This is a genomic window from Bradyrhizobium sp. 153 (assembly GCF_023073835.1).
Classification (GTDB): domain Bacteria; phylum Pseudomonadota; class Alphaproteobacteria; order Rhizobiales; family Xanthobacteraceae; genus Bradyrhizobium.
The window spans coordinates 1-110983 of sequence record NZ_JADPKH010000027.1; the positions used below are offsets into that span (position 1 = coordinate 1).

The following is a 110983-nucleotide window of genomic DNA, read 5'->3' on the forward strand; positions in this document are numbered from 1 at the left end:
CTAACCTGTTTCACGGAACGGTCCTTCCTTTGTGGCGTTCGAACAACGACCACGTTCTAGCACTTTGATGCTGTTGGAGCGGGCCGTTCCACCACATCAGGTTTCGTCCCAATCCTGGCCGGCGGCGTCGACGACGCGGCCGTCGGCTTCGAAGAACTTGTTCGGCACCTGGAAGATCGCCAGGATCAGGGAGCCCTCGGGGCACCAGGCGGCGTGCCGGCTGCCCGCCTCGCGCCAGATGAATTCGCCGGCTTTGCAGACGATCCCCTTGGCCGGCCCCTCCTTGTCGACGAGCGCGCCTTCGATGACGTAGCTCTGCTCGATGCCGACATGCTCATGATCGGGCAGCACCGATCCCGGGGCAAAGCGCATCAAGGCGGTCATCAGGCCGCTGCCGCGGTCGAACAGCAGCGGCTTGGCTTCGCAGCCTGGAAAGCGTGTCTTTTGCCAGTCCATGTCTTGGGGACGAACCAGATGAGAATGCCGATCCGCGGCTGCCTGGTCTTCGGGGCTCACGGCGTCCATCACGATGCTCCCTCTCTCTCGACCGCTCGAAGCTAGCAGGATCGCCCCGCCCGGTCAGCGAGCAGTGCAACAAGTGGAGGCCTTTGCCGGTCGCGCCCGAAAAATCGACAGGCCGACCGGACGACGCCCGCTCATCCCGCTTGATTGCGCCATGATTCCCGGCTCCAATCCTCCCGCCATTCTGGCTTAGGGAGACATCCATGATGAAGCGGATTTTGCTCGCGGCGGTCGTTGCCACCTTTGCAGCGGGTTCGGCCTTCGCCGAGGACACCTGCGAGAGCAAGGCGGTCGGCAAGGACGGCAAGCCGCTGGCCGGCGCCGCCAAGACCTCGTTCCTGAAAAAGTGCAAGGCCGACGCCTGCGCACCCAAGGCCGTCGGCTCCGACGGCAAGCCGCTCGCCGGCGCCGCCAAGAACAGTTTTATGAAGAAGTGCGAGGTCGGTGCGTAACGCGCGCTGCCTCTACTCCCTCGCCCCGCCTGCGGGGAGAGGTGGAGTCAGAGCTTCACCCCCGGTTGAAGCGATAATCAAACGCGCCGTCCAGCGGCTTGATCCATCCCGCCGTCGGCGCCGGAAAATGCACCGGCAGAATTAGCGTGTCGGTGTCCGCAACCGAAGCGAAGAATTTTCGCCGCGACACTGCCGACTGCTTCGGATCCCAATCCGGCTTCGCCGACCATTCCGGCTCACGGCACTGGATCTGGTGATGCATGAGGTCGCCCGCGACCACCGCGCGCTGGCCCTTGGAGACAATGTTCACGCAGCAATGGCAGGGCGAATGCCCAGGCGTCGGCGTCAGCGTCACGGTGTCATCGAGCGCGTAGTCATCATCCACCAGCAGCGCCTGCCCGGCCTCGACGACCGGCAGGCAATTGTCGCGAAACACGGTGCCGGGCGGGTTGCTGCCCTTGGCATGCTCGGCCTCCCAGGCCGCATACTCGCCCTTGTGAAAGACGTATTTCGCGTTTGGAAACGTCGGCACCCAGCGCCCGTCGCGCAAGGTCGTATTCCAGCCGGTGTGGTCGATGTGCAGATGCGTGCAGAAGACGTAGTCGATCTGCTCGAAGCCGATGCCGAGCGCGAACAGCTCGTTGCGCCAGCGCTCCTTGCCCGGAAAATCGAACGGCGGCGGATGGCCCTTGTCCTCGCCGGTGCAGGTGTCGACCAGAATGGTGTAGCGCGGCGTGCGCACCACGAACGTCTGGTAGGTGATCACCATCATGCCGCGCGCGGCGTCGAACACTTCGGACTCCATGGTCGGCAGATGGCGCTTGAACACGCCCTCGTCATAAGCCGGGAAAAAGTCCTGCGGCCGCCGCCACGGCCCTTCCCGCTCGATCACCGCATCGATGGTGATGTCGCCGATCCGGAGTTGCTTCATGGTTGTTTCGGTCCCCTTTTGAGAAAGCGTAACGGACGGACTCGATGCGTTCAACCCGGCTGCGCATAGGTCTCCCATGCCTGGATCGCCGCAAATCAACCCTAAACCCCGCAGATTATGATCACGGAATAGGAATACCTCGTGGGCAGGAAATTGAAATTCGCGACGGCAGCCATGATTGCCATCGCTGCTAGCCTCTACATCAACAACACCAGTCTTCTGGCGCCCCATCGCGACGGCAAGCCGGTATTGCTTGCCCATCGAGGCATGGCGCAACGCTTCGACGAGCGCGACCTGAAGAGCGACACCTGCACCGCCGCGCGAATGTTGCCGACGACGCACGACTATCTGGAAAACACGCTGCGCTCGATGCGCGCGAGCTTCGACGCCGGTGCCGACGTCCTCGAACTCGACGTGCACCCGACCACCGACGGCGAATTCGCCGTATTCCATGATTGGACGCTCGACTGCCGCACCGACGGCCACGGCGTCACGCGCGAGCAGAGCATGGCGAGTCTGAAAACGCTCGATGTCGGCTACGGCTACACCGCCGACGGCGGCAAGACATTCCCGTTTCGCAGCAAAGGCGTCGGAATGATGCCAACGCTCTCCGATGTGTTTGCCGCCTTCCCCGACCGGCAGTTCCTCGTCAACGTGAAGAGCCGCGACGCAAGTGAAGGCGAGAAACTTGCCACCGTACTGAACGCGCTGCCGGCCGAGCGCCGCCGGACGATCATGGTCTATGGCGGCGACGAGCCGATCGACGCGATCCGGCGCCTCAGCCCGGACGTCCGCACGATTTCACGCGCCGCCATCCGAACCTGTCTGATCCGCTATATCGGCTATGGCTGGACCGGCCTGGTGCCTGCGGCTTGCCGCAACGCCATGGTGCTGGTGCCGATCAACGCTGCACCTTGGCTATGGGGCTGGCCCGATCGCTTCCTTGCACGGATGAACGACGTCAACAGCGCGGTGTTCGTGCTCGGTCCCTACAGCGGCGGCGAGTTCTCCACCGGCATCGATACGCCGGAAACATTCGCGCGTCTGCCGCAAGGCTATTCCGGCGGCATCTGGACCAACGAGATCGAGACAATCGCCAAGATCGCGGGCAAGAGCAAAGATTAGCTCCGCAATCCCGGCGCCTCCTGCCCGGTGCGTGCGACGTATTCCGTGTAGCCACCGCCATATTGGTGGATGCCCTCCGGCGTCAGCTCCAGCACGCGGTTGGATAGCGTCGCCAAAAAATGCCGGTCGTGCGAGACGAACAGCATGGTGCCCTCGAAATCCGACAGGGCCGTGATCAGCATCTCCTTGGTCGCGAGGTCGAGATGGTTGGTCGGCTCGTCCAGCACCAAAAAGTTCGGCGGATCGAACAGCATCTTGGCCATCACCAGGCGCGCCTTCTCGCCGCCTGACAACACCCGGCAGCGCTTCTCGACGTCATCGCCGGAGAAGCCGAAGCAGCCGGCGAGCGCGCGCAAGGAGCCCTGCCCCGCGGTTGGAAACGCGTCCTCCAGCGACTGGAACACGGTGCGCTCCCCGTCGAGCAAATCCATCGCATGCTGGGCGAAATAGCCCATCTTGACGCTGCCCCCGAGCGCCACCGTGCCTTCGTCCGGCTCGCTCGCGCCGGCAACTAGCTTGAGCAGCGTCGACTTGCCGGCGCCGTTGACGCCCATCACGCACCAGCGCTCGCGGCGGCGGATCATGAAGTCGAGACCATCATAGATGCGCTTGTTGCCATAGCCCTTGTGCACGTTCTTGAGCGCCACGACATCCTCGCCCGAGCGCGGCGCCGGCGGGAAGTCGAACGCAACGCTCTGGCGGCGGCGCGGCGGCTCGACGCGTTCGATCTTGTCGAGCTTCTTGACCCGGCTCTGCACCTGGGCGGCATGCGAGGCACGCGCCTTGAAGCGCTCGATGAACTTGATCTCCTTGGCGAGCATGGCCTGCTGGCGCTCGAACTGCGCCTGCTGCTGCTTCTCGTTCTGCGCCCGCTGTTGCTCGTAGAATTCGTAATCGCCGGCGTAGGTGGTGAGCGAGCCGGAATCGATCTCGATCACCTTGGAGATCACGCGGTTGATGAACTCGCGGTCATGCGAGGTCATCAGCAGCGTGCCTTCGTAATCGTGCAGGAATTTTTCCAGCCAGATCAGGCTTTCCAGATCGAGATGGTTGCTCGGCTCGTCGAGCAGCATCACGTCGGGACGCATCAAAAGGATGCGCGCCAGCGCCACGCGCATCTTCCAACCACCGGAGAGCTTGCCGACGTCACCATCCATCATCTCCTGGCTGAAGCCGAGGCCGGAGAGCGCCTCGCGGGCGCGGCCGTCGAGCGCATAGCCGTCGAGCTCCTCGAACCGGTGCTGCACCTCGCCATAGCGGGCGATGATCTCGTCCATCGCGTCGGCCTTGTCAGGATCGGCCATCGCGGCCTCGAGCTCGCGCAGCTCGGCCGCGACCTCGCTGACGGGACCTGCGCCATTCATGACTTCGGCCACGGCACTGCGGCCGCTCATCTCGCCGACATCCTGGCTGAAATAGCCGATGCTGATGCCGCGATCGGTCGAGACCTGGCCCTCGTCGGGCAGTTCCTCTCCGGCAATCATGCGGAACAAGGTGGTCTTGCCGGCGCCGTTCGGACCAACGAGGCCGATCTTCTCGCCTTTGTTGAGAGCGGCGGAGGCTTCGATGAAGAGGATCTGGTGGCCGGCTTGCTTGCTGACGTTGTCGAGGCGGATCATGCTTGTCTTTGGGGGAATTTTTGCGTTGCAGCGTCATAGGCCATGCCGGCCATCAGGGGAAGCCCGGCGGGTCCTGGCGCGTCGGCTAGGGCGCCTCCATCTCATTCGCCGCCGCTACAAATCGCTTGGCAATTCTGTCCACCTTGAAGACACCTCGGCACCTGAAATAATCGTCCTCGCAGCTGGTCGCATGAGCGTCAGAGCCCGGCCACACGTCGCGTCCGGCGCTGCTTCGACAGATCAGAGATTTGTTCTGTACTCTTATTCGCTTCCCCAACAACAGGAACATCGCTGGGTGAGCGCGTATTGAAGGACCATCAGAATAGGCTCGACGGAGGCCCTCATGATTGGGACAAAGCTGAACGAAACAAGGCTGACCAATTTGGCGACAGCGTGCGCGGCCCTGGCCCTCGTGCTCGCCACGGTTCCGGCAGCGGCGCAGGAGGCCGGACGACCGAGAGTCGGCACACTCACGTGCAACATATCGCCCGGGGTCGGCATGATTGTTGCTGGACAACGGCAGTTGAGCTGCATCTATGCATCGGCGAGAGGCAGGGCGCGCGAGGCTTATGAAGGCACCGTCAGCACGCTTGGTCTCGATATAGGGGCCACGTCCGGCGGTCAGCTCGTTTGGGCCGTTTATGCCCCGACCGCGGTTCGCCACGCCGCGTTGGCTGGAACCTATGCAGGCGCGACCGCCGGCGGCACTGTTGGCGCCGGAGTTGGTGCCAACCTTCTTGTGGGCGGGTCGGATCGCACGATCGCCTTGCAACCGGTATCCGTTCAGGCGCAAACGGGTGTGAACATCGCGGCAGGCATATCGAGAATGGAATTGCGGCCGGCTGCTGCGCCAGTGCGTCGCAGGGCGCAGTGACGGCCGTCGCCGGCCAATTAAAGTAGAAATGGCGCTTGTTAGTGAGGCCGGGTCCGCCGTGGCCATCGGTGCTCTCAGCACGTCACTGCTGGCTCATCGCAAAGATGCCCAAAGGTTCGCTTTGCGCAAGCCGAGTGCTCTTCTTCCGGCGAGGTCCAAGCGATAGACAAGCCACCGGCCTCAGGAATTTGCTATTGAATTAACGGCTTGTACAATGGCGGCGGGATCTGCGTACGTGACCATATGCCCGACATTCGGAACGAGATGAAGATTGGACCGGGGCAGTGCCTGATGTAAATCTCGCGCTTGGTTGTGTTCGACCACCTGGTCCTCTGTTCCGTGGAATATTTGCACTTGATGGGCCATGGTCGAATAATAGGATTGGAATTGTGCCGCAGTTGGAATGAGGAGTGCACTTTCCTCCGCAGCCGCCCTCAACTGTGTGGGTCTGAGAACGAGAGACGCTGGAAATTCATTCTTGAACGTCTGCGGGACAGAACGGGGCGCGAAGATCTTACGGAGAGCTCCCGGCAAGACGGCCCACGAAATGATCGGCGCGACAGTGTAACTGACCAAGTCGCCTAGCACCGGTATGGCTGGACCGGCCATCAGCCACACGTCCAATCGGACGGTCGGGAAGTAATACCCGGACGCAAGCACAAGACCCCGGATCGGATAATCCTTCCGCACGCCGAGAGCGATAGCGACAAAGGCGCCCCAAGAATGGCCCAGCACCACAGGATCGCGGATCCCGAGTTGATTGAGCGCCTTCACCAATAGAGCTGCTTGAGCTGCTGCGGTCCATATTCGGCGCCGCGGCCGCTGACTATAGCCAAAGCCCGGGCGGTCGAAGCACACCACGCGATTGCTACGAGCAAGAAGATCGACCAGGCCACTGATCGTGAAGTCCTGGATCATGGATCCGTTGCCATGGAGCAGCACAACACAAGGAGCCGCGGGATCGCCCCGATCGATATAGTGGAGTACCACGCCGTCGCACTCGAGGAACTTGCCGATTGGTGGATTCCTCCACGCGGCCAGTTTGGAGAAGCCGACGTTGCCGATGATGAGAAGTGCTAATAACAAGGCGGCGATGAGCAATACGGTTTCGGCGGCGGTCATGATCGAGCCTTGATGATCGAGGGGTCAGAACACGAGACCCGCGGTGCCGAGCAGATCAGCCAATCCATCGAATAATTGGAAGTTGAAGCGCTCGTTCCTGCGCGCAATGGCGGAGGATTGATTAAAAAATCGCTCGCCCCGGAACGGTCCAGAAATGCCCACGTTTGCTCGCGTAGGATCGCACCTGTGACGGAGAGCATAGGATCCGACCTCACCAACAACAACGATGGAGCAACAAATGGCCAATCCACGCCAGGAGGAAAAGTCTACCCAAAGCCCCGAGGACACAATCCGCCGCGCCGCCGAGAGGACCGCGGAGCAGACCAGACGGATCGGCTTAGCTACCGCTGAAGCCGGCGAGGAGGTGGCCCAAGCCAGCGGCCATCTGCTGCGACAAAATGCCGAGATGCTGCAAAACACTTGGCGCTTCGGCGTCGACATGGCCACCGCGATGATGGGCCGCTCGACTGATCAGCTTGGTCGCACGTTCGGTTTGACGGGCAATGAAGCGCAGCGGGCAACGGAACGCTCGGTCCGCAACGCCGAAGCAATCATGTACTCTACGACCGCAGTGGCCAAAGGAATGAATGGCATGTCACGCGAGTACTTTGATTTCGTTCGACAGCAGATCGAGAGGACCATGGACCGCATGAATGAACTCTGGCGCTGCCGAACTCCTCACGATTTGGCGGCCTTGCAGACTGATCTGATGCGCGACACGGTCAGTAGCGCCTTGGATACCAGCCGCCGGATGGCGGACATGTCTCTGAAGGTCGCTGACGACGCCGGAAACCATATAACCCAGAGTATCGAACGCATGCGGCAGGCTGCCTAGCACGCCGGCATAATCATGGGGTACGTGCGCGGCTGAACCTCAGCCGCTCATGTGCCTTGCTGGAGCTGCGGCCTCGCCGCTCCAGATTCCTCAGCGCACTGCATCAGCGCGGAGTAGACGACCACGTCAGCGGCTAAATCGCCGCTAGTCGCCTTTGAACCCGCTGCTCGGTCGAAGTGCCCTCCGAACGGCCAGACGAACCACGCCGCTGCGACAAGAGGGAGCCTAGCACTTTGCCGCGGACTTGTGAGCCGTAGTCTAGGAGGATGTCCGACTTGGGGTCACGCGCCGCTGTCCAGGCACCGCAGCCCGCATCCCGACCTCGGCGGCCTGCATCATTGGCGCCAAGTGCCGCGCCTTTTTATAATTGTGCGCTGACTATTCCGCGGTGTACCTGGCCGTCAGGGAATGACCATGCAAGCTCGCGGAAAACACCACGATGGCCTTTGGTGACAGCTCGGCCTGCAGCTTTCCCGTCATCATGTTGGGATTGGCCGGCGCAAGCGGAACGGTGACGGTCTTGCCGCCGTCTTGAATCGTTGCGCGCCCCCGCATGTCCTTGGTCGACAGCGGAGAACCATCGTCGTCGCCCACATAAAAGACGATTTCCGTGCCCTTGCGGACAAACTCGATCGGATGTCCCTGCGATTTGACGACGGGACCGCCGTTGCTGCCCTTCGTCTGTGCCATGGCAAGGTCCGGCATTGTGGCGATCACAGCCATCACGGCCGGGAAGATGTATTTTCTCATTGGTGGCTCCTCAGTTGTTTGTGCGAAGTCAGTAAGCTTCCGCGGGGGTAAACCTTGCAGCATGCCCGGCCATCAGCCGCTCCAATGGCTGCTCGCCAAACGTCAGAAACAGAATTGGGGTCACGACCGTATCGAGGATTGTGGCGCTGAGCAGGCCGCCGAAGATCGTCACAGCCACGGGGTGCAGGATCTCCCGGCCCGGCTCGTCCGCGCCGATCAAGAGCGGCGTAAGCGCCAATCCTGCACAAAGCGCCGTCATCAGAACGGGGCTGAGACGCTCCATACTACCGCGAACGACCAGCCCGATTCCGAAACGCTCGCCCTCGTGAATGGCGAGATTGATGTAGTGGGAGATCTTCAGGATCCCGTTGCGCGCCGAGATGCCGGCAAGCGTGATGAAGCCGATCATCGACGCCACCGACAGCGGCTGGCCGGAGATCTTCAGCGCGACGACGCTGCCGATCAGGGCGAGCGGTATGCCGCCCATGATAATCAGCGATAGCGCGGTTGATCGGTAACGGCCGTAGAGGATGATGAAGATCAGCGTCAGGGACGCCAGCGACAGAATGCCGATGCGCCACGACGCCTCCTGCTGGGCCTGAAAGGCGCCCTCAAGGTTGGTCGTGTAGCCTTGCGGAAACTCAAGTTCCCGAATCGCCTTCTGAATGTCGGCAGCGATATCGGCGATGTCGCGGCGTCCGTCCCCATTGCCATAGACAACGATCCTGCGCTGGGTCCCCTCGCGCTGAATCTGGTTCGGCCCGTCTGTCTCGACGACTTCAGCCAAAGCGCTGAGCGGAACGAATTCCAAGCCGGTCGGAATAAGCAGGTTTTGCAGGCCTGTTGTCGACCGGTCTTGCTCAGAAAGGCGCATGATGACGTCGAAGCGGCGATTGCCGTCGACGATCTGAGAGACCTTCCGGCCGTTGGACAGCGCGTCGAGTGCCTGGGTGATCGCGGCCGGCGTCAGGCCATGAAGTGCGGCGCGGGCATGGTCGACCTGAACCCGCACCTGCGGAATAAGCACCTGCTTTTCGACCTGGAGATCGACCAGACCGGGAATCGTCGATAGACGTTGGCGCACCGTTTCGGACAGGCGGCGCAACATCTCGATGTCCTGCCCAAAGATCTTGAGCACGATCTGGGCACGAATACCCGACTGGAGATGATCCAGGCGATGGCTGATCGGCTGTCCGATGGCAACTGACGCCGGCAGTGCGGATAGAACTTCCCTGATGCTCGTATAGATGTCCGCCTTTTGGCGCTTGGACGGAACGAGATCGACATCGATCTCGCTGAAGTGCACGCCTTCGGCGTGCTCATCGAGCTCGGCGCGGCCGGTGCGGCGTCCGACCGATTTCACCTCGGGCACCTTTGCGAGCAACTGTTCCGCTAGTAGTCCAAGACGGTTCGATTCCGCAAGCGAAATGCCTGGATTGTACTGCAGCGACAGCACCAGCGTCCCTTCGTTGAAGGGTGGAAGAAAACTGCGGGGCATCTGGCTCGCGGCGTAGCCTGCCACCATGATCGCCGCCGCGACGGAGCTCAGCACGAGACCCCGCCGCTCGAAAGCCCAACCCAGCACCCGCCGATTGGCCTGCTTCAGCTTGGTGACGATTAGGCTCTCGCGGTCACCCGAACGCGCTCGTTTCGAAAGCAGATAGTAGGACAGAACAGGCGTCACCGTGATCGACGTCAGCAGCGAAGCAAGGATCGAGACGACATAGGCCACGCCAAGCGGCGTGAACAGCCGCCCTTCGATGCCCGGAAGGGCGAATAGCGGCACAAAGACGAGAACGATGATCATCGTTGCATAGACGATGCTGGAACGAACCTCCTGGCTCGCCCCGGAGATCACGTCCAGAACAGGACGCGGCGTGCTCGACGCGGCGTTCTCCCGCAAGCGCCGCAAAATGTTTTCGACGTCCACCACGGCATCGTCGACCAGTTCGCCGATCGCGATGGCAAGGCCGCCAAGGGTCATCGTGTTGATCGTGAGGCCGAAGGCGCGGAACACCAGGACTGTCACAAGGATCGATATCGGAATGGCCGTCAGCGAAACCAACGCGGCCCGTCCGTTCATCAGGAACACGAACAGGACCACGGCGACGACGATGGCGGCTTCGGCCAGAACGTGCTCGACATTGCTTATCGATGTCTCGATGAACGTGGCCTGACGGAATTGCATGTTGGTCACGTTAATTCCCGAACGTATGGTGCGCTGCAGCTCCTTCAGCCCGGCTTCGATATTGCGCGTCAATGCCACGGTATCAGCAGCCGGCTGCTTCATGACGCTGATGATGACGGCGGGCTTGCCATTGTACCCGGCGTCGCCCCGCTTGGTGCGCGCCGCGAAATCGACGGCGGCGACCTGCTTCAGCAGGATCGGCTGCTGGTCGCGGCTCGCAACGACGGTGTTGCCGAGGTCCTCGAGACGCCTGGTGAGCCCGACATTGCGGATCAGATATTCGCGGCCATGCTGGTCAACGAAGCCGCCGCCGCTGTTGGTGCCGAACTTGGCGACCGCCTGCTCGATCTGGTCGTGGGTGATGCTGAGTGCCTGCATGGTGGCAACGTTCGGCGTCACGCGGTATTGCCGGACCTCGCCGCCGATGGGTATCACCTGCGCGACGCCGGGAATGGCGAGGAGTTGCGGCCTGACGACGAAGTCGGCGATCTCGCGCACTTCCATGGGCGAAGCTGTGCCATCGCTCGTCAGCGCGATCAGCATGATCTCGCCCATGATCGATGTCACCGGCCCCATCTGGGGATTGACCGAAGAGGGCAATTGTTCTCGGATCAGCGCCAGCCGCTCGGAGACGAATTGCCGGGCGCGGTAGACGTCGATGCCCCAATCGAATTCGACGTAAACGACCGACAGACCGACGCCCGAGACCGAGCGTACCCGGATCACGCCGGGCATGCCGTTCATTGACGTCTCGATCGGAAACGTCACCAGTTGTTCGACCTCCTGGGGCGCCAGTCCCTCCGCCTCGGTCAGGATGTTGACGGTCGGGCGGTTGATATCCGGCAAGACGTCGACGGAGACGCTCGGCAGGACGACCAGCCCGTAGCCAACCAGCACGGCGGCTACTGCCAGAACGAACAGGCGATTGCGCAAACTTGTTTGCACGATGAGCTTGAACATGAGCGGTCTACCGGATCTGGTTGATGAGGTCGGTGCCGCGAATGACAATGCGCTCGCCCTCCTTGACGCCGGCCGCCACTATCACGCGGGCCGCGTCGACCGGCAGCACGCGAACGGGTTTCGGCTCGAAGCGCTCGGGCCCGGCATGCAGCCAGACGATGTTCTCACCATTGCCGCTGCGAACGACCGCATTGCGCGGAAAGATCAGGCCGGCGACAGGGGCGCCGCTCTGGATCATCACGTTCAGCGGCTGGCCGATGTTGAGGCCCGTTGGCGGATCCGGCATCGCAAACTGAACCACGGTGGCATGCTGGCGCAGTGCCCGGCTCGTTCCGACGAAGGTCAGCGCAATCTGCTGCCCATTCGGGGCCATCGCCGTTGCAGCTTCAGGCTGCTTCAATCCTATGTCATCATAGGCCAATGCTTCGACCCAGAGGCTGCTTGGGTCCGCGATCTGGAACAGGACGTCCTGCGGTTGAATGACTTGGCCGGGCACGACCTTGGCGGACGTGATGACGCCGTCGGTCGATGCCCGCAGCTCCTCGAACCCGGTGCGGGAATTTCGGACGGTTTCGCGGCGCGCCCGCAGGCCCTCCAATTCACTTTCCAGGTCGTTGACCTGCCCATGCGGCACCGCGCCGCGTTCGGCCAGCGGCCGCAGACGCCGCAGCTTGTTTTCCGTGACTGCCATCAACTGTTCGATCTCGCCCACCTTTTCGAGGATCGTCGTGCGGTCTGCGACCGGCAGATGCGGCTCGATCTGGATGAGCAGATCGCCCTTGCGAACGGTTTGGCCAATGCGAGGTATGCCGCCATCGATCGGAACGACGCGGCCCCCGTAGACGCTCTGCACGATGCTGCTGCGGTTGGGGTCGGCCATGACGCGGCCGATCAGCGTAACCGCGGGATGAATTGTCTGCAGCTCGGCTGCAGCGGTCCGGACATCAAGCAACCGCTGCGTCGGCTTGGCCGCGAAGACGGTGCCGTCTTGCAGGCGCCGCGGGGCATCGCTCAGTGCGGGAGCATCCGGCGGATTTGGTTGCGTTGCGTTCGTCCGCCCCTCGCCGAACATGATGGCGGCGAGAACGGCGAACGCCGCTGCCATCACGGCGGAAATGGAGGCAGCCATGCTGCGGCCGCGTCGCCTCCAATAGGCGAAGAGAAGGCCGAGGCCCAAGGCGACTAGCGCGGAGGCAGCCATGGCGGTTCGGCTTGAGAAAAGCCAGCCATGCTCGTGCTTCTGTTCTGGGAGCCGGGCATCGCCGGCACGCGTCGGTATGAACGAGTCTACCAGCAGATCATTCCCCTTGCCGGCGCTGATTGAGAAGATGACTTCAACCGATCCAGCCGGCGTGCCGTTCGGGATCGCGGCGGTGTAGACTCCGTCCTCCTGGCTTGAAGCCTCGATCGGGGCGGAATCCCCGATCGTGACTTGCAGGGCAGCGTCCGAAACCGGGTCGTTCGAAACTGCATCATCAAGGAAGACCGAAAGCTTGCCGTCTTTTAGGATGCCGACGATCTCATAAAGCTCGGAGCGCGCGGCAACCCTTGGATAGGCTGAGGACACAAACGTCGGCTTGTCGGCATCGCTGTGATCGTGGCCTTCATGGGCAACGGTTCCGGACAGACCAAAGATCAGGCTCGCCAGCCAGATAAATCCGGCCAGCCCAAAGATTGCGAGCCGCCCTTTCGGGCAGCGCTGATTCATAAACATGGAAAATTCCCTCAGACATGCGAAAAGGCGGCGGCCGTAGGGCCGCCTGGGCTACGCGATGCTGAAGGTACTTGGTGGCCGGATGAGTGCCTCGGGGCTTACCCCGACGATGGCTCGCGCAAGCGGCAATTCGATAGCGCCGAGCACTTCGAAAGAGCCGAGCACGTGAATGAACTGCGGTGAGGCGATCGAGGTACCAAACATGTCCCAAGCCACGCTTGGAGCGCCATCGTCGTCGTGATCCGGTCCATCATGTACGTGGCCTTCGGCGGCGTCGCCAGCGTGGGAATGCACGTGCCCTGCCAACTGATCGTGAAAATGCAAGGAACCGCTGAGCGTGACGGCAGGCATCGGCATAGCGCCAACGGCCGCCTTCACCTGCGAGACCGAAATCAGGGACACCTGAAGCACAAAGGCCCATATCGCCACGAACATGGCCGTTCTGGCGAGTGGACGAAGATGTTGGACAAGACCGTGCTGCACGGCAAAGAACTAGGTCATCCCAGCGGCGATTTCAACGACGTTCGCAGCAGCATCGAACGGGAACTTGACTGAAGGTCGCCCACAATAGCGTGTCCGTTCTCAGCTGCGGGTCGACGGCTGTGTTGCCACGGGGACGGCTCAGGACTGCTTCAGGAAACGGGTATCCAACACCTATATGTCCGCGCCCTACGCTCGCCGCATCAGCTTGAGCGAGGCGGCAAGGCGCAGGCTGCGCTTGCCGGCGAGCGCGATGCCTTCGAGCTCGCCGCTGTCTTCCGTGCAGGTCCCGGAGAAGCCGATCCCCACCTCCAGGCCGCCAAACACGGGATTGTCGTCTTTCGCCGGCGTATGCTCCTGGTTCAGCATCTCGCCCTTCCAGCGGCCATGCGCCGAGGAGTAGGAGCCGAGATAGTAGAAGAACGCATCGCCTCCGAGGATACGCCCGTCCATCAGCAGCATCACGCCGGAGAGGCCAGCCTCGACGCCGTCGAGCGCGCGAAGGTGAATGGAGTACAGCCCGTTGATGATACCGCCGGGAGCGACGGTGCCGCGCGGCGGCAGCGCCTCATCATCGAGCGGCGCGAGGTTGGCCCAGAACACGCTGCCCGGCATCGGATCGGCCTTGCCCTCGAACAGGATCGTCGATCCCTCCGTCCTGCCGCGGACCTTGATCGTGGCGACATCAGCGCCCATCAGCGGCTTGTAGTTGGGATCGTCGTTGTGGCGCTCGGTGATGACATTGGCTTCGATTGCGCCATCCCTGACGTCATAGGTCCCAAGATGCGCAAAGGCGGAATTGCCGCCCAGCAGCTTGCCGTCATGCATGCACATGATGCTGCGGCCGAAGGCACCGTTGATGCCGTATTCAACCTTGTAGAGCCCGTTGAGCAACGTCTTGAACCTAAAATCCGGAAAAGATTTGCGGGCTAGCTAGCATCGTCGCCGCATCGAAGTCATCGGCTTTTCCGCGCAGGCCCGTCCGCGACCGACCGCCGTTATGATGCCATTATGCACCTGTTTTGCCCGACGGGTCAAACCAATTTCGCTTAATCCGTAATACGTGCGATTTCAATCCCTTGGCTACTGTGCATGGGGTTGTTTTCGCATGTTTTGTCTTGCCGGCTCCTGGACGGCATTCGCCGGCCATCAATGCCGCTTGAAGTACTGCACCTCGCGCTCGTGCTTCTCGGCCGCCGCGCGGCTCTTGAACGTGCCGAGATTACGCCGCTTGCCGGTCTTCGGGTTCACCTTGCGCGAACAGAGGCGATATTCACCGGATGCCAGTTTGCGGATCATGGTTGCATCTCCCAGTCTGCCCATGGCAACGACCGGCGCATGGTCAAGTTCCCGGGCGCCCGCCTGTCACCCATCAGAACGCCCGCAACGATCTCGCCGACAACTTGAAGCGAGCCGAGCCCTCTAATCACCTTGCTGTCCGCCGGAGCGCTCGAACCGCCTCTCGCGAAGGGAGAGGCGAATTAGAAGCACAGTGTGGTGACGAGCTTGCCCTGCTTGTCCTTGATCGCATAGGGACAGCGCAGCCGTTCCAGCGCCTTCTTGGCGTCATCGTCGCCGAGGGCTGCGGCGCGTTCGTAATAGGCCTTTGCGGCGTCCTTGTCCTTCGGCCCGCCGCGGCCTTCCTGGGCGAAGGCGCCCATTCGCTCCAGCGCGCCGGGATGGTTTTGCGCGGCTGCCTTCTCGAACAGTGCGCGCGCAGCGACGTCGTCCCTCTCCCCGCCATTGCCGCTCGCCAGCATCAGACCGAGCTGGTACTGCGCCTCCGCATTGGTTTCGGCGGCCTTGCCCAGCAGCGCGCGCGCCTGCGCGGGATCGGCGGGCGCGCCGCCACTTGCGCCGCCGAGCGCGGCGAGATTGCTGACGCCGCGGGGATTGCCGGCCTGCGCCGCCTTCTCGAACAGTTTTCGCGCTTGTGCTTCGTCCTTCGCGATCCCAGAGCCTGTCCCGTAGGCGACGCCGAGTTCGACCATCGCCGCGCTCGATCCCTTGTCGGCGGCCTTGCGCCAGGCAATGATCGCCTCGCTCGTCTGCCCGTTGGCCGCATAGGCGCGGCCGAGCGCGAACATGGCGCGGCGCGAGGAGGATGCGGCCTGCTTGCAGAACTTGATGGCCGTCCTGACGTCGGAGGAAGCGATCTCCGTCACGCCCTTCACGTCGGCCGGCTTGTCGGGATCACTGGGATCGGCCGCCACCCGGTCGCACAGCACGAGATCGGCCGACTGCGCCTGTGCCGCCAGCGGCACGGCGAGCGTCAGGAGAGTTGCGAGGAGATAAGCGCGCATGACCATTACGTTGCGTCCCCGCCCTGGCACATTCAAGGCTCGAGTCCCGATTGGCGGAGGACAGGAACGGCCTCCGGCGATGCCAGATAGCGCAGCAGCCTATCGGCAGCTTCGGCATGTGTCGCATTCGCCATGCGGCCGGCGGAGAACACCGCCGGCGTCTGCAAATCATGCGGGATCGGACCGACCACCTCGATGCCGCCGACCTGCTTCAGTTCGCTGATCTGCTGCACGGCGAGATCGGCCTCGCCATTGACGAGCCGCTCCGCCGTAAAGCCCTGCTGCACGATAATGGCTTTGGCGTTGATCTCCGGCGCGATGCCCAGCTGCTGGATCAACTGCGCAAAGTAGATTCCGCTGGCGCCAAGCCGCGAATAGGCGACGCACTGCGCCGCAAGCAGCGTCTTGCGCAGCGCGGCTTCGGTCGCGATATCGGGATGCCTCTGTCCTGCCCGGATGGCGATGCCGACATAGGAACGCGCGAGGTCAGCCGCGCTATCGGCGACCACGCGACCCTCAGCGATCACTGCATCGAGCCCCTCGCGGGTGAGGATGACGAGATCGGCGGCCTCGCCGTCGCGGAGCCGCTTCAGCAGCGCCTGGGTCGGCGCGAAATCGGCGTCGATGCGGACGCCCGTCGCAGTCTCATACGCAGACGACAGGCTGCGCATCGCGCCCATCAGGCCGAGCGTCGAGAGCATGCGAACGAAATTGTCCATGTGCTTATCCCGTGGCGCTCAGGCGCGGTGCATCAGCTTGAGCGCGGCGGTCAGGCGCAGGCTGCGCTTGCCGGCGAGCGCCGTGGCCTCCAGCACCGCCTCTTCCGCATGGTAGCGGCCGGAGAAGCCGATGCCGACTTCGTGGCCGCCGAAGATCGGATCGTCCTTGGCCTGCGTGTGCTCCTGATTGAGGATCTGGCCCTTCCAGCGGCCGTTCGCGGCGGTGTAGCTGCCGAGATAATAGAACGCCGCATCGCCACCGAGGATGCGGCCCTGGTTGAGTAGCATCACGCCGGTGAGGCCGCCATCGAGACCATCGAGCATACGCAGATGAATCGAATAGAGACCATCAGTGATGCCGGCTTCGCCGACGCCGCCAGCGACCGGCACCTCGTCTGCGGTGATCGGCGTCATCACCGACTGGAAGGGTACGCCTGGGAGCTCTTTCAGCTCGCCCTTGAAGCGATAGAGATTGCCGTCGGCCCAGCCCTTCGCGATCAGGGTCGCATCGTCGGTGCCGGCCATGGCGCGATAGTTCGGATCGGGGTTGTGGCGGACGGTCTTGATGATGACGTCGACGCCGCCATCAGTCTTGTCGTAGGTGCCGATATGGGCGAAGGCCGAATTGCCGCCCAGCATCTTGCCATTGCCGGCATGCATCACGCTCCGGCCGACCGCGTCGCCGAGCTGAAATCTCACCTTGTAGAAGCCTTCAAACACCAGCCGTGTCCCCGGCCCTGCGCATCCGGGCGCACTCTCCCGCATTCCAACGCAATCGACAAGCTTGACGCAGGAAGCGGCGGACAGGCCACAGGAACAGCTGTCATCAGAATGCAGAAATCCGCCGGAGCCCTGCAGCTCCGGCGGATTTGAGACCAACCCGGGTCAGCCCCCAGCCCTGGGGCGGAACGATCTTACGCCGCGGCCTTCTTGCCGGTCGGCACGTATGAGATCGTCTTCAGGATCTGCGAAGCGATCTGGTAGGGGTCGCCTTGCGAATTCGGACGACGGTCTTCCAGATAGCCCTTGTAGCCGTTGTTGACGAAAGAGTGCGGAACGCGGATCGAGGCGCCGCGGTCCGCCACGCCGTAGCTGAACTTGTTCCAGGGCGCGGTCTCGTGCTTGCCGGTCAGACGCTTGTCGTTGTCCGGGCCGTAGACGGCGATGTGGTCCATCAGGTTCTTCTCGAATGCCGCCATCAGCGCTTCGAAATACTCCTTGCCGCCGACTTCGCGCATATAGGCGGTCGAGAAGTTGGCGTGCATGCCCGAGCCATTCCAGTCGGTGTCGCCGAGCGGCTTGCAGTGGAACTCGATGTCGATGCCGTACTTCTCGGTCAGACGCAGCATCAGGTAGCGGGCCATCCACATCTGGTCGGCAGCGGTCTTGGAGCCCTTGCCGAAGATCTGGAATTCCCACTGGCCCTTGGCGACTTCCGCGTTGATGCCTTCATGGTTGATACCGGCAGCGAGGCAGAGGTCGAGATGCTCTTCGACGATCTTGCGGGCGACATCGCCAACGTTCGAGTAGCCGACGCCGGTGTAATACGGACCCTGCGGGGCCGGATAGCCCGACGACGGGAAGCCGAGCGGACGACCGTCCTTGTAGAAGAAGTACTCCTGCTCGAAGCCGAACCAGGCGCCGGGATCGTCGAGGATGGTGGCGCGCTTGTTCGACGGATGGGGGGTCTTGCCATCGGGCATCATGACTTCGCACATCACGAGCACGCCGTTGGTGCGCGCGGCGTCCGGGAAGACGGCGACCGGCTTCAGCACGCAATCGGAGCTATGACCTTCGGCCTGCTGGGTCGAGGAGCCATCGAAGCCCCAGAGCGGAAGCTGCTCGAGCGTCGGGAACGACGCGAATTCCTTGATCTGAGTTTTGCCGCGCAAATTCGGAGTCGGCGTATATCCGTCGAGCCAGATGTACTCGAGCTTGTACTTGGTCATTGAGCCTCTCTGTAGATGATGCGAAAGGTTGGGGGCCCTGGGGTCCCCGCACGTTTGTACCCGGCCACCATCGGCCGGCCCCCTACAAGCATTTTACGTGCCAAAAGGCTGCACTGCGGGAGGTTTTCCAGCGCGGTCGGCATCGGCCCGGAGCTGACCGGACAGCCCCAACAATATGCGTCATAGCCGCGCACCTTAGCGTGAAGCTGCACCGCAAAAATCCCGCCAAAAGCGCCCGATTCTGAAGCAGGCGCGACAATGCTGAACGCCGCCGATGAAACGCGCATCAATGCCCAGCAACTTTCGTAAAGTCCTAGAGCACTGCCTAGCAACCTTTGGAATAGCCCAGCCGTTGGTCAGCGAGCTCGTGCCTTAGGAGATGCAACAGAGCATCTGCCTACAAATTGGGCGGCAACTGATTTCCTTTTCAGCACTTTCCAATTCGGAGCGCGCCGCCGATATGGAGATTTCAGTAACCACAATCGAACGAGTCGGGCGCACCATGGAGGCCAAGGCGCTTTGACCAAGGAGAAATCGCAATGATGAACAGTGGTCTAAGTCACGGAACTGCGAAGATCTACCAATTCCCTGCCGGGGGCCGCGCAGCTCTTGGGGGACGCCGCTATGGCGAGACCCGTCTTCCCGCCGATCATGCTTCGCCCCCCTCCAACGTCTCGATCTGCAGCGACAGTTGGTATCACCAGGACGCGGTGGACGAAGCCAAGCCGAAATGGGATCGCTGATGATACCGTCGCGCTCTCGCAAACGCCGGCGGCAGTTCAAAAATGGGTCGAAGCCACGGTGTTTCGGCCCTTTTTGATTCCTGCAGATACAATGCCGTTCAGATCACCGCGCAGGCGTGAGCGGCCGCTTCAGATATCTGATCGTGGTGGCCCGGTCCTGCCGATCGCCAGCGTGATCCCAGCTTCGAATAGCGGGCGCCAGAGACCGTCATAAAGTCAGATGATGAACTGCGTACCATCGGTACAGCGATAGGTCTGCGCATCGGCCGGCCGGGTGTCGAAACTTCCGGCCGACAGCATGGTGATGGCCAAAACAATGGCCTTGTGCCGACCCATGATCGCCCTCTGTAATGGACGTTAAGGGCGCCGCAGCGCGTCCGGTGGAACCATAACCCAAGCTGATCTCATGTCCGACTCCCCTGCCCGCCACCTCGCCCTGCAAGGCGCCAGCAATTTTCGCGATCTCGGCGGCTATCCGACCACCGACGGCCGCATCACGCGCTGGCGGCAGATCTTCCGCTCCAACCATCTCGGCCACCTCACCGCAGCCGACATCGAGATCGTCCGAGCGCTGGGGGTGCGAAGCGCCTTCGATTTCCGTGGGCTGGAGGAGCGCGCCGGCGGCGTCTGCGTCGTGAACGAAATCACCGTGCACTCACTGCCGATCGAGCCGACCGTCGTCGCTGCGCTGCGCGCTGAGCTCGCTCGGGGCACGCTGACGGCACCGGTCGCGCTGGAGATCATGCGCCAATCCTATCGCAACTACGTTCGCCACAACACGCACAGCTTTCGCAACCTGTTCGGCCATCTCCTGGAAGATTGCGCGCCGCTCGTGATCCATTGCACGGCGGGCAAGGACCGCACCGGCTTTGCGAGCGCGCTGATCCTGCATGCCCTCGGCGTACCCGATGACGTCATTGCCGAGGACTACCTGCTCACCAATCAGCACTACAAGCGCGATGCGACAGCTGCGATCGATCTGCCAGAGGACGTACGCAATGCCATCGGCAGCGTCGAAGCCTCTTACCTTGCTGCGGCGTTCGAAGCCGTCGGACAGGAATATGGCGATATCGAAACCTATTTGCGCGATGGGCTCAAGCTCGGCGCGGCCGAACGGACTGCACTGAAGGCGCGTTATCTGCAATCGTAGGCGGCGTGCCGGGAGATCGATGATGCAAGGCAAGGTTCTGATCGTGACCGGCGCGCGCGGCGCGCTCGGCAAGGTCGTTGCGGAGATTGCGCAGTCGCGCGGCGCGCGCACGGCCCGCATCGATCACGCGGCTTCACAAGGCTCCGCAACGCCTGAAAGCATCGAGATCGGCGGCGTCGACCTGTCCGATGCAACGCAGGCGAAGACGGCGATCGAGGCGGCGGCAAAGCACTTCGGCAAGCTCGATGCGCTGATCAACATCGCCGGCGGCTTCGCCTTCGAGACCGTCGGCGACGGCGATGTTGCGACCTGGCAACGCATGAATGCGCTGAATGTCCTGACCGCGCTCAACACCTCGCGCGCGGCGCTGCCGCATCTCGCCGCCTCCAAGGCCGGCCGCATCGTCAACATCGGGGCGATGGGTGCACTCCAGGCAGGCCCCGGCATGGGCCCCTATGCGGCCTCGAAAGCAGCCGTGCATCGCCTCACCGAGGCGCTCGCCAATGAGTTGAAAGGCAGGGTCACCGTGAATGCGGTGCTGCCGTCGATCATCGACACCAAGGCCAACCGCGCCGACATGCCGAAAGCCGACTTCTCCAAATGGGTGACGCCGCAGGAGCTCGCCGAAGTTATCCTGTTTCTCGCCAGCGATGCCGCGAGCGGCGTCACCGGCGCGCTGATTCCGGTGGGTGGGCGGGTGTAGGCGGATCGCGTTCCGAGTCTCTGCCAGACGGCAATGATTCAATCGGAGCCGAGAAGGCTCTAAACTGCCTGCACTGATTCTCCGATCGGACGTCACACACGGAACTTGTCTTTGGAAACCGCGCTCTATCTGCCCGTCAAACGCTTCCTCGAAGAGCTCGGCTTCACCGTGAAGGGGGAGATCGGCGGCTGCGATCTCGTGGGCCTCAGCGCCGGCGATCCACCTGTCGTGGTCATCGGCGAGCTCAAGCTCGCCTTCAATCTCGAGCTGATCCTTCAAGCGGTCGACCGCGCGCCGGCCGGCGACGAGATCTGGATCGCCGCCAGAATGTCGGCCCGCGGCAAAGGGCGTGAGAGCGATGCGCGCTATCGCAATCTGTGCCGCCGGCTCGGCTTCGGCATGCTCGGGGTCACCGATCGCGGCCAGGTCGAGGTGCTGGTGAAGCCGCCGACGGCGGCGCCGCGCCGCGAGCCAAAGATTCGCTCGCGGCTCGTCGCAGAACATCAGCGCCGGCAGGGCGATCCCGTGCTCGGCGGCAGCACTCGTGCCCCGATCATGACGGCCTATCGGCAGCAGGCGCTGGCCTGCGCCTCCGCCCTCGCCGAAGGCCCCCGGCGAGTGAGCGAGTTGCGCGAACGCTGTCCCGATGCCGGCAAGATCTTGCTTAACAATGTGTATGGCTGGTTCGCACGTGCTGAACGGGGAATCTACGGGCTCACCGAAGCGGGGCACGCGGCACTGAAACGCTGGCCACAGCAAGGGATTGAACTCGGTGCAGGTGTCGCGTCACCGCCCTGACACCCGACCGGTGCATAGCTGAGATGCCACACCGATTCCATATTGCAATGCAACATTAGCGGCACTAGGTATCCCGGCATCAAACGAGGCCGTTATGAGCGCAGACTGGAATACCAAGTATGGCACGCGGCGCGTGCGTCACGATCCGCCCACCCTGGACGAGGCGATCTTCGCCGCCGTCGGCATCACCGACGACCAGGAGCAGCAGGCCGAGATCGCAGCAGCGCTGATGGGCATGCCGCTCGATGTCGTGCAGGCCGAGGTCAAGAAGCAGGCCCGCACCAACAGCCGCATCACCGCAACCCGCGTGATCGCCGGCGAACAGGGCGCGCAACGCTCCGTAGTGGTCGAGCGCCGCGTCGTCCGACGTTTCGGCAACGACAAGCGCACCGGCACCTGAGCGCTCATTTCCTACCCAGACTGTGAAAGCGGACCGGCCTTGCCGGTCCGCTTTCTGTCTTATGCGGCGCGACTGCCGTACATGCTGGAGATGATCTTCCAGCAGGTCGAGTTGAAGCTGAGCAAGGCCCGGCCGGCTGTGAAGGGCGAAGCCGCCAGATCGGCAAGCTCGGCCTCGGTTGTCTTGGTGAGGTCGATCGTCCCGGTCGATTCGCCGTGGCGGAAAGCCAGATGCGCACCGAACTTCCTGGCGAGCGCCCGCATGGCGTGGTTCTCGGCGCCGGTGGTGATGCGCAGGCGCTTATAGCCCTTCCAGCGCGCTTCCGCGATCAGACGGCGGAACAGTACGGTGCCGACGCCCTGGCGGCGAGCGGAAGCCTCCACGCTGAAGGCGACCTCAGGCAGCGAATCATCCTCCGGCGGATGCAGCTCGGCCGCACCGCGGACCATGCCATCGACAATGTAGGCGACGATCACAGTGCCGTCGTCGGCGCAGCGGGCGGCATAACGCTCGATGAAGCTGTCGTCGAGAAAACCGTTGAAACGGTCGTGCCGGCTTGCGGGATCCAGTCTCAGCAGATGGTCGCGCAGGAGCGGCAATTCTTCCTGCTGGATCAAGGTCCGTACATAGCCCGGAGCGGTGCGGACGGTCTCTTCAAGTACCACGTCAAAACTCCTCTTGGTGTCCCTCGAGGAGGCGTTCGAATCCCTAGGCCGCCTATATTGTGCATCGCAACAAGCTTTTCAAGATGCGAGCCTGCCCAAGAGTGGCACCGGGCGCGACCATTTCGTTAACAAAATCAAGGACCCTCATTCATACGAGGATGAGCTGCGTCTGGGTCACAATGGCCACAAGCTTGCCGTCCTCGGTTTCCAGCCGGGTGGTCCAGACCTGGGTCCGCCGGCCTCGGTGGACCGGGGTGGCGGTCGCGATCACCGTGGTTCCCTCCTTGGCCCCACCGATGAAGTTGGTCTTGCTTTCCAGCGTCGTGGTGCCTTTGGCGTCGTCCGGCAGGTTGATCACGGTCGCAGCCGCACCGACGGAATCCGCCAGCGCCATCACCGCGCCGCCATGGATGGTGTGATGAAGCGTGCAGAGGTCGGGCCTGACCGTCATCCGCGCCACCACGCGGTCCTTCTCGGCCTCGACGAACTCGACGCCTTTGAGCTCGGCGAACGGCATCTTCATGACTTTAAGTTTCTCGAGCGGCGTCATCGGATCTCCTTCCAATTCCTTGTTGTCTCAACGTGAATTGCTTCGTGCGGCAAAGCAATGACATCCAAGGTAATGGGCGGGCTGACATCGGCGCCGACATTGTGCATAGGCTGCTCGCATGCGCCACTTCCCCCCGCACCGCATCGTCTGCCTAACCGAGGAGACGGTCGAAACACTCTACCTGCTCGGCGAGCAGGACCGCATCGTCGGCGTCTCCGGATATGCCGTGCGCCCGCCCCAGGTGCGACGGGAGAAGCCACGGGTGTCGGCGTTCGTCTCGGCCGACATCCCAAAGATCCTGGCGCTGGAGCCAGAGCTGGTGCTGGCCTTCTCCGATCTGCAGGCCGGCATCGTCGCAGATCTCGTCCGGGCCGGTGTCAACGTCCACGTCTTCAACCAGCGTGACGTCGCCGGAATCTTGGCGATGGTCCGCACGCTTGGTGCGCTTGTCGGTGCGGCCGAGCGCGCGGAGAACCTCGCGCAAGGTTTTGAGCGACGCCTCGCCGCGATCGCGGCAACGCCCCGGCCCTCGGTCCGGCCAAGAGTCTATTTCGAGGAGTGGGACGATCCGCTGATCTCGGGCATCGGTTGGGTCTCCGAGTTGATCGAAATCGCCGGCGGCGGGGATGTGTTCCCGGAGTTGCGATCGCGGCAGGCGGCGAAGGACCGCATCGTGTCGGCGGAGATGGTGCGCGAGGCAGCGCCCGATGTGATCCTCGCGTCGTGGTGCGGCAAGAAGGTTGTCCCTGCCCGTATCCGCACGCGCGAAGGCTGGGGTGAGATTCCGGCGGTGCGCAACAGCCGCATCGTGGAAATCAAGTCGCCGATCATCTTGCAGCCGGGACCGGCAGCGCTGACGGATGGGCTCGATGCGGTCGTGATGGCATTGTGGGGGACGTGATCCCTCCGCCGTCATTGCGAGCGAAGCGAAGCAATCCAGGCTGCCTCTGTGGAGGGATTCTGGATTGCTTCGTCGCAAGGGCTTCTCGCAATGACGCCTGTGGAGGCGTCTTTCCTCACGTCACCGCATTGACGACCTGATACTCCGGCCGGCGCCACACCTCGCCTACGATCACCTCCTCGATGATCTCGGCGGCTCCGACGATCTCATCCTCACCGATATAAAGCGGCGTGATCCCGAACCTCATGATCTCAGGCGCGCGGAAATCACCGATGACGCCGCGGGCAATCAGCGCCTGCATGGCGGCGTAGCCGCCGTCGAAGGCAAAGGAGACTTGCGAGCCGCGGCGCTCATGCGCGCGCGGGGTCACCAGCTTCAGAGACGGGCAGCGACGCTCGACTTCGGCGATCAGGAGATCACCGAGCGCCAACGAACGCGCACGGACCTCACGGATGTCGATCCGATCCCAGATGTCGAGTGAGGCCTCCAGCGCCGCCATCGCCAGCACTGGCGGCGTTCCGACACGCATGCGCTCGACGCCGCCGGCCGCCGCATAGGCAAGCTCGAACGCAAACGGTTTGGCATGGCCCATCCATCCCGACAGAGCGGCGCGGGCATTGTCGGCGTGGCGCGGCGCAACGTAGAGAAAGGCCGGCGCACCGGGGCCGGCGTTGAGATATTTGTAAGTGCAGCCCGCAGCAAAATCGGCGCCGCAGCCGGAGAGATCGACGGGCAGCGCGCCGGCGGAATGGGCGAGATCCCAGACGGTGACGATGCCGAGCGCACGCGCTTTCGCGGTGAGCTTCGCCATGTCATGGCGGCGGCCGGTGCGGTAGTCGACCTCGGTGACATAGAGGACCACGACCTCCTCGGACAGCGCGGCCTCGATCTCTTCCGGCGCCACCAGACGCAATCGATGGCCGCGCCCAAGCGTTTCGATCAGGCCCTCGGCCATGTAGAGGTCGGTCGGGAAATTGCCGGTGTCCGACAGGATTACCTTGCGCGACGCGTTCATATCGAGCGCAGCCGCGAGTGCCTGGTAGACCTTGAGCGAGAGCGTGTCTCCGACCATCACGGAGCCGGCTTCGGCGCCGATCAGTCGCGCAATGCGATCGCCGACATGACGCGGTTGGGCATACCAGCCTGCGGTGTTCCAGGCACGGATCAGCTCATTGCCCCATTCGGCCGTGATGACGCGATTGACGCGCTCGGCAACGCCGAGCGGCAGCGCGCCGAGCGAATTGCCGTCGAGATAGATCACACCGTCGGGCAGATGGAACAAAGCCTTGGTGTCGTCGTAGACGCGTAGCTTGGTCATGGCCATTTCTACAAAATCGTACGCACGCGCCAGAGCTCGGGGAATAGCTCGATCTCCAGCATCCGTTTGAGATAGCTGACGCCGCCGGTACCACCTGTGCCGCGCTTGAAGCCGATCACGCGCTCGACCGTTGTCACGTGGTTGAAGCGCCAGCGGCGGAAATAGTCCTCGAAATCGACCAGCTTCTCGGCGAGCTCATAGAGCGTCCAGTGCGTCTCCGGCGCTTCGTAGACGATACGCCAGGCCTGGAGCACGCCTTCGTTGAAACTGTGGGTTTCGCGGACGTCGCGGGCCAGCACGGCCGCAGGCATCTTGAGCCCGTTGCGGTCAACAAGCCGCAGCACCTGGTCATATAGGCTTGGGGTCGCGAGCTCGGCTTCGAGCAGCTTCGTCGTCTCCGCATCGTGCGCGTGCGGCTTGAGCATGGCGTGGTTGCGGTTGCCGAGCAAGAATTCGATCAGCCTGTATTGTCGCGACTGGAAGCCCGAGGACTGCCCGAGCTGCGAGCGGAAGCGCGTATACTCGCTCGGCGTCATCGTCCGCAACACGTCCCAGGCGCCATTGAGCTGCTCGAAGATGCGCGACACCCGCGCCAGCATCTTCATCGCGGGCTGCACCTCGTCCCTGGCGATGGCGCGGCGGGCGGCGCTGAGCTCGTGGATGGCAAGGCGCATCCACAGCTCCGTGGTCTGATGCTGGATGATGAACAGCATCTCGTCATGCGCTTCCGAGAGCGGATGCTGCGCGCCGAGAATCGCGTCCAGCGCCAGGTAGTCGCCGTAGGACATGCGCCGGGCGAAATCCGTCTCGGCGCCTTCGCTTGCAGGATCGTAATCGCTGGACGTCATGATAGGTCCTCTCGATCCATCTTCCCTCGCCTCGTCAGTCGAGGCCGATCAGACGCGCGGTGATCGGCGACGACGGATCCTTAAGCCCGTCGATCACGGTAAAATGGTTGAGCCCGGGATCGATGACGAGGTGCGTCGGCACGTCGAAACCGGTCCAGACGTTGGCCATCAGGTCGGATTGGCGGATGAATTCAGGGCGCTCGTTGCCGCCGACCCAGGCCGTCACAGGCGACTGCCCCCGCGGCAGATGCAGCGCCGCGCTCTCGAGCGTCGCCTCCTGCATGGTCATGCGCAGGGTCTCGTTCATCCTTGTCTTCAAGAGCGGCCGCAGATCGTGCAGGCCGCTGATCGAGAGCGTGCCGGCAATACGGTCGTAGACGGCGGGCTCGAGCCGGCTGTCGTCGCACAGCATGCGCGTGACCAGATGGCCGCCGGCGGAATGGCCGGCGAGCCGGATCGGCCCTGCCACCAGCGAGGCCGCCTTAGCGACCGCGGCGGTGATCTCGGCAGTGATGTCGGAGATGCGCGCGGCCGGTGTCAGCGTGTAGCTCGGCAGCGCCACGGCCCAGCCATGATGCCTTGCGCCTTCGGCAAGATCGGTCCAGGCTGACTTGTCGAAGCGCATCCAGTAGCCGCCATGCACGAACACGACGAGGCCCTTGCTGTCGCCCTCGGGCAGGATCAGGTCGAGGCGCTGCCGCTCACCGGCGCCGTAGGCGACGTCGGGACGAAAATCCCTCAACCCCGTACGGTAAGCCGCCGCCCGCTCCGCCCACAGCGCCGGCATTTTGTCCGAGCCAGGGATATGGGTCGAATTGGCATAAGCATCATCCCAATCGCGCATCGTGATTTCCTCGGCGGACTTAAGGCCTCTGCGACGGAGGCCAGTCTGCCACCGGCAGGGCCGCCATCCTAGTCTTTATTTTAAGCTTAAAGGATTGATCCGCGCCTGTGTCTCGGACAGCGGATCGCACCGGCAAGGTATGTCCTTTGCCCTGAGGAGCCGCCGTCACATTCCAGGACTGCGAGCGCCGTGAACCGAATCCAGAATCGCTCCGCGGCGGCAGTCTGGATTGCTTCGTCGCTTCGCTCCTCGCTGACGGCAGAGAGGGCAAGCGCGGTTGCTTACGCCTTCTCCACTCCGCACCACTCCGCGATGAACAGCGCCATCGCCTTGGTGGTCTTCTTCAGCGACTCCAGCTCGACAAACTCGTTGAAGCCGTGCATTTCGCCGCCGCTCGCGCCGAAGCACAGGCTCGGGATGCCATGATTGAGGCCGTAGAAGCGGGTATCGGTGAGTGCGGTGAAGACGAGGTCCTCGACTGCGCCACCGTAGACCTTATTGAAGGCCTTGCCGAACGCGGCCTCGGGTGCGGCGGCGTCAGTCAGTTCATACCCCTCCGACAGGAAGCCCGACCATTCGATCTCCGGCGGGTTGTTGGCGAGGAAGCGGTGGTTGCGCGCAGCGGCCGCGACGCATGCCAAAATCTCCTTCTGGTGCTCGGCGATCGACCAGCCCGGCAACACGGCAATCCGGCAGTCGACGTCGCACCAGGCCGGCACGCTGGAGGCCCAATCGCCGCCCTTGATGATGCCGGGATTGAAATTGATGGGATGGTTGAGCGTCCTGAAGTGACGATCGGCTTTGGCGCGCTCGTTCCATTCGATCTCGAGTTTTTGCAGGGCCTGGATCAAATGATAGGCCGCCATGATTGCGTTCGCGCCGGAACCGGCGAAGGCAACGTGGGTCGGATGGCCCTTCACGCGCAGGCGAAACCAGATCACGCCAACCTGAGAGCGCACCATCTTGCCGCCGGTCGGCTCCGGAATGAAACAGGCATCGGCGCGGTAGCCGCGCTGAAGCGTCGAGAGCGCGCCGACGCCCGTGCTCTCCTCCTCGATCACGGACTGGAAGTGGATCCGCGCCGTAGGCTTCAAGCCCGCGGCTTTGATCGCATCCAGCGCGTAGAGCGCACCGATCGTGCCCGACTTCATGTCGCAGGCACCCCGGCCAAACATCTTGCCGTCCTTGATGACGGGCGAGAACGGCGGCGTATCCCACAATTCCAGCGGACCTGCCGGCACCACGTCGCAGTGCCCCTGGAGGATCAGCGATTTTCCAACGTTCGTTTGCGGACGGTAGGTGCCCACCACCGAACGCGCTTTCGAAAAATCATGCTCGATCGGGCCAAAACCGCGCAGATCCTTGAGGTCGTCGATATTGATGTGCCAGTCGTCGATCTCATAGCTGCGTTCGCGCAGGAGGTCGCCGATCATGTCCTGGCACGGTCCCTCCGCCCCGCGGGTCGAGGGGATCGCGACGAAATCGCGGGTGGTCGCAAGCTGGGCTTCGAAGCCGGCGTCGACGGCGTCAAGAATCCTCTGCTGCGTCTCGGCATTCATCAGGCAACTCCAATCGGGCGTTCAGATCATCGATGGAGCGCAAGCTAGCCGATTTCAGCCGTTCGGGTACTCTACAAAATAAGCATCCCGCAATGCATCTTCGAGCAGCCGGCCTTCGAAGTAGCCATTCAATGTCGCAGGCCGGGTGACGCCGTCGAGCAGACGCGGACACGGCTCGGGCGCGCCGAGCACCGTGCGCACCGGGATGCGCTCGGCATAGATCGGGAGTTCGTAGTCCTCATCGTCATCGGCCACGCCCTTGGCACGGATCTTGGCCGAGGCCTCCTCGATCTCCATCGCGATGAAGGAGGTCGCCTTGGTCTCCTGCGCGGTGCTCTGACGCAGGCCCGCGGTGCGGCCCGGGAAGAAGCGGTCGACCATCGCGATCACCGCGCGCTCTTTCTCCTCGTGGTCGGTGACGAGGTAGGCGGTGCCGAACGCCATCACCGCCCGGTAATCGGCGGAGTGATTGAAGCCGCAGCGCGCCAGCACGAGACTGTCGAGATGAGCGACCGTCAGGCAGACGCGCTCGCCCCTGGTCTGGTTGCGCAGCATGCGGCTGGCGCTGCTCCCATGCCAGTACAGCTTCGTTCCTTCGCGCCAGAAGAAGGTCGGCGTGCAATAGGGCTGACCGTCGATCACATAGGACACGTGGCATAGCATCGAGGAGTCCAGGATGCGGTGAACGGTCGCGTGATCGTAGAAGCCGCGGTCGTGACGGCGCTTCACCTGGTTGCGCGCTGACGTCGGATAGGAGTCTGAGTTTTCAACCTGGCTCACGGCCGCACCTCCGAGATTGGAACAATTCGGAAGAGTTGTAGCCGTGGATTTGGTCTGCGATAGTGCCAATTCCATGCGAAAAATTCCGACCAATTCTCCCTCGCCGGCCAAGGCCGAGTTGCCGCTCGACCTCACCGGTCCGCACGTCACGGCCGGCGCCTCCGCGGCGCACCGGCTCTACCAAGCGCTCTGCGAGATGATCGTCTCCGGTCTCGCCAGGCCCGGCGAGCCATTGCCGCCCTCACGGACACTGGCGCACCAGACCGGCTTGCGCCGCAACGCCGTCGTCACTGCCTATGAGCGGCTGATCGCCGACGGTTTTGCCGAGGCAGCCGTCGGCTCCGGCACCTTTGTCGCCGCGCGCATCCCTGCACGAGCAGCCGAGGCGAACAAACCCAAGGCGGTTGTCGAAGCGCCGCAGCATGGCGCGTTCGCGCTCGGCTGCACCCATATCGACGAGCGCGCCGTGCAGCGCTTCCGCGCCTTCGTGGGCCGTCGCATGCGCGCATTCGGATCCGAGCATCTGCATTATGGCGATCCCCGCGGCAGTCGCGAGCTGCGTGCGGCAATCGCCGATCACCTGCTGTCGGCGCGAGGGCTGCGCTGCGACCCCGATCAGATCATGCTCACGTCCGGCACGCTGCATGCGCTGCGCATCGTGCTGAGCGCGATCCTCAAGCCGGGCGACCAGGTCTGGTGCGAGGACCCCGGCTATCCGATCGCGCGCCAGACGATCGGACATTGCGGATATCGCACCGTACCCATTCCGGTCGACGCGTACGGGCTGCACGTGGCCAAAGGTCGTTCGGCGGCACCGTCTGCGCGCGCGGCCTATGTCACGCCGTCGCACCAGTTTCCGCTGGGCGTCCAGATGTCGATGCCACGGCGGCTCGAACTGCTGGACTGGGCAAAGCAGGCCGGTGCCTTCGTGTTGGAGGACGATTACGACAGCGAGTTCCGCTACGACGGCGCGCCGCTGATGTCGCTCGCCGGCATCGATCACCTCCAGCGCGTGATCTACCTGGGCACCTTCGCCAAGACCTTGTTTCCGGGCCTGCGCATCGGCTATTGCGCGCTGCCCGAGCGCCTGATCGCGGACGTGACGGCTGCACGGGCTGCGCTCGACCGCTTTCCCGGCACGCTGATGGAAGGCGCGGTGGCCGACATGCTCAATTCCGGCGCCTTCGCCGCGAACCTGAAGCGGGTGCGCAAGCTCTATCGCGAGGCGCGTGATGCGCTGGCGGAGACATTGGAAGCGAAATCGGACGGGGCGCTATCCGTGCCGGTGCCGTCGCAAGGGTTGCATCTTGTCGCACGGTTCAATCCCCCGGTCGATCCGTCGCGCGCGGCCGAGGCCAAGCGGGCGGCCGGCGCGGAAGGTTGGCTCCTGGCCGACACCTATTCACTCGCGCGTCCCCTGCCCGGTTTCGTGCTTGGATTTTCAGGGCATACGGTTCCGCAACTGGTGGCCTCTGCCGAACGGCTGGCGCGCGAGTCGCGCGCTATCTTGTGCGCGAGGAGCTCAGCCCGGCAGGCGTAACGAAGCTTCACCTATCAGAATCGCCTCCGGCTCCCTAGATTGCGGCATCGACGCCGGACTTCAAATCATGCTGCTACACCGCGCGACCTGCCTTTCGCTCCTGATGTCCCTCGCGCTCGCCTCCACGGCGCGCGCAACAATGGTCGGCCGCGAGCAGGACATCGTGGATCTCAAGCTCGGCCAGCGCGTACAAGTGGATGACGGAACTTGCCCCGCCGGACAGGTCAAGGAAGTGCGCGGCGCGAAGATGACCGACAAGGGCGTTTCACGGACGAGCACCTGCGTGCCACGATACGGTCCGAAAACCAAATAATCTGAACGTCACTTCGCCGGATCGAACATGCACTGCAAGGTCGGCTTGGCGATTTTGGTGAAGGTCGGGCCGATTTCACCCTGCTTGGACGTCGGCACCCAGTCGGTCTCGATCGTCGGCACGCCGGTCTCGCTGATGCCGCGCAGCAGCGCCTCACGCAAGTCGCGGTCCTCGACGACGGCAGCGGCATGGTCGTGCAGGCAACCGCAGACCTCCTCCGGGTGCTCCCAGCGCCCGAGCATGCGCGGCGCACACTGACGCACGAATTCGGCACGGGAATCCGGCAGCCTGGAGGGAGCGCGCACCTGCGCCGCAGCGGCGCTGAGCGTCAGAACGGACATGAACGCTGCGGCGCAGAAACGAGCAATCATGATGGCCTTTGCCGGCAATTTTTCTTGTTGGCGATCAGAAGCGCGTGGCGACCACGATCGGCTGCGGTGCAATGATCGTCAGCGACGAACCGGTGTACTGGAAGGTGCCGACACCGGGAAGACTGCCATCCGGCGAGCCCGCGAACGAGGAACCGGCAAGCACGAAGCCGAAGGCAAGGATGAAGCTGAGCGCGCGCATGGTCTTGTCTCCGAATCGGTGGCCGGCGGTGCCGTCGTTGTGAAGCTGATAACCATGGGTGGTTTCGTGCGTGATGCGCCAAAAGCGGAAAATGGTTTCATCTTTCGTGAGAATTGTTTCGTCGTGTCCGGCACGACGAAACATTCGCCGGAAAATGCCAATCTTTTCAGGGGGGCGCGCCACGGCCCAAAGTAGCCTGACAAATTCCCGCTCGGTTCGGAACGAGCCTCCACGTGGTCGGGGACGCTTCGGCTACGACCTAAGCCATCGAAATCGCGACGCCGGGACCACCGGGCGCGTTCACGTGAGCAATGGCCATCATGATGGCGGCAGATCGCGCTCGACGCGCGAGACGGACCAGCGGATGGGCCGCGGAGACAACGACCCGTTCGCAACAGCGCGACGTCAGCTGGCGAAATGGCGCTGCAAGCCAAGCGCGACCTTGAAGCCGCGCCGCAGACATTCGCGCCGCTGACTGGCTCGCATCTTGCAGGACCTCGCAGTCGTCAGTGAGTGAAGAACTCACCGCACTTCTGGACGCTTGCGTCCGCTGGTCCCCACGGCATGATCGGCACGGTCGACGTCGAGTTCTTTGGTGAGCCCTCGATCAGCTTGTCCGAATAGACCATGTAGACCAGCACGTTGCGCTTGGCGTCACAGCCGCGCACGATCTGCATCTTCTTGAAGAACAGTGAGCGGCGCTGGCGGAACATGTCGTCACCTTGCTCCATCTTGTTCTTGAACTTGATCGGGCCGACCTGGCGACAGGCCAGCGAGATGTCCGAGACCTCCTCGGCAAGGCCGAGCCAGCCCTTGAAGCCGCCCTTCTCCGGCACCGTGAAGTGACAGGCGACGCCCTCGACCTCGGGGTCGTCGAGGCCGTAAGTCGCGAGCTTGTCGTTCGGGCTCATCCATTTGAATACAGTCGAGCGGCGGAAGATCAGATCGGGCTCGTCGGCAGCAAGGGCGGGCGCCGCCCAAATCGTCAGAGCCAGGAGGAATAAAGCGAGGCCCTTCAAACGGATGCCGAAAAGACCGTGGAAACGAGATGACATGAAGTTCTCCGGTAACAAGTCCCCGCAATGTAGGCATCAGGCGGCCGGTCAGGAAGACGAGCGGCCAGTCGGCACGGCCGCCGTTTACCGCTCTGTGAGGCTTTTTTGCTACGCGTTGAACAAAAGTAGCTGACGGCAGAACCACCTTGAGGGTGAACGCGTATCCCCTTTGCGAGACTAACGTCTGATTTGGATTATGGATTCGAGGATGAACAGCGTGAACGGGTCCGGTTTTGCTGCCAAGCCAACGCGGATTTGGCAGATCGCCATTTTGACGGCGGCGGGTGCGATCGGGACGGCAAGCCAGGCTGACGCAGCGTTTTATTATTGGACGGATTATTCCGACGGGTCCTATTACGCCCGGCAGGATCGGCATCCCGAACTACCGCGCCACAAGCCGCCGAAGCGCGGCACGGCGGGCAAGAAGGAGATCGTCGCCGAGAAGGAAGCGGGCACCAAGCCGCAAGGACCGCTCGTCATCGTCGTCTCGATCGACCGGCAGAAGGTGACGGTCTACGACAGCAAGGGCGTGTTCGCGGAATCCCCGGTGTCGACAGGCATGAAGGGCCATTCGACGCCGATGGGTGTGTTCAGCGTCATCCAGAAGCACAAATTCCACCATTCCAACATCTACAGCGGCGCCCCGATGCCGTACATGCAGCGGATCACCTGGTCTGGCGTCGCCATGCATGCCGGCGTGCTGCCGGGCTATCCGGCCTCGCATGGCTGCATCCGCATGCCGATGGCGTTCGCGGTGAAGATGTGGAACTGGACCAGGATGGGCGCGCGCGTGATCGTCGCGCCCGGCCAGATGTCGCCGCAAAGCTTTTCGCATCCGCTGCTCGCCTCGGTGCGCGTAGCGCCGCAGCCCGCCGCCAGCCTCGCGCCGCAGATCAACGCCAGCGACAAAGCCGATAAGGGCGCGGCGCAAACCAAAGTCAACGAAGCCACGCCGGCCGAGACGAAGACCGCGAGCGCAGACAGCGTGCTCGAGCTGCGCGCCTCCGTCGGCCACACCGTGATGTCGGATGTGACCACCGGCCATGCGCCCGCCCGCGAGGAAGCGGCTGCGCCCGCCGACAAGATCACGACCAAGATCGCCGGGGCATCTGACGCGGCCAAGCCGCAATCCGAAGAAACCGCCAGGCCCGCAAACATGGACGCGAAGTCGATTGAGGCCGCGGAAGCGCCCAAGGCTTCGACAGTGACCGACGACAAGCTCGGCGCTGCCAAGACCGAAGCTGCCGATTCCCGGAAGAAGACTGATGCTCCGGCACTCGCCACCTCGGCCGACATGGAGAAGGACGAGACCCGCGTTGCCGATCCGGCACCTGCGGCGAAGCCGGATGCGCCGCGGCGGGCCGGCCAGATCGCCGTCTTCATCAGCCGCAAGGATTCCAAGCTCTACGTGCGACAGAACTTTGCGCCGTTATTCGAGGTGCCCGTCACGATCGCCCCGAGCGACCGGCCGCTCGGCACGCACGTCTTCACAGCCGAAGTCGATAAGACCGATTCCAACGCGCTGCGTTGGTCGGTGGTGTCGCTGTCGATCTCGGTCCGCGCCGCTGCGCGCGATGACGACGGACGCGTGTCACGCCGCCAGCGTGGCGCTGCCGTGATCCCCGTTGCCGCAAAGCCGGTGGTCACGCCGGACAGCCCGACTGAAGCCCTCGACCGCATCTCAATTCCGGCCGACACCATGGCGAAGATTAACGAGATGCTGACATCAGGTGGCTCGATCATCGTCTCCGACCAGGGCATCAACCAGGGGGAGACCGGCGAAGGCACGGACTTCATCGTCCGCCTTTACTAGCGCCTTCACTAGAGAGCGTTTTGAGCGAAGTGGATACCGCTTCGCGCAAAGCAAACGCGCCAAACGTCTAGCGCCTCGCCGCGACCGATAACGCGGTGTTGACGAGTGAGGTTGCAGCGGCGGAGTAACATGCACCCCGGATCATTTCGGGGACGGCGTCATGATGAACCGCAGGACCATGCTCGCCGCGCTTGCAGGCGCACTCGTGCCAATGAAGCGCGCGTTTGCCGACGGCGGCATGAGCCGGATCTCGGCCTATGCCTTCTCCTTCCCCGCGTTGTCCGGCGAGGACATCCGCCTTGCCGCGTACACCGGCAAGCCGCTGCTGGTGGTGAACACCGCTTCGCTCTGCGGCTACACCCCGCAATATGCAGACCTCCAGGAGCTCTGGGACGAGTTTCGCGAGCGCGGGCTCACCGTGATCGGCGTGCCTTCCAACGATTTCGGTGGCCAGGAGCCCGGCGGCGCCAGCGAAATCTCTGAGACGGCGCACCAATACCGCGTTTCCTTCCCGATCACAGCCAAGTCCGTTGTGATCGGATCGAAAGCGCACCCCTTCTACAAATGGGCCGCCGACGCACGGCCGCGAGAGGTTCCGAAGTGGAACTTCCACAAATATCTGATCGGCCGTGACGGCTATATCGCCGAGGTCTTTGCGTCCGCCGTCGCGCCGACCGATACGCGGGTCAAAACGGCCATTGCCAAGGCGCTGGCCGACAGTTGACGCGAGTTGCGCCCCATCCGGTTGGGCACAATTGTGGCGGGGCATCAAACAGCCGTTGCAATGGCGAGGGCCCACCCTCTAGGCTAGGATGGTTTGGGGCAGGACGGTTTGCCGCAGAAAAAGCCGCGGCGGAACAACGGGATCAATCTCGAGGACAACACCATGCGTGTGGCGGCAGGACTGATTTTGGCAAGCGCGATGTCTCTGGGCATGACCGGCGCGGCATGGTCGCAGACCGCCGCAAAACCCGCGGCCACCACCCAAGGAGCACCGGCGATACCGGCAGCTTCCGCGCCGGCGGCTGCGCCGGCACCCGCTCCGGCAGTAGCTGCCGCGCCAGCGGGCTTCGTTAACCCGCCGCCACCGAAACAGGCGCCGCAGCCGGCGCGTGCAGCCTGCAGCACGCCGGGCGCGCTCGGTGTCGCCCGCACCGTCGAGATCGACACCACCGGCGGCCCCGGCTTCGGCTTCGAGCATTTCAAGGAGCTCGACTTCCTGCGCGACCACGAGGTGGTGCTGACCTTCGACGACGGCCCCTGGCCCAAGAACACGCCCGCCGTGCTGAAGGCACTCGCCGACGAGTGCACCACCGGCATCTTCTTCTCCATCGGCAAGCACGCGACCTACGAGCCGGAGATCCTGAAGCAGGTCTATGCGGCCGGCCATACCGTGGGCAGCCACACCTGGTCGCATGCCAACCTCAACAACAAGAAGCTCAACGAAGCGCAGCGCAAGGAAGAGATCGAGAAGGGCCTATCCGCGGTGAAATGGGCGCTCGGCGGCATCTCGCCTTCGCCTTTCTTCCGCTTCCCGGCGCTCCAGCATCCGCCGGAGATGGTCACCTATCTCGGCAACCGCAACATCGGAATTTTCTCCTGCGACATCGATTCGTTCGACTTCAAAGCCTCCAAGCCTGAGAAGGTGGTCGAGACCGTGATGAAGAAGCTCGACACCAAGGGCAAGGGCATCATCCTGATGCACGACTTCCAGAAGCACACGGCGGAGGCCCTGCCCGAGCTGCTCAAGCGCCTGAAGGCGGGCGGCTACAAGGTGGTAGCGATGCGCGCCAAATTCCCGGCATCGACGCTGCCCGAATACGACCAGGAGCTGCTCAAGGACGTCAAGCTGCCGACGGTGAGCCAGCGCCCGGTCAATTCCGTGGTGACGACCGTTTCCGAATAGACGGCCATTGTCTTTTCGCATCGAAGGCTACGTCATCGTCTCGGCGGACGGCATGCTCGCTGACGCCGCGCATGTGATGCCGGACAGTCTGAAGTTCGAAGGCGACAAGCTGTTCTTCGAGCAGGCGCTCGATCGCGCCGCGCTGATCGTGCACGGCCGCAACTCGCACGAGCAGCAGCCGAACTCGCCGAAGCGCAAGCGACTGATCCTGACCCGCAAGATCAGGGCGCTGACCGTCGACCCTGAAATGCCGAACGCGACATTGTGGAATCCGGGTCACGCCAGCTTCGCGGAAGCTTGCGCCTTCGCCAACGTCGCATCCGGCACGGTCGCGATCATCGGCGGCCCGATGGTGTTCGACATGTTCATGGACCGCTACGACACGTTCTGGCTGTCCGAGGCGCCGCATGTGCGACTGCCCGGCGGCGAAGGCTGTTTTGGCGGCGTGCCCCAGCGGACGCCGCACGAGGTGCTCGCCTCGCACGGAATGAAGCCCAGCGCGCCGTATCTGCTCGACGCGGCACATGATGTCGCCGTCACGCCGTGGCGGCGGGGATAGCGCAAGATCAAGGTGCGCATCGCCGCCAGTCCGCTGTGAGCCGCCGAAGCCAGCCGCCCGTCCTCAGGCAACGTCAATCGCCGCGGCCCGTGCCCCGTCGTCGCGCACGCTCCCGCGTCCCCGGCAGGTCCGGCGATGGCTCAATGTGCCGAGAGTTTCAACAATCCCGAAATCGGCCTGCGCGGCAGATTCTCGTGCGCCAGTTGGAGTCAGAGAGAGCAGTGCCGAAGGGCGACGGTGCGGCGGAGTTACGACGTTCCTCATCCCGAGCCTGTTTAATGCGGCGTGAACCGGCGAGGCCAAAACTCCTTCCCACACGAGCGAAAAATTAGAGCTTCTCTGTTATGCAGATCGCATGTGGCGACTTCATTCCGCTTTCTGGCATACGCCCGGCCCCTCATTAAGGACAAAGAGACCATGAGTTCGATTTTTGCCTCCCTCTCCTGCCGCAAGTTTCTCGGCGCCATCGCGGTCCTGGTCTCGCTGACCTTTCTGTCAGTGATGTCGCCGTCATCGGCCTACGCGATCGACCTGCCGACCGACGACGAGCAGGACGTGCTGGTCCGCACGACGCTGATGACCTTCAACGACGCCAACATCACCGGGAACTACTCGGTCCTGCTTGCCAAGGGCTCGAGGCAGTTCCAGGACAAATGACGCCCGAGAAGCTGGCGGCCGCGTTCGAATCCTTCCGCAGCAAGAAGCTGTTCTTCGAAGGGATCGTCACCGACGATTACGAATCACAGCAGAAACCCAAGCTCGATTCGGAAGGTGCGCTCGTTCTCGCCGGCGAGTTCAAGAACGACGAGGTCCGGGTCAAGTACAGGCTGCGTTTTGCCCAGAACGACAATGCCTGGAAGATCATCGGCATCGACGTCGATGCCAAGAAACTCTGACAAGAAGCCGAGATGGGAAATCCTGAGCGGCGATCCGCCGCGGCTGCCAAGAGGAGGCTGCTTTGATGTCGACAAGCGATACTCCATCGACGCCCAAACCCCTTTGGCGCCGTGGCCTCGCCGGCTTTCTCGACTTCCTGACGGTGTTCTTCGTCGGCGGCTATTCCATTGGCGCCGCCACCGGCGAGACGACGAAGGACGGTTTCAGCCTGCACGGCGCATCCGCTCTTGTGCTGTTTGCCCTGATCACCCTGTACTTCTATCTTGGCTGGAAGGTGCTCGGTGGCACGTTCTGGCAGCGCATCCTTGGGGCGCGTTAGAGCATTATCCGGAAAAGTGCGAAGCGGTTTCCGAAAAGATCATGCTTGAACAACAACCTAAAGCGCGGCGATGACTCATCCCAATCTCATCACGCTTTTAGGTGCGGGCTGGCGTCAGCGTAATCCACCCTACAGGACCGCGCGGAGCGGCGGTCATACCCTGCCTACACGTCCCCGTAGGCCGCTTCGGCCGGACGCGTGGTTCGGCCGTATCCGATGATCATGCACAGTGCGCCGATGATCGACAGGTTCTTCAGCGCGTCGATCACCACCTTGGCGTTGTCGGGCGGCGCCTGGTTCCAGAAGTCATCGAACAGCACGGTCGCGACCGCGACGTAGATGATCAGCAGCATCGCGAAGAAGCGCGCGCCGAAATTCAGCGCAATCATCAGCCCGGCGATGACCTCGAGTCCTCCGACCGCGATCGCCAGCAATTGCGGCGTCGTCATGGCGGTCGCGGTCTCGACTTGCTTGGCGTAAGGCGCAATCATATCGGGCACCATGATCTTGGTGGCGATGAAGTCCGCCGTCGCCTGGATGGCGAACAGCTTGGACGCGCCCGTGTAGATGAACAGTACGGCGAACAGGATCCGCCCGAAAGTCACGAACGCTGGCATGATCGGCCTCTTGGCAAGAGCGCTAAGCACGGGATGCGCGAGGGATTATGAAGAGTCCGCTTGCGGTTTTCAAACAGGGAAATGGAGAACCGCGAGGAATTCAAAATAAGCCGCGCGACCGGTGCCCCTTCTCCCCTTGTCGGAGAAGGATGTGCATCTTTCGCGCAGATCGACCCTTACGTAAACAACGTCGGCTGCTGCCTCGCGGCGCGCTCCTGCGCTTCGACCACCGCGACCGCCGTCATGTTAAGGATGCCACGTGCGGTCACCGAGGGCGTGAGGATATGCGCCGGCCGTGCCGGGCCGATCAGGATCGGGCCGACCGGGAGCGCGTCCGCCAGCGACTTGATCATCTGGTAGGCGACGTTGGCGGTATCCAGGCTTGGCATGATCAGGATGTTGGCCTCGCCCTCGAGCTTGGAGTGCGGCAGCACCATTTTCCGCGCAGCAGCTGAAAGCGCGGTGTCGCCCTGCATCTCGCCGTCGGCCTCGATCTCGGGATGCTTCTCCTTCAGAAGCTGGGTCGCCCGGCGCATCTTGCGCGAGGAGTCGGTATCGTAACTGCCGAAATCCGAATGCGAGACGAAGGCGATCTTCGGCTTGATGTTGAAACGCTGTACGTGGACCGCCGCGAGCGAAGCGATCTCGGCAAGCTCTTCCGCGCTCGGATTTGGGCGTACCTGCGTATCCGCGATAAAAAATGCGCCCTTGCTGGTGATCAGCAGTGCCAGCGCGGCGTAGTCGCTGACGCCGGCTGAGAAGCCGATGATCTCGCGGACATGGCGCAGATGACTCATATAGCGACCCTCGACGCCGCAGAGCATGGCGTCGGCCTCCCCGCGCACCACCGCAAGTGCCGCGATCACCGTGTTATTGGTGCGCACCACCGTGCGCGCTGCGTCGGGCGTCACACCGCGGCGGCCGGCGACCTCGACATAGGACTGCACATAGGAACGGTAGCGTGGATCGTCCTCAGGATTGATGAGGTCGAAATCCTTGCCGGCCTTGATCGACAGGCCGAACCGCTTGATGCGTGCCTCCACCACCGAGGGGCGGCCAACCAGGATCGGCCGCGCCAGCTTCTCCTCCAGCACCACCTGGGTGGCGCGCAGCACACGCTCGTCCTCGCCTTCGGCGTAGATCACGCGCACCGGCTGAGTCTTGGCCTTGGCGAACATCGGCTTCATGACGAGGCCGGAGCGGAAGGCGAAGCGCTCGAGCAGCGCGGTGTATTCATCGAAATTGGTGATGGGCCGCGTTGCGACGCCCGATTGCATCGCCGCCTTCGCCACCGCCGGCGCGATCCGCAAGATCAACCGCGGATCGAACGGGCTCGGGATCAGCGAGCCCGGGCCAAAACCCTGCGTCTCGCCGGTGTCAAAACCCTGCGCGACTGCATCCGACGGCGCCTCGCGCGCGAGCTGCGCGATCGCCTCGACGGCGGCGTGCTTCATCTCCTCGTTGATGGCGCTGGCGCCGACGTCGAGCGCGCCGCGGAAGATGAAGGGAAAGCACAGGACGTTGTTGACCTGGTTCGGATAGTCGGAGCGGCCGGTGCAGATCATGGCGTCGGGGCGCACCTTGCGCGCCTCCTCCGGCATGATCTCCGGCACGGGATTGGCGAGCGCCATGATCAACGGCTTGTCGGCCATCGCCTCGGCCATCTCCGGCTTGAGCACGCCGGGCGCGGACAGGCCGATGAAGATGTCCGCGCCGCCGATGACGTCGGCGAGCGTGCGCTTGTCGGTCTTCTGCGCATAGACCGCCTTCCAGCGGTCCATCGAGGTGTTGCGGCCCTCGTGCACGAGGCCGTCGATGTCGCAGACCCAGATGCTCTTGCGCTGCGCGCCCATCGACACCAGGAGATTCAGCGTCGCGATTGCCGCGGCCCCTGCTCCCGAGGCCACGATCTTGACGTCGGACAGTTTCTTGCCGTTCAGCCTGAGGCCGTTGGTGATGGCGGCGGCGACGATGATGGCGGTGCCGTGCTGGTCGTCATGGAACACCGGGATCTTCATGCGCTCCTTCAAGCGCGTTTCGATCTCGAAGCATTCCGGTCCGCGGATGTCTTCCAGATTAATGCCGCCGAAGGTCGGCTCGAGCGCCGCCACGGTCTCGACCACGCGGTCGATGGTGTCGGCGGCGATCTCGATGTCGAACACGTCGATGCCGGCGAATTTCTTGAACAGGACCGCCTTGCCCTCCATCACCGGCTTGGAGGCCAGGGGGCCGATATTGCCGAGGCCGAGCACGGCGGTGCCGTTCGAGACAACGGCGACCAAATTGGCGCGGGTGGTGAGCGAGGCGGCCTCGGCGGGATTCTTGGCGATCTCGGTGCAGGCGGCGGCGACGCCCGGAGAATAGGCCAGCGCGAGATCGCGCTGGTTGGCAAGCGGCTTGCTCGCCTGGATCTCGAGCTTTCCGGGCCGCGGCAGACGGTGATAGGCGAGCGCCGCCTGGTGGAGATCATCAGAATAGGACGACATGCGGTGTCTCGCCTCGCGTTACCGGCCTCAAAATGCATCACCGGGAGCGGCCGCCCAATGCGGACGTTATTTCCGGGTCATGGAAACGGGATGAAGCACGGCAGCCGCCCCGGTGGCAACATCCGATTGCGACCCCATCAACAGGACGCGTGGTCAAATATTTGAAAACCATAGCTTTCCCTGGACCGCGCGGCGTTTCGCGAATATGGCAGGTTGCGCGGTGCAAAACCAGCAACTGGAGCAGGGAAATGAAGCGATTCCTGATCGGCCTGATCGCACTCGCCGTGCTCGGCGCGGGCGGATCGTTCGGCTTCAACCTCTATGCAAAATATCGCGCCACCACCGAGGTCGAGGCCGCCTTCGAGCAGATCCGCAAGCAAGGCGGCAAGGCGAGCTACGGCAAGGTCGAATTCGACGTGATGAGCCGGACACTGAGGGTCGATGATATAGCGGTGACTCCCGGCAACGAGTCCCAGGCGCAGATCAAGATCGCCGGCATCAAGGGCACCGGCGTCCGCCTGCTCGACCAGAGCAGCTTTTCGGCCGACAACATCGACGTCACGGGTTTCGAAGTCGCGCTCAACCAGGTCGGCCCCGCGAAGCTGAACGCATCCTATAAGATCCCGCAACTCACCCTGCGTGACTATGCCGGCCCCCTTCACGCCGGGAATGTGCCGACGGGTGGCTCCGTGATCGATATCTACCGCTATGTGCTCGGTCAATACGCACGCGTCACGGCATCGTCACTGACCGCTCCGACGTTGACGATGAGCTTCGATGCGAGCGGCAGCGCCGCCGGCAGCGGCGAGGTCGCCTATTCCGGCCTGGCCATCCAGAATCTCAAGCACGGCAAGTTCGATGCGATGAAGGCGGACCGCGCTGTTTTCACCATCGACGTGCCGCAGCCGGGCAAGCAGGACAAGCTGACCGGCGATCTCTCCAACATCATCGTCAACGAGTTCGATGCGACCGCGATCGCCGCGGTACTCGACCCAGACAAGACCGGCGACGACGGCTACTACCGCGTCTACCGGCAAATCTCCGCCGGCCCTTATGTGCTCAAATCGACCCAGGGCATGCGGATGGACATCGACGGGATCACCTTCGAGGACGTCGCGGCGCAGCCGTCAAAATTCCGGCCGGCCGAGATCGTTGCGCTCATGCCGACAGACCGGTCGGTCCTCCCGACATCCGCGCAATCGCGCGAGATGATGGAGAAGCTCGCCGGGTTCTATGATGGCCTCCGTATCGGCAAAATCCAGGTCGGCAAGACGTCGATCAGCATGCCGCAAGGCACCGCGAGGATCAACGCCGTCAGATATCGGGGTGGCGAATTCGCGGTCGAAGGCGTCGATACGCCGACCCCGCAGGGGCAGTTCAGGATGGAGCGCTTCGCGCTGAAATCCTTCAGCGCGGCAAACCTGATGCGCTGGGCGGCAGGCTTCAGCAATCACGGGCAGGCACCCTCGCCCGATCAGGTGCTGGGCCTGTTCCGCGTGCTGGAAGGCGCCGAGATCAAGGGCGTGGTGGCGCCCGACAAGAACACCAAAAGGCTGATCACGATCGATACGATGACACTGGAGTGGGGACAGCTGATTGGCTCGATCCCGAGCAAGGCGCACCTGATTGCGAAATTCGTCACGCCCACCGATCCATCCGACCCAAAACAACTTCCATTGGTTCTCAGCGGGATCGACAAGCTCGCGATCGATCTCGATCTCGGCGCCGCGTGGACAGAGTCGTCCAACAGCTTCAATTTGACGCCCGCGACACTCGACATCGGAGGGATCGCCAGCGCGCAATTGCGCATCACGCTTAGCAATGTGCCACGCGAGCTGTTTTCGGCTGACCCCGCTCAGTTCATGGGTCGGGCCGCCCAGGTTGAGGCTGTCGCGCTCGAGTTCTCGGTCCGCGACAATGGTTTCGTCGATTCCGCGGTGACGCAGAATGCACGGGGACGAAATGTCAGCCGCGACGAGGCGCGCCGGACACTCGTCGACAGCGTCAGGGCGTACCGAGCGGATGTCGCCGCCGCCAATCCGGAGGCGGACACGGCGGTGGACGCGATCGCGAGCTTTGTCGAGACGCCGGGCCAGACGCTCGTCATCAAGGTCACGCCGCGCACGAAGGTGCCGCTGATGCAATTGATGCAGCTCTTCAATGCCGACCCGGAGGGCACGCTGGCGCAGTTCAAGATCGAAGCGTCGACGGGGCTGTAGGGCGAGCGGTTGCGACGGTCGCGTGTCCCGGACGCGGCGCGGCATGAAATGACGCGACGCAGCGCCGGGACCCAGAAAGCCCGTTGTTCCCGCAAATGTGGGCCCCGGCTCTGCAGCGCATCGCCGAAGTAGCGCTGCGCTGCGTCCGGGGCACGAGACCAAAGCCCCACTCAGCCACTCATTTCTGCGGCAGGTTCACCCGGATATGCAACTCGCGCAGCTGCTTGGTGGTGGCCTCCGACGGCGCGCCCATCAGGAGGTCCATGGCCTGCTGGTTCATCGGGAACAGCGAGATCTCGCGCAAGTTCGTGGTGCCACAGAGCAGCATCACGATGCGGTCGACGCCCGCGGCCATGCCGCCATGCGGCGGGGCGCCGTATTGGAAGGCGCGGTACATGCCGCCGAACCGTTCGACCACTTCCTGCTCGCCGTAACCGGCAATCTCGAACGCTTTCACCATTGCTTCCGGCACGTGGTTGCGGATGCCGCCCGAGGCGATCTCGTAGCCATTGCAGGTGATGTCGTACTGGAACGCCTTGATGGTCAGCGGGTCCTGGCCCTTCAGCGCGTCGAGGCCGCCCTGCGGCATCGAGAACGGGTTGTGCGAGAAGTCGACCTTCTTGTCGTCCTCGTTGTACTCGTACATCGGGAAGTCGACGATCCAGGCGAGCTCGAACCGCTCCTTGTCCGTGAGGTTCAGCTCCTCGCCAACCTTGTTGCGGGCAAGACCCGAAAACTTCCAGAACTTGTCGGGATCACCGGCGACGAAAAAGGCGGCATCGCCTTCCTTCACGCCGAGCTGCGCTCGGATCGCGGCGGTGCGTTCGGGACCGATGTTGTTCGCGAGAGGACCGGCGCCCTCGCCACCCTCGCGCCACATGATGTAGCCGAGGCCGGGCTGGCCTTCGCCTTGCGCCCAGGAATTCATGCGATCGCAAAACGCACGGCTGCCGCCGCCCGGTGCCGGAATTGCCCAGACCTGGTTCTTGGGATCTTCGAGCATGCGCGCAAAGACTTTGAAGCCGGAGCCGCGGAAATGTTCGGAGACGTCCTGCATCTCGATGGGGTTGCGCAGGTCCGGCTTGTCGCTGCCGTATTTGCGCAAGGCTTCGGCGAACGGAATCCGGCGCCAGGCCTTTGTCACCGGCTTGCCCTTGGCAAATTCCTCGAAAACGCCGGTGATGACCGGCTCCATCGCGGCGAACACGTCGTCCTGCGTGACGAAGCTCATCTCGACGTCGAGCTGGTAGAACTCGCCGGGCAGACGGTCGGCACGCGGGTCCTCATCGCGGAAGCAGGGCGCAATCTGGAAGTAACGGTCGAAGCCGCTCATCATCAGCAGCTGCTTGTATTGCTGCGGCGCCTGCGGCAGCGCGTAGAATTTTCCCGGATGAATGCGCGAGGGCACCAGGAAGTCGCGCGCGCCCTCCGGTGAGGACGCGGTCAGGATCGGGGTGTTGAATTCGAAGAAGCCCTGCTCCTTCATGCGACGTCGCATGGAGTCAATGATCGACACGCGCGTCATGATGTTCTGGTGTAGCTTCTCGCGGCGCAGATCGAGGAAGCGGTACTTCAGGCGTATGTCTTCAGGATATTCCTGGTCGCCGAACACCGGCAGCGGCAGGTCGCCGGCCGGACCCAGCACCTCGATCTCGCTGACGTAAACTTCGATCTTGCCAGTCGGCAGATCGTCATTGTCGGTACCTTCGGGGCGGCGGCGGGCCTTGCCGTCCATCCGCACCACGAATTCCGAACGCAGCTTCTCGGCCAGCGAGAATGCCGGCGAATCCGGGTCGACCACACACTGGGTCAGACCGTAATGGTCGCGCAGATCGATGAACAGCACGCCGCCATGGTCGCGAACGCGATGGACCCAGCCCGAGAGGCGAACCGTTTCGCCGATGTTGCTCTCGCGGAGCGCGCCGCATGTATGTGACCGGTAGCGATGCATGGTCGTCCCAAATTCAATCTCGGAGGAAGCGAATCGAACGGCCTGTAACGGCCGGTCCGAAGTTGCGGCAGGGTTTACCCGACGAGGCCCAAAGCGGCAACCAAGGGAACGGCCTGATTCGGACCAGATGCGCCCATTTTTGGCTTATCTGGGGTCCAACCTTTGCCATCAGGCGTTCCAACCCTATCTTGAGCTCATGACGGTTCATTTCCCCTTCCAGAACTCCTATGCGGCGCTGCCGGACAGCTTCTTCGCCCGCGTCCCGCCGACCCCCGTGGCGGCGCCCCGGCTGATCAAGCTGAACCGGCCGCTGGCGGTCCAGCTCGGGCTCGACCCTGATATGCTGGAGACCCCGGAAGGCGCCGAAATCCTGGCCGGCAAGACGGTTCCCGTGGGCGCCGATCCCATCGCTATGGCCTATGCCGGCCACCAGTTCGGGCATTTCGTGCCCCAGCTCGGCGACGGCCGCGCTATCCTGCTCGGCGAGGTCATCGACAAAGACGGCATCCGCCGCGACATCCAGCTCAAGGGAAGCGGCCCAACCCCGTTCTCCCGCCGCGGCGACGGCCGTGCCGCGCTCGGGCCGGTCTTGCGCGAATACATCGTCAGCGAGGCGATGTTCGCGCTCGGCATTCCGACCACGCGCTCGCTCGCCGCGGTCGTCACCGGCGAGCATGTAATCCGCGAGACCGCCCTGCCCGGCGCGGTGCTGACGCGCGTCGCCTCCAGCCATATCCGCGTCGGCACCTTCCAGTTCTTTGCCGTCCGCCGCGACACCGAGGCCATCCGCCGGCTCGCCGACCACGTCATCACCCGTCATTACCCGGATTTGCTTCAAGCGGAGCGGCCCCATCACGCGCTGCTCGCAGCCGTCGTTGCGCGCCAGGCTGAGCTCATCGCGCGCTGGCTCCTGGTCGGCTTCATCCATGGCGTGATGAACACCGACAACACGTCCATTTCCGGCGAGACCATCGACTACGGCCCCTGCGCCTTCATGGATGCCTACAATCCCGCGCAGGTGTTTTCCTCGATCGACGAGATGGGCCGCTACGCCTACGCTAACCAGCCGCGCATTGGCTTGTGGAATCTGACCCGGCTCGCCGAATGCCTGCTGCCGCTGTTCTCAGACGAGCAGGAAAAGGCGGTCGCCGAAGCCCAGGACATTCTCGGCGCCTTCGCCGAGACGTTCAGTGCCGCCTATCAGGCCGGCCTGCGCAGGAAGATCGGCCTGTTCACGGAGCGCGACGGCGACGAGGCGCTGATCCAGGACCTGCTCGATGCCATGGCGAAGAACCAGGCGGACTTCACCCTCACCTTCCGCAAGCTCGGCGATGCCGCAGGCGACGGAGGCGCAGACGTGCGCGCGCAGTTCATGGAGCCCGCGGTGTTTGACGAATGGGCCGGACGCTGGCGCGCGCGCATCGCGCTCGAGCCGCAGAGCGCGGCCGAGCGGCAAGCCGCCATGCACGCCGTGAACCCGATGTTCATCCCGCGCAACCACCGCGTCGAAGCCGTGATCCAGGCCGCCGTCAACAACGACGATTACGCCCCGTTCGAAGAATTGGTGAAGGTGCTGGCCAGGCCCTACGAGGACCAGCCGGAGTATGAGGCTTATGCCGATCCGCCGCTGCCGGACCAGCGGGTGCTGCAGACTTTTTGTGGCACCTAACTCCCCCTGATCACCCGGACAAAGAAAGATTGTTCGTGGAGCTGAACTCGCCTGACGTAGCTGCGTAGGGTGGATTAGCCGGAGGCGTAATCCACCTCTTCTCTCAACCAGCGGAAAGTAGATTGGTGGATTACGCTTCGCTAATCCACCCTACCGGCTGCCGCTGCCGCGAGCATCACGCCCGCTCGCCGCACTCGCCCGCGATCTTGACGTCGCCGCCCCAATCCTCTGGAAACAAACCGGCGGGACATCACGGTGAAACGACGAGTACGGCCAGTCGCACACCTTCGAGACATGACCGTGCTTGATGGGATTGTAATAGCAATACTCGACATGACGCGCGTAGTCGGTCTCGTCACGGATGAGATGCTCCAGTACCGGCGTTGCCAGATGCCGCGCTCGTTCCGAGCGGCACGAAAAGCGCTCAGCGGCTCATTCGCAGGGAGTGCCTTGGCAAAACGTGTCTTGATCAACGGCCTGCGCACCGAGAAATTGGCGTCCCCCGGCGGAAGCTTCCAGATCGCGTGCAGATGATCCGGCAGGACCACAAACGCGTCGATCTCGAATGGATGGCTCTGGCGCGTTGCTGCCACGGCGCCCCGTAAGATGTTGATCTTGTCTATCAGAAGAGCCCTCCGCCGATCGAGCAGGTTCACCGTGAAGAACCAGCATCCTCCCGGGACGAATGCGCGGCGATAGTTGGACATGGATCAGCGATAGCACAACTTGAAGTGGGCTCACAGTGGTGGATTACACCTTCGGCTAATCCACCCTACCACGTCGCCACTTGTGGACGCGGGAACCGCTGTCATCAAACTGAAACACTGGCGCTCTAACCGCCTGTCAGGGCCGTCTTGCCGGAGGCGTCCATCCTCCAACAGTCCCGACACAGCGCGCCATGTCCTTCAAATTCATCCATCTCACTGACACGCATCTCGCGAATCCCGGGCAAAAGCTCTATGGCCTCGACCCGCGCGCCCGGCTGGATGCCGCGATTGTCGACATCAACAAGCATCAGTCGGACGCTGCGTTTGCTGTGGTGACCGGCGACCTCACCCATTGGGGCGAGCCGGAGTCCTACGCCAATTTCGCCGACGCATGGCTGCGCTGAAAATCCCGTACGTTGCCATGGTCGGCAATCACGACCGCCGCGACGCTTGCCTCGACCGCCTTCGGTCCGCGCCGCGCGATCAGAACGGCTTCGTGCAGGGCACGCGGACGACCGAGCACGGCCTGTTCGTCTTCCTGGACACGCTGGACGAGACCAGCCATGCCGGCGAGATGTGCGGCAAGCGCCTCGGCTGGCTCGCAAGCACGCTGGCCGCCGCGCCGGCCGACATGCCGTTCGTGGTGTTCATGCATCATCCGCCCTTCCCGGTCGGCGTACTCGCAATGGACGAGATCGCGCTGAAGCAGAGCGCCGAATTCGCCGAGGTGATCGCGCCTTACCGTTCGCGCATCCGCCACCTCTTCTTCGGCCATGTGCACCGGCCGATCTTCGGCAGCTACGGCAAGACTCCCTTCTCCACGCTGCGCGGCACCAACCACCAGGTCTGGTTCGAGCTGAATGCCAACGCGCCGCATTTGGCGAGCCACGAGCCGCCGGCCTACGGCGTGGTGCTGATCGACGATGAGAACCTGGTCGTGCACAGCCACGACTTCCTCGACCAAAGCCCACGCTTCCCTTTCGCCGCGCCAGCGGGAATCGGTGACCGCGACTATGCGCTCAACTTCCTGGCCCGGTGAGATGAGCCTCGCTGAACCCGCGGCTCTCCCGCGCGCGACCTCGGCGGCACCGCGTCTGCATGTCCTGAAACGCTTCACCGCCGGCTTCACGGCGTCGCTGCCGGCCTATCTGCTGCTGCTCCCCTCGCTGGTCTTCCTGGCGCTGTTCACCTATGGCGCGATGGGCCGCGTGCTTATCGATGCGCTCTATCAGCGCACGACGCCGAAAGAGCCCGTGCGCTTCGTCGGCCTCGACAATGTCAGCGCGGTGCTTGCCGACCCCGCCTTCACCGGCGCGGTCGTCAACAATCTCATTTACGCAGTCTGCACAGCGATCCCGAGCATCGGCCTCGCGCTCTTGTTTGCACTCGCGCTCTCGCGCACCAGCGCAGTGACCAGCGCGCTCCGCGCCGCGCTATTCCTGCCGGTGCTGATCCCGATGGTCGCAGCCTCCGCGCTGTTCCTGTTCATCTTCCTGCCCAATGTCGGCCTGCTCGATTATTACATCGGCCGGCTACTTCCGGTGCTGCCGAACTGGCTGGGCGATCCCGACATCGCGCTATCAGCGATCATGGTGATCACGATCTGGAAGAACGCCGGCTATCACATGCTGTTCTTCCTCGCGGGCCTGCAGGCGGTGCCGGAGGACGTCATGGAGGCCGCCCATCTCGACGGCGCCGGTCCGTTCCAGCGCCTGCGCTACATCATCCTGCCGGAGCTCAAGCCCACCTTCCTGTTCGTCACCGTGATCGCGACGCTGAATGCGGTGACGCAAGTCGACCACGTCTTCGTCCTGACCCAGGGTGGCCCGTCCAACTCGACCAATCTCGTGCTGTTCTACATCTATCAGCAGGCCGTCGAGCATTATGACGTCGGCAAGGCGTCGGCGGCGACGCTGCTGACGCTGGCAGCGTTGATGGGCCTCACCGCGCTTTCGTTCCGGACGCTGGCGGACCGCGAGAGCGGCCCATGAATTTGATCGACCGTCTGTTCAGGGATGCTCCGCTCGCCACCCGCCGCGAGATCACGCCAAAGCTCGGTTTCATACTGACCGTGCTGCTCGCACTGGTCTGGCTGATCCCGTTCGTCTGGATGGGCGTGGCGACCCTGCGCCCGGCCTCCGATGGCATCAACCTCATGGCCGAGCTGATGCCGAGCCTGAAGCCGACGCTCGACAACATCAGGGATGCCTGGGAGATCGGCGACTTCCCGCGCTACACCCTCAACACCACAATCATCTGCACCGGCATCCTGCTGGTGCAGTTCGTCACGATCACGCTGGCGGGCTTTGCTTTTGCGCGCCTCGCCTTCGCCGGCAAGACGCTGATCTTCTACCTGTTCCTGATGCAGCTGATGCTGGTGCCGGTGCTGCTGATCGTGCCCAATTTAAGCCTGATCGCGCAGCTCGGCCTCTACGACACGCTCACTGGCGTGATGATGCCTTTCTTTGCCTCCGCCTTCGGCACCTTCCTGATGCGACAAGCGTTCGAGGCCATTCCAACGGAGCTGGAGGATGCCGCCCTGATCGACGGCGCCGGCCTATTCCAGCGCATCCGCCACATCTACGTGCCACTGTCGCTGCCGAGCTTCTCGGCCTTCGCCATCATCTCCGTGACCAGCCACTGGAACGATTTCCTGTGGCCGCTGATGGTGATCAATTCGCCGGACAAGCGGCCGCTCACGGTCGGGCTCTCCGTCTTCACCAAGACGGCCGAGGGCACGCAGGCCTGGGGCACCATCGCCGCGGGAACCCTGATGGTGATCGCACCGCTGCTCGTCACCTTCCTGATCTTCCAGAAGCGCTTCATCAGCTCTTTCGTCACCTCAGGCATCAAATAGGAGATTTTCCGATGCTGTTCTCCCGCAGGCTCATGCTCGGCCTTGCCATTGCAGGCACATTGGCTGGCGCCCTCGCCTTTCCGGCCCTTGCCGGCGAAGGCCCGACCGAGATCGATTTGTTCTTCCCCGTCCCGGTCGACGGCAAGCTCGCCCGCGACATGGGGACCTTGATCAAGGAGTTCAACGAGACCCACCCCGAGGTCAAGGCGACCGCGGTCTACACCGGTTCCTACGACGACACGCTGATCAAGACGCGCGCGGCGATCAAGGCCGGCAAGCCGCCGTCAGCCGTGATCATGTCGGCCAACTTCCTGCTCGACATGCAGATCGAGAACGAGCTTACCAATCTCGACCCTCTGATCGCCGCCGACGGCACTACCAAGGAAAAGTTCTTGGGCCAGTTCTTCCCGGCGCTGCAGGGCAACGCGGTGATCAACCGCTCGGTCTACGGCGTGCCCTTCCACAACTCGACGCCGCTGCTCTACATCAATGCCGATCAGGCCAAGGAGGCCGGCCTCGATCCGAACAAGCCGCCGCAGACCTGGGCCGAGCTTACCGAATGGGCCAAGAAGCTCACCAAGCGCGAGGGTGACAAGGTCATGCGCTGGGGCATCGCCATTCCATGCGCCTATGATTATTGCGGCTGGATGATGGAAACGCTCACGACGTCCAACGGCGGGCGCTACTACAACGAGGAGTTTGGCGGCGAAGTTTATTACGACACGCCTTCGATGCTCGGTGCGCTCACCTGGTGGAACGACCTCATCTTTAAGCACAAGGTGCATGCGCCCGGCGCGACGCCCGGCCCGGCCGTCAGCACCTCCTTCATTTCCGGCAATGCTGCGATGATGATGCTCTCGACAGGGTCGCTGACCTATGTGCGCGACAACGCCAAGTTCAGCTACAAGGTCGCCTTCATTCCTCGCAACGTCCGCAACGCCGTGCCGATCGGCGGCGCATCGCTGATCATTCCGGCAGGGCTCGAAGCCGACAAGCAGAAGGCCGCCTGGACGCTGATCAAGTGGATGACCTCGCCCGAGAAGAGCGGTTGGTGGAGCCGCGCCACCGGCTATTTCGCGCCCAATATGGCCGCCTACAAGACGCCCGATATGGTCGACTTCCTGAACAAGAACCCGGACGCCAAGACCGCCGTCGAACAGCTCGACGTCGCAAAGCCGTGGTTTGCGACCTACAAGACTGTGCCGGTGCGCAAGAACCTCGAGGACGAGGTAATGCTGGTCCTCAACGGCAAGAAGCAGCCGAAGGACGCCCTCGCCGCCGCTCAGAGAGCCGCCGACGAGACGCTCAAGCCGTACAACGCTGAGACGTCGCTGAAACTGCCGTAAGCCCGCAACTCATCGCGCGAACAAACTTCGGCGCACCGTCATGCGGGGCGCCGAATGCGTTTCGACGGGCCCCGCCCGTTAACGCCTTGTCCACCATCCGGCCCGCCCCGCGGCCGGTAACCACGAGAATTAACAGACCCTCAATTCGTCCCGGACAAGTTTAGCAATGTTTCTGAGGGGTTTTCACCGTGGACCTGTTGGTATTCGAGTTCCTGGGACTGGCTCTGGTCGGCATGTGCGTGCTTGTGGTGGCACTGCCATGTGTCCGGAAATCCTCGCAACGGGTCCGCTACGAATAGGATTTTTGTCGGAAAAGGCGATTCCGGCCCAAATGCAAGGCTCGAATTCGCATCGAGCCCCTTGACATCACTGCACTTTCGGCAGAACGGCTGATGGTCTCGTCATGGGCCGTTCATGGATTTGATTACCACCACCGCTGACCTTGCGGCTGCCTGCAGCCGGCTGGCCAAGCACCCCGTCATCACCGTCGATACCGAGTTCCTGCGCGAAACCACCTATTACCCGCTGTTGTGCGTGGTGCAGATGGCGAGCGCCGAGGAAGCTGTCGTCATCGACGCCCTGGCCGAGGGCATCGACCTCAAGCCGTTCTTCGAGCTGATGGGCAACGAGGCCGTGCTGAAGGTCTTCCACGCCGCTCGCCAGGACATCGAGATCATCTGGCACCAGGCCGGCATCATTCCCCACCCGGTGTTCGACACCCAGGTCGCGGCCATGGTGCTCGGCTATGGCGACAGCATTGCCTACGACCAGCTTGTCGAGAAGGTCACCGGGCACCGCCCGGACAAGACCCACCGCTTCACCGACTGGTCACGCCGGCCGCTCTCCAAGGAGCAGATGCACTACGCGGTCTCCGACGTCACCCACTTGCGCGACGTGTTCGCGGCGCTCGATGCCGACCTGAAGAAGCGCCGCCGCAGCGAATGGGTCTCCATCGAGATGGAGGTTTTGACCTCGCCCAGAACCTACGACTTCCACCCCGAGCGCGCCTGGGAGCGGCTGAAGACCCGGGTGCGCAAGCCGAAGGACCTCGCCGTGCTGATGGAGGTGGCGGCCTGGCGCGAGCAGGAGGCGCAGAGCCGCGACGTGCCGCGCGGCCGCGTGCTGCGCGATGAAGCGGTCAGCGACATCGCAACGCATGCGCCGACTACGCTTGAGAAGCTCGCCCATCTGCGCTCGGTGCCGAAGGGGTTTGAGAAATCCAAATGGGGCGCGGACATCGTCGCCGCCGTCGAGCGCGGACTGGCGCGGGATTTCTCGGCGCTGCCGAAGCTGGAGAAGCCGCGCAACAATTCCAATGGAGCGGCCATCGTCGAATTGTTGAAGGTGCTGCTGCGCATGACCGCGGAGCGCCATGCCGTCGCCAGCAAGGTGATCGCCACCGTCGACGATCTCGAAGAGATCGCAGCCAGTGACGAGGCCGACGTGCCGGCTTTGCGTGGCTGGCGCCGCGAGCTGTTCGGCGATGCCGCGCTGAAACTGAAGCGGGGCGAGCTGGCGCTCGCAATCGAAAAAGGCCGCGTGATCGGGGTGCAGCGGGCGTAGGCCCGCGAAGGCCTGTGGCTGGCGCTCTGCCAGCCGCGTCGTCAGTGCGAGCCAACGGGTCCGCGCGAAGCGCGGCCCGATGACAGGCTCCGCGAAGCAATCCAGAATCTTTCGTTGGAGGCAGGCTAGATTGCTTCGTCGCTTCGCTCCTCGCAATAATGAGGAGAGATTTTACGCCGGTGTCAGCTTCGCAACTTCCCCCTTCATGTCCTCCAGCACACCCGAGATCGCCGCGATCAGTTCGTCGATCTGCGCCCTGGTGGCGATCAGCGGCGGGCAGATGGCGATGGCATCGAGCATGTTGCGGGAGATAACGCCGCGCTCCTGCAGCATGCGGCTGGCGATGCCGCCGACGGCGCCCGGCGTAGCGGCTGCGGTCTTGCGCCCCTTGTCGAGCACGAGCTCGAGGGCGGCAATCATGCCGACGCCGCGGACCTCGCCGACCAGCGGACCGCTGGCGAGCTCGCGCAGCTTGCCCTGCATGTAGCCGCCGAGTTCGGCAGCATGCGCGACCAGGCCGCGCTCCTCGATGATCTTCAAATTCTCAAGCGCAATCGCCGAGCCGACGGGATGACCGCCCGCGGTGAAGCCGTGGCCGAGCACGCCGATCTTGTTGCTCTCGTCGGCGATTGGCTCGAACATGCGGTCGTTCAGCAGGATCGCCGACAGCGGGAAATAGCTCGAAGTGATCTGCTTGGACACCACGATCGCATCCGGCTTGATGCCGTAGGTCTCGCAGCCGAACATCTTGCCGGTGCGGCCAAATCCGCAGATCACCTCGTCGGCGACCAGCAGGATGTCGTACTTCTTCAAGACCTTCTGGATCTTGTCCCAATAGGTCGCCGGCGGAACGATGACGCCGCCCGCACCCATCACCGGCTCGCCGAAGAAAGCCGCGATCGTATCCGGGCCCTCCTTCTGGATCAGCGCGTCCAGTTCCTCGGCCCGGCGCGTCGCGAACGCCTCCTCGCTCTCGCCGGGTGCGCCGTCCTTGTAGAAATGCGGCGAGCCCGTGTGCAGGATGTTCGGCAGCGGCAGGTCGAACGAGCGGTGATTGTTGGGCAGGCCCGTGAGGCTGGCCGAGGCGATAGTGACGCCGTGATAGGCGCGCAGGCGGCTGATCACCTTCTTGCGCTGCGGCTGGCCCAGCGCGTTGGAGCGGTAGGCAATCAGCTTCAGCACCGTGTCATTGGCTTCCGAGCCGGAATTGGTGAAGAACACCTTGCTCATCGGCACCGGCGCGAGCGCGACCAGCTTCTCGGCGAGGTCGATCGAGGGCCCGTGCGATTTGGCCGAGAAGGTGTGATAGAACGGCAGCGCCTGCATCTGCTTGTGCGCGGCGTCGACCAGACGCTTCTCATTGAAGCCCAGCCCGACGCTCCACAGGCCGGCCATCGCCTCGAAATAGCGCTTGCCCGCGGCATCGAACACGTAGGGACCCTCGCCGCGCTCGATCACGAGAGGACCGGCCTGCTGATGGGTGCGCGCGTTGGTGTAGGGATGGAGCTGGTAGGCCACATCCCGGGCCTCTTGCGAATTCGGCAGCATGGACATTTGCAGGGATCCCTAAAGTCGTGACACCGCCGGCACAGCCAGCGTCATCACTTGATGATCAAGTTACTTGGCTATTTCGATGAGACAAAGCTTGCAACGCCAATTCGTCGGCAGCAAGCGCTCAGCAGCGTTGCACAAAGCCGCATATCGGGATTGGACGGCTTTTTAGGCCGCGTCGTCGTCATCCCCGTCTTCAGCGGCGGCGGCCTCCCTCACCTCGACGAGCGCCATCGAGAGCAGATAGACCGTCGTGGGCAAGCCGACGCGGCGCGCCGTTTCGACGGCACGCGACAAATCGCTTGCCAGCTCCTTGAGGTGTTCTCCCCGGGACAATGTCTCAACCCCACCCCGTCGATCGCGGCCGCCTACACCGCAACGGCGCCGCTGGTTCTGATCAGTTCGGCGCTGGAATGGATCGTAGCAAAATTCCCGATGACATTCACTACTGCACGCTTGTAGGCGGCGGCATCGCCCGTGCCCGGCTGCCGGCAGGCCACGGCGTCAGTGATCACCTCGTAACGATGGCTGCGGTGAAACCCGTCCACGGCGGTGGCCAGGATGGTCTCGTCCAGGGAAAAGCCGGCCAACACGCAGCGCACATTGTGGATATTGGACATGTAGTCCACAAACCGCGACGAGCTGTAGGCCGAGGGCAGCGGATGCTCGAACGTCATTTCTCCCGGACGCGGCTTCGCCTCCGCGATCCAATCGGTCAGCCTGGATGCCGGATTGAACCAGGCCGCCTGCGCGATGCGCTTCAAATGCATCACCGGCCAGAGATTGCTGCGCCACAGCGTCAGCAGTTCCAGGCAGCGTGCGGTGGCGGCATCGCCGCCGAGGATGACGTGGCGGCGCCCAGGGGTCAGATATTCGACCTGCAGGTCCGCGCAGACCAGGATCGGAGGATCATCGTGGATGGAAACCGGCATTGTCTTGCGCGCAGTTGCACCTAGCTCAGTGATCGGCGGCCGCGAGGTGCCGCAGTGGCGAGGTCACCGCCCGCCCCGCCGAGGCGTCGAGCACGCCCGGCCGGTCCCAATCGCCTTCGGGCCGGATGATCACATAGGGATCGCTGTCCAGCGTGATGGCGTCCGGGCCGGGCTCGATCTCAAGCAGCATCTCGGTGTAGGAGAAATCGGAAAAAGTGATCTTGCGATTGTGGCCGAGCGGCTTGGCGCCGAAATGGGCCCAGAAATCCACCAGGCGGTCCTGCGCCTGGCCGTAAATCTTGCGGAAGCCCTTGCGCTTCACATAGTCGACACTCGCCTGCACCAGCTTGAACGAGACGCGCGAGCGCCGGTACTGGTGACGCACCGCAAGCCGCTCCACCTTGGCGAAGTCGCCGAAGAAGCGCACGCGCAGGCAGCCCGCGGGCTCGTTACCGACGAAGCCGATGAAATGCGCGGCGACCATGTCGTTGCCGTCGAACTCCTCCTCGAACGGACAATTCTGCTCGGCGAGATAGACCGCGGAACGGATCGCGGTGACCAGCATGAGATCGCTGGGATCGCGCGCAAGGCGAATGGTAACGGCGCGGGAGTCGGGCTTGGCGAGAGGAATTCTAGTACCGTGCATCTGCAAAACTCCTTGCTTGGATGATTGCACCCGGCATCGGCCGGCGATGCCAGGGGCGCTCGTAGCACCAGAGGTCGGGTTGGAAGCTCGGAACGGGCGCAAAGCCGGTCGCCCTCATGATATCGCGTCCGGCCACGGTTGACGGCTGCGCATAGCAATCGGCGCCGCGAAACCTTAGCTGTCGCAGATGAGCCGCGGCCTTGCCGAGACCGGCGATGCCGCGCCCCGTCGCCGCGATCGCCCAGATGTAGATGGCCGCAACGTCGTCCTTCGCTGAAGCGAGATGGCGCGTCTCCGGCGCAGTCAGGCAGATCTCGTCGAGCAGCAGCGCATCGTGCCCGCGATCATTGAGGAACAGGAAGGCCATGCCGCCGAGCAGAAGTCCCTTCCGGCTGAAAGTCAGGATGCTCTGAGGATCGAACGTGAGATATTTCGAAAGCTCCGCCGCCTCGATCCGCACACCCGGCACCAGCCGATGCGCCATCTCCGAAAGCGCCGCGATTTCGGAAGATTGCGCACAACGGACATCGACGTCCGGGCTCAGCGGCAGCGCATCGAAATCATGCCGTGCGTCAAACGAGCCCCTTTCCATACCGATATCGCCTCTCTATCGTTTGCCGCTTTCGTACCCCGCTATGAGGACGAGCTTAGCGGTTGGGGACCAACAGTATGCAGCAGTTATTGCACCGGGGTGCTGCGATGATGCAGCACCGTGAAGAAGCCCTGGGTGCGTCCTGGGACGATTTGAAGCTGTTTTTAGCGTGCGCAAAATATAAAAGTTTTCGCAATGCAGCCGAAGAGCTCGGGCTCACCTCCACCACCTTGATGCGCAGGATCGACCGGCTCGAAGAGAGCATCGGCTGCAAGCTGTTCCTGCGCGACCAGAGCGGGCTCACGCTCAGCGATGAAGGCACCGCGATGATCGCCGACGTCGCGCATATGGAGCGTCACGCCTTCAACGTCTTCCGTCGCGCCTCGCGTTCGTCGAACGACACTGCCGGCACCGTGCGCGTCGCGGTGACGGAGGGGCCCGGCAATTTCTGGATTTTGCCGCGGCTGATCGATTTCCAGAAGACTTATCGCAAGATCACCGTCGATCTGCGCTGTGCGATGGAGCAGGCCGACGTCGCTCGCTTGGAATCCGACATCGCGATCCAGCTCGAGCCACCCACCAATCCGGATCTGATCGTCGCCAAGCTGGGCCGGCTGCACATCTATCCGTTCGTCTCCAAGGAGTACGAGAGCCTTTACGGCGTCCCGGCAACGCTCGCCGAACTCAACAACCACCGCATCATCAAGCAGAGCGCGCCGCAAGTCGACGACGGCGCTTATGCCCGCGTGCTCGGGCTGACGTCGCTGGAGGGCATCGTCGGCATCAAGATCAATTCCTCGGTCGGTGCGCTCTATGCCGTCGAACGCGGCGCCGGCATCGGCTTCCTGCCGACGGTTTCGATCGCGCTTGGTGCGCCGCTCGTTGCCGTCGATCTCGGCGTCAGCCACCACGCCGATCTCTGGCTCACCTATCACAAGGAGTTCCGCACCTCCGAGCGGCACAAGATTGTGGTCGACTGGCTGAAGAAGATCTTCGATCCTAGGACCTATCCCTGCTTCCGCGACGAGTTCATCCATCCGAACGCGCTGGTGCCGATGATGACGGCCGCGCGCGAGGGATTTGGGCTGACGGGCTATGTCGCGGCAACACCCGCATAAACTTCAGCTCACCATTTGTATTCGAAGCCGACCGTGCCCTGGTGCGACGTGAGCTCGTTGCGGAGCTTGCCCTCGTAATTGACGTAGAGCCGCGCGACGCTGGTCAGGCTGAGCGAGGCCGAGGCGCCGGCATCCATGCCGTAGCGGCTCTCGCCGATGCCGGGAACGACGATGCTCTGGGTGCCCAGGCTGACCTGGATCGATCCGAGGTCCTGGTGGAAATTGTCGACGAACTTGCCGTAGGCGGACAGGTCTAGGATCTTCTGGTCGATGACGAAATAGCGGCCGATCTCGGCCCCGATCATGATGCGCGCACGCGACAGCGCTGTTGCGCCGACGTTGAGCGGATCAAGGCCGCCGACCTCCTGGAACGCCGCGCTGGTACCGCGCACATATTCGACCGCGCCCTTCGGCACGATGCGCATCTGGTCCTTGGTCCAGTAATAGCTGATCTCGGTCAGCGCGCCGTCGACCGCGGCGCTGTAGCCCGCCCGCGCAAGCCCAAGGCCGGTATCACGGCTGGAACGGACCTTGCCAAAGCCGTGCACCACCGCAAAGGCCCAGGTCCATGGCCCCTTGTCGACGGAGCCATTGAAGCCGATTTGGGTGAGGTCGAGTGTCGCGGACTGGAGCGCCAAGGGCACGTCGACGTCGGTGTGGCTCTGGTCGACCGAAAAGCCGATACTGACACCCGGCGCGAGACGTGCGCCGATGCCGGCGACGCCGCCAAAGGTCTTGCGCTTGTCGCCGACGAAGTCTCCTTGCGCATCGGTGCGGACCGAGATGCCGTAGCCCTCGAACCAGGTGCGGTAGCGCGGATCTTCGGTGCTCGCCGATGCGCCGCCACCGCCGGGATTGGTCCGCAACGCCCGGTTAAAGCCGCTCGATGCCTGGTTGCCGAGGCGCTCCAGGAAACCTGAGCCGAGATTGAGCGTGCTGTTGCCGGCCGACTGGTCATAATTGGCCGAGGTCGGCATCGGGACCGGGGTCGGCGACGGCGTGGGTGTCGGGGTCGGGGTCGGCGTCGGCGTGGGACTTTGCGCGAGGACGGCCGTAGCCGCCGACATCGTCACGATGAGCTCAAACGCCATAAGGGTGAAGGTCGTGGCGATCGCTGCCGCGACCCGGCGGACGCGGTTCAGCCCGATCGTCTGCCGTGTCCCTGGTGGCTGCGCAGTGCAGCGCATGACGACAAAACCCGAAGCAAATGGCGGCGCGCAAAAATGCAACATGAGCGGCACACCCATGAGCTGATTTGCGCCGAACTGTTACGGAGGGTCAACCACGGGACGCCTCCAGATAAGGGGGATTGCTCCTGATTGTGGTTCCCCGGCCACAGGTCGAAATTGGGCCCGGGCACATCCGGGGCGATCTTGAAATTCGTGCTCTGCTTGCTAACGCACGGTTTTCATGTTGCAATATTGGCCACAACGGAATTGGCCGCTGGCTGTGCGTTTCGCGACATTGACTCAAGACTCGACAGACTTTCGGAAGGCCGTTTGTGGCGTGGCACGCGAAAAAGCGGCCGCGTCTTTTTTCTATCTAGTGGAGGAGACTAGCGATGCCACAAAAGGGCACCGTCAAATGGTTCAACCCAACCAAGGGCTATGGGTTCATCAAGCCGAACGGCGGCGACAAGGACGTGTTCGTCCACATCTCCGCCGTCGAGCGCGCCGGACTCTCGACCCTCAACGAGAACCAGGTGGTTGAATACGACCTCGTGGAGAACCGCGGCAAATCATCCGCGGAGAACCTCAAGGTCTCCTGATGCCTCTCACGACACGCGAGAGATCATGACGTTGCCCCCGGCTCTGCCGGGGGATTTTGTTTGGCACTCTGCTCATTCCCTTGGACACTCCAGCATGTCCGGTTATATTACCGGAAAATTCTAAGGGTGAGCCGTGGCAACCAGATCCCAGCGCAAGGCAACTCGGATGCATCGGCGCCGCGCTGCGGCGCGGGGGCTGGTACGGGTCGAAGTCCAAGCCGCCAAGAAGGATGCGGGCCTCATCCGCGCATTGGCCGAAACCCTGCGCGACAGACCGGAGCGAGCCGCGGCACTTCGATCAACACTTGCTAGCGCCCTCCAAAGTCCGGACGTCAAGACAGCCTTCGACGTCTTCGGCTCCGAGCTTGCTGACGAAGTCTTCGACGGCGTGTTTGATCAGCCGCGACGCGATGGCTGGCGCAAGGTTGATTTATGAGATACCTCCTCGACACCAATGTCATTTCCGAAATACGCAAGCGCGAGCGAGCGCACCCCAACGTCGTTCGTTGGGTTAGTCAGACCCCGGCGGAGGATATCGGAACCAGTGTCTTGGTTCTCGCCGAAATTCGCCGGGGTATCGAGCTGAAAAGGCGGAATGATCCTCTCCAGGCGAAATCTCTCGACAGATGGTTTTCGCAAATGAGGACTCGACTTGCTGATCGGGTTCTTGCCATTGACGAGACAATCGCCGAGACTTGGGCTCTCCTTGGAATTCCGAACCCGCTGCCGCTCATTGATAGTCTGCTCGCCGCCACGGCCAAGGTCCACGGCCTGACACTGGTGACGCGCAACACTGCTGATATTGAGTCCACCGGCGTAGCTCTGCTCGATCCGTTTGCAGCGTGCTGATGGAGAGGTCGATGATCCAACGATCAGAGTATTTCTCTGTCGCTAACGACACCAAATGGCGAGAACTGCGAATAGCGATGCTCGATCTGGATCAAGCCGATCAGCCCGATTTTCGCTGCAAGGACCTGGAAAACGGCGTCCTGGGCGCTCGGGACGGCGAATGGTATTACCACCGGCTGCAAGGCGGCTGGGAATGGAATGGGTTGACCTGTTCCTACAGACGACACGGCAGCGCGAACTGTCCGCGCAATCCTGACACGTATCCGATTTGCAGGAGAGGAGACGGCCGAAGGTTTCCGCATTTTCGGATATGTGCGCAACGGCGAGCCGGCAAGCTATATCGAATAGCTGCGCAGCCCTAAAGCGCGACGAGATCAGGATGAATCGGCATCGCGCTTTAGGTTGTTGTTTGAGCATGATCTTTTCGGAAAACCGCTTCGCACGCTTCCGGATCATGCTTTAGCCTACCACCGGCGCAATCAGAAAATTCTCCGACGCCGCGCTGCCCACCGTCCTGCACACATCACCCTCGATCCGGACCTTGCCGGTCGCGAGCAGCCGCAGCGCCTCGGGATAAATGCGGTGCTCGACTTCGAGGATGCGCTCGGACAGCGTATCCACCGTGTCGTGATCGCTGACGGGGACGGCGCCCTGCATCACGATCGGGCCTGCGTCGGTCTCTGGAATGACAAAGTGCACCGTCGCACCGGATAGCTTGACGCCGGCACGCAGGGCCTGGCCGTGCGGATCGAGACCGGGGAAGGACGGCAGCAGCGACGGATGGATGTTGAGCATCCGCCCGTACCAGGCCTTGGTGAAATCCGCCGTGAACAGGCGCATGAAGCCGCCCAGGCAAATCAGCTCGATGCCGTGCCGGTCGAGCGCGGCTTGCAATACTTTCTCGAAGCCGGCGCGATCCTTGCCGAACGGCTTGCTCTCGATCACCTCGGTCGTGATGCCGCTTGCCCTGGCCCGTTCCAGCCCCGGCGCACCGGTCTTGTTCGAGATCACCAGCGAAATCTCCGCCGGAAAATCCGCCGAGCTTGCTGCCTTGATCAGCGCGGTCATGTTGGAGCCGCGGCCGGAGATCAGGATGGCGACGCGGCGCTTCATCACAGCGCCAGGTCGAGATGGCCGTTATAGACGACGCGGTGCTCGCCCTCGGCGGGAATCACGGTGCCGAGCTGCGCCACGGTCTCGCCGGCATCGTTGAAGACCTCAACCACCTGCTCGACCTTGTCAGGCTCGACGATCGCAATCATGCCGATACCGCAATTGAAGGTGCGCAGCATTTCGAGCTCGGCGATGCCAGCCTGCGCGGCCAGCCATTTGAACACCGGCAGCACCGGCAGGCGTGCGAGGTCAATGCCGACGCCGAGGTTCTTCGGCAGCACGCGCGGAATGTTGTCGGTGAAACCACCGCCGGTGATGTGGGCCAGCCCCTTCACCGCGCCGGTCTCGCGGATCGCACGCAGGCAGGATTTGACGTAGAGCCGCGTCGGCGTCAGCAGCGCGCCGCCGAGCGTCATGACCGGCGCGAACGGCGCCTGCGCCTGAAAGCCGAGACCGGATTGTTCCACGATCTTGCGCACCAGCGAGAAGCCGTTGGAATGCACGCCCGACGACGCGAGCCCGATCACGGCGTCGCCCGCCGCGATGTCCGGGCGCGGCAGCAGCGTACCGCGTTCGGCGGCGCCCACTGCAAATCCGCCGAGGTCGTAATCGCCGTCTTTGTAGAGGCCGGGCATCTCGGCCGTTTCGCCGCCGATTAAGGCGCAGCCGGATTCGCGGCAGCCCTCCGCAACACCCGCGACGATCGCGGCGGTGGCCTCCGGATCGAGCTTGCCGCAGGCGAAATAGTCCAGGAAGAACAGCGGCTCGGCGCCCTGGACCACGAGGTCGTTGACGCTCATCGCGACAAGATCGATCCCGATGCCGCCATGCAGGCCGGTCTCGATCGCGATTTTGACCTTGGTGCCGACGCCATCGGTGGCGGCGACCAGGACGGGGTCCTTGAAACCGGCCGCCTTGAGGTCGAACAGGCCGCCGAAACCGCCGATCTCGGCGTCGGCGCCGGGCCGCGCGGTGGCGCGCACCATCGGCTTAATCAGGTCGACGAGGCGGTTGCCCGCGTCGATATCGACGCCTGAATCGGCGTAAGTGAGGCCGTTTTTGCGGTCGGTCATGCCCGATTTCCAGTGGGTTTGCGGCTGGTTACGTCGAATTCCGGGGACACGCAATGGCAAGCGTGGCGCCCCGCCTTATAGTATGTAGATATCAACCGGTTCAGCCTCCCAAGGGGCCGGATCCGAGGTCAGGCCGGGTGCCGGGAAGCGCCGCGTGAGTATTCCGAATATCATTACCCTGGGCCGCATCATGCTGGTCCCGATCATCGTCTGGGCCATCGTGTCGAGCCAAATGGAGGTGGCGTTCGCGGTCTTCTTGATCGCCGGTATCAGCGACGCCGTGGACGGCTTCCTGGCCAAGCGGTTCAACATGGCGAGTGAGCTCGGCGCCCTGCTCGATCCGCTCGCGGACAAGGCGCTGCTGGTCTCGATCTACATGGCGCTGGGCATCTGGGGGGCGATTCCGCGCTGGATCGTCATCCTGGTGGTCTCGCGCGACATCATGATCGTCGCCGCCGTGATCGTATCCTGGCTGTTCGACCGGCCGGTCGAGATGAAGCCGTCAAAGGTGTCCAAGCTCAATACTGTGGCACAAGTGGCATTCGCGGCGCTGGTGCTGGCGGCGCTTGCCTTCGGCTTCAAGCCGGCACCCTATGATATGATCCTGATGGGCCTCGTCACGGTGTTCACGCTCTCCTCGGTGTCGCTCTATCTCGTCGAGTGGCTGCGGCACATGAGCACGATCGAGGCCAAATGAGTGGATGTGGCCCCGCAAAAGGCCAACTCCCGCTCGAAAGTCGAATCTTTTCAAACGAGGCCGGGACGCCGGCATGGAGCAAGGCAAGCGTGGCAGGCCGCGTTCATCCCCGACAATTGGCGTTTTCGCTTCCGCATGCGGAAAGCCTCAGCCGGGACAATTTCCTCGAGGGCCCCGCCAACGCGGCCGGTCTCGGCCTGATCGACGCCTGGCCGGAATGGCCGAACCGGATCATGTGGCTGACCGGCCCCGAAGGCAGCGGCAAGAGCCATCTCGCCGCGATCTGGGCCGAGGTATCAGGCGCCCGCTCGACCACGGCCAATGCGCTGGCCGCCGCCGCGGTCCCGGGCGCGCTCGCGACCGGAGCGCTGGTCGTCGAAGATCTCAAGGCGAAAGAGTTTGACGAGCGCGCCCTCTTCCACCTGATGAACCTCGCCCGCGAGGATGGCGCCTACGTCCTCTTCACCGGGCGCGAGCTACCCGCATCGCTCGAGATCGAGCTTCGCGACCTACGCTCGCGTCTGCGCGCCGTGCCGGTGGTCGCGTTGCGGTCGCCGGACGACCAGCTTTTCCGCGGCCTGATCGTCAAATTCTGCGCTGACCGCCAGCTCACGGTGGATGAGAGCATCGTCAGCTACCTCGCTACCCGGCTGGAGCGATCCTCGGCCGCCGCCCGGCAGGCGGTAGAATTGCTCGACAGCGAGGCCCTGCGGCTTGGCCGCCCCGTCACCCGGGCGCTGGCGGCCGAGCTGCTTCGGGACGTCTGACCAGTTCGCTGGCACCAGCCGCTTGACGCGGCGGAGCGGCGGAACATCAATGTCATCGAAACGTCATCGCTCTAACACATGCTCCCACCGATTTTGCGCGTAAGTCGCAATTGGGGTGAACTGGATGGATCGACTTCTCATGGACTCTGCGCAAGCTGTTGAAATCAAAGAAAAAGCCCCGGAAACGGAGAGCCTGCCGGCGATCGCTTCGAGCCCCGAACGGTTCATCAACCGCGAGCTGTCCTGGCTGCATTTCAACCGCCGTGTCCTGGAAGAATCGGTCAATCCCAGCCATCCCATGCTGGAGCGGGTGCGATTCCTGTCGATCTCGGCAAACAATCTCGACGAGTTCTTCATGGTCCGCGTCGCCGGCATCAAGGCCCAGGTGCGCGAGGGCATTGCCGAGCGCAGCCCGGACGGCCTGACCCCGTCGGAGCAGCTTGCCTTGATCAATCGTACCGTCTCCCAACTTGCCTCCGACCAGCAGGCGATCTGGCGCGACCTGCGCGGCACGCTCGCCGAGGTCGGCATCGTCCTGGTCGACGGCAAGGACGTCACCAAGCCGGAACGGACCTGGATCGAGGACTACTTCCTCAATAACGTGTTCCCGCTGCTGACTCCCCTCGCAATCGATCCGGCCCACCCCTTCCCGTTCATTCCTAGCCTCGGCTTCACCATCGCGCTCCAGCTCACGCGCGCTGCCGACGGCAAGCAGATGAACGCCCTGATCCGCATGCCCGGCAAGATCGACCGCTTCATCCGCCTGCCGGCCGAAGGCAAGGCCGTCCGGCTGATTTCGCTGGAGCAGGCAACCGCCCTGTTCATCAACCGTCTCTTCCCCGGCTATAATCTGCATGGCCAGGGCGCTTTCCGCATCATCCGCGACTCCGAGCTCGAAATCGAGGAAGAGGCCGAAGACCTCGTTCGCCTGTTCGAGACCGCGCTGAAGCGGCGCCGCCGCGGGTCGGTGATCCGGCTCGAGATCGACGCCAAGATGCCGGAGCAGCTGCGCAGCTTCGTGCAGCATGCGCTGTCGACGGCTGACGACGAGGTGTTTCTCGTCGACGGCGTGCTCGCCATGAACGAGCTTTCGCAGCTCACTCGTCTCGACCGTCCCGACCTCGAATTCACCCCTTACGTGCCTCGCCATCCCGAGCGCGTGCGCGAGCATGCCGGCGACGTCTTCGCTGCGATCCGGCAGAAGGATCTCATCGTCCATCACCCCTACGAATCCTTCGACGTGGTGGTGCAGTTTCTGCAGCAGGCCGCGCGCGACCCAGATGTAGTCGCGATCAAGCAGACGCTCTACCGCACCTCCAACAACTCGCCGATCGTGCGTGCGCTCGCCGAAGCCGCCGAGGCCGGCAAGTCGGTCACGGCGCTGATCGAGCTGAAGGCGCGCTTCGACGAAGAGGCCAACATCCGCTGGGCGCGCGACCTCGAGCGCGCCGGCGTGCAGGTCGTCTACGGCTTTCTCGAACTGAAGACGCACGCAAAGCTCTCGATGGTGGTGCGCCGCGAGGGCGGCAGCCTCACAACTTACGTGCATACCGGCACCGGCAATTATCACTCGGTGACCGCGCGCATCTACACCGACCTCTCCTACTTCACGTCGGACCCGACCATCGGCCGCGACGCGGCTCGCGTATTCAATTTCATCACCGGCTATGCCGCGCCGAGCGATCTGGAGAAGATGGCGGTGTCGCCATTGACCTTGCGCAAGCGCATCATCGAGCACATCCAGGGCGAGACCGCGCATGCACGGCACGGCCGGCACGGCGCGGTCTGGATGAAGATGAACGCGCTGGTCGACCCCGACATCATCGACGCGCTCTATGAGGCCTCGCAGGCCGGCGTCCAGGTCGAGCTCGTGGTGCGCGGCATCTGCTGTCTCAGGCCCGGGATCCCCGGTCTGTCGGAGAACATCCGTGTCAAGTCGATCATCGGACGTTTCCTGGAACACGGCCGAATCTACTGCTTCGGCATGGGCCAAGGCCTGCCGAGCGCAAAAGCGGCTGTGTATATCTCCTCGGCCGATATGATGCCGCGCAACCTCGACCGCCGCGTCGAGGTGCTGTGTCCGCTGCAAAATCCCACGGTGCATCAGCAGGTTCTCGAACAGATCATGGTCGCGAACCTGAAGGACAATGAGCAGAGCTGGCAATTGTTGCCGGACGGGTCCTCAACGCGTATGAAAGCCGCGAAGGGCGAGGAGCCTTTCAACGTCCACAACTACTTCATGACGAATCCGAGTCTGTCTGGCCGTGGAAAGTCGCTCAAGGAATCCTCGCCGCGCCGTCTCACGCGGCGTAATGAACGTCATCAATCCTGATCCCGGATTCTCAACGTGAAGCAGCCGCGCAAGCGCGGCTCGAGCGTCGCGGTCATCGACATAGGTTCGAACTCGGTCCGCCTCGTCGTCTACGAGGCGCTGGCGCGCAGCCTCATTCCGATCTTCAACGAGAAGACGCTGTGCGGCCTCGGGCGCGAAGTGCAGAGCACGGGCCTGCTCGCGCCCGACGCCGTCGACAAGGCGCTGACCTCGCTGAAGCGGTTCCGCGCCCTGTGCCGCGTGATGCAGGTCGGACGCGTGTTCGCGATTGCGACTGCCGCCTGCCGCGACGCCTCCAACGGTCCCGACTTCATCGCGAAGGCCGAGCGCATCTGCGCCGTGAAGATCGAGATCCTGTCGGGGCCGCGCGAAGCGCGGCTGTCGGCGCTCGGCGTGATCTCCGGCATCCATCATCCCGACGGCATCGTCGGCGATCTCGGCGGCGGCTCGCTCGAGCTGATCGACGTGCGCAGGAATAGCGTGCGCAGCGGCGTGACGCTGCCGCTCGGTGGCCTCGCGCTCCAGGACCTCGCACACAAATCGCTCAAGCGCGCCGACCGCATCGTGCGCGAGGCGCTCGACGAGGTGCCGCAGCTCGCCGCGGGTCGCGGCCGCACTTTCTACGCGGTCGGCGGCACCTGGCGTGCGCTCGCGCGTATTCACATCATCCAGAGCGGCTATCCGCTCCAGGTGATGCACGGCTATTCGATTTCGGCGGCCGAGGCGCTCGACTTCTCGCGGCGTCTGCGCCGGCTTGCGGCCGCCGACATGCTGGCCGATATCGAGATCGTTGCTGATGCACGCCGCCCCCTCCTCACCTACGCCGCCCTGGTGCTCGAGCACATCATCCGCGTGGCGAAGCCGAAAACCATCGTGTTCTCGACCTTCGGCGTGCGCGAGGGTTTGTTGCACGAGAAGCTCTCGGACTCCGAACGCAACAAGGACGGGCTGATCTGCGCCGCAGAGGAGCTCAACCAGCTGCTGTCGCGCTCGGCGAAGCATGCCCGCGAGCTGATCGCCTGGACCGACCGCCTTGCGCGCGTCGTGAAGCTGCGCGAGACCGAAGAGGACCGCCGCCTGCGCCACACCGCGTGCCTGCTCTCCGACATCGGCTGGCGCGTGCACCCCGATCATCGCGGCGAGCAGACGCTGAGCCTCGTCGTCAATGGTAATTTCGGCGCGATCACCCACACCGAGCGCGCCTTCGTCGGCTTGTCGGTTTTCTATCGCTATGCGGGCCTGAGCGAGGAAAACCAGCCGCCGCTCACCATGCAGAGCCTGCTGACGCCGGCGCAGCTCGAGCGCGCCCGCCTCCTGGGAGCAGCGTTCCGCGTCGCGCACCTGATTTCGGGGGCGCGGCCGGGCGTGCTACCCGCCACGCATTTCCGCAGCCAGAGCCGCAAGCTGATGCTGGTGTTCGAACACCGCCTCGGCGATCTCGTCGCCGACCGCGTCGGCAGCCGCTTCCGCCAGCTCGCCCGCCTGATTGGCCGCGCCGGCTCGATCGTCCGTCGCTGAAAACTATTCGACCGAGGCCTTGGCGTGGCGCTCCGAGGATTCGAGCGCGGCCGCGCCCAGGCTACGCCGACGCCAGATGGTGCCGACGACCAGCACGACGACGACGCCGAGAAGCGCGCAAAGATATTCGCCGCCTCCGCCGCCATGGGTGAATTGCGGCGGGATGCGAAGTGCGCCGAGCATGCTGTCCAGCGAGGCGCCGAGCGGGCCGTCGAACAGCGTGTGCAGCTTCGGCGCGACGCCGGGATCGGTCGCGATCACTTCTCCCGAGATCCAGCCGAGCAGCGCAGCACCAGCCCAAACCAGGACCGGCAGCTTTGCGAGCAGCGCCATGATCAGCGCGGCACCTGCGACGATCAGCGGCACGCTGATGGCGAGGCCGAGGATCAGCAGCGGCACGCTGCCGTTGGCTGCGGCAGCGACCGCAATGACGTTGTCCAGGCTCATGACGATGTCGGCGACCACGACGATCTGAATGGCCTGCAACAGATGCGAGGCCGACTCGACGTCATCCTCGTCCTCGTTTTCCGGCACCAAGAGCTTTGCCGCGATTACGATCAGCGCAAGGCCGCCGACGAGCTTGAGATACGGCAGCTCCATCAGCGTCGCGACGATGCCGGTGAAGATGATCCGCAGCATCACCGCCGCGCCGGCACCGAAGATCATGCCCCACAGCCGATGCCGCGGGCTGAGGCCGCGGCAAGCGAGCGCGATCACCAGCGCGTTGTCGCCGGAAAGCAGGATATTGATCCAGATGATCTTGCCAACCGCGATCCAGAAGGTCGGCGCAGCCATTTCGTTGCGGAACTGGGTGAAGAATGCCCCGATCGTAGCGGGATCGAAGATCTGCCAGAGCCAGTCCACAATGAGTCCTTTCGCCCGTCGTACCTAACCTATCGGCTGATAGATCAGCCGACGATCTCGTTGCCAGAGAAGAACTGCGCGATCTCGATCGCGGCCGTCTCCGGCGCATCCGAGCCGTGCACCGAATTCTCGCCAATCGACTTGGCGTAGAGCTTGCGGACGGTGCCCTCGGCAGCCTTGGCCGGATCGGTCGCGCCCATCACCTCGCGGTATTTGGCGATCGCGCCCTCGCCTTCCAGCACCTGCACCACGACCGGGCCCGAGGTCATGAAGTCGACGAGCTCACCGAAAAACGGGCGCGCCTTGTGCACGGCATAGAAGGTCTCGGCCTGCTCCTTGGTCATGCGGATACGCTTCTGTGCGACGATGCGCAGGCCCGCCCTTTCGATCACGGCGTTGACCGCGCCGGTCAGGTTACGCTCGGTCGCGTCGGGCTTGATGATCGAGAAAGTGCGTTCGATGGCCATAAATCTTGTCCTCGGGGAGAATGCGGGGGTTCGCAGTTGCGGGGCTTATATCGGCGCCATTGCCGGACGGCAAGCGACCGCCGAAACAGCCGCATAGGCGCTTCGCCGCAGGCCTCGCAGCCCGCGATTCAACATGGATTACACCGATTTCACTCAGATGAACCGAATCTGAAACCCGCATCAGGGTTCGGTTCAGCTTCGCGGGCGTAAGGTCGGGGCTATCGAAACCGAAGCCTGACCATGAGGCAGAGCGTTTCGGCGGCCTTTCCATCGGCGCGATAGCCCCGCGCCGGCAGTTGTTGAGGAGATCACCATGTTGAGGAAACTTTCGCTTGCCGCCGTTGCCGCGGTCGCGCTCGGTGCCGCGCTGGCGCCGACCTCCGCTTCCGCCCACTGGCATGGCGGCTGGCACGGTGGAGGCTGGCACGGCGGCGGCTGGCACCGCGGCTGGGGCGGACCGCGTTTCTATGTCGGCGGTCCCGTCTCCTACGGTTATGGCGGCTGCTACGTGCGCCGGCTGGTCCCGACCCCCTGGGGACCCCGCTGGCGGCTGATCAACCGCTGCTACTGAGCCCGACAGCACCTTCCGCAAGCACCTTCCTGAACAAAGGGGTTACCTATGCCCCCAAGGTAACCCTTCAGGAGAGGCCCCGGCGTCCGCGCCGGGGCCTTTTATTTGGGCGGACATGGCTGGCATAATACAATTTTTACGAGAATCCCGGGGATTCCCCGCAAGCAGCGAAACCATTTTGGGCGCAATGACTTGGTACCGTGTCCTTACTCTGAGAACACGGAGCCGCGCGATGGCTGGCCTTTTTGCCAATGACAGCGAACAGATCGACCGGCGCACCAGCCGCTCGATTCGCGATGCCGTGGGCGAACGGCTTCAGCAGAGTCTGCGCCCCGATCCCCGCCTCCCGACGCACCTCGAGAAGTTGCTCAACGAATTGAGGCAGCGCGAGCGCGAATCGCACTGATGGGAGCATGATCGGGAAAGGTGTGAAGCGGTTTTCCGAAGGGTCACGCTGAACGACAAGCTTGGAAAAACGGGTTGCGTTCGACGCGCCCTGCGGTGACAAGGCCGCATGCTGTCCATCACCGATCTCTCCGTCCGCCTCGCCGGACGCCTTCTGATTGACCAGAGTTCCGTGCAGATCACGCCCGGGTCCCGCGTCGGCCTGGTCGGGCGCAACGGCACCGGCAAGTCGACCCTGTTCAAGGTGATCCGCGGCGATCTCGCGGCCGAGCACGGCTCGGTGACGCTGCCGCCGCGCTGGCGCGTCGGCAGCCTGGCGCAGGAGGCGCCGAACGGCCCCGAGAGCCTGATCTCTGTCGTGCTCAGGGCCGATCTCGAACGCGACGCGCTGCTCGCCGAGGCCGAGCGCGCGACCGATCCGCACCGGATCGCCGAGATCCAGACCCGCCTCGTCGATATCGACGCGCATTCGGCGCCGAGCCGTGCGGCCGCGATCCTCTCCGGCCTCGGCTTCTCCGCCGCCGATCAGCTCCGCCCCTGCGCCGAGTTCTCCGGCGGCTGGCGCATGCGCGTCGCGCTCGCCGCGACGCTGTTCGCGGCGCCCGACCTGTTGCTGCTCGACGAGCCCACCAACTATCTCGATCTCGAAGGCACGCTGTGGTTGGAGGATCACCTCGCGCATTATCCGCGCACGGTGATCGTGATCAGCCACGACCGCGACCTCCTGGACAGCTCGGTCGACCAGATCCTGCATCTGGAGCGCGGCAAGCTCACGCTCTACAAGGGCACCTATTCCTCCTTCGAGGAGCAGCGCGCCGCGCGCGAATTGCTCGATGCCAAGCAGGTCAAGCGCCAGGAAGCCGAACGCGCACGGTTGCAAGCCTTCGTCGACCGCTTCAAGGCCAAGGCCTCCAAGGCGCGGCAGGCGCAGTCCCGCGTCAAGATGCTGGAGCGGCTGAAGCCGATCACGGCGCTGGTCACCGAGGACGTGCGCGAGATCAGCTTTCCGGCGCCGGAGAAGATCCTGTCCCCGCCGATCATCGCCGTCGACAACGTCTCGGTCGGCTACGATCCGGAAACGCCTGTGCTGAGCCGCGTCACCTTACGCATCGACAATGACGACCGCATCGCGCTGCTCGGAGCCAACGGCAATGGCAAGTCGACGCTGGTCAAGCTGCTCGCCGGACGGCTCGCTCCGTTCTCTGGCAGAGTGACCCGCGCGGACAAGCTGTCGACCGCCTATTTCGCCCAGCACCAGCTCGACGAACTGAACGAGGACGCCTCCGCCTACGACCATGTGCGCAAGCTGATGGGCGATGCGCCGGAAGCCAAGGTGCGCGCCCGCGCCGGCGCGATCGGCTTTTCCGGCAAGGCCGCCGACACCATAGCCGGAAAACTGTCGGGCGGCGAGAAGGCACGGCTGCTGCTGGGGCTAGCGACCTTCTTCGGCCCCAACATGATCATTTTGGACGAGCCGACCAATCATCTCGACATCGACAGCCGCGCCGCGCTCGCGGAGGCGATCAACGAGTTTCCCGGCGCAGTGATCATGGTTTCGCACGACCGCTACCTGATCGAGGCCTGCGCCGAGCGGCTCTGGATCGTCGCCAACCGCACCGTGACCAATTACGACGGCGACCTCGACGAGTACCGCCGCCTGGTGCTGTCCGCGCGCAACGCCGAAGCGCCGCGCGAGCGCAGCGTCGCGAGCGAGAAGCCGCAGCGCGTGAGGTCGGACAATCGCGGCTCGCTGAAGAAGCGCATCGCGGAAGCCGAAGCCGAGATCGCCCGCGTGAGCGAGATCATCAGCAAGATCGACACGGCGCTGGCGCTGCCCGACATCTTCACCCGCGACCCCAAGCAGGCTGCGCAACTGTCGAAGGCCCGCGCGAACGCGGCCGACGCATTGGCGCGCGCGGAGGAGCAATGGCTCGAGGCGAGCACGCAATACGATGAGGCGGCGGGGTAACGCCGAAAGGCCGCCTCATCAAAATCGTGAAAACAACCCCATGCACAGTACCGGTATGTAAATACCTGGAAATGAGCCGTTGCACTGAATGTTCTTTTACGGCGCGGTCGGCGCCGCCCGGCGGCGATGTCGGCACCATTATACTGGGATGACTCAGTCGGCGTATTGGCCGGCTGCCTTGATGATCGGCGCCCAGCGGTCGATCTCGCTCGTCAGCATCGCACCCAACGCCTCGGGCGTCGCCTTGTCCTGCGGGACAGGCTCGGTGTTGATGTCGTTGAACCGGGCGATCAGCGTCGGATCCTTGAGCGCCGTCTGGAGCGCAGCCGTCAGCTTTTGAACGATCGCCGGCGGCGTGCCCTTGGGGGCATAGATGCCGTGCCAGACGCCGAGCTCGAAACCTTTGAGGCCGGCCTCGTCGGCCGTCGGCAGATCGGGCAGGCTCCTCAGCCGCTCCTTGGTGGTGATCGCATAGGCCTTGACCTGCTTGGCCGTGATCGGTCCGGTGGTGTTCGTCGCCTGGTCGCAGGTGAGATCGATCTGCCTGCCGAGCAGGTCGTTCATGATGGGGCCGTTGCCCTTGTAGGGCACCGTGGTGAGCTGCTTCTGGATCGCCGTCATGAACAGCATGCCGCAGAGATGCGACGCCGCGCCGAGCCCGGCATTGGCGTAGGTCAATTTGTCGCCCTGCTGCTGGGCATAGGCGACCAGGTCCTTGAGCGTGTCGGCCGGGAAATCCGGACGCGCAATGATGGTCATCGGCGCGTTGGTCACAAGTCCGATCGGCGCAAAAGCCGTCTTCGTGTCGTAGCTCAAATTGCGGTAGAGCGTCGCGGCGGTCGAGATGCCGACGTGATGGATCAAGAGCGTGTACCCGTCCGGCTGCGCGCGCGCGGCGCGGGTCGTGCCGATGGTGCCGCCGGCGCCGGTCGCGTTCTCGACGATGACCTGCTGTCCCAGGGATTTCGCCATGCCTGCCGCGGTCAGGCGCGCGATGGTGTCGGTCGGTCCGCCGGCGGCGAAGGGCACCAGGATGGTGATGGGCCTCGCCGGATAGTCCTGGGCGACCGCCGCGCCGAGCGGCAGAAGCAGAGCCGATATGAAGGCAATGAACCGCATAGTCTCCTCCAAATTCTTGTAGCTCCATATGAGCGTATTCGTGGCGGCAAGACCATCAGGAAAGCAGGTTCAACAGCCATGTCGCGATCACGATGATGACGCACCCCGGACGCGCGTGCCACGCTCGCCGAGCGTTACGTCTGCTCCTCGGTCTCGCTCTCGAGCTTCTTGCGTAGTGCCGCGACGATGCGATGGACGGTTTGCAGGTCCTTCACCGCAAGCCCTTCCGAAAGGCTGTTGACCCACGGCGCCTGCAAAGCCATCGCGGCATCGAAAGCGCGCCGTCCCTTGTCAGTGAGGACAACAAGCTGCGCTCGGCGGTGATGCGGGTTGGCCTCGAAGGCGACAAGGCCGTCCGCGTGCAGGTCGTTGACGATCCGCTGCACATTTTGGCGGTTGGCGCCCAGATCGCGGGCGAGCCAAGCCACCGGTTGGGGACGCTCCGCCTGCACAATGGCGCCCAGTATCTGCCAACGGGCGCTCGTAAGTCCGAGCCGGGCCACCAGACGGTCACCCGCGGTCAAGAGCAGGCTGTTCAGCCGGAACAAGTCAAGCATGAGCTTGGTCAGGGCATCGCCGGCCGACGTTCGCTGCGACTTCAACATATCGTCACCATAGACCGTATTGACATCATAATGTCGATTTGACATCGTATCCATAGTACCACACTGACATCATACAACCAAGTTACCGGAGGCCTTCATGTCGCTGCTACGCCCGCTGGACCCTTCCTTTCCGATCGACCGTCAACTCGGCATTGACGCCGGCCCCGTCGTCCTGGTGAATGTCTTCACCCTCGACAAGGCCGATGAGCAAACCTTCCTCGAGGTCTGGCAGGACGATGCGGTCTTCATGAAGCGGCAGCCCGGCTTCATTGCCACTCAGCTTCATCGCGCGATCGGCGAGAGTCCGACCTATCTGAACTATGCTGTCTGGGAATCGACTGCCCACTTCAGGGCTGCGTTCACGCACACCGAATTCAGATCAAAGATCGCGGCCTATCCCGCGTCCGCAGCCGCTTCTCCGCATCTGTTCCAGAAGGTCGCGGTGGCAGGCGTCTGCACGGCGTAATCCGCCCCGCGAGCATTCGCGGAGGGAGCCAGCAATCAGAACCGAAAAGGCGACCAACTTCTTCGGCGCATGTGTTCAGCCGAGACGGATGGCAAAGAGCCAGCAATGGGACTCCGAATTCAACGGCTTCCTGCCGCGTTCATCGGAGCGTTGAGATTGAACCGCTTAGACACAGAGAACAATGGCGACCGCAAGCGTCGGCTCTCTGGGAAACAAGTCATGTCACGCGGCCGCGCTTATGCCGACTTCTTCTTCGGCTTCGGCTTGGTCGCCTTCGGCGCCGGCTGCGGCTCCGGATTGCCCTCGATCGAGGACAAGCGTCCGGCGGTGAACGTATAGATCCCCGCTCGCGGACCGGTCGTCCAGGTCACCACAGCAACGCGGCGGCCGATGGCGTCGTTGGAGAGGTTGACCGACGAAGGCGCGCCGATGCCGCGCACCACGTCGCATTCGGTATGGCCAAGCGCGACCGTGCCGCCCATCGGCGCGGGCGCCGTGCTCGATGCATTGGCGTCTGCCGGCCCGGGAGGCGGCGCCATGCCGGGACAGCCACCGTCGGCACTGACGAGATCCTCGGCTCCCACCGGTTTATCAGGCGTGAGTGGCGGCGATTCGATCGAGATGTTCTTGATGAAGAGACGGCCGGGCTTCTGGAACCATTCTGCGTCCTTCGACAACAGATCAGTCCCGCCAGAGCAGCCCGCGACCAGCGGTGCTACGGCAGCCAACGCAATCATGAGCGAGCCGGGAAGCTTTTGATGTCGCACGATAAACTAATTCCCCGCGTGAAGGACCAGCCCTAAACGATTGTCCCAACATCCCTTTGCGGCACGAAGGTGACCGAAGCCAGCATCGTTCGAAAAGTGCAAATTATCATTAATTGCGAGCAGTCTCTAATTCCGCTTCTGCCACCGGCCCCGCTCGTCGGCCTGCCAATAGGTGACATCAAATCCCCGCGCCTTGCAATCGGCCCAGGCGCTGCGGGCGAGCGCAAGCGCGTCCGGATCGTCCCCGTTGAACAACAACACCATGCGCTCGTAGCCCTCCGCGTCCTGCGGCAGCGCGGCGTTGTCGACCAGGAAGCGGACATTGGCGCCGTTCGGATTGTCCGCCTCGATCGCCAGCACGATCGGCTGGTCGGCGGCATCGTTCACGCGCCATGTCGCGTGCGGCAGGAAGGAATCGTCGCGATAGGTCCACAAATGCGCGTCCAGCGCATCGGCGCGCTCCTCCGACGTCGACTGCACCACGACGCGCCAGCCGCGCTCGAGGGATTTCTCCAGAAGCGGCGGCAACACGTTCTCCACCGTCATGTTTTGCAGATGATAGAACAGCACTTCGGTCATTTGCGCTCGTAATGATCTGCGACCAGACGATCCAGCAGACGGACGCCATAGCCGCTTCCCCAGCTCTGGTTGATGTCGGTCTTCGGCGCGCCCATGGCGGTGCCGGCAATGTCGAGATGCGCCCAGGGCACATCGTCGACGAAGCGCTGCAGGAACTGCGCCGCGGTGATCGAGCCGCCGTGACGGCCGCCGGTGTTCTTCATGTCAGCGAACTGGGAATCGATCAGCTTGTCGTATTCGGGACCGAGCGGCATGCGCCAGACCTTTTCCCCGCTCTCGAGGCCGGCCGCGATCAGCCGGTCGGCGAGCTCGTCATTGTTGGAGAACATGCCGGCATGCTCGGTGCCGAGCGCGACCATGATGGCACCGGTCAGCGTCGCCAGGTCCACCATTAATTTGGGCTTCACCTTCTTCGCAACGTACCAGAGCACGTCGGCGAGCACGAGGCGGCCTTCGGCATCGGTGTTGATGATCTCGATGGTCTGGCCCGACATCGAGGTGACGATGTCGCCCGGCCGCTGCGCATTGCCGTCGGGCATGTTCTCGACGAGACCGATGGCGCCGACCACGTTGACCTTGGCCTTACGCGCCGCGAGCGCATGCATCAGGCCGACGACACAGGCAGCTCCCCCCATGTCGCCCTTCATGTCCTCCATGCTGCCGGCCGGCTTGATCGAGATGCCGCCGGTGTCGAAGCAGACGCCCTTGCCGACGAAAGCGACGGGCGCCTCGCCCTTCTTGGCCCCGTCCCAGCGCATGATCACGGTGCGGCTGGGCCGCGTCGAGCCCTGGCCGACGCCGAGCAGCGCGCCCATCCCGAGCTTCTGCATCGCCTTGACGTCGAGCACCTCGACCTTGACGCCAAGCTTGCGGAGCTGGCCGGCGCGGCGCGCGAATTCCTCGGGGAAAAGCACGTTCGGCGGCTCGTTGACGAGATCGCGCGCGATGATCACGCCATCGACGACGTGGCCGGCCGCGGCGAACGCCTTCTTCGCAGCAGTGGCATCGCCGACCGCAAGCGAGATGTCGGCGCGCGAGCCGCCCTCCTCGCCGTCCTTCTTCTTGGTCTTGTAGCGGTCGAACTTGTAGGCGCGTAAGCGAAGGCCCGAGGCGACCGCGACCGCCTGCTCGCTGGTCATGGCGCCATCGGGCAGCTCCGCCAGGATCGTCATGGCCGCGGTCCCGGCCGGAAGCTTGCTTGCCGCCACGCCGCCGAATTTGAGGAAATCGTTCGCCTTCAGGCTGGCCGCCTTGCCCGCGCCGATCACGATCAGGCGGGTGGCCTTCACACCCTCAGGTGCCAGGATGTCCAGCGCGGCCCCGCTCTTCCCCTTGAAGGCGGCCGCGGAGGCCGCCCGCTTCACGAGGTCAGCGGCGCTGCCGAGCGCCTTTGCCGTCGCGGGGCCGAGCTTCAGGCCATCGTCGCAGAACACAACCAGGATGCCACGGGGGGCGGCAGACAGCGGGACAAAGCCGACCTTGATGGCATCGGACATGGGTAACTCCTCCAAAATGTGGGGCTTTTCGCCGTCCTGCGATCCCGGCCAGGGGCCGGAGCTGAACGGCGATTCACTGAGGTTTTCGTACTATGGGCCAGCAGCCCGCCAGATGCCAAGCGCCGCCGTGGCCCTCAGGCCACAACGAGCGAAATATTAACCATATATTGAGGGTGCCACGGGGCAGCCATTTTGTTGACGGATCAAAGGGATGCTAGTGAGAGAGTAAGCTGGCGGAACCGATGGCTGGCCGTCCCTTGGGGATCCCGTTTCGGGATTGGGTCGGGCAGCCGGATTCCGGCCGGCATTGGGGCTTGGTGGGATTCGTGCGGTAGCGCATGGGGTCGATTGATAAGTATATCTTCCGCACGACGCTCGCGTCGTTTGCGCTGGTCCTGGTCAGCCTCACCGGCGTGATCTGGATTACGCAAGCGTTGCGCGGCATTGACCTGATGACGAGCCAGGGTCAGACCATCCTCACCTTCCTCGGCATCACCAGCCTCGTCATCCCGGCCCTGGTCCTGATCATCTCGCCGATCGCGTTGATGATCGCGATCTCGCACACGCTGAACAAGCTGGCGACCGATTCCGAGATCATCGTGATGAATGCGGCGGGCTTCTCGCCGTTCCGCCTGTTCTATCCGTTCTTCTACGCCACCTGTGTGGTGGCGCTGCTGGTCGCCTTCATCGCGGCCTATCTCGCTCCCGACGGAATGCGGCGGATCAAGCAATGGGACGCCGAGATCACCGCCGACGTGCTCACCAACATTCTCCAACCCGGCCGCTTCGCCCAGCTCGACAAGAATCTGACGATCCGGATCCGCGAGCGCCAGCCCGGCGGCATCCTCGCCGGCATCTTCATCGACGATCGCCGCGATCCGAACGAGCGCGTCTCGATCGTCGCCGAGCACGGCGAGGTGGTGAAGAACGAGACCGGATCGTTCCTGGTGCTGGAGACGGGCAATCTCCAGCGCTTCGAAGCCGGCAAGCGCGACCCGGCGCTGGTGGCGTTCGGCCGCTATGGCTTCGACATGTCCAAATTCTCGGGCCAGGGCCGCGACGTCACCCTCGGCATCCGCGAACGCTATCTCTGGGAGCTGTTCTCGCCGTCCGAGGACGATCCGGTCTACAAGCAGATTCCCGGCCAGTTCCGTTCGGCCCTGCACGACAGCATCCTGGCGCCGATCTATCCCTTCGCCTTTGCTGTGCTGACCTTTGCATTCCTGGGTGCGCCTCGCACCACCCGCCAAAGCCGCAATTTCTCGATCGGCTCCTCGATCCTCGCGGTGTTCGGCCTGCGCATGGCCGGCTTCGCCTGCTCGGTGATGGCGGTGAAATCGCCGGGGGCGGTGCTGGTGCAATACGCGATGGTCATGGGCGCCATCGGCGTCGGGCTCTGGATGATCATCGGCGGCGTGGTGGTCGAGCCGCCTCCGCGCCTCATGGAGGCCATCAACAGATCGAACGCACGGATCGCGCGGCTGTTCAGACGGCCGGCCATCGCATGAGCATGCTCACCAACACACTCGGGCGCTATTTCGCCGGCCGCTTCGTGGTCGCCGCGCTCGGCGTGTTCGCCAGCATCTTCCTGCTGCTGGTGCTGGTCGACTACATCGAGATGGTGCGCAAGACCTCCGGCCTTGCGTCCGCCTCGGCGATCATGGTGGCCGAGACCTCGCTGTTCCGGGTGCCGCAGCTCCTGGAGAAGCTGACGCCGTTCTGCATGCTGATCGGCGCGATGACCTGCTATCTCGCGCTCTCCCGCCGGCTCGAGCTCGTGGTCGCGCGCGCTGCCGGCATTTCCGCCTGGCAGTTCATCTCGCCGGCGCTCGGCAGCGCGCTCCTGATCGGGGTGATCGCCACCGTCGCCTACAATCCGATGTCGGCCAACTTGCGCGAACTCTCCAAGCGCATGGAGGCGGAGCTGTTCGGCTCGGCGCCCGGCGGCGGCATCCAGGATGCGTCCGGCTTCTGGCTCAATCAGGTGACCAGCGACGGCCAGACCATCATCAATGCGGCGCGCAGCGAGCAGCAGGGCGTCCGGCTCACCGGCCTCACGCTGTTCCGGTTTGATACGGAGCAGCACTTCAAGGAACGGATCGAAGCGCGCGAGGCGACGCTGGAGGCTGGCCGTTGGCTGTTCAAGGGCGTCCGCCGCTTCTCGCTGGACTCCCCGCCAGTCGACCAGGCCCGCCTCGAGATCCCGACGACACTGACCGAGGCGCAGGTCCGCAACAGCTTTTCCACACCAGAGACTGTGTCCTTTTGGCAACTACCGAGCTACATCCGCTCCTCCGAAAGCTCGGGCTTCGCGACAGCAGGATACCGACTCCAGTATCAGAAGCTTCTGGCACAGCCGTTTTTGCTGGCGGCCATGGTGATGCTGGCGGCCTCCGTGTCGTTGCGCTTCTTCCGGATGGGCGGCGTGCAGAAGATGGTTTTGAGTGGCGTGGGCGCAGGCTTTCTGCTCTACGTCCTGTCGAAAGTAACTGAGGATTTGAGCAAGGCTGAGTTGATGCATCCGATCGCTGCGGCGTGGTTGCCCGTTGTGGTGGGCGGCCTCACCGGCTTTTTGGCCTTGCTCTATCAGGAGGACGGATAGTGACTGCCGTCCACCGAGGGCTCGTGTCTCGTTCGACGCGGCGCACATTGGTGCGCGCGAACGGGCGCGGCTGGTCCGTTCGCAGGCTTCTGCTCGCAGTCGCCGCTGCCGCTTCGCTCGGCGCGGTGATCGACCTTGCTGCAGTGATGCCCGCCTCCGCCCAGTACACCTATAATCCGCTGCCACCGCGTCCGAAGCCGCAGAGGGGCCCCAACGACAACCAGATGCTGGTGCAGGCGACCGAGGTCGACTACGACTACAACAATTCGCGCGTCTCCGCGGTCGGTAACGTCCAGCTGTTCTACAACGGCACCAGCGTCGAGGCCGATAGGGTCATTTACGACCAGAAGACCAAGCGGCTCCATGCCGAAGGCAACATCCGCATGACGGATGCCGACGGCAAGATCACCTATGCCGAGATCATGGATCTCTCCGACGATTACCGCGACGGTTTCGTCGATTCGCTGCGCGTGGATACCGCCGACCAGACCCGCATGGCCGCGAGCCGCGCCGACCGCTCCAGCGGCAATTACACGGTGTTCGAGAACGGCGTCTACACCGCCTGCGCACCGTGTAAGGACGATCCGAAGAAGCCGCCCCTGTGGCAGGTCAAGGGTGCGCGCATCATCCACGACCAGCAGGAGAAGATGCTGTATTTCGAGACGGCACAGCTCGAATTCTTCGGCGTGCCGCTCGCCTACATGCCCTATTTCTCGACGCCCGACCCGACGGTGAAGCGCAAGTCCGGTTTCCTGATGCCGGGCTATTTCCCGGGCACGACGAACACCGGCTTCGGCGCCGAAATTCCCTATTATTGGGCGATCGCGCCCGACATGGACGCAACCATCACCCCCCGCTTCATGACGCGGCAGGGCGTGATGCTGCAGGGCGAATTCCGGCAGCGCCTGATCGACGGCGCCTACCAGATCCGCGCTTATGGCATCGACCAGCTCGATCCCGGAGCGTTCGCCGGGCAGCCCGGCGACCGTCAGTTCCGCGGCGCGGTCGACACCAAGGGCCAGTTCGCGCTGAACGACAAATGGGTCTGGGGTTGGGACGGCGTCCTGATGTCCGACTATTATTTCTTCTCGGACTACCGGCTCTATCAGTACCGCGACCCGCTCGGCTCGTTCCTGCTGCTGCCGACGGAAGCGCTGTCGCAGCTCTATCTGACCGGCGTCGGCAATCGCAGCTTCTTCGATGCGCGCACGATGTACTGGCTGAGCTATTCGGGTAACCAGAGCCAGGTGCCGATCGTCTATCCGGTGATCGACTATTCGAACGTGCTCAACTATCCCGTTTTCGGCGGCGAGTTCAGCTACAAGACCAATTTCGTGAACCTGTCGCGTGACGGAGCGGTGTTCGATCCGATCACGACGGTCGCCAATACCAGCAGCCTGTGCACGACGGCATCGGCCGATCCGCTGGCCCGTACGCCCTCGCAGTGCCTCCTGCGCGGCTTCCCCGGCACCTACACCCGCCTCACCGCAGAAGCGCAGTGGCGCAAGTCCTTCACCGATCCGTTCGGCCAGATCTGGACGCCGTTCGCCAGCCTGCGCGCAGATGCGATCAATTCCTCGGTCTCCAACCAGCCGGGCGTGTCGAACTACCTGCCCGTCGGCGACACCCAGGCGTTCCGCCTGATGCCGACCGTGGGCCTGGAATACCGCTACCCCTTCATCAACATTCAGCCCTGGGGCTCGACCACCATCGAGCCGATCGCACAGATCATCATCCGGCCGAACGAGACCTATGCCGGCAAGCTCCCGAACGAGGACGCCCAGAGCATGGTGTTCGACGCCTCGAACCTGTTCAGCGTCGACAAGTTCTCCGGCTACGATCGCGTCGAGGGCGGTGGCCGCGCCAATGTCGGCGTGCAATCCACCACGCAGTTCGACAAGGGCGGTGCCGTCAAGGTGCTGTTCGGCCAGTCCTACCACCTGTTCGGCCTGAACTCCTTTACGGTCCAGGACACCCTCAATACCGGTCTCAATTCCGGCCTCGACAAGCCGCGCTCCGATTACGTCACGAGCGCCAGCTACTCACCCAACAGCACGTATACGTTCAGCGTCCGCTCCCGCATGGACGAGCAGACCTGGAACGTCCAGCGTTTCGAGGCGGAAGGCCGCGCCAATTTCAATCGCTGGTCAGTCAGCATGCTGTATGGCAATTACGCAGCGCAGCCGGAACTCGGCTACCTGACCCGCCGCGAGGGCATCCTGACGACAGGCTCGCTGAAGGTCGCCGCCAACTGGGTGGTGTCGGGCTCGGCCCGCTGGGATCTCGAGGCCAACAAGATCAATCAGTATGTGCTCGGGGCCGGCTATGTCGACGATTGCTTCGTGCTGGCGGCGAACTATGTAACTTCCTATAGCTATTCCGCGGGATCCGCACCGCCCGTTCTGAGCCACGCGTTCATGTTCCAGATCGGCCTGCGCACGCTGGCGACCTCTTCGACGACCAGCGGTTCCTCGGGCCTCCAGTGAGCGGTTTGAAGTGCCGGCCGCGCTTGCCCCACCACAGGCTCGGCGCGGCTGACATGCGAGCGATAACCATGACGATTCCGTTGCCGATCTTCCGCCTCCTTCTCGTCCTCGCCGCCCTGTTCCTGGCCGGTGCGCCGGCGCGGGGGCAGAACATCGTCGTCATGGTCAATGGCGATCCCATCACCGATTTCGACATCGAGCAGCGCTCCAAGCTCGACCAGCTCACGACGCAGAAGACCCCGAGCCGCGAGCAGGTCATCAACGAGCTGATCGACGACAAGGTGAAGATGAAGGAAGGCAAGAAGTACGGGGTCGATCCCGGCGTCTCCGACATCAACCAGTCCTATGAGGGGATGGCGCAGCGCATGCGCATCACGCCGGACCAGCTCACCAAGTCGCTTGAATCCAAGGGCGTCCGCCCCGAGACGCTGAAGGGCCGCATGAAGGCCGAGATGGTCTGGACCAGCCTCGTCCGCGGCCGCTACAAGGAGCGCCTCCAGGTCGGCGAGCGCGACGTCGCGCAAGCCGTGCAGGCCCAGACCGGCGACAAGCTTCAGGTCGAGGGCACCGAATACAAGATGCAGCCGATCGTGTTGATCGTGCCGCGCGGCTCCTCGCCGGCGTTCGTGGAAACACGGAAGAAGGAAGCGGACACCTACCGCGCGCGCGTCGGAAGCTGCGAGGAAGCCAACTCGCTGTTCCGCTCGACACCGAACGCCACCATCCGCGACACCGTCACCAAGACCACCGCAGAACTGCCCGAGGCGCTGCGCAAGGTACTCGACGACACGCCGATCGGCCACCTCACCGCGCCCGAAGTGACCAAGGCTGGCATCGAGATGGTGGTGCTGTGCGCGCGCAAGCCGACCATGATCGACACGCCGAAGAAGCGCGAGGTCCGCGAGAAGATGTATCAGGAGAAGTACGAGAAGACCCAAAAGGCCTATCTCGAAGAGCTCCGCAAAGCGGCGATGATCGAATATCGCAACCGCTGATGGCCGAGCCCTCCTCAGCGCGCCCAGCAAAACCCCTCGCCCTGACCCTGGGGGAGCCCGCCGGCATCGGCCCCGACATCACCATCGCGGCCTGGCTCAGGCGCCGTGAGCTGAACCTGCCCGCCTTCTACCTGCTCGGCGACGAGGCGCTGATCGCCCGGCGCGCCAAGGCGCTCGGCGCCGACATCAGCATTGCCGCGGTGAACCCCAGTGAGGCCAACGCCGCCTTCGCGGACGCCCTGCCAGTGGTTGCCACCGGCGAGCACGCCACGGCCGAGCCCGGCAAGCCCGACGCATCGAGCGCGCCGGCCGCGCTCGCCTCGATCCGCCAGGCGGTCACCGACGTCCGCGAGGGCCGCGCCGGCGCCGTCGTCACCAATCCGATCGCCAAAAGCGTGCTCTACCGCGCAGGATTCCGTCATCCCGGCCACACCGAATACCTCGCCGAGCTCGCCGCGACGGACGGCCACGTCCCGCAGCCCGTGATGATGCTGTGGTCGCCGCAGCTCGCCGTGGTGCCCGTGACCATCCACGTTTCGCTGCGCGAGGCGCTGGCCCAACTCACGAGCGAATTGATCGCCTCGACCGTTCGAATCGTTGCGACCGAGCTCAAATCCCGCTTCGGCATCACGAGGCCGCGCATCGCAGTCTCCGGCCTCAATCCGCACGCCGGCGAGGACGGCTCGCTCGGCCACGAGGAGCAGACCATCATCGCGCCGGCGCTGAAGGCGCTGCGCAACGAGGGCATCGAAGCCAGGGGTCCATTGCCTGCCGACACCATGTTCCACGAGGCCGCGCGACAGACCTATGACTGCGCCGTCTGCATGTATCACGACCAGGCGCTGATCCCGATCAAGACGGTCGCTTTCGACGACGCCGTCAACGTCACGCTCGGCCTGCCCTTTATCCGCACCTCGCCCGATCACGGCACCGCCTTCGACATCGCCGGCACCGGCAGGGCCAATCCGGCAAGCCTGATCGCCGCGCTTCGGCTCGCCAGCCGCATGGCGGCTGCGAACCTCTGATGAACGCGATCGACGACCTCCCGCCGCTGCGCGAGGTCATCCGCCAGCATGCGCTGTCGGCCCGCAAATCGCTCGGCCAGAACTTTCTGCTCGACCTCAACCTCACCGCGCGCATCGCGCGCGCCGCCGCGCCGCTCGAGGACTCCACCATCGTCGAGATCGGCCCCGGCCCGGGCGGGCTGACGCGCGCTTTGCTCGCGCTCGGCGCGAGGCGCGTCATCGCCATCGAGCATGACGAGCGCGCGATCCCGGCGCTTGGGGATATCGCCGCGCGCTATCCCGGCCGGCTCGAGATCGTGCATGGCGATGCCATGACCTTCGACCCGCGTCCGCTGCTCGATGGCGAAAGAGCAAAAATCGTCGCCAACCTGCCCTACAACATCGCGACCCAGCTGCTGATCAACTGGCTCACCACCGAGCCCTGGCCACCCTGGTACGAGACGATGGTGCTGATGTTCCAACGCGAGGTCGGCGAGCGCATCGTTGCGCGCGAGGACGAGGAGGCCTATGGCCGGCTCGGCGTGCTCGCCAACTGGCGCTGCGAGACCAAAATCCTGTTCGACATTTCGCCGTCAGCCTTCGTGCCGCCGCCGAAGGTCACCTCCTCCGTGGTGCGCCTTAAGCCGCGTGCACACCCACTTGCCTGTGATCGCCGGCTGCTCGAACAGGTCGCAGCCGCAGCTTTCGGCCAGCGCCGCAAGATGCTGCGGCAAAGCCTGAAGTCGCTGGGCGTCGATCCGGCGCGGCTCGCGCAAGCTGCCGGCGTCGATGCGACGCGGCGTGCGGAGACCATTCCGATTGCCGGCTTTGTTGCCATGGCCCGTGAATTGGCCAATATACGAAGCGAAGCAGCCTGATCCGAACGCGAAGGGCCGCGTTAGCGCAAGGTGTGAAGCGGTTTTCCCAAACAGATCATGCTCGAACAATCGGCTAAAGCGCCAAGCGTTTTAGCGGTAATTTCGGAGGAAAGAATATGGCGCTGATGCGCAGGCAGTCCCTGGTCAAGTTCGACGCGCCCTTGTGCGAGACCATCGTCGAAACGCCCAAGCCGCAAGGTCGCGAGGTCCTGGTGCGCATCGAGCGCTGCGGCCTCTGCCACTCCGACCTGCATATCCAGGATGGCTATGCCGATCTCGGCGGCGGCAAGAAGCTCGACACCACGCGCGGCATGACGCTGCCCTTCACGCTCGGCCATGAGATCGCCGGCGTCGTCGACGAAGTCGGCGCCGACGTTCCTGCCGGACTCGTCGGCGCGAAGAAGGCGGTATTCCCGTGGATCGGCTGCGGCCAGTGCCGCGACTGCCAGAACGGCGACGAGAATCTCTGCGTCAAGCAGCGCTTCCTCGGCGTCTCCATCGACGGCGGCTTTGCCACCCATGTGCTGGTGCCCGACGCCAAGTATCTGCTCGATTACGATCCTCTGCCCGTCAACCAGGCCGCGACGTTGATGTGCTCCGGCGTGACCGCCTACGGCGCGCTCAAGCGCCTGGTCGACCGTCCGCGCCAGCGTAACCTCTTGCTGATCGGGCTCGGCGGCGTCGGCATGATGGGCCTGTCGTTTGCGCAGGCGATGTTCAAGCAGCCGATTACGGTCGCCGACCTCTCACCGGCCGCTCGCGACACCGCGCTGAAGAACGGCGCCGCTAACGCCTACGATCCGGCCGAGCCCGACGTGATCAAGCGCATCCTCAAGGAGAGCGAGGGCGGCTTCGACGAGATCGTCGATTTCGCCGGCAACGAGAAATCGATGGCGTTTGCCGTCGCGGTTGCCGCGCGCGGCGGCAAGATCGTCGTCTCCGGCCTCATGGGCGGCCAGTTCACGCTGCCGATGGTGCAATGGGTCTACAAGCGCATGACCATCGAGGGCTTCATGGTCGGCACCCTCGCGGAAGCCCACGAGCTGATGGCGCTCGCACGCGCCGGCAAGATCAAACCGACGCCGATGCGCGAGGAGCCGATGGGCGAGGTCCAGAAATGGATCGACGAGCTCCGCGCCGGCAAGGTGGTCGGCCGCATCGTGCTCAAGAACTGACCGAAGCGCGACGGGCCTGACGCAAGTCTCGCCCGCCCGTACGGAACACCTGCGGCCGCGCCGCGTTGGCAGCGCATGTCGATCCGTTGCACCGTCGAAAGCGCATTCTTCATCGCCTGGAGCTGCCTGGAGAAGAGCGGCGAGCTCGGTCCTCCGGACGAGAGCGCCAATGTCATTCTCGACGCCATTGAAGCGCAGCTTCGAACCGGGGAGCGCCGGCAGTTGATGCTCGCCAACCGGGCGATCGATGCTTACCGCGTGCATGCGGCGAGCAGCAACGCCGCCGCGCAACGTGAAGCGCGCCTTGGATGATGGTGTTCGGCGGCTACCCGGCGCATCCGAGACGCCGGTTGCCAGGCGTTCACTCCTGTGTGTTCACTCCTGAACACCGCAGGCACGCGCAACCGGCGCCGGTGCCCGTAGTTCTCCGGCAGAGAACAGAGTTCAATGGCATCTGGAACGTAACGGCACCATTTGGAACGCCGCGAACGTTCATTGCATTGATCCTACATCAGCAACGGTGGAGTTGGTGCGCAGGACAAAGCCGTGGGCGAAACGGTGCGATCGGTTCCCAAGCAGAACCGGAGTCCCACGGCGGCCGGTCGCGCGCCGTCAGTTCCCGCGATGACGAGAAGCAAGACATTCGCGAGCAGGATGCGCATGGCAAACTCACCCAGAACACCAGCAACAGGCACATGGGATAGACGATGAGGGGAATGTTGGATGTGACCAGTCTCGGCCGATGGTACGATCCCATCTCGGAGCGCTGGATTGAGCCGCGCGACACGCCGACCGCGACATCGCCTCGGGCGGAGGACGACGCCGTCTTCGAACGTCAACGGAAATTGCAGGCCGAACGTATCTGGCGCGCGCTCGTCGATTGCTGCGCGCGCGAGTGAGACAATTGCAGATCATACACAAATATGTCTGCAAAGCCGGCGCCGTGGATGGCGCCGGCCCTTATTTTTTCTTGCGGTCGGTCCCGTTCTCTTGTTTGGACGCATCGGTCATGCCGGGCCGATTTGCCCGATTTGCATTCATGCCGGTGGTATCCATCGTCCCCTTTTCCGTGGCGCCGTTGGTGTTCTCCGGCCTTTCCATGCCGCTCTGTGGAGCGGGCCCGGTATTCTGAGCGATGACGGGCCCGGCCATGGCTGCAAATGTAATTGCTACGATGAGTGCTTTCATGGGCATCTCCCTCGTCCCATGGATGACGTGCCCGCGACAGAGTTGTTCCCCGCTCTCGAGCCGGACCTCGCGCCGACGTGCGCTGCCGCTTGCGGCGGCGACTGGCGCTTCTGGTGCAGATAGGCCGGGTTGAAATCCCCGAGCCGCTGCAACTCGCGCCATTTCAGCACGATCAGCTCGCCATCGCGAAGATCCATGGCCCCGCTCCGCCTGAGATCGGCGAGCGTCCGGTTCACGGTCGCAATCGCCATGCCCAGTGTCTCGCCGAGCTGCGCCAGGCTGATCGGCATGCGGCATCGATTGCCGCGGACCAGCTGCGCGGCGCGGGCGCGATAGAACAGCTCGCAGAACAGGTGCGCCATGCGCGCCTGCATGGGACGGGCGCTGTTGTTGGTGATGGCTTCGCGAAAGATCGCCGCGTCGAGCAGCGTCTCGCGCCAGACGGCCATTCCGAAAAGCGATCGCCGCCTGAACGCGGCGAACAATTCGCGATGCGGGATGAAGGCGACCGAAGCAGGCCCCAACGCACTCAGCCCATGATCCATTTGGTCGATGAACAGGCCTTGCGCGTCCGGCAGGTCGCCGGTGAGATGGAACGCGAGATATTGCCGCCGCCCGCTACCAAGCAGATGGTAGCGCGCGACCATGCCCGACACGACCAATACCGAATGTTCAGGTTCGTCGCCCTGACGGATGAAATCCTCGTTCGGTGCATAGTCGCGCACCGTGAAGGTGAGTGCGCGGACTTCGGCAATATCCTCCTCTTCGAGCGCGGTGTGCTCGCACAGGTTCCGGATCAGCACCTCGTGGGCTTTTTCCATACGGCCGCCAAAAATCGCATTGGTTCTATCAAATGATACATCTGACGTGTATCCAGCGGATTAGAACGCGAGCCGGAAGCACAGGTTGCTAACCGGTTTGCGATGGCACCGGTTCGCTTCCACTCCACCCGCGAACCGAGCCGGCCTTGTCATGAGCCCTACCACGATCCTGGAGCGCATCTGCCGTCTGTTCGCATCGGAGCGAAGCGAGCACTTGGGAAGCGAGCACTTGGGAAGCGAGCACTTGGACAGCATCAACGATGCTTTCCTGAAGGGAACGCTGAACGAGCCGGTCCGGCCGATGTCGGATCAGGAACTCGCCCACGTTATCCGCGAGTTCCGCGCTATGCCCGTCTCCGACTGGACCGTCGCAAAGCTCTCGCGGCGCTTCGTCGACGTGCCCCGTGACGACTGAAGTCCCATGCCGCATCCGAATTTCATCGCGCGCCTCGATGCCATAGAAGGCCTTTCCGAGGACGAACGCCGGCAAATCGCCGGCTTGCCGTCTACGCTGCGCCAGGTCGCGGACGGCGAGATCGTGTTGCGCCAGGGCGAGGCCGCCACGCGCTGTGTCTTTGTTGTGAGCGGCTTCTTCTATCAGGCCCGCATCGTCGGTGATCGCAGCCAGATCCTTGCATTCCACGTGCCCGGCGACATGCCGTGCCTGCACACGCTGCTGGTATCACCCATGGATGCGGACCTCGTCGGCCTCGGGCCAAGCATCGTCGGCACCGTCGCGCACAGTCAGCTCAGGCAGCTTCTCGATGGCTCCGTCCACCTGACCCGCGCGTTCTGGCGCGAGACGCTGATTGACGCGGCGATCTCGCGGCAATGGATCGCCCGCCTCGGCGCTCAGGCAGCGCTGCCGAAGGTAGCGCATCTCATTTGCGAGCTCGCCGCGAGGCTGGAGATCGTCGGGCTCGTCACCGACGGCTGCTTTCAGATGCCGATGACACAGCGGCACGTGGCGGACGCCTGCGGACTGTCCATCGTCCATGTCAATCGCACCATTCAGGAGCTGAGACATCGCGGATTGATCGCGTGGGAAGGCAGCGAGATCGAGCTGTTGCAGCCCGAAGAACTGCGAAGGCTTGCGGATTTTGCGCCTGACTATCTGAGCTGAACGCAGCGAGTGAACGCATGCTCGAGCTGGGGCTGGACGCATTACCCTCTCGCTCGCGGCTTCGTCCGCCATGATTTGAGCAGCGGGCCGTTACGTCCCAGCACCGGATCTGTTTTCGGCCTGCGCACCTTGGTGATGCGTTTGATGGCGTCTGGACGCTCCCTTGTGTCGGTGCACTCGTCATACGTTCCGTCCCGCGGATACGCTCCGACGACCAGAAAGTCTCGGCTGGCCTCGATGAGCCGGTGTCCGATGCCTGCGGGAAGCACCAGAACGTCGCCGGCCTTCACGCGCAGAACCCGCCCCTTGATCCCGCCGCACTCGATCTTGGCCGTGCCGCGCGCCACACCCATCACTTCATGGACTTGCGAATGATAGTGCACAAAGTCGTACACGGTATCGCGCCATGACCGGCCCCAGCCGTTCGCATCGAACAGCGTGTCGATGATGACCTCTGGCGCAAAACGCCGAGGCTTGAGGTTCACCGCCCCGCGATAGTGCAAGAGCGGAAAATGCGGGTTGTTCGGCACGACGCCGTCGTCCCTGAAATGGATGGCCACCGGCTTCCGAGCCCGCACCAGCGCCCGCAGTGTCGCCGCGTCGGGATGCTCCTCCACCAGCTTCTTGGCGAGATTCTTGATCTGGTCCTTAACCGGCATAGCGTCGCCTCAGCCGCGATTCAACGGCTGCGGAGATGATAAGTTTCCAACGGAGAACCTGCGCAGCCTGCCATTTGATTTCTACTCCGGTACGTTGCGCAGCCGCCGCAACAAGCCGCCGAAAATCGGTAGACCTTCGATGCAATTGGTGAGGCCGTGCGCGGCGCTGCATGAAGGGCGATAGTCCGGAGTTGTCTGACGTGAGGGCGTTGGCCGCAACCTTTCCAGTCACGACGAAATACGTTCGGATTATTTCCATCACGACTAATAGAAGGAGCGCCCAGAAACGAAGGCTGCCAGTGCGTAGCCGCTTCGGCTCCGCTTGCTTGCAAATGACGTAGAATCCGAGACGACGGGCGGCGGGGTTGATGTTGCCCCCGGGGCCGCCGAGCAAAACACCTCGTCAAGCCCTCGCCGCGAAAGATTTTTCTTTTCCGAATTTCGGATTGTGGCATACACCGCGACAACCCGGCCCTCCCAAAGGGGCGTTCGCGACCGTCACGAGACGCGGGCCGGGTGGCGGTGGACGCGGCAGCGTCGGCGCGAACCGTGGGTTGACAGGGCGGCCAACCGTGAGTCCTCACACGGCGCGGTGCGACACGATGCTGTAACAGCGGTCTCGTTGATGCCGGGGGCGGGCACACGCAAGCCTCCAGCCATTCAGGCGGGACCGTCCGCGGACGGAGAAGTCGTGTGGTCCTGACGCCCGGGGTCTGTGCGTCAAGTCCTGCGGTGATGTGGCGGCCCGACCGGGCACGTGCATCAATCATCGGCAGTGGCGACGGGGGCAATAAAAACGCGCCGCGGGGAGCGCGCCGGCGGCCGCAGCGGTTGCAGCTGCGGCGGACCTGGAGTTCGGCGGGACCAGCAGCGACGCGAAAAGGCCCGATTTCGCGGCGGAACCAACGCGCCGCGAGCCCGATTCAAGCCACATCCTCTCCGGATTTGCGGCTCATTGCCACCCAAGTCTTTGATGACAAAGGGGCGAGTAAGAGTTGCGTCATGCGTAACCGGGAGACCAGGATGGGCAACCGCACCGCAAAATTCATATCCGCGCTAGTCGGCAGCATCATTGCCGGCGCGCCACTGGCCGCCGTGTCGCAGAACGCGCAGAACGCGCCGAGCACGGCCAACGCGGCCGCCGACTGCCTCGTCTCGCCCAAGGGCGCCGCGCCGCAGGGGCAGCACTGGTACTATCGCATCGAGCGCGGGACCAAGCGGCAGTGCTGGTATCTGCGCGCCGCCGACGACAAGGACGGCGCGAAATCCGTGCAGAGCGCGCAGGCTACGAGCGATACGCCGACCGGAGTCGCGCCGGCGCAGCAGCAGCAGCAACAGCAGCAGCACCCGGCGCAGGATGCGCGCGCCGAATATCTGACAGCACGGAGCGGTGTCGCCGCCAAAGCACCAAACGCAACTGCGCAAGCCGCAGGCGCGACACCGGCGCAACCATCTGCAGATCAGACCGCTGACGGCAACGCGCAACAATCCGCCACGCCGTGGCCCGACGTCTCCGCAACCTCCGCCCCGCCCGCGCCGCAGCCGGCGCCTGCCGTTGTCGCGACAGCCGCCCAGCCGAGCGCAAAGCCATCAAAATCCCCTTCCTCCCCGGCACCCGCCGCGGCAGACAGCACGACCGACAAGCCGACCGGCTCGGTCCAGATGCTGCTGCTCGTGATTGGCGGTGCGCTGGCGCTCGCCGGAATCCTCGCCAGCCTCATCTACCGCTTCGCCGGCGCGCGCGTCCGGGTCCAGTCCGCCGACCGCCGCATACATTGGGACGATTGGGAGCCGCAGAAACAGGACGCAAGCCGCGCGCCCTGGCTCGATGCGACGTCGGCCAACGCCCAGCCGTCGCGCCCCATCGACTTCGATGCGCCGCGTCCGCAAGCGACGAAACAAGCGACAAAACTTGCCGCGATCGGTCGCGAGATCGATCTGATCGACGCGCGCAAGTCGCGTGCCGCGATCCCTGCCGCAGAACCCGACGAGGTCAGGCCCGCCGAGGCCAAGATCAAGATGTTCGACCGGGATTTCGAAATCGAGGCCGCTGCGCCCCGGCTCGCCGCCAACGAGATCGGCAAGGATCGCGATGAGGCGCCTGCAGGCCGCGACGAGGATGCGGTCGACGTCGACGTCATCACGACGATGCTGGAACAGCTGGTGAAGGAAGGGCCGCGCCTGTCGCGGCCTAACCTTGAAGCTGACCTTGCAAACTTCGCACGAAGCCTACAAGGCCAATCCGCCGCTCGCGCTTGAGGCGCTCGGCCTTCAGGATCGACTGTACCTCGGCGAAGGCCTGGTCGACGTCGTGGTTGATGACGATATAGTCGTACTCGGCCCAGTGGCTCATTTCGTGGCTGGCGCGGCTCATCCGCTTGCGGATCACCTCGTCGGAATCCTGTGCGCGCGAATGCAGGCGCTTTTCGAGATCGGCCGCGGAGGGCGGCAGGATGAAGACGCGAACGACGTCGACGCTCGCTTTCTGGTGCAGTTGCTGCGTGCCCTGCCAGTCGATGTCGAACAGCACATCCTGCCCGGCCGACAGTGCTGCCTCCACCGGAGCACGCGGCGTCCCATAGAGATTGTCAAACACGGTGGCCCATTCGAGCAGTTCGCCCTGCTCCACCATCGTCTCGAACTTGCGCTTGCCGACGAAGAAATAGTCGCGCCCCTCGACCTCTCCCGGCCGCTTCTCGCGCGTGGTCGCCGACACTGACATCTTCAGGCCGGGCTCCCGCTCAAGCAACATCCGCGACAGCGTCGTCTTACCCGCGCCCGAGGGCGAGGACAGCACGAACATCAATCCGCGGCGCTCGACACCGTCAGTTCCGTGACTGCCCGTCGTCATCGATCACTCCAGATTCTGGACCTGCTCGCGGAACTGCTCGACCACATTCTTCATGGCGAGTCCCGTATTGGTGAGCTCGATGTCATTCGACTTCGAGCAGCAGGTATTGACCTCGCGGTGAAACTCCTGCGCCAGGAAATCGAGCTTGCGGCCGATCGGACCGCCCTTGCCGATCAGCTCGCGCGCCTGCGCAATGTGGGAGGCGATGCGATCAAGCTCCTCGCGGATGTCGGCCCTGGTCGCGATCAGGATCGCTTCCTGCATCAGGCGATCGGCATCGAAACGATCGGAGGTGTCGAGCAGGGCCGCGATCTGCTCAGTGAGCTTCGCCTTGATCGCCTCCGGCTTGCGGCCGGGCGCAGCCTCCGCTTTCTTCGCCAATTGCTCGATCTCGTCGACGCGCTGGGTCAGGATCTGCCCCAGCGAGATGCCCTCGCGCTTGCGCATCCCTACGAGATCGGCAAGCGCTTTGTCGAAGGCCTCCGCCACGGCGGCGCGTGCGGCCTTGTCCTCCTCCTCGTCGCCGTCGGGCTCGGCGACCTCGACGACGCCCTTGATGGCGAGCAGGCCGTCGACGCTCGGCGCCACCGCATCGACCTTGCCGGCGATCAGCGCCGCCGCCTTCAGCACGGCGTTGAGCACGTCCTCGTTGATGCGGACCGTGGCGGCGGCGTTGGTGCGCTTGACGTTGAGATTGGCGTAGACCGTGCCGCGCGACAACAGCTCGCCGGCGCGCTTCTTGGCGTGGGCCTCGAGCTCGTCGAACCCCTGCGGCAGCCGCACCCTGAGGTCAAAACCCTTGGCGTTGACCGACTTCAATTCCCATTCGAACGTGTACGGCCCGCTTGCGCCGTTGCTTCGGGCAAACCCGGTCATGGACGACAGCGCCATCGGTTGAGATTCTCCAGAAACTCGGGATTCGCGAGGACATCAAGCCACGCGAATCTTAAGACTATTTTGCCGGAAAGTGTAATCCGCAAAGTGTGATGGACGGCGCTGCGCGCAGCCCCGGCCTAGCGCTGGACCACCGGCGGCGAGGGTTGCACCGCGCCCTGCCGGGCCGGCGCGGGATTGGCTGGATTGGCCGGCCGGGCCGCGGGTGGCTTTTTCTGCTGGTTGGACCGCGCCGGCGTGGTCGCGGTCGGTGTATCGGCGGCGCCGGGCGCAGCAGCGGCCGGCGGCTGCGCGTCCTCGGCCGGCTCGACCGTGTCGTTCTGGATCTGCTTCTCGATCGCACGAAGCTTCGCGACGTTCTTCTGATGCGCGTCGTAGGTCTCGGTGAAGGCGTGCCCGCCGCTGCCGTCCGCGACGAAATAGAGATCGCGGGTGCGGGCCGGGTTGGCGGCGGCCTCGAGCGAGGCTCGGCCCGGATTGGAGATCGGCCCCGGCGGCAGGCCCTCAATCACATAGGTGTTGTAGGGAGAGGGCTGCGTGATCTCGCTGCGCTTGATCGGACGGCCCAGCGTGCCCTTGCCGCCGACGAGGCCGTATATGATCGTGGGATCGGACTGCAGCTTGATCCTCTGCTTTAGGCGGTTCACGAACACCGCCGCGACGCGGCTGCGCTCGTCCGGCTTGCCGGTCTCCTTCTCGACGATGGACGCCAGCGTCACCAGTTGCTCCGGCGTCTTGACGGGAATGTCCTGGTTGCGGCGCTCCCAGATCTCGGCCAGCACCCGCTTGTGCGCCTGCTGCATGCGCTGGATCACCTGCTCGCGCGTGGTGCCGCGCGGGAACTTGTAGGTCTCCGGCAGCAACGTGCCCTCGCGCGGCAGCTCGCGCACGGTGCCGGTGAAAATGTCGTTGTCGGACAGCCGCGCCACGATCTGCTCGGAGGTCAGGCCTTCCGGGATCGTCACGGCATGCTGCACCACCTTACCCTCGACGATGGTGGCGATGACGTCGCGCAAGGATGCGTTCTTCTGGAACGAATACTCACCGGGCTTGAGGTCCGAGCTCGCCTTCAACGCGGCGACGCTGGCGATGAACACCCACGGATTGACGTCGGTCACGCCTTCCCGGTTCAGCGTCTCGGCGATGTCGCGCTTGCCCGCGCGCTGCGGGATGTTGACGATCTTGTCTTCCTTCAGCGGTCCTGGCGCCTCGAGTACCTGCCGGCCGTAATAATAGACGCCGCCGGCACCGAGCATGGCGAGCAACAGCAGCGTGATGATCGCGTTGCCAACCACCACGAAGGGATTGCGCGCACGGTCCGATCGCTTGGGCGGCGGCGGGACCTGCTCGGGCTCGAGTGCAGCCCGCGGACTCCGGGGCGAAATGGGCGGCCTTTCACTCATCGAAGCAACCTGAATCCTGCCGGTTCAATCGCGGCCTGACAATGACTTGCCGAGCCAAATGCACGCGCCCACTTCTATGACTATCGCCGAATACGGCAAAACGGTGGATTCGTCTCAAACGCAAACTAATTGGCCAAACGCCGGACGATCACCGACGCATTGGTGCCACCAAAACCAAAAGAGTTCGACAATGCGACATTGACCTCACGCTTCTTCGCCGTGTGCGGCACGAGATCAATCGCGGTCTCGACCGACGGATTGTCGAGATTGATGGTCGGCGGCACGACATTATCGCGAATCGCGAGAATGGCGAAGATCGCCTCGATCGCACCGGCCGCGCCGAGGAGATGACCCGTCGACGATTTGGTCGAGGACATCGCAACCTTGGAGGCAGCGTTACCGAGCAGGCGCTCCACCGCACCGAGTTCGATCTCGTCGCCGAGCGGTGTCGAGGTGCCGTGCGCATTGATGTAGTCGAGATCGGATGCCGTGAGACCAGCACGCTTGAGCGCGGCCGACATGCTGCGGAAGCCGCCATCGCCATCGGGCGACGGCGAGGTAATGTGATACGCATCGCCGGAAAGGCCGTAGCCGATCACCTCGGCATAGATCCTTGCGCCGCGTCGCCTGGCGTGCTCGAGCTCCTCGAGCACCAGGACGCCGGCGCCCTCACCCATCACGAAGCCGTCACGGTCCTTGTCATAGGGACGCGAGGCCTTTTCGGGCGTCTCGTTGAAACCGGTGGACAGCGCGCGCGCGGCATTGAATCCGGCAATGCCGATACGGCTGATCGGCGATTCCGCACCGCCGGCAACCATGACGTCGGCATCGCCGAGCGCAATCAGGCGAGCGGCATCGCCGACCGCGTGCGCGCCGGTCGAGCAGGCTGTGACCACCGAATGGTTCGGTCCCTTCAGCCCGTGCGCGATCGACACGTAGCCAGAGGCGAGGTTGATCAGACGACCGGGAATGAAGAACGGCGACACTCGGCGCGGCCCACGCTCCTTGAGCAGGATCGCGGTGTCGGCAATGCCGTTGAGGCCGCCTATGCCGGACCCGATCATGGTGCCGGTCGCGCACTTGTCCTCTTCGGTCTCGGGATGCCAGTTGGCATCGTCGAGCGCCTGGCCGGCTGCGGCCATGCCGAAGATGATGAAGTCGTCGACCTTGCGCTGGTCCTTCGGCTCCATCCACTTGTCAGGATTGAACGTGTCGTTCGACCCGTCGCCGCGCACGACCGTGCAGGCGATCTTGGTCTGAAGATCGGAGACGTCGAAGCTCTCGATTCTGCGCGCACCGCTCTCGCCGTTGAGGATGCGCTTCCAGGTCGGCTCGACGCCACAGCCGAGTGGCGACACCATGCCGAGACCCGTGACGACGACCCGCCTCATATCCGAAAACTCCGTATCGAAAGATTCACGGCCAATAACAAGAAACCGGCTGACCGCTGCGAAGCGGCCCGTCCGGTTTCAATGTTGTCCCCGCGAAATTGAAGAGCCTTAGCTCTTCGCGTTCTTCTCGAGAAACTTCGTAGCGTCGCCGACGGTGAGAATCGTTTCCGCAGCGTCGTCCGGAATCTCGCAACCGAATTCCTCTTCGAACGCCATCACCAGTTCGACGGTGTCCAGACTGTCGGCGCCGAGGTCGTCGATGAAGCTCGCGTTGTCGACAACCTTCTCGGGTTCAACACCAAGGTGTTCGACCACGATCTTCTTAACCCGCTCGCCAATGTCACTCATTGCTTAACCTCGTGTTGTTCCCTGTAGACCCGACCCCCCGGGACGATACGAGCCGTCGTGGTCGTTTGACTGCCTTCGCTTACGAACTTTGATTTGGCCCATCCTAACCGATGCAGGCCCCGGCGAACGACGGCCAAAGGCTCCGCATCGCCAATATACAGGGTTTCAAAAACCTGCAATGGCGTTCTTTGCCCATCCGTTGTAGGTCCGGTTATCATACTTCAATTGCCTTGACTACAAGCCTCATTTCGCTCCGGAAACGGCCGTTTGCCGCATCCGGCACCGGCCTGACCGGCGGTGCGGCACGAGGCGTCAGATCATGGCCATGCCGCCGTTGACGTGGATGGTTTGCCCGGTGACGTAAGCCGCTTCGTTCGAGCTCAGGTAGACGGCGGCTGCCGCGATGTCTTCGGGCGTCCCCAGGCGGGCAGCCGGAACCTTGGTCAGAATCGTTTCGCGCTGCTTGTCATTGAGCGCATCCGTCATCGGCGTCTTGATGAAGCCGGGCGCGATGCAATTGGCGGTCACGCCGCGCTTGGCGTATTCGGCGCCGAGCGTCTTGATCATGCCGATCAGGCCCGCTTTCGATGCTGTATAATTGCCCTGTCCCGGATTGCCGGTGACGCCGACCACCGAAGTGATGGCGATGATGCGGCCGAAGCGCTTGCGCATCATCAATTTGGTCGCCGCGCGCGCCAGGCGGAAGGTCGCGGTCAGATTGACATTGATGACCTCCTCCCAATCCTCGTCACGAAGCTGCACGAAGAGATTGTCGCGGGTGATGCCGGCATTGGCGATGAGGATGTCGACTTGTCCCATCGCGGCTTCCGCGGCGGGCACCAGCGCTTCGACCTCATCGGCCTTGGAGAGGTTGCAGGGCAGCACAAAGGCGCGCTCGCCGAGCCTGCCGGCAAGCTCGTCCAGCACGTCCTTGCGTGTTCCGGAAATCGCAACGGCAGCGCCCTGCGCATGCAGCGCCTGCGCGATCGCGCCGCCGATGCCGCCGGTCGCGCCGGTGACGAGCGCCTTTCTGCCAGTCAGATCGAACATGAAGTACTCCTCTAAGCCTGCTTGGCAGCGGCCAGTGCATCCTTGGCGGCAGCGATATCGCTCGGACCGCCAACCGCAACGCCGACGGCACCGTCCGCAATGCGCTTGACGAGTCCCGTAAGCACCTTGCCCGCGCCGATCTCGAAGAAACGGGTGACGCCCTGCCCTGCCATATAGGCGACCGATTCACGCCAGCGCACCGTGCCCGTGACCTGCTCGACCAGGCGGCGACGGATCTCGTCGGGATCGGTGATGGCGCTCGCCAGCACGTTCGACACCAACGGCGCGGCCGGCGCCTTGATCGTGACCGTCGAGAGCGCCTCCGCCATGGCGTCGGCGGCCGGTTGCATCAGCTTGCAATGAAACGGCGCCGACACCGGCAGCAGCATCGCGCGCTTGGCGCCCTTGCCCTTGGCGATCTCGACGGCGCGATCGACCGCCGCCTTGTCGCCGGAGACCACCACCTGCCCGCCGCCATTGTCGTTGGCGGCCTGGCAGACCTGCCCCTGCGCCGCCTCATCGGCGACCTCGATGGCGGCCTCGTAGTCGAGGCCAAGCAGCGCGGCCATTGCGCCGGCACCGACTGGCACGGCTTTTTGCATTGCGAGACCGCGGGTGCGAAGCAGCCGAGCGGTATCGGAGATGCTCAGGCTGCCGGCCGCAGCCAGCGCCGAATATTCACCAAGCGAGTGGCCAGCGACGAAGGCTGCGTCCCGCCCGACGGAAAAACCGGCTTCACTCTCCAGCACGCGCAGGGTTGCGAGGGAGACCGCCATCAGCGCTGGCTGGGCGTTTTCGGTAAGCTGAAGGGTCTCGGCCGGACCATCCCAAATGGTCGCCGTCAATTTCTCCCCAAGCGCAGCATCGACCTCGTCGAACAGGGCGCGCGCTGCCGGAAAGGCGTCGGCGAGGGCCTTGCCCATGCCAACCGCCTGGGACCCCTGCCCCGGAAATGTAAATGCTGCCGTCATCGGCGCTCCCTGCATGTCGGGCGTGATCCTCACGAGAACCGGCAGCCGACTACGCGCGGCCTCAGCCCAAGGTTCCGGATCACGCTCCAAAGGGGGCCGTAGACACTGTCCGGGGTCGGAATGTCAAGCCAAGATGGGAACCCCGGCCGGATTCAACCGGTGATACGGTTTCCTAGAATCCGCCGGCCGTCTGGTTGACGTCGACCTCTGCCCCCGCCCGCGCGCGGCGCGCGCTGTTGACCAGCTGCCCCGGCCGATCGTCCTGGTTTGGCTTCGCGGTGGCAAGCCGCAGCACCGCGGCGTAGCCCGGCTGCACCTCCATGCGGTCGGCATGCCGGCTGGCGCTCAGCAGGCGATGCACCTTCGGCAAATTGTAGCAGGGCACATAGAACAAGAGGTGATGCTCGAGATGATAATTCACGTAGTACGGGGCGATGAACAGGCGCTCGAGAAAATTGGCATGCGTGGTCCGAGTGTTGCGCAAGGGATCATTGCTGTCAGGGACGACGGCGTGCTCGGCGATGTTGCGGATGCGGGTGATGACCATCATCCAGGTCAGCAGCGGCACCAGCCATAGCAATGGATAGGCCCACCACACGCCGGCCGCCGCGAGCGCAGCGAACATTGCGGCATTGACGACGCATTGTGGGCCGAGCTTCCCCCAGAAATGCGCCGCACGCTGCCGCCATGCCCAGTCCTTTGGCCCGAGCGCGTTGAGCAATTGCGCCTTGCGCTGCTGGTAGCCGGTCTGTCCGGTGATGTCGCGAATGAACTTGCGGCGATAGCTCAGCTTGGTGATCGGAAACGGCGCCGACAGCACCAGATCGGGATCGTCGTCCTGCTGGGTGCGCGCGTGATGCTGCAAGTGGTAGCGCCGGTAGCTCCGCGTCTCCGCAAACAGCGGATAGGCACAGAACCATTGGCTCAGCGCCAGATTGGTTTTCTCATCGGCGGACAAGCAGCCATGCGCGCCGTCATGCATGAGGATGGCAAGTCCAAGCTGGCGCGAGCCGATGATGGCGACGGCGAGAATGTACGTCAGCGGATTGGGCCACCACGCGACCAGAGCGATCGCACCGATGATGAGCGCCCAGGCGTGCGCGATCAGCGCAACGCCCTTCCACGTCACGCGCTGGCGCACGTCGGCCAATTGATCGTCCGTCAGGAAATCGCGGGCACGCATGCGAAGCGCGGTCATGGCCTAACTCTCCTCGTTCGAATTGCTCGGCGCGTCGCGCTGCTCGACGAGACGCAGGCGCGCAGCCTCGCCCGTGGATTTCGCCTGCTCACCGAGCACGCGCAGCATCTCGCTGCAGAGCTCCTCCGGCGATCGGCCCATGGCGTAGCCTTCGAGGATGACGCCGATAGCGACGGCCCAGAACCGCCGCGAGCTTTCATCGGGCGCGCGCAGCGAGCGCCAGCCGTGTCGTGCAACCTGGCTTGCATAGGCCCGCGCGCCTTCGCTGTGCAGCCGTTCGATGGTGCGTTCAACCAGTGGCGCCAGATCCTGCCGCCGCCGCGTCAGTGTCAGGGCTTCGGCGAAGAAGGCGACCGAATCGCTCGCCGTGACCGTCTCCGCCAGCGCGTGCGTGTATTCCTGCGGCGTGCGCGTCCTCAGCGCCGCCTGTTCCGTCGCGCGCGCCAGATACAGCAGCTCGCGGCAGGCACATTCGACGAACAGCGCCTCCTTGGTGCGGAAGTAGTAAGTGATCTGGCTCGGGAACGCGTCCGCCGCGGCCGCGATGTCGGTGATCGACGTGCCCGACAGCCCCCGCTCCCGGAACAGCGGGCTTGCCGCATCCAACAGCAGCGACCGCATCTTGCGGCCGGCCGTGCGTGTGGCGCGCGCGGCGTGCTTGGGGTCGCTGGCGCCCGGTTCGAACGGAGCATGGGCAGAATTGTCTGCCATTGGATCCTCCCGCTGACTTGTTTGTATGTTATACAAACAAGTAGGTCAAGCTGGTTCGATTTGAGGGCCGACCATCACCCGCCTTCGATTGTGCGAGCCGAGACTTGGGCCCCAACCTTGCAAAGCCAGGCAAAATCCGTATAAGGCGCCCATCCGCAGACCCCGGCCGGGAGCTGAACGGACGGTCTCAGCAAATCATTCGTGATTTTGGTGTGGCAGGGCCAGTCGGCCCGTCGTCCCGTGTTTCCGCCTTCTGAGCTTAATCCCAGAGTCCTTTCCGAAGGTCTCTTAAGGGCTTGACGCCGGGCGATGCGCCAACATGAGGAAAGGACTTCCATGCCTCTTTACGAGCATGTTTTTCTCGCGCGTCAGGACGCGAGCCCGCAGCAGGTCGAAGAGCTGACTGCACAGATGACCGGTATCGTCGAGGGCCTCGGCGGCAAGGTTACCAAGACCGAGAATTGGGGCGTTCGCTCCCTCACCTATCGCATGAACAAGAACCGCAAGGCTCATTTCGTGCTGCTCAACATCGATGCGCCGTCCGCGGCGATCGCCGAGATCGAGCGCCAGGAGCGCATCAGCGAAGACGTGATCCGCTATCTCAGCGTCCGCGTCGAGGAACTCGAGGAAGGCCCGTCCGCGATGATGCGCAAGGCCGATCGTGATCGCGAGCGTGACGACCGCGGCGGTGGGTTCCGCGGCGAGCGTGAAGGCGGCTTCCGTGGCGACCGCGAGGGCGGCTTCCGCGGTGACCGCGGCCCGCGCCGTCCGCGCGAAGAAGCTGAAACCACTGCGGATGCGGAGTAAGATCAATGGCTGAAGCTGGTGCACGCCGTCCGTTTTTCCGTCGTCGCAAGAGCTGCCCGTTCACGGGCACCAATGCTCCCAAGATCGACTACAAGGACTCCAAGCTGCTAATGCGTTACGTCTCTGAGCGCGGCAAGATCGTGCCGAGCCGCATCACCGCGGTGTCCGCGAAGAAGCAGCGTGAGCTCGCCCGCGCCATCAAGCGCGCGCGGTTCCTGGGCCTCTTGCCCTACGTCATTCGCTGACACGACCAATTCGACCGGCGGCCGCCGAGCCGCCGGTCGTCATATTCTGAACTCATAAGGCCTCCGGGTCATCCGGTCGCCGATGGTTGGGGCAAACGACGCCTCTAACCGCTCGAAGGGAGCGGGACAGCTGATGATGGCCTTTGGATTGATAGCCCTGATCGCCGGCGCCGCGTCGGCGCTGATGTTCGCCTCGATCATCTCGGGCGCGCTGATCTCGCTCGTCCTGTTCTATCTCGCACCGCTGCCGCTGATGGTCGCCGCGATCGGCTGGGGGCCGCTTTGCGCGTGCCTCGGCGGCATTGCCGCCGCAATCGGCCTCGGCGCGCTGTTCGGCCTGCCCTACTGCATCGCCTTCGCCGTCACCGTCGCATTGCCGGCCTGGTGGCTCGGCCATCTCGTCCTGCTTGGCCGGCCAGTGGGAAGCGTCGCACCAGACACCTCTGCCGTCGAGCCGCCGGCCGAGCCCGAGATCGAGTGGTATCCGGTCGGCCGCATCCTGCTCTGGATCGCAGGCTTCGCCGCGCTGACCACCATTGCCGCCCTGCTCACGCTCGGCACCGACGCCGACACCATCAGCGGCACGCTGCGGCGGGGCTTGATGCGCCTCCTCCCCGCCGCCGATCCGCAAACTTCGGGTGAAGCCAGCCAGTTCGTTGACGCACTCGTGCGCATTGCACCGGCCGCCGCCACCATCGTCGCGATGATGACGCTGACTCTCAGCCTCTGGCTCAGCGCCAAGGTGACCGCGACGTCGGGCCGGCTGCGTCGTCCCTGGCCGGACCTGAAGGCGGCCGAGCTGCCGCCGATGACGCTCGTGGCGCTCTGCATCGCGCTCGCCTTCTGCTTCACCGGCGGGCTGCTCGCGATCGTCGCGCAGATCACCACGGCCGCGCTGATGATGGGCTATGCGCTGACCGGTTTTGCCGTGCTGCATACGCTGACACTGGCGCTGAAGAGCCGCACCTTCTGGCTCGGCTCGACCTACGCCGTCGTCGTCGTGTTCGGATGGCCCGTCATCGCGATGGTGATCCTCGGTCTTGCGGATGCCGTGTTCGGCTTCCGCGAGCGCTTCCTGCGCAGCCGGCGGCCGCCGCCGCTGCCAACCTCTTAAGTTCAACCCCGGAAACTGAAACTCAGATCCCTTCAAAGGAGAACGAATATGGAAGTCATTTTGCTGGAACGCGTCACCAAGCTCGGCCAGATGGGCGAAGTCGTGAAGGTTCGCGACGGCTATGCCCGCAATTTCCTGCTCAAGCGCGGCAAGGCGCTGCGCGCCACTGCCGACAACCGTGCCAAGTATGACGGCATGAAGGCTGAGCTCGAGGCTCGCAACCTCCAGGCCAAGGGCGAAGCGTCCAAGGTCGCCGAAAAGATCCAGGGCAAGAACATCATCGTGATCCGCCAGGCCTCCGAAGCCGGCCAGCTATTCGGCTCGGTCACCGTGCGCGACATCGTCATGGCGTTCGAAACCGACGGCGTCCATCTTGACCGCCCGCAGGTGCAGCTCGACGCACCGATCAAGACAATCGGCAAGCACACGGTCACCGTCGCCGTTCACCCGGAGGTCGAGGTCGACATCACCGTGACGGTCGCGCGCAGCCAGGACGAGGCCGAGCGCATCAACCGCGGCGAGGACATCTCGACCCGCAACGAGGACCGCGACGCGGCTGCCGAGGCAATCGCCGCGGCCGGCGAGTTCTTCGATCCGGAAGCCCAGCACGACGAGGTCGAGCCGGTGCCGGCTACGGAAGAGAAGTAACTCCAATGTCGTCATTCCGGGATGGTCCGAAGGACCAGACCCGGAATCTCGAGATTCCGGGTTCTCGCTTCGCGAGCCCCGGAATGACGAGCTCAAAATCAGCCCGGCTGCCTCAGGCGGCCGGGCTTTTCGTTTTCGCGGCGACGTCCTCGCTCAACATCGCAATCGAGGCCAGCGCCGTTGCCGTGTGCTTCTCGACGCCGTCGCTGACGCAGAATACGTCGGCCGCAACCACCGAGACCTGACGGCCCGGCTTGATCACCCGGGCACGGCAGATCAGCTTCTCGCCGACTGCAGGCGACAATAAATTGAGCTTGTACTCCGCCGTCAGCGCCGGCTGGCCACGCGAGGTCGCGGCTGCGATCGTTGTGGCGTTGTCGATCAGGAAGGCGGTGACGCCGCCGTGGAAGAAGCCGTGCTGCTGCAGCAGCTCCGGCCGGCGATCCACGGCGATCGTGCAGCTGCCGCGCGACAAGTCCGAAAGCTCGGCGCCGACCAGGATCATGAAGCCCTGCCGGCCGACATTGGCGTGGATGCGGTCGGCAATCGGTGCGAACTCCGGATCAGCTGCGGCTGACATGCACTCTCTCCTGTTGCTGGTTGATGCGGTCGAACGGCCTTAGCGCCCGAATGGCGCAGGCGATCAGCATGTCGGCCTCCCCGCGAGGGTCGGTGTGGTCGCGTCCCGACAGGAAGGCGCGGCAGAAGATCTGCGCCGGCCCGATCAGCTGGCTGATGAACATTGCCGGCGTCATCGGCAAGAGCTCACCGCGTGCAACCAGCGGCGCGCGCCAGCGCTCGATGCCGTCGGCGAGGCGCGCGTTCTGCGCGCGCTGGGCATCGCGAACCTCCTCGCCCCACTCGCTGCGGGAAATCTCGAAGAGGTAGCGCGCCTCGCGCCGGCTGGTCACGACCCACTCAAGATGCGCCCGGATCAGCCGATCGATGCCCTGCTCCGCACCGGGCACGGGATTGAGCGCGGTCAGCATTGCGGCGTGATAGTGCCGCAGGACCTGCAGGAACAGCGCACCGGCGAGCTCCTTCTTTGAGCCGAAGGCGTGAAAGAAGCTGCCATTGGAGGCGCGCGCCCGGGTGCGGATCGCAGCCACCGTCGCGGCTTCGAAGCCGACGCGGTCGAACACGATCAGCCCGGCCGCCAACAGGTCGTCTCGCACGTTCGACGTCATTGCCGCCTCCTAGAGCATTAAACTAGAGTATCACTCTAGGCCTCGTCAATACGGTGCGGAGGCCGCGATCAACGCGGTCGGCGCATGTCCATCAAGACCAAGCTGGTTTAGCGCGAGATCGGCGGCGTCGGCGGGCCGGACGACTCGGCCGGCGGCGCAGGCGGGGCTGCAGCGGTCGCGGGAGGTGCCGGCGCCTTGGCCGGTTCGGAGCTGGCAGCAGGCGCGGTCGGAGCCGCCTCTTCCGTCGCTCTGGGCGCGGCCGGCTCGGTCGGCTTCACGGCGGCTGGTGCAGACGGCGTCACCGGCGGCACCGGATCCGGGCGCAGCGGCGGAGCTTCACTGCCGCGCGGCTCGACCTTCCCGCTATCAGGACTGGCGTCGGCGGGCTTCTCCGATGCCGTGCCACTGTCGGGCTTGGTCTCGTCACGACCCGGCTCGACCTTGGCGCTGTCGGGCTTGGCCGTCTCAGGCTTCGACTCGGCCTTCGGCTCGCTCTTCTTGTCTTCAGTGGCCGGCGCGGCGGCGTCGACCTTCGGTGCTTCCTCAGTGCCGGGCTTGCCGCGGCGCTTGGCCTTGCGTCCCTCGGGTGCTGCCTGGCCTTCGGATTTCATGCCTTCGTCGGCCGGCCGCGCAGCACGCTTCTGGCGCGGGCCGTCGGCCGCAGGAGCGGACCCCTCGCCCTCCGGCTTGGCGGCCTCCTGCGAGCGCTGGCGGCGGCCCTGATGTTCGGACTGGCCCGGAGCTGTATTGGCTTCTCGCTCCCTGGCGCCGTCCTTCTTGTCCCTGCCGTCCTTGGCCTGATACCGGGTGTCGGTGGCACCATTGGAGACGAGGTAGGAGGCGAGAATGCCCGCCATGTCCAAGCTCGTGGTGTAGTGCTGGCGCAGGAATCCCGGCAGCGAACTCGGCGCCACGGACTTCAGAAGTCCACGCGGGCTCTTGTGGCAGGCATTGCAGGTCTGCGCGAAGAGCTGGGACGGAGTCTTGCCGGCCTCGAGGTTCGTTGCCTGCGCAAGAATGGTATCGGTCGCGCCGAAGCCGATCAGAAGCAATACCGTCGCGAGACTGAACGCTCGGCTCGACATTTCCCATCATCTCCACTGAAATACGAGAGGTGCAGCCGGCGTCCCGCGCGGCGGCGGTCACCTTTTATCCGATTGAGCCGCGAATGGAAGCAGGCCCCCGCGCAAGGATGTGATTAAGCGCTTTTCGAATATCGGCTTTGAGCACAGCGCAATGGCGGAGGCGGAACTGGCTCGCTAGATTTTAGATGCAAACGCATAGGAACCGCTGCGGCGCCTGGGCGTCAGATATGAAGGCCGGGTTAGTCGCATCTTTCGGGTCCGCTCGAGAGGAAATGCCGATGGACCGCTTGTTGCATAAGTTTCTGTCTCAATTCATCCGGCGCGGGTCGATGACGGTGACCAGCGCAAGCGGGACGACGTTCACCGTCGGCGACGGCTCCGGCGCCCCGGTCGCAGTCCGCTTCGTCACGAAAGACGCAGAACGAAAAATCCTCATCAATCCCGAACTCGGGCTTGGCGAAGCCTACATGGATGGCGAGTTCGTGGTCGAACACGGCACCATAGCTGATGCCCTCGCGATCCTGCTGGATCAACCCGACCTATTGCCGCAATGGGCCAAACCGTGGTGGCACCTACGCTATCTGACACGCCACCTCAAGCAGTTCAATCCGCGCTCGCGCTCGCGCAGTAACGTGGCGCACCACTACGATCTCGACGCCCGGCTCTATTCGCTCTTTCTTGATGCCGACAAGCAATATAGCTGCGCCTATTTCGAGACGCCGGAGACCACGCTCGATGACGCGCAGCTCGCCAAGAAGCGGCACATCGCCGCGAAGCTGCTCGTCGGGGCCGGCCAGCGTGTGCTCGACATCGGCTCGGGCTGGGGCGGGCTCGGGCTCTATCTTGCCGAGATCGCGGGCGCCGACGTCACCGGCATCACTCTGTCAACCGAGCAATTGCGGATCGCCAATGCACGCGGCGCCGAAAAGGGCCTGACGGGCTCGGCCAAATTCCTGCTGCAGGACTACCGCGACATCGAAGGCCCATTCGACCGCATCGTCTCGGTCGGCATGTTCGAGCATGTCGGCGCCCGCTTCTACGACACCTACTTCCAGCGCTGCGCCGAGCTCCTGAGCGAGGACGGCGTCATGCTGCTGCATTCGATCGGCCGTTCGCAGGGACCGGACTCGACCAATCCCTGGATCGCCAAATACATCTTCCCCGGGGGCTACATCCCCGCTCTGTCCGAGGTGCTGCCGTCGATCGAGCGGGCGGGTCTATTGGTCTGCGATATCGAGATCCTGCGCCTGCACTACGCCGAGACGCTCAAAGCCTGGCGAGAGCGCTTCATGGCGCGGCGCGAGGAGGCCGTGCAGCTCTACGATGAGCGCTTCGCGCTGATGTGGGAGTTCTACCTGGCGGCCTGCGAAATGACCTTCCGCAAGCAGGCGATGATGAACTTCCAGATCCAGCTCACCCGGCGCCAGGGCATCGTGCCGATGACGCGCGACTACATCGCGCGCGAAGAGGCCCGGCTGCGGGCCATCGAGGGCGGCGCCAAGCCCAGGCTCAAGCTGGCAGGTGAATAGGCCCTAATGATGCAGGCCGGAAATCTGGGAAAGCCGCAAGGAGGCGCTTAGCGCCAGTTGCGTCCGCAATTCCAAAAGCACTTCAGGTGCAACCGGCTGACGCCGCACTTCAGGCCGCTCGGCGTGCTCCATGGCCGCGATCAGTCCAGCTAGCCAAAGCCGGCTGCCTGCCTCGCTTCGCCACATCTGCTGCTGCCGTTCTGGCCGCATCGCTTGCGTCTCCCTGCTGGCGGGTCGGGGACAACCCCCTGCCCGCCGGCCTGTTCCGGCTCTACCCGAAAGAATCCGGGAAGATGTGATCTGCTTCACACAAAGCTGGTCGGACTTGGCTTAGATCGTCGCCATGCGCAAAGAGACCCAAACCGCATTCGACGTGCAGAACGACCTCCGCACCGATTACGCCCTGATCGTCACTGGCGTCGGGGCGGCCTTGGCTGCGCTGGTCTACCTCCTGCTGGTCTGAATCCCAGCCGAAAGCTCCCAGCGTGCGTCAATTCGCGCGCTCTTCGATGGGTCTGCGCGCCAATCCATAAGGTTCACGGCTTCAGGCTTTTTCCACCGCGCGGGTGCGTCCGCTCCCAAGCCGCACCCGGTTCCGCGAAAATCCGTCAAGCGCGGGCGTGCTGCGGCGGCCAATCATCCACCATTTTCACTGAACGGTTGATAGCGGTCAGCTTTTGCTTCCGCTTTCGCCTGCAGCGGCGCTTTATCCCCGCCCCGCATCCGCCCAAGAAAATTGCTAAGCACGTCCGACCATGGCCCTGACTGATTCGAACGTTCTCAAACTCGCGCCCGACGCCGGAACGCCCGCCTATCGGAGCGCGCCGCACAATATCGAGGCGGAACAGAGCCTCCTGGGCGCGATCCTAGTCAACAACGACGCCTTCTATCGCGTCTCCGACTTCCTGGAGGCGAAGCATTTCTTCGAGCCGCTACACCAGACCATTTTCGAGACCGCCGGCACCCTGATCCGGATGGGCAAGATCGCGACGCCCGTCACGCTGAAGACGTTCCTTCCCGCCGATACCGATGTCGGCGGCATGACCATCGGACAATATCTGGCGCGGCTCGCCGCCGAAGCGACCACCATCATCAACGCCCAGGATTACGGCCGCACCGTCTACGACCTGTCGCTCAGGCGCGACCTGATCGGCATCGGCGAGGACATGGTCAATGTCGCATACGACGCGCCCGTCGATTTCCAGCCGCGGGCGCAGATTGAGGACGCCGAACGCAAGCTCTACGAACTTGCCGAGTCTGGCCGTTATGACGGCGGTTTCCAGAAATTCTCGCAGGCGCTGACGGTCGCCGTCGATCTTGCGGCGAAGGCGTTCCAGCGCGACGGAAAGCTGTCGGGCATCTCGACGGGCCTGCGCGATCTCGACACCAAGATGGGCGGCTTGCAGCATTCCGACCTCATCATCGTGGCGGGACGTCCCGGTATGGGCAAGACCTCGCTGGCGACCAACATCGCCTACAACGTCGCGCGAGCCTATGTTCCGGAACTCCAGGCGGACGGCACCATGAAGGCCGCCAATGGCGGCGTGATCGGCTTTTTCTCCTGCGAAATGTCGGCCGACCAGCTCGCCACGCGTATCGTGGCCGAGCGCACCGGCATCCCCTCCTCGCACATCCGTCGCGGCGGCATCACGGAAGCCGATTTCGAGAAGATCCGCCAGGTCTCGATCGAGCTGCAATCGCTGCCGTTCTATGTCGACGCCACCGGCGGCCTGTCGATCGCGCAGCTAATGGCGCGCGCCCGCCGACTCAAGCGCCAGAAGGGCCTCGATCTCCTGGTGATCGACTACATCCAGCTGTTGTCCGGCTCGGGCAAGCGCGCCAGCGACAGCCGCGTGCAGGAAATCACGGAGATCACGACCAGCCTGAAGGCGCTGGCGAAGGAGCTCAACGTCCCCGTGATCGCGCTGTCTCAGCTTTCGCGTCAGGTGGAGTCGCGTGACGACAAGCGGCCGCAGCTCTCGGACCTGCGCGAATCCGGCTCGATCGAGCAGGACGCCGACGTCGTGCTGTTCGTGTTCCGCGAGGAATATTACCTCGCCATGAAGGAGCCGCGTCCCGGCACTGAGGAGCACGCCAAATGGCAGGCCGACATGGAACGCACGGTCGGCCGGGCCGAAGTCATCATCGGCAAGCAGCGCCATGGCCC

The 110983-nt window shown here is 63.8% G+C and carries 115 protein-coding genes and 1 pseudogene (1 of these 116 cut by a window edge); 57 read left to right on the forward strand and 59 right to left on the reverse strand.

The window, feature by feature from the left end:
* Nucleotides 1-96: 96 nt before the first annotated feature.
* Nucleotides 97-525 (reverse strand): cupin domain-containing protein, encoded by a 429-nt coding sequence (locus tag IVA91_RS06230; RefSeq protein WP_247419873.1) that lies wholly within the window; start codon nucleotides 523-525, stop codon nucleotides 97-99.
* Between the two features lie 200 nt (nucleotides 526-725).
* Here IVA91_RS06230 and IVA91_RS06235 point away from each other — a divergent pair, with 200 nt between their 5' ends.
* Entirely contained in the window at nucleotides 726-974 is a 249-nt protein-coding gene (locus IVA91_RS06235) for a hypothetical protein (protein WP_247277308.1), read from the forward strand.
* Nucleotides 975-1029: 55 nt separating this feature from the next.
* Here the strand turns inward: IVA91_RS06235 and IVA91_RS06240 are convergent, their stop codons facing one another.
* Complete coding sequence (locus IVA91_RS06240; RefSeq protein WP_247419876.1) at nucleotides 1030-1905, reverse strand: MBL fold metallo-hydrolase; 876 nt, start codon at nucleotides 1903-1905, stop codon at nucleotides 1030-1032.
* Nucleotides 1906-2046: 141 nt separating this feature from the next.
* Here IVA91_RS06240 and IVA91_RS06245 point away from each other — a divergent pair, with 141 nt between their 5' ends.
* On the forward strand, nucleotides 2047-3030 hold the full coding sequence (locus tag IVA91_RS06245; protein WP_247419879.1) for a glycerophosphodiester phosphodiesterase family protein: 984 nt from the start codon (nucleotides 2047-2049) through the stop codon (nucleotides 3028-3030).
* Here the strand turns inward: IVA91_RS06245 and IVA91_RS06250 are convergent.
* Nucleotides 3027-4649, reverse strand: a complete 1623-nt coding sequence (locus IVA91_RS06250; protein WP_247419882.1) for an ABC-F family ATP-binding cassette domain-containing protein — start codon at nucleotides 4647-4649, stop codon at nucleotides 3027-3029. The genes IVA91_RS06245 and IVA91_RS06250 overlap by 4 nt on opposite strands.
* A gap of 343 nt (nucleotides 4650-4992) precedes the next feature.
* On the opposite strand from IVA91_RS06250, the gene IVA91_RS06255 reads away from it, so the two are divergent.
* Nucleotides 4993-5523 carry a DUF992 domain-containing protein gene (locus IVA91_RS06255; RefSeq protein ID WP_247281538.1) on the forward strand — a complete coding sequence of 177 codons (531 nt, stop codon included), beginning with the start codon at nucleotides 4993-4995 and terminating at the stop codon, nucleotides 5521-5523.
* 180 nt (nucleotides 5524-5703) lie between these two features.
* On the opposite strand, the gene IVA91_RS06260 is transcribed toward IVA91_RS06255, so the two are convergent.
* The gene (locus IVA91_RS06260) at nucleotides 5704-6645 is read right to left on the reverse strand and encodes an alpha/beta hydrolase (protein WP_247458471.1); all 942 of its coding nucleotides are present in this window, start codon (nucleotides 6643-6645) and stop codon (nucleotides 5704-5706) included.
* 238 nt (nucleotides 6646-6883) lie between these two features.
* Between IVA91_RS06260 and IVA91_RS06265 the strand changes: the two genes are divergently transcribed.
* On the forward strand, nucleotides 6884-7480 hold the full coding sequence (locus IVA91_RS06265; protein ID WP_247419888.1) for a phasin family protein: 597 nt from the start codon (nucleotides 6884-6886) through the stop codon (nucleotides 7478-7480).
* Between the two features lie 378 nt (nucleotides 7481-7858).
* Here IVA91_RS06265 and IVA91_RS06270 read toward each other — a convergent pair whose 3' ends face one another.
* From IVA91_RS06270 to IVA91_RS06315, 10 genes are all read right to left on the reverse strand, one after another.
* Nucleotides 7859-8230 carry a hypothetical protein gene (locus IVA91_RS06270; protein WP_247419890.1) on the reverse strand — a complete coding sequence of 124 codons (372 nt, stop codon included), beginning with the start codon at nucleotides 8228-8230 and terminating at the stop codon, nucleotides 7859-7861.
* Between the two features lie 28 nt (nucleotides 8231-8258).
* Nucleotides 8259-11378 carry an efflux RND transporter permease subunit gene (locus tag IVA91_RS06275; protein ID WP_247419892.1) on the reverse strand — a complete coding sequence of 1040 codons (3120 nt, stop codon included), beginning with the start codon at nucleotides 11376-11378 and terminating at the stop codon, nucleotides 8259-8261.
* A 7-nt stretch (nucleotides 11379-11385) separates the two neighbouring features.
* Nucleotides 11386-13092 (reverse strand): efflux RND transporter periplasmic adaptor subunit, encoded by a 1707-nt coding sequence (locus IVA91_RS06280; RefSeq protein WP_247419893.1) that lies wholly within the window; start codon nucleotides 13090-13092, stop codon nucleotides 11386-11388.
* Nucleotides 13093-13143: 51 nt separating this feature from the next.
* Nucleotides 13144-13527: a hypothetical protein gene (locus tag IVA91_RS06285; protein ID WP_247419895.1), complete on the reverse strand. Its 384-nt coding sequence runs from the start codon at nucleotides 13525-13527 to the stop codon at nucleotides 13144-13146.
* Nucleotides 13528-13761: 234 nt separating this feature from the next.
* Nucleotides 13762-14466 (reverse strand): GrlR family regulatory protein, encoded by a 705-nt coding sequence (locus IVA91_RS06290; RefSeq protein ID WP_247419897.1) that lies wholly within the window; start codon nucleotides 14464-14466, stop codon nucleotides 13762-13764.
* 255 nt (nucleotides 14467-14721) lie between these two features.
* Nucleotides 14722-14871 carry a hypothetical protein gene (locus tag IVA91_RS06295; protein ID WP_247419899.1) on the reverse strand — a complete coding sequence of 50 codons (150 nt, stop codon included), beginning with the start codon at nucleotides 14869-14871 and terminating at the stop codon, nucleotides 14722-14724.
* A 182-nt stretch (nucleotides 14872-15053) separates the two neighbouring features.
* Nucleotides 15054-15875 carry a tetratricopeptide repeat protein gene (locus IVA91_RS06300; protein ID WP_247419901.1) on the reverse strand — a complete coding sequence of 274 codons (822 nt, stop codon included), beginning with the start codon at nucleotides 15873-15875 and terminating at the stop codon, nucleotides 15054-15056.
* Nucleotides 15876-15907: 32 nt separating this feature from the next.
* On the reverse strand, nucleotides 15908-16594 hold the full coding sequence (locus tag IVA91_RS06305) for a substrate-binding domain-containing protein (protein WP_247419904.1): 687 nt from the start codon (nucleotides 16592-16594) through the stop codon (nucleotides 15908-15910).
* Nucleotides 16595-16612: 18 nt separating this feature from the next.
* Nucleotides 16613-17314, reverse strand: a complete 702-nt coding sequence (locus IVA91_RS06310; protein ID WP_247419906.1) for a GrlR family regulatory protein — start codon at nucleotides 17312-17314, stop codon at nucleotides 16613-16615.
* A 194-nt stretch (nucleotides 17315-17508) separates the two neighbouring features.
* Nucleotides 17509-18543 carry a glutamine synthetase beta-grasp domain-containing protein gene (locus IVA91_RS06315; RefSeq protein ID WP_247419908.1) on the reverse strand — a complete coding sequence of 345 codons (1035 nt, stop codon included), beginning with the start codon at nucleotides 18541-18543 and terminating at the stop codon, nucleotides 17509-17511.
* A 539-nt stretch (nucleotides 18544-19082) separates the two neighbouring features.
* Between IVA91_RS06315 and IVA91_RS06320 the strand changes: the two genes are divergently transcribed.
* The 5 genes from IVA91_RS06320 to IVA91_RS06340 all read left to right on the forward strand — a co-directional run bounded on the left by IVA91_RS06320 (nucleotide 19083) and on the right by IVA91_RS06340 (nucleotide 22337).
* A complete protein-coding gene (locus IVA91_RS06320) occupies nucleotides 19083-19286 on the forward strand; it encodes a DUF2735 domain-containing protein (protein ID WP_247419911.1) in 204 nt (67 codons plus the stop codon).
* 406 nt (nucleotides 19287-19692) lie between these two features.
* Nucleotides 19693-20436 carry a tyrosine-protein phosphatase gene (locus tag IVA91_RS06325; RefSeq protein ID WP_247419913.1) on the forward strand — a complete coding sequence of 248 codons (744 nt, stop codon included), beginning with the start codon at nucleotides 19693-19695 and terminating at the stop codon, nucleotides 20434-20436.
* A gap of 22 nt (nucleotides 20437-20458) precedes the next feature.
* Nucleotides 20459-21139: an SDR family oxidoreductase gene (locus IVA91_RS06330; RefSeq protein ID WP_247420234.1), complete on the forward strand. Its 681-nt coding sequence runs from the start codon at nucleotides 20459-20461 to the stop codon at nucleotides 21137-21139.
* Nucleotides 21140-21250: 111 nt separating this feature from the next.
* Nucleotides 21251-21937, forward strand: coding sequence for a DUF2161 family putative PD-(D/E)XK-type phosphodiesterase (locus tag IVA91_RS06335; RefSeq protein WP_247281551.1), 687 nt, complete (start codon nucleotides 21251-21253; stop codon nucleotides 21935-21937).
* A gap of 94 nt (nucleotides 21938-22031) precedes the next feature.
* Complete coding sequence (locus IVA91_RS06340; protein ID WP_015686575.1) at nucleotides 22032-22337, forward strand: hypothetical protein; 306 nt, start codon at nucleotides 22032-22034, stop codon at nucleotides 22335-22337.
* 59 nt (nucleotides 22338-22396) lie between these two features.
* Here the strand turns inward: IVA91_RS06340 and IVA91_RS06345 are convergent, their stop codons facing one another.
* Nucleotides 22397-23002, reverse strand: a complete 606-nt coding sequence (locus IVA91_RS06345; RefSeq protein ID WP_247303525.1) for a GNAT family N-acetyltransferase — start codon at nucleotides 23000-23002, stop codon at nucleotides 22397-22399.
* A 148-nt stretch (nucleotides 23003-23150) separates the two neighbouring features.
* A complete protein-coding gene (locus IVA91_RS06350; RefSeq protein WP_247281553.1) occupies nucleotides 23151-23552 on the reverse strand; it encodes a PaaI family thioesterase in 402 nt (133 codons plus the stop codon).
* 118 nt (nucleotides 23553-23670) lie between these two features.
* On the opposite strand from IVA91_RS06350, the gene IVA91_RS06355 reads away from it, so the two are divergent.
* On the forward strand, nucleotides 23671-24453 hold the full coding sequence (locus IVA91_RS06355) for a cobalamin-binding protein (protein WP_247419915.1): 783 nt from the start codon (nucleotides 23671-23673) through the stop codon (nucleotides 24451-24453).
* 115 nt (nucleotides 24454-24568) lie between these two features.
* On the opposite strand, the gene kynU is transcribed toward IVA91_RS06355, so the two are convergent.
* The 5 genes from kynU to IVA91_RS06380 form a co-directional block, all read right to left on the reverse strand.
* Entirely contained in the window at nucleotides 24569-25771 is a 1203-nt protein-coding gene (gene kynU, locus IVA91_RS06360; RefSeq protein WP_247419917.1) for a kynureninase, read from the reverse strand.
* An 8-nt stretch (nucleotides 25772-25779) separates the two neighbouring features.
* On the reverse strand, nucleotides 25780-26619 hold the full coding sequence (gene kynA, locus IVA91_RS06365; RefSeq protein ID WP_247281555.1) for a tryptophan 2,3-dioxygenase: 840 nt from the start codon (nucleotides 26617-26619) through the stop codon (nucleotides 25780-25782).
* Between the two features lie 34 nt (nucleotides 26620-26653).
* On the reverse strand, nucleotides 26654-27463 hold the full coding sequence (locus IVA91_RS06370) for an alpha/beta hydrolase (RefSeq protein ID WP_247419919.1): 810 nt from the start codon (nucleotides 27461-27463) through the stop codon (nucleotides 26654-26656).
* A gap of 281 nt (nucleotides 27464-27744) precedes the next feature.
* Nucleotides 27745-29022 (reverse strand): ArgE/DapE family deacylase, encoded by a 1278-nt coding sequence (locus IVA91_RS06375; protein ID WP_247419920.1) that lies wholly within the window; start codon nucleotides 29020-29022, stop codon nucleotides 27745-27747.
* A 54-nt stretch (nucleotides 29023-29076) separates the two neighbouring features.
* Nucleotides 29077-29802, reverse strand: coding sequence for a pyridoxamine 5'-phosphate oxidase family protein (locus IVA91_RS06380; protein ID WP_247419921.1), 726 nt, complete (start codon nucleotides 29800-29802; stop codon nucleotides 29077-29079).
* Nucleotides 29803-29875: 73 nt separating this feature from the next.
* Here IVA91_RS06380 and IVA91_RS06385 point away from each other — a divergent pair, with 73 nt between their 5' ends.
* The gene (locus tag IVA91_RS06385) at nucleotides 29876-31342 is read left to right on the forward strand and encodes a PLP-dependent aminotransferase family protein (RefSeq protein ID WP_247420235.1); all 1467 of its coding nucleotides are present in this window, start codon (nucleotides 29876-29878) and stop codon (nucleotides 31340-31342) included.
* A gap of 67 nt (nucleotides 31343-31409) precedes the next feature.
* Complete coding sequence (locus IVA91_RS06390; protein WP_247419922.1) at nucleotides 31410-31655, forward strand: DUF6719 family protein; 246 nt, start codon at nucleotides 31410-31412, stop codon at nucleotides 31653-31655.
* Between the two features lie 8 nt (nucleotides 31656-31663).
* Here the strand turns inward: IVA91_RS06390 and IVA91_RS06395 are convergent, their stop codons facing one another.
* The 3 genes from IVA91_RS06395 to IVA91_RS06405 all read right to left on the reverse strand — a co-directional run bounded on the left by IVA91_RS06395 (nucleotide 31664) and on the right by IVA91_RS06405 (nucleotide 33280).
* Nucleotides 31664-32026: a hypothetical protein gene (locus tag IVA91_RS06395; protein WP_247281561.1), complete on the reverse strand. Its 363-nt coding sequence runs from the start codon at nucleotides 32024-32026 to the stop codon at nucleotides 31664-31666.
* 34 nt (nucleotides 32027-32060) lie between these two features.
* A complete protein-coding gene (locus IVA91_RS06400) occupies nucleotides 32061-32408 on the reverse strand; it encodes a hypothetical protein (protein WP_247419923.1) in 348 nt (115 codons plus the stop codon).
* Nucleotides 32409-32731: 323 nt separating this feature from the next.
* The gene (locus IVA91_RS06405) at nucleotides 32732-33280 is read right to left on the reverse strand and encodes a CreA family protein (RefSeq protein WP_247281563.1); all 549 of its coding nucleotides are present in this window, start codon (nucleotides 33278-33280) and stop codon (nucleotides 32732-32734) included.
* A gap of 208 nt (nucleotides 33281-33488) precedes the next feature.
* Between IVA91_RS06405 and IVA91_RS06410 the strand changes: the two genes are divergently transcribed.
* The 7 genes from IVA91_RS06410 to IVA91_RS06440 all read left to right on the forward strand — a co-directional run bounded on the left by IVA91_RS06410 (nucleotide 33489) and on the right by IVA91_RS06440 (nucleotide 38774).
* Nucleotides 33489-35093 (forward strand): L,D-transpeptidase, encoded by a 1605-nt coding sequence (locus tag IVA91_RS06410; RefSeq protein ID WP_247458472.1) that lies wholly within the window; start codon nucleotides 33489-33491, stop codon nucleotides 35091-35093.
* Nucleotides 35094-35253: 160 nt separating this feature from the next.
* A complete protein-coding gene (locus IVA91_RS06415; protein ID WP_247419925.1) occupies nucleotides 35254-35817 on the forward strand; it encodes a glutathione peroxidase in 564 nt (187 codons plus the stop codon).
* 162 nt (nucleotides 35818-35979) lie between these two features.
* Complete coding sequence (locus IVA91_RS06420) at nucleotides 35980-36999, forward strand: polysaccharide deacetylase family protein (protein ID WP_247281566.1); 1020 nt, start codon at nucleotides 35980-35982, stop codon at nucleotides 36997-36999.
* Between the two features lie 7 nt (nucleotides 37000-37006).
* Nucleotides 37007-37558 carry a dihydrofolate reductase gene (locus tag IVA91_RS06425; RefSeq protein ID WP_247281567.1) on the forward strand — a complete coding sequence of 184 codons (552 nt, stop codon included), beginning with the start codon at nucleotides 37007-37009 and terminating at the stop codon, nucleotides 37556-37558.
* Nucleotides 37559-37975: 417 nt separating this feature from the next.
* Entirely contained in the window at nucleotides 37976-38215 is a 240-nt protein-coding gene (locus tag IVA91_RS06430) for a hypothetical protein (RefSeq protein WP_247419928.1), read from the forward strand.
* Nucleotides 38212-38454 (forward strand): hypothetical protein, encoded by a 243-nt coding sequence (locus tag IVA91_RS06435; protein WP_247419930.1) that lies wholly within the window; start codon nucleotides 38212-38214, stop codon nucleotides 38452-38454. Before IVA91_RS06430 ends, IVA91_RS06435 begins: the two co-directional genes overlap by 4 nt.
* Before the next feature lie 65 nt (nucleotides 38455-38519).
* Entirely contained in the window at nucleotides 38520-38774 is a 255-nt protein-coding gene (locus IVA91_RS06440) for a hypothetical protein (RefSeq protein ID WP_247419932.1), read from the forward strand.
* A gap of 164 nt (nucleotides 38775-38938) precedes the next feature.
* Here IVA91_RS06440 and IVA91_RS06445 read toward each other — a convergent pair whose 3' ends face one another.
* Nucleotides 38939-39391: a DoxX family membrane protein gene (locus tag IVA91_RS06445; RefSeq protein ID WP_247419934.1), complete on the reverse strand. Its 453-nt coding sequence runs from the start codon at nucleotides 39389-39391 to the stop codon at nucleotides 38939-38941.
* Nucleotides 39392-39567: 176 nt separating this feature from the next.
* The gene (locus IVA91_RS06450) at nucleotides 39568-41877 is read right to left on the reverse strand and encodes an NADP-dependent malic enzyme (protein WP_247419936.1); all 2310 of its coding nucleotides are present in this window, start codon (nucleotides 41875-41877) and stop codon (nucleotides 39568-39570) included.
* A 248-nt stretch (nucleotides 41878-42125) separates the two neighbouring features.
* Between IVA91_RS06450 and IVA91_RS06455 the strand changes: the two genes are divergently transcribed.
* Nucleotides 42126-44096, forward strand: a complete 1971-nt coding sequence (locus tag IVA91_RS06455) for a hypothetical protein (RefSeq protein ID WP_247419938.1) — start codon at nucleotides 42126-42128, stop codon at nucleotides 44094-44096.
* A 178-nt stretch (nucleotides 44097-44274) separates the two neighbouring features.
* Here IVA91_RS06455 and aspS read toward each other — a convergent pair whose 3' ends face one another.
* Nucleotides 44275-46047: an aspartate--tRNA ligase gene (gene aspS, locus IVA91_RS06460; RefSeq protein WP_247419941.1), complete on the reverse strand. Its 1773-nt coding sequence runs from the start codon at nucleotides 46045-46047 to the stop codon at nucleotides 44275-44277.
* A 196-nt stretch (nucleotides 46048-46243) separates the two neighbouring features.
* Between aspS and IVA91_RS06465 the strand changes: the two genes are divergently transcribed.
* Complete coding sequence (locus tag IVA91_RS06465; protein WP_247419944.1) at nucleotides 46244-47716, forward strand: protein adenylyltransferase SelO; 1473 nt, start codon at nucleotides 46244-46246, stop codon at nucleotides 47714-47716.
* Between the two features lie 175 nt (nucleotides 47717-47891).
* On the opposite strand, the pseudogene IVA91_RS06470 reads toward IVA91_RS06465, so the two are convergent.
* Nucleotides 47892-48423: pseudogene (locus IVA91_RS06470) on the reverse strand (transposase).
* Nucleotides 48424-48614: 191 nt separating this feature from the next.
* Between IVA91_RS06470 and IVA91_RS06475 the strand changes: the two are divergent.
* From IVA91_RS06475 to rnd, 6 genes are all read left to right on the forward strand, one after another.
* Nucleotides 48615-48827: a hypothetical protein gene (locus IVA91_RS06475; protein WP_247458473.1), complete on the forward strand. Its 213-nt coding sequence runs from the start codon at nucleotides 48615-48617 to the stop codon at nucleotides 48825-48827.
* The gene (locus IVA91_RS06480) at nucleotides 48815-49462 is read left to right on the forward strand and encodes a metallophosphoesterase (protein WP_247458474.1); all 648 of its coding nucleotides are present in this window, start codon (nucleotides 48815-48817) and stop codon (nucleotides 49460-49462) included. The genes IVA91_RS06475 and IVA91_RS06480 overlap by 13 nt, the downstream gene beginning before the upstream one ends.
* Nucleotide 49463: 1 nt before the next feature.
* Nucleotides 49464-50414, forward strand: coding sequence for a sugar ABC transporter permease (locus tag IVA91_RS06485; RefSeq protein WP_247458475.1), 951 nt, complete (start codon nucleotides 49464-49466; stop codon nucleotides 50412-50414).
* Nucleotides 50411-51280 (forward strand): carbohydrate ABC transporter permease, encoded by an 870-nt coding sequence (locus IVA91_RS06490; RefSeq protein WP_247419951.1) that lies wholly within the window; start codon nucleotides 50411-50413, stop codon nucleotides 51278-51280. Before IVA91_RS06485 ends, IVA91_RS06490 begins: the two co-directional genes overlap by 4 nt.
* A gap of 11 nt (nucleotides 51281-51291) precedes the next feature.
* Nucleotides 51292-52626: an ABC transporter substrate-binding protein gene (locus tag IVA91_RS06495; protein WP_247458476.1), complete on the forward strand. Its 1335-nt coding sequence runs from the start codon at nucleotides 51292-51294 to the stop codon at nucleotides 52624-52626.
* Nucleotides 52627-53040: 414 nt separating this feature from the next.
* Nucleotides 53041-54189: a ribonuclease D gene (gene rnd / locus IVA91_RS06500; protein ID WP_247419957.1), complete on the forward strand. Its 1149-nt coding sequence runs from the start codon at nucleotides 53041-53043 to the stop codon at nucleotides 54187-54189.
* A 171-nt stretch (nucleotides 54190-54360) separates the two neighbouring features.
* On the opposite strand, the gene IVA91_RS06505 is transcribed toward rnd, so the two are convergent.
* The 5 genes from IVA91_RS06505 to IVA91_RS06525 all read right to left on the reverse strand — a co-directional run bounded on the left by IVA91_RS06505 (nucleotide 54361) and on the right by IVA91_RS06525 (nucleotide 57910).
* Nucleotides 54361-55743 carry an aspartate aminotransferase family protein gene (locus IVA91_RS06505; RefSeq protein WP_247281580.1) on the reverse strand — a complete coding sequence of 461 codons (1383 nt, stop codon included), beginning with the start codon at nucleotides 55741-55743 and terminating at the stop codon, nucleotides 54361-54363.
* A 165-nt stretch (nucleotides 55744-55908) separates the two neighbouring features.
* Nucleotides 55909-56076 carry a hypothetical protein gene (locus IVA91_RS06510; protein ID WP_247419960.1) on the reverse strand — a complete coding sequence of 56 codons (168 nt, stop codon included), beginning with the start codon at nucleotides 56074-56076 and terminating at the stop codon, nucleotides 55909-55911.
* 32 nt (nucleotides 56077-56108) lie between these two features.
* Nucleotides 56109-56672 carry an isochorismatase family protein gene (locus tag IVA91_RS06515; RefSeq protein WP_247281581.1) on the reverse strand — a complete coding sequence of 188 codons (564 nt, stop codon included), beginning with the start codon at nucleotides 56670-56672 and terminating at the stop codon, nucleotides 56109-56111.
* Between the two features lie 25 nt (nucleotides 56673-56697).
* Nucleotides 56698-57318, reverse strand: a complete 621-nt coding sequence (locus IVA91_RS06520) for a GNAT family N-acetyltransferase (RefSeq protein WP_247419964.1) — start codon at nucleotides 57316-57318, stop codon at nucleotides 56698-56700.
* A complete protein-coding gene (locus tag IVA91_RS06525) occupies nucleotides 57305-57910 on the reverse strand; it encodes a hypothetical protein (RefSeq protein ID WP_247281583.1) in 606 nt (201 codons plus the stop codon). The genes IVA91_RS06520 and IVA91_RS06525 overlap by 14 nt, the downstream gene beginning before the upstream one ends.
* 77 nt (nucleotides 57911-57987) lie before the next feature.
* Between IVA91_RS06525 and IVA91_RS06530 the strand changes: the two genes are divergently transcribed.
* Nucleotides 57988-59028: a LysR family transcriptional regulator gene (locus tag IVA91_RS06530; protein WP_247419967.1), complete on the forward strand. Its 1041-nt coding sequence runs from the start codon at nucleotides 57988-57990 to the stop codon at nucleotides 59026-59028.
* Between the two features lie 8 nt (nucleotides 59029-59036).
* Here the strand turns inward: IVA91_RS06530 and IVA91_RS06535 are convergent, their stop codons facing one another.
* Nucleotides 59037-60215, reverse strand: coding sequence for an autotransporter outer membrane beta-barrel domain-containing protein (locus IVA91_RS06535; protein WP_247419970.1), 1179 nt, complete (start codon nucleotides 60213-60215; stop codon nucleotides 59037-59039).
* 374 nt (nucleotides 60216-60589) lie between these two features.
* Here IVA91_RS06535 and IVA91_RS06540 point away from each other — a divergent pair, with 374 nt between their 5' ends.
* The 3 genes from IVA91_RS06540 to IVA91_RS06550 all read left to right on the forward strand — a co-directional run bounded on the left by IVA91_RS06540 (nucleotide 60590) and on the right by IVA91_RS06550 (nucleotide 61645).
* Entirely contained in the window at nucleotides 60590-60796 is a 207-nt protein-coding gene (locus IVA91_RS06540) for a cold-shock protein (RefSeq protein ID WP_008551638.1), read from the forward strand.
* 166 nt (nucleotides 60797-60962) lie between these two features.
* The gene (locus IVA91_RS06545; RefSeq protein ID WP_247419973.1) at nucleotides 60963-61232 is read left to right on the forward strand and encodes a hypothetical protein; all 270 of its coding nucleotides are present in this window, start codon (nucleotides 60963-60965) and stop codon (nucleotides 61230-61232) included.
* Nucleotides 61229-61645: a type II toxin-antitoxin system VapC family toxin gene (locus tag IVA91_RS06550; RefSeq protein ID WP_247419976.1), complete on the forward strand. Its 417-nt coding sequence runs from the start codon at nucleotides 61229-61231 to the stop codon at nucleotides 61643-61645. Before IVA91_RS06545 ends, IVA91_RS06550 begins: the two co-directional genes overlap by 4 nt.
* A 459-nt stretch (nucleotides 61646-62104) precedes the next feature.
* Here IVA91_RS06550 and purN read toward each other — a convergent pair whose 3' ends face one another.
* Both purN and purM read right to left on the reverse strand, forming a co-directional pair.
* Nucleotides 62105-62758 (reverse strand): phosphoribosylglycinamide formyltransferase, encoded by a 654-nt coding sequence (purN, locus tag IVA91_RS06555; RefSeq protein WP_247419979.1) that lies wholly within the window; start codon nucleotides 62756-62758, stop codon nucleotides 62105-62107.
* Complete coding sequence (gene purM / locus IVA91_RS06560) at nucleotides 62758-63831, reverse strand: phosphoribosylformylglycinamidine cyclo-ligase (RefSeq protein ID WP_247419982.1); 1074 nt, start codon at nucleotides 63829-63831, stop codon at nucleotides 62758-62760. Before purM ends, purN begins: the two co-directional genes overlap by 1 nt.
* Before the next feature lie 154 nt (nucleotides 63832-63985).
* On the opposite strand from purM, the gene IVA91_RS06565 reads away from it, so the two are divergent.
* From IVA91_RS06565 to ppx, 4 genes are all read left to right on the forward strand, one after another.
* Nucleotides 63986-64528 carry a CDP-alcohol phosphatidyltransferase family protein gene (locus tag IVA91_RS06565; RefSeq protein WP_247419985.1) on the forward strand — a complete coding sequence of 181 codons (543 nt, stop codon included), beginning with the start codon at nucleotides 63986-63988 and terminating at the stop codon, nucleotides 64526-64528.
* A gap of 89 nt (nucleotides 64529-64617) precedes the next feature.
* Nucleotides 64618-65295, forward strand: a complete 678-nt coding sequence (locus IVA91_RS06570) for a DnaA/Hda family protein (protein WP_247419988.1) — start codon at nucleotides 64618-64620, stop codon at nucleotides 65293-65295.
* 139 nt (nucleotides 65296-65434) lie between these two features.
* A complete protein-coding gene (locus IVA91_RS06575) occupies nucleotides 65435-67627 on the forward strand; it encodes an RNA degradosome polyphosphate kinase (RefSeq protein ID WP_247281685.1) in 2193 nt (730 codons plus the stop codon).
* 15 nt (nucleotides 67628-67642) lie between these two features.
* Entirely contained in the window at nucleotides 67643-69145 is a 1503-nt protein-coding gene (gene ppx / locus IVA91_RS06580) for an exopolyphosphatase (RefSeq protein WP_247458477.1), read from the forward strand.
* A 3-nt stretch (nucleotides 69146-69148) separates the two neighbouring features.
* Here ppx and IVA91_RS06585 read toward each other — a convergent pair whose 3' ends face one another.
* Both IVA91_RS06585 and ndk read right to left on the reverse strand, forming a co-directional pair.
* On the reverse strand, nucleotides 69149-70009 hold the full coding sequence (locus IVA91_RS06585; protein ID WP_247419994.1) for a TerC family protein: 861 nt from the start codon (nucleotides 70007-70009) through the stop codon (nucleotides 69149-69151).
* A 44-nt stretch (nucleotides 70010-70053) separates the two neighbouring features.
* Nucleotides 70054-70476: a nucleoside-diphosphate kinase gene (ndk, locus tag IVA91_RS06590; RefSeq protein ID WP_247458478.1), complete on the reverse strand. Its 423-nt coding sequence runs from the start codon at nucleotides 70474-70476 to the stop codon at nucleotides 70054-70056.
* A gap of 313 nt (nucleotides 70477-70789) precedes the next feature.
* Here ndk and IVA91_RS06595 point away from each other — a divergent pair, with 313 nt between their 5' ends.
* The 3 genes from IVA91_RS06595 (at nucleotide 70790) to IVA91_RS06605 (ending at nucleotide 73421) form a co-directional block, all read left to right on the forward strand.
* On the forward strand, nucleotides 70790-71047 hold the full coding sequence (locus IVA91_RS06595) for a sulfur globule protein precursor (RefSeq protein ID WP_247419997.1): 258 nt from the start codon (nucleotides 70790-70792) through the stop codon (nucleotides 71045-71047).
* A 232-nt stretch (nucleotides 71048-71279) separates the two neighbouring features.
* Nucleotides 71280-71453 (forward strand): hypothetical protein, encoded by a 174-nt coding sequence (locus tag IVA91_RS06600; protein ID WP_247281593.1) that lies wholly within the window; start codon nucleotides 71280-71282, stop codon nucleotides 71451-71453.
* 108 nt (nucleotides 71454-71561) lie between these two features.
* Nucleotides 71562-73421, forward strand: coding sequence for an ABC-F family ATP-binding cassette domain-containing protein (locus IVA91_RS06605; protein ID WP_247420000.1), 1860 nt, complete (start codon nucleotides 71562-71564; stop codon nucleotides 73419-73421).
* A gap of 153 nt (nucleotides 73422-73574) precedes the next feature.
* On the opposite strand, the gene IVA91_RS06610 is transcribed toward IVA91_RS06605, so the two are convergent.
* The gene (locus IVA91_RS06610) at nucleotides 73575-74540 is read right to left on the reverse strand and encodes a tripartite tricarboxylate transporter substrate-binding protein (protein WP_247281595.1); all 966 of its coding nucleotides are present in this window, start codon (nucleotides 74538-74540) and stop codon (nucleotides 73575-73577) included.
* Nucleotides 74541-74674: 134 nt separating this feature from the next.
* Complete coding sequence (locus IVA91_RS06615; protein ID WP_247281686.1) at nucleotides 74675-75145, reverse strand: MarR family winged helix-turn-helix transcriptional regulator; 471 nt, start codon at nucleotides 75143-75145, stop codon at nucleotides 74675-74677.
* Nucleotides 75146-75242: 97 nt separating this feature from the next.
* Here IVA91_RS06615 and IVA91_RS06620 point away from each other — a divergent pair, with 97 nt between their 5' ends.
* A complete protein-coding gene (locus IVA91_RS06620; RefSeq protein ID WP_247420002.1) occupies nucleotides 75243-75611 on the forward strand; it encodes an antibiotic biosynthesis monooxygenase family protein in 369 nt (122 codons plus the stop codon).
* 236 nt (nucleotides 75612-75847) lie between these two features.
* Here the strand turns inward: IVA91_RS06620 and IVA91_RS06625 are convergent, their stop codons facing one another.
* The 3 genes from IVA91_RS06625 to IVA91_RS06635 form a co-directional block, all read right to left on the reverse strand.
* Nucleotides 75848-76339, reverse strand: coding sequence for a hypothetical protein (locus IVA91_RS06625; RefSeq protein ID WP_247420236.1), 492 nt, complete (start codon nucleotides 76337-76339; stop codon nucleotides 75848-75850).
* A 165-nt stretch (nucleotides 76340-76504) separates the two neighbouring features.
* On the reverse strand, nucleotides 76505-76957 hold the full coding sequence (locus IVA91_RS06630) for a DNA polymerase III subunit chi (protein WP_247420004.1): 453 nt from the start codon (nucleotides 76955-76957) through the stop codon (nucleotides 76505-76507).
* Nucleotides 76954-78453, reverse strand: a complete 1500-nt coding sequence (locus IVA91_RS06635; RefSeq protein ID WP_247420006.1) for a leucyl aminopeptidase — start codon at nucleotides 78451-78453, stop codon at nucleotides 76954-76956. The genes IVA91_RS06630 and IVA91_RS06635 overlap by 4 nt, the downstream gene beginning before the upstream one ends.
* Before the next feature lie 338 nt (nucleotides 78454-78791).
* On the opposite strand from IVA91_RS06635, the gene lptF reads away from it, so the two are divergent.
* From lptF to IVA91_RS06680, 9 genes are all read left to right on the forward strand, one after another.
* Nucleotides 78792-79961, forward strand: a complete 1170-nt coding sequence (lptF, locus tag IVA91_RS06640) for an LPS export ABC transporter permease LptF (protein WP_247281599.1) — start codon at nucleotides 78792-78794, stop codon at nucleotides 79959-79961.
* A complete protein-coding gene (lptG, locus tag IVA91_RS06645) occupies nucleotides 79958-81055 on the forward strand; it encodes an LPS export ABC transporter permease LptG (RefSeq protein ID WP_247281600.1) in 1098 nt (365 codons plus the stop codon). The genes lptF and lptG overlap by 4 nt, the downstream gene beginning before the upstream one ends.
* A complete protein-coding gene (locus IVA91_RS06650) occupies nucleotides 81055-83541 on the forward strand; it encodes an LPS-assembly protein LptD (RefSeq protein ID WP_247281601.1) in 2487 nt (828 codons plus the stop codon). Before lptG ends, IVA91_RS06650 begins: the two co-directional genes overlap by 1 nt.
* A 68-nt stretch (nucleotides 83542-83609) precedes the next feature.
* Nucleotides 83610-84536, forward strand: coding sequence for a SurA N-terminal domain-containing protein (locus IVA91_RS06655; RefSeq protein WP_247281602.1), 927 nt, complete (start codon nucleotides 83610-83612; stop codon nucleotides 84534-84536).
* Nucleotides 84536-85561 (forward strand): 4-hydroxythreonine-4-phosphate dehydrogenase PdxA, encoded by a 1026-nt coding sequence (gene pdxA / locus IVA91_RS06660; protein WP_247420007.1) that lies wholly within the window; start codon nucleotides 84536-84538, stop codon nucleotides 85559-85561. Before IVA91_RS06655 ends, pdxA begins: the two co-directional genes overlap by 1 nt.
* Nucleotides 85561-86418 carry a 16S rRNA (adenine(1518)-N(6)/adenine(1519)-N(6))-dimethyltransferase RsmA gene (gene rsmA / locus IVA91_RS06665; protein WP_247420008.1) on the forward strand — a complete coding sequence of 286 codons (858 nt, stop codon included), beginning with the start codon at nucleotides 85561-85563 and terminating at the stop codon, nucleotides 86416-86418. Before pdxA ends, rsmA begins: the two co-directional genes overlap by 1 nt.
* Nucleotides 86419-86534: 116 nt before the next feature.
* Nucleotides 86535-87593: an alcohol dehydrogenase gene (locus IVA91_RS06670; protein WP_247281605.1), complete on the forward strand. Its 1059-nt coding sequence runs from the start codon at nucleotides 86535-86537 to the stop codon at nucleotides 87591-87593.
* Nucleotides 87594-87668: 75 nt separating this feature from the next.
* Nucleotides 87669-87905, forward strand: a complete 237-nt coding sequence (locus IVA91_RS06675; RefSeq protein ID WP_247420010.1) for a hypothetical protein — start codon at nucleotides 87669-87671, stop codon at nucleotides 87903-87905.
* A gap of 404 nt (nucleotides 87906-88309) precedes the next feature.
* Nucleotides 88310-88492, forward strand: a complete 183-nt coding sequence (locus tag IVA91_RS06680; protein ID WP_247281607.1) for a hypothetical protein — start codon at nucleotides 88310-88312, stop codon at nucleotides 88490-88492.
* A gap of 61 nt (nucleotides 88493-88553) precedes the next feature.
* On the opposite strand, the gene IVA91_RS06685 is transcribed toward IVA91_RS06680, so the two are convergent.
* Both IVA91_RS06685 and IVA91_RS06690 read right to left on the reverse strand, forming a co-directional pair.
* Complete coding sequence (locus tag IVA91_RS06685) at nucleotides 88554-88781, reverse strand: hypothetical protein (protein ID WP_247281608.1); 228 nt, start codon at nucleotides 88779-88781, stop codon at nucleotides 88554-88556.
* Nucleotides 88778-89602: a Crp/Fnr family transcriptional regulator gene (locus IVA91_RS06690; protein WP_247420012.1), complete on the reverse strand. Its 825-nt coding sequence runs from the start codon at nucleotides 89600-89602 to the stop codon at nucleotides 88778-88780. Before IVA91_RS06690 ends, IVA91_RS06685 begins: the two co-directional genes overlap by 4 nt.
* A gap of 244 nt (nucleotides 89603-89846) precedes the next feature.
* Between IVA91_RS06690 and IVA91_RS06695 the strand changes: the two genes are divergently transcribed.
* Nucleotides 89847-90017, forward strand: a complete 171-nt coding sequence (locus IVA91_RS06695) for a hypothetical protein (protein WP_247281610.1) — start codon at nucleotides 89847-89849, stop codon at nucleotides 90015-90017.
* A 6-nt stretch (nucleotides 90018-90023) separates the two neighbouring features.
* Nucleotides 90024-90725, forward strand: a complete 702-nt coding sequence (locus tag IVA91_RS06700) for a Crp/Fnr family transcriptional regulator (protein WP_247281611.1) — start codon at nucleotides 90024-90026, stop codon at nucleotides 90723-90725.
* A gap of 41 nt (nucleotides 90726-90766) precedes the next feature.
* On the opposite strand, the gene IVA91_RS06705 is transcribed toward IVA91_RS06700, so the two are convergent.
* Nucleotides 90767-91384 (reverse strand): cupin, encoded by a 618-nt coding sequence (locus IVA91_RS06705; protein ID WP_247281612.1) that lies wholly within the window; start codon nucleotides 91382-91384, stop codon nucleotides 90767-90769.
* A gap of 1023 nt (nucleotides 91385-92407) precedes the next feature.
* On the opposite strand from IVA91_RS06705, the gene IVA91_RS06710 reads away from it, so the two are divergent.
* Nucleotides 92408-93643: a hypothetical protein gene (locus IVA91_RS06710; RefSeq protein WP_247420016.1), complete on the forward strand. Its 1236-nt coding sequence runs from the start codon at nucleotides 92408-92410 to the stop codon at nucleotides 93641-93643.
* Here IVA91_RS06710 and gmk read toward each other — a convergent pair.
* The 9 genes from gmk to IVA91_RS06755 form a co-directional block, all read right to left on the reverse strand.
* Nucleotides 93576-94235, reverse strand: a complete 660-nt coding sequence (gene gmk, locus IVA91_RS06715; protein WP_247281614.1) for a guanylate kinase — start codon at nucleotides 94233-94235, stop codon at nucleotides 93576-93578. The genes IVA91_RS06710 and gmk overlap by 68 nt on opposite strands.
* Nucleotides 94236-94238: 3 nt before the next feature.
* Nucleotides 94239-95126, reverse strand: coding sequence for a YicC/YloC family endoribonuclease (locus IVA91_RS06720; protein ID WP_247281615.1), 888 nt, complete (start codon nucleotides 95124-95126; stop codon nucleotides 94239-94241).
* A 122-nt stretch (nucleotides 95127-95248) separates the two neighbouring features.
* Entirely contained in the window at nucleotides 95249-96532 is a 1284-nt protein-coding gene (mltG, locus tag IVA91_RS06725; RefSeq protein ID WP_247281616.1) for an endolytic transglycosylase MltG, read from the reverse strand.
* A 125-nt stretch (nucleotides 96533-96657) separates the two neighbouring features.
* Nucleotides 96658-97923 carry a beta-ketoacyl-ACP synthase II gene (fabF, locus tag IVA91_RS06730; RefSeq protein WP_247281617.1) on the reverse strand — a complete coding sequence of 422 codons (1266 nt, stop codon included), beginning with the start codon at nucleotides 97921-97923 and terminating at the stop codon, nucleotides 96658-96660.
* Nucleotides 97924-98031: 108 nt separating this feature from the next.
* The gene (locus IVA91_RS06735) at nucleotides 98032-98271 is read right to left on the reverse strand and encodes an acyl carrier protein (RefSeq protein WP_008551805.1); all 240 of its coding nucleotides are present in this window, start codon (nucleotides 98269-98271) and stop codon (nucleotides 98032-98034) included.
* A 312-nt stretch (nucleotides 98272-98583) separates the two neighbouring features.
* A complete protein-coding gene (gene fabG, locus IVA91_RS06740; RefSeq protein WP_247281618.1) occupies nucleotides 98584-99321 on the reverse strand; it encodes a 3-oxoacyl-[acyl-carrier-protein] reductase in 738 nt (245 codons plus the stop codon).
* Between the two features lie 11 nt (nucleotides 99322-99332).
* A complete protein-coding gene (gene fabD, locus IVA91_RS06745) occupies nucleotides 99333-100292 on the reverse strand; it encodes an ACP S-malonyltransferase (protein WP_247420018.1) in 960 nt (319 codons plus the stop codon).
* 172 nt (nucleotides 100293-100464) lie between these two features.
* On the reverse strand, nucleotides 100465-101490 hold the full coding sequence (locus IVA91_RS06750) for a fatty acid desaturase family protein (RefSeq protein WP_247420019.1): 1026 nt from the start codon (nucleotides 101488-101490) through the stop codon (nucleotides 100465-100467).
* A 3-nt stretch (nucleotides 101491-101493) separates the two neighbouring features.
* Nucleotides 101494-102201 carry a TetR/AcrR family transcriptional regulator C-terminal domain-containing protein gene (locus IVA91_RS06755; protein WP_247420020.1) on the reverse strand — a complete coding sequence of 236 codons (708 nt, stop codon included), beginning with the start codon at nucleotides 102199-102201 and terminating at the stop codon, nucleotides 101494-101496.
* A 336-nt stretch (nucleotides 102202-102537) separates the two neighbouring features.
* Here IVA91_RS06755 and rpsF point away from each other — a divergent pair, with 336 nt between their 5' ends.
* The 4 genes from rpsF (at nucleotide 102538) to rplI (ending at nucleotide 105015) form a co-directional block, all read left to right on the forward strand.
* Complete coding sequence (gene rpsF / locus IVA91_RS06760; RefSeq protein ID WP_247281622.1) at nucleotides 102538-103008, forward strand: 30S ribosomal protein S6; 471 nt, start codon at nucleotides 102538-102540, stop codon at nucleotides 103006-103008.
* 5 nt (nucleotides 103009-103013) lie between these two features.
* Nucleotides 103014-103253, forward strand: a complete 240-nt coding sequence (rpsR, locus tag IVA91_RS06765; RefSeq protein WP_212371059.1) for a 30S ribosomal protein S18 — start codon at nucleotides 103014-103016, stop codon at nucleotides 103251-103253.
* A 133-nt stretch (nucleotides 103254-103386) separates the two neighbouring features.
* Nucleotides 103387-104367: a DUF2232 domain-containing protein gene (locus tag IVA91_RS06770; protein WP_247420021.1), complete on the forward strand. Its 981-nt coding sequence runs from the start codon at nucleotides 103387-103389 to the stop codon at nucleotides 104365-104367.
* A gap of 48 nt (nucleotides 104368-104415) precedes the next feature.
* Entirely contained in the window at nucleotides 104416-105015 is a 600-nt protein-coding gene (gene rplI, locus IVA91_RS06775; RefSeq protein WP_247420022.1) for a 50S ribosomal protein L9, read from the forward strand.
* A gap of 112 nt (nucleotides 105016-105127) precedes the next feature.
* Here the strand turns inward: rplI and IVA91_RS06780 are convergent, their stop codons facing one another.
* The 3 genes from IVA91_RS06780 to IVA91_RS06790 form a co-directional block, all read right to left on the reverse strand.
* Nucleotides 105128-105595, reverse strand: coding sequence for a PaaI family thioesterase (locus tag IVA91_RS06780; protein WP_247458479.1), 468 nt, complete (start codon nucleotides 105593-105595; stop codon nucleotides 105128-105130).
* A complete protein-coding gene (locus tag IVA91_RS06785) occupies nucleotides 105579-106202 on the reverse strand; it encodes a TetR/AcrR family transcriptional regulator (RefSeq protein ID WP_247420024.1) in 624 nt (207 codons plus the stop codon). Before IVA91_RS06785 ends, IVA91_RS06780 begins: the two co-directional genes overlap by 17 nt.
* A 107-nt stretch (nucleotides 106203-106309) precedes the next feature.
* Complete coding sequence (locus tag IVA91_RS06790) at nucleotides 106310-107287, reverse strand: hypothetical protein (protein WP_247420025.1); 978 nt, start codon at nucleotides 107285-107287, stop codon at nucleotides 106310-106312.
* 278 nt (nucleotides 107288-107565) lie between these two features.
* Here IVA91_RS06790 and IVA91_RS06795 point away from each other — a divergent pair, with 278 nt between their 5' ends.
* Nucleotides 107566-108816 (forward strand): cyclopropane-fatty-acyl-phospholipid synthase family protein, encoded by a 1251-nt coding sequence (locus IVA91_RS06795; protein ID WP_247420028.1) that lies wholly within the window; start codon nucleotides 107566-107568, stop codon nucleotides 108814-108816.
* Nucleotides 108817-108819: 3 nt separating this feature from the next.
* Here the strand turns inward: IVA91_RS06795 and IVA91_RS06800 are convergent, their stop codons facing one another.
* Complete coding sequence (locus IVA91_RS06800) at nucleotides 108820-109026, reverse strand: transcriptional regulator (protein WP_247281629.1); 207 nt, start codon at nucleotides 109024-109026, stop codon at nucleotides 108820-108822.
* A 545-nt stretch (nucleotides 109027-109571) separates the two neighbouring features.
* Between IVA91_RS06800 and IVA91_RS06805 the strand changes: the two genes are divergently transcribed.
* Nucleotides 109572-110983: the 5' portion of a replicative DNA helicase gene (locus IVA91_RS06805; protein WP_247420031.1), read on the forward strand. 94 nt of this gene lie beyond the right edge of the window; the window shows 1412 of its 1506 coding nt (coding positions 1-1412); the start codon lies at nucleotides 109572-109574; the stop codon falls past the right edge of the window.

Coding starts and splice junctions, on each gene's coding strand:
- IVA91_RS06230 (WP_247419873.1), bottom strand. CDS start 525: ATGGACGCCGTGAGCCCCGAAGACCAGGCAGCCGCGGATCGGCATTCT.
- IVA91_RS06235 (WP_247277308.1), top strand. CDS start 726: ATGATGAAGCGGATTTTGCTCGCGGCGGTCGTTGCCACCTTTGCAGCG.
- IVA91_RS06240 (WP_247419876.1), bottom strand. CDS start 1,905: ATGAAGCAACTCCGGATCGGCGACATCACCATCGATGCGGTGATCGAG.
- IVA91_RS06250 (WP_247419882.1), bottom strand. CDS start 4,649: ATGATCCGCCTCGACAACGTCAGCAAGCAAGCCGGCCACCAGATCCTC.
- IVA91_RS06255 (WP_247281538.1), top strand. CDS start 4,993: ATGATTGGGACAAAGCTGAACGAAACAAGGCTGACCAATTTGGCGACA.
- IVA91_RS06260 (WP_247458471.1), bottom strand. CDS start 6,645: ATGACCGCCGCCGAAACCGTATTGCTCATCGCCGCCTTGTTATTAGCA.
- IVA91_RS06265 (WP_247419888.1), top strand. CDS start 6,884: ATGGCCAATCCACGCCAGGAGGAAAAGTCTACCCAAAGCCCCGAGGAC.
- IVA91_RS06270 (WP_247419890.1), bottom strand. CDS start 8,230: ATGAGAAAATACATCTTCCCGGCCGTGATGGCTGTGATCGCCACAATG.
- IVA91_RS06275 (WP_247419892.1), bottom strand. CDS start 11,378: ATGTTCAAGCTCATCGTGCAAACAAGTTTGCGCAATCGCCTGTTCGTT.
- IVA91_RS06280 (WP_247419893.1), bottom strand. CDS start 13,092: ATGTTTATGAATCAGCGCTGCCCGAAAGGGCGGCTCGCAATCTTTGGG.
- IVA91_RS06285 (WP_247419895.1), bottom strand. CDS start 13,527: ATGTTCGTGGCGATATGGGCCTTTGTGCTTCAGGTGTCCCTGATTTCG.
- IVA91_RS06295 (WP_247419899.1), bottom strand. CDS start 14,871: ATGATCCGCAAACTGGCATCCGGTGAATATCGCCTCTGTTCGCGCAAG.
- IVA91_RS06300 (WP_247419901.1), bottom strand. CDS start 15,875: ATGCGCGCTTATCTCCTCGCAACTCTCCTGACGCTCGCCGTGCCGCTG.
- IVA91_RS06305 (WP_247419904.1), bottom strand. CDS start 16,594: ATGGACAATTTCGTTCGCATGCTCTCGACGCTCGGCCTGATGGGCGCG.
- IVA91_RS06315 (WP_247419908.1), bottom strand. CDS start 18,543: ATGACCAAGTACAAGCTCGAGTACATCTGGCTCGACGGATATACGCCG.
- IVA91_RS06320 (WP_247419911.1), top strand. CDS start 19,083: ATGATGAACAGTGGTCTAAGTCACGGAACTGCGAAGATCTACCAATTC.
- IVA91_RS06325 (WP_247419913.1), top strand. CDS start 19,693: ATGTCCGACTCCCCTGCCCGCCACCTCGCCCTGCAAGGCGCCAGCAAT.
- IVA91_RS06330 (WP_247420234.1), top strand. CDS start 20,459: ATGCAAGGCAAGGTTCTGATCGTGACCGGCGCGCGCGGCGCGCTCGGC.
- IVA91_RS06340 (WP_015686575.1), top strand. CDS start 22,032: ATGAGCGCAGACTGGAATACCAAGTATGGCACGCGGCGCGTGCGTCAC.
- IVA91_RS06350 (WP_247281553.1), bottom strand. CDS start 23,552: ATGACGCCGCTCGAGAAACTTAAAGTCATGAAGATGCCGTTCGCCGAG.
- IVA91_RS06355 (WP_247419915.1), top strand. CDS start 23,671: ATGCGCCACTTCCCCCCGCACCGCATCGTCTGCCTAACCGAGGAGACG.
- kynU (WP_247419917.1), bottom strand. CDS start 25,771: ATGACCAAGCTACGCGTCTACGACGACACCAAGGCTTTGTTCCATCTG.
- kynA (WP_247281555.1), bottom strand. CDS start 26,619: ATGACGTCCAGCGATTACGATCCTGCAAGCGAAGGCGCCGAGACGGAT.
- IVA91_RS06370 (WP_247419919.1), bottom strand. CDS start 27,463: ATGCGCGATTGGGATGATGCTTATGCCAATTCGACCCATATCCCTGGC.
- IVA91_RS06375 (WP_247419920.1), bottom strand. CDS start 29,022: ATGAATGCCGAGACGCAGCAGAGGATTCTTGACGCCGTCGACGCCGGC.
- IVA91_RS06385 (WP_247420235.1), top strand. CDS start 29,876: ATGCGAAAAATTCCGACCAATTCTCCCTCGCCGGCCAAGGCCGAGTTG.
- IVA91_RS06390 (WP_247419922.1), top strand. CDS start 31,410: ATGCTGCTACACCGCGCGACCTGCCTTTCGCTCCTGATGTCCCTCGCG.
- IVA91_RS06395 (WP_247281561.1), bottom strand. CDS start 32,026: ATGATTGCTCGTTTCTGCGCCGCAGCGTTCATGTCCGTTCTGACGCTC.
- IVA91_RS06405 (WP_247281563.1), bottom strand. CDS start 33,280: ATGTCATCTCGTTTCCACGGTCTTTTCGGCATCCGTTTGAAGGGCCTC.
- IVA91_RS06410 (WP_247458472.1), top strand. CDS start 33,489: ATGAACAGCGTGAACGGGTCCGGTTTTGCTGCCAAGCCAACGCGGATT.
- IVA91_RS06415 (WP_247419925.1), top strand. CDS start 35,254: ATGATGAACCGCAGGACCATGCTCGCCGCGCTTGCAGGCGCACTCGTG.
- IVA91_RS06420 (WP_247281566.1), top strand. CDS start 35,980: ATGCGTGTGGCGGCAGGACTGATTTTGGCAAGCGCGATGTCTCTGGGC.
- IVA91_RS06430 (WP_247419928.1), top strand. CDS start 37,976: ATGAGTTCGATTTTTGCCTCCCTCTCCTGCCGCAAGTTTCTCGGCGCC.
- IVA91_RS06435 (WP_247419930.1), top strand. CDS start 38,212: ATGACGCCCGAGAAGCTGGCGGCCGCGTTCGAATCCTTCCGCAGCAAG.
- IVA91_RS06440 (WP_247419932.1), top strand. CDS start 38,520: ATGTCGACAAGCGATACTCCATCGACGCCCAAACCCCTTTGGCGCCGT.
- IVA91_RS06445 (WP_247419934.1), bottom strand. CDS start 39,391: ATGCCAGCGTTCGTGACTTTCGGGCGGATCCTGTTCGCCGTACTGTTC.
- IVA91_RS06450 (WP_247419936.1), bottom strand. CDS start 41,877: ATGTCGTCCTATTCTGATGATCTCCACCAGGCGGCGCTCGCCTATCAC.
- IVA91_RS06455 (WP_247419938.1), top strand. CDS start 42,126: ATGAAGCGATTCCTGATCGGCCTGATCGCACTCGCCGTGCTCGGCGCG.
- aspS (WP_247419941.1), bottom strand. CDS start 46,047: ATGCATCGCTACCGGTCACATACATGCGGCGCGCTCCGCGAGAGCAAC.
- IVA91_RS06465 (WP_247419944.1), top strand. CDS start 46,244: ATGACGGTTCATTTCCCCTTCCAGAACTCCTATGCGGCGCTGCCGGAC.
- IVA91_RS06475 (WP_247458473.1), top strand. CDS start 48,615: ATGTCCTTCAAATTCATCCATCTCACTGACACGCATCTCGCGAATCCC.
- IVA91_RS06480 (WP_247458474.1), top strand. CDS start 48,815: ATGGCTGCGCTGAAAATCCCGTACGTTGCCATGGTCGGCAATCACGAC.
- IVA91_RS06485 (WP_247458475.1), top strand. CDS start 49,464: ATGAGCCTCGCTGAACCCGCGGCTCTCCCGCGCGCGACCTCGGCGGCA.
- IVA91_RS06490 (WP_247419951.1), top strand. CDS start 50,411: ATGAATTTGATCGACCGTCTGTTCAGGGATGCTCCGCTCGCCACCCGC.
- IVA91_RS06495 (WP_247458476.1), top strand. CDS start 51,292: ATGCTGTTCTCCCGCAGGCTCATGCTCGGCCTTGCCATTGCAGGCACA.
- rnd (WP_247419957.1), top strand. CDS start 53,041: ATGGATTTGATTACCACCACCGCTGACCTTGCGGCTGCCTGCAGCCGG.
- IVA91_RS06505 (WP_247281580.1), bottom strand. CDS start 55,743: ATGTCCATGCTGCCGAATTCGCAAGAGGCCCGGGATGTGGCCTACCAG.
- IVA91_RS06515 (WP_247281581.1), bottom strand. CDS start 56,672: ATGCCGGTTTCCATCCACGATGATCCTCCGATCCTGGTCTGCGCGGAC.
- IVA91_RS06520 (WP_247419964.1), bottom strand. CDS start 57,318: ATGCACGGTACTAGAATTCCTCTCGCCAAGCCCGACTCCCGCGCCGTT.
- IVA91_RS06525 (WP_247281583.1), bottom strand. CDS start 57,910: ATGGAAAGGGGCTCGTTTGACGCACGGCATGATTTCGATGCGCTGCCG.
- IVA91_RS06530 (WP_247419967.1), top strand. CDS start 57,988: ATGCAGCAGTTATTGCACCGGGGTGCTGCGATGATGCAGCACCGTGAA.
- IVA91_RS06535 (WP_247419970.1), bottom strand. CDS start 60,215: ATGCGCTGCACTGCGCAGCCACCAGGGACACGGCAGACGATCGGGCTG.
- IVA91_RS06540 (WP_008551638.1), top strand. CDS start 60,590: ATGCCACAAAAGGGCACCGTCAAATGGTTCAACCCAACCAAGGGCTAT.
- IVA91_RS06545 (WP_247419973.1), top strand. CDS start 60,963: ATGCATCGGCGCCGCGCTGCGGCGCGGGGGCTGGTACGGGTCGAAGTC.
- IVA91_RS06550 (WP_247419976.1), top strand. CDS start 61,229: ATGAGATACCTCCTCGACACCAATGTCATTTCCGAAATACGCAAGCGC.
- purN (WP_247419979.1), bottom strand. CDS start 62,758: ATGAAGCGCCGCGTCGCCATCCTGATCTCCGGCCGCGGCTCCAACATG.
- purM (WP_247419982.1), bottom strand. CDS start 63,831: ATGACCGACCGCAAAAACGGCCTCACTTACGCCGATTCAGGCGTCGAT.
- IVA91_RS06575 (WP_247281685.1), top strand. CDS start 65,435: ATGGACTCTGCGCAAGCTGTTGAAATCAAAGAAAAAGCCCCGGAAACG.
- ndk (WP_247458478.1), bottom strand. CDS start 70,476: ATGGCCATCGAACGCACTTTCTCGATCATCAAGCCCGACGCGACCGAG.
- IVA91_RS06595 (WP_247419997.1), top strand. CDS start 70,790: ATGTTGAGGAAACTTTCGCTTGCCGCCGTTGCCGCGGTCGCGCTCGGT.
- IVA91_RS06600 (WP_247281593.1), top strand. CDS start 71,280: ATGGCTGGCCTTTTTGCCAATGACAGCGAACAGATCGACCGGCGCACC.
- IVA91_RS06605 (WP_247420000.1), top strand. CDS start 71,562: ATGCTGTCCATCACCGATCTCTCCGTCCGCCTCGCCGGACGCCTTCTG.
- IVA91_RS06610 (WP_247281595.1), bottom strand. CDS start 74,540: ATGCGGTTCATTGCCTTCATATCGGCTCTGCTTCTGCCGCTCGGCGCG.
- IVA91_RS06615 (WP_247281686.1), bottom strand. CDS start 75,145: ATGTTGAAGTCGCAGCGAACGTCGGCCGGCGATGCCCTGACCAAGCTC.
- IVA91_RS06620 (WP_247420002.1), top strand. CDS start 75,243: ATGTCGCTGCTACGCCCGCTGGACCCTTCCTTTCCGATCGACCGTCAA.
- IVA91_RS06630 (WP_247420004.1), bottom strand. CDS start 76,957: ATGACCGAAGTGCTGTTCTATCATCTGCAAAACATGACGGTGGAGAAC.
- IVA91_RS06635 (WP_247420006.1), bottom strand. CDS start 78,453: ATGTCCGATGCCATCAAGGTCGGCTTTGTCCCGCTGTCTGCCGCCCCC.
- lptF (WP_247281599.1), top strand. CDS start 78,792: ATGGGGTCGATTGATAAGTATATCTTCCGCACGACGCTCGCGTCGTTT.
- lptG (WP_247281600.1), top strand. CDS start 79,958: ATGAGCATGCTCACCAACACACTCGGGCGCTATTTCGCCGGCCGCTTC.
- IVA91_RS06655 (WP_247281602.1), top strand. CDS start 83,610: ATGACGATTCCGTTGCCGATCTTCCGCCTCCTTCTCGTCCTCGCCGCC.
- pdxA (WP_247420007.1), top strand. CDS start 84,536: ATGGCCGAGCCCTCCTCAGCGCGCCCAGCAAAACCCCTCGCCCTGACC.
- rsmA (WP_247420008.1), top strand. CDS start 85,561: ATGAACGCGATCGACGACCTCCCGCCGCTGCGCGAGGTCATCCGCCAG.
- IVA91_RS06670 (WP_247281605.1), top strand. CDS start 86,535: ATGGCGCTGATGCGCAGGCAGTCCCTGGTCAAGTTCGACGCGCCCTTG.
- IVA91_RS06675 (WP_247420010.1), top strand. CDS start 87,669: ATGTCGATCCGTTGCACCGTCGAAAGCGCATTCTTCATCGCCTGGAGC.
- IVA91_RS06680 (WP_247281607.1), top strand. CDS start 88,310: ATGTTGGATGTGACCAGTCTCGGCCGATGGTACGATCCCATCTCGGAG.
- IVA91_RS06685 (WP_247281608.1), bottom strand. CDS start 88,781: ATGAAAGCACTCATCGTAGCAATTACATTTGCAGCCATGGCCGGGCCC.
- IVA91_RS06690 (WP_247420012.1), bottom strand. CDS start 89,602: ATGGAAAAAGCCCACGAGGTGCTGATCCGGAACCTGTGCGAGCACACC.
- IVA91_RS06700 (WP_247281611.1), top strand. CDS start 90,024: ATGCCGCATCCGAATTTCATCGCGCGCCTCGATGCCATAGAAGGCCTT.
- IVA91_RS06705 (WP_247281612.1), bottom strand. CDS start 91,384: ATGCCGGTTAAGGACCAGATCAAGAATCTCGCCAAGAAGCTGGTGGAG.
- IVA91_RS06710 (WP_247420016.1), top strand. CDS start 92,408: ATGGGCAACCGCACCGCAAAATTCATATCCGCGCTAGTCGGCAGCATC.
- gmk (WP_247281614.1), bottom strand. CDS start 94,235: ATGACGACGGGCAGTCACGGAACTGACGGTGTCGAGCGCCGCGGATTG.
- IVA91_RS06720 (WP_247281615.1), bottom strand. CDS start 95,126: ATGGCGCTGTCGTCCATGACCGGGTTTGCCCGAAGCAACGGCGCAAGC.
- mltG (WP_247281616.1), bottom strand. CDS start 96,532: ATGAGTGAAAGGCCGCCCATTTCGCCCCGGAGTCCGCGGGCTGCACTC.
- fabF (WP_247281617.1), bottom strand. CDS start 97,923: ATGAGGCGGGTCGTCGTCACGGGTCTCGGCATGGTGTCGCCACTCGGC.
- IVA91_RS06735 (WP_008551805.1), bottom strand. CDS start 98,271: ATGAGTGACATTGGCGAGCGGGTTAAGAAGATCGTGGTCGAACACCTT.
- fabG (WP_247281618.1), bottom strand. CDS start 99,321: ATGTTCGATCTGACTGGCAGAAAGGCGCTCGTCACCGGCGCGACCGGC.
- fabD (WP_247420018.1), bottom strand. CDS start 100,292: ATGACGGCAGCATTTACATTTCCGGGGCAGGGGTCCCAGGCGGTTGGC.
- IVA91_RS06750 (WP_247420019.1), bottom strand. CDS start 101,490: ATGACCGCGCTTCGCATGCGTGCCCGCGATTTCCTGACGGACGATCAA.
- IVA91_RS06755 (WP_247420020.1), bottom strand. CDS start 102,201: ATGGCAGACAATTCTGCCCATGCTCCGTTCGAACCGGGCGCCAGCGAC.
- rpsF (WP_247281622.1), top strand. CDS start 102,538: ATGCCTCTTTACGAGCATGTTTTTCTCGCGCGTCAGGACGCGAGCCCG.
- rpsR (WP_212371059.1), top strand. CDS start 103,014: ATGGCTGAAGCTGGTGCACGCCGTCCGTTTTTCCGTCGTCGCAAGAGC.
- IVA91_RS06770 (WP_247420021.1), top strand. CDS start 103,387: ATGATGGCCTTTGGATTGATAGCCCTGATCGCCGGCGCCGCGTCGGCG.
- rplI (WP_247420022.1), top strand. CDS start 104,416: ATGGAAGTCATTTTGCTGGAACGCGTCACCAAGCTCGGCCAGATGGGC.
- IVA91_RS06780 (WP_247458479.1), bottom strand. CDS start 105,595: ATGTCAGCCGCAGCTGATCCGGAGTTCGCACCGATTGCCGACCGCATC.
- IVA91_RS06785 (WP_247420024.1), bottom strand. CDS start 106,202: ATGACGTCGAACGTGCGAGACGACCTGTTGGCGGCCGGGCTGATCGTG.
- IVA91_RS06790 (WP_247420025.1), bottom strand. CDS start 107,287: ATGTCGAGCCGAGCGTTCAGTCTCGCGACGGTATTGCTTCTGATCGGC.
- IVA91_RS06795 (WP_247420028.1), top strand. CDS start 107,566: ATGGACCGCTTGTTGCATAAGTTTCTGTCTCAATTCATCCGGCGCGGG.
- IVA91_RS06800 (WP_247281629.1), bottom strand. CDS start 109,026: ATGCGGCCAGAACGGCAGCAGCAGATGTGGCGAAGCGAGGCAGGCAGC.